The organism is Cloacibacterium normanense, from assembly GCF_002943105.1.
Classification (GTDB): Bacteria; Bacteroidota; Bacteroidia; order Flavobacteriales; family Weeksellaceae; genus Cloacibacterium.
The window spans coordinates 288,177-403,519 of sequence record NZ_PTPZ01000003.1 but is presented as its reverse complement, the minus strand read 5'-3'; the positions used below and the strand labels follow the sequence as shown (position 1 = coordinate 403,519).

Below are 115,343 nucleotides of genomic sequence, written 5' to 3'. Positions count from 1 at the left end.
AAAAAGATTATGAAAAAAATATTTTTGGGATTAACCGTTTTAGCAAGTTCACTTTCTTTTGCTCAACAATTTGGAGTAAAAGCAGGTCTTAACTTATCAGACATTTCTAATACTTCTACCGCAGTAGACACGAAAATGAAAACTGGATTATATGCAGGTGTAACTGCTACTTTCCCTATTACAGAATCTTACAGCATCAAACCAGAATTGGTGTACAACCAAATGGGCGCAAAAACCGATTTATATGATTTCGGAGGAATTATTGGCCAAGTTTCTACAACTACTAAACTAGATTATCTATCATTACCGATTATGTTGCAGTATAATTTACCGAGCAATTTATATTTAGAAGTAGGACCAGAGTTTAGCTACATGCTTTCGGCAAACCAAAGTTTAAACACCATTATCACACCTTCTACCAACATTAATATGGATTACTTAAACCGATTTAATGTAGGAGCTGGAGTTGGCGCTGGACTTAAAATCAATGAAAATTTAGGCATCAATGCTCGTTATACATTCGGTTTAACAGGAATTGGAAAAGATGGAAACGTAACCGATTATTTCTTAAGCAATTCTAAGAACAATAACTTGCAAGTAGGTCTTGATTTCAACTTTTAGAACACTAACACTTTCATACATACAACCTATCATTACCAAAAAAACTCGAGAAATTCTCGAGTTTTTCTATTTATTTAAATTTAAAACTAATCAAACAAATGCGTTTCTTTTGGTTTATTTACCGGATATTTTTCTGTAAAACAACCGAAACAATGGTCAGAAGAACCTAAAATTACTTTTAAATTATCAATGCTCAAAAATTCTAAACTGTCTACTCCCAAATAATCTTTTAATTCTTCCACAGACATATTTGCGGCGATTAAATCATCTTTTTTCGGAGTATCAATTCCTAAGAAACATGGCGCAATAATCGGTGGAGAAACACTTCTGAAATGAATTTCTTTCGCTCCACTGTCTCTTAAAATTTTCACCAATCGCTTAGAAGTTGTTCCTCTTACAATAGAATCATCAATAATGACCACTGACTTGCCTTTGATTTCAGCAACAATAGGATTCAGTTTCAAATTCACTACTCTTTCTCTCATTTCCTGAGACGGAACAATGAAACTTCTCGCGATGTATCTGTTTTTAATTAAAACTGGTCTAAATGGTATTCCAGAAGCTTTAGAATAGCCAATTGCAGCAGGAACTCCAGAATCTGGAACCCCAATGACCACATCTGCTTTTACAGGAGCTTGTTCCCAAATTTTTTCGCCAGACTTTTCTCTAATTTCGTGTACATTAATTCCCTCTAAAGTAGTATCAGGTCTTGCAAAATAAATATATTCAAAAGCACAGATTCTTCTTTCGCAATTTTCTTTAACCAAGAAACTCTGTAAACCTTCGTGATGCTCAGAAGTATAAACAATTTCACCAGGAAGAATATCTCTTACATATTGCGCTCCTACAGCATCTAATGCACAAGTTTCAGAAGCACAAGCGAAAGTTTTTTCGTCTATCGCTCCTAAAACCAAAGGACGAATTCCATGAAAATCTCTGAACGCAAAAAATTTATTTCTGGTCATTCCTACAACGGAATAAGCGCCTTCTATTTTTTCCATGGTTGCTTTTATCGCACCCCGCAATCCTAAATCCAGATTTTTCTGAATCAATCTCAATATCACCTCAGAATCTGAAGTTGCTTTGAAAACTACACCTTCCGCTTCTAATTCTGCTTTGAGTTCTTGCGCATTGGTCAAATTACCATTATGAGCAATCGACAAAATAATTTGGTCGTACTCATTTTTTGCAAAAAATGGCTGAAAATTATAGGTTTTTTTATCTCCAGCTGTGGTATAACGAGTATGACCAATCACTGCATTTCCTAATAATGCTTCTGGATTTGGAATGGTTTTAAAAACATCCAACACCAAACCTTCATCTTTTACCGTAATAATTTTACCTTGAGAAGAAACAGAAATACCGCAAGCTTCTTGTCCACGATGCTGCAAAGCAAACAACCCGAACTGAGAAAGCGAGAACGTATCTACTTCATTATCAGAATACAAACCAAAAATACCACATTCTTCTTCCATTTTATCAAATGGGTAATTGGTATTTGGTATTTGGTATTTGGTATTTTGAAAATCATTATAACGATTTTCAAAAGCATATTTGGATATAGTTGAATAATTTTGAAATTCTAATTTCATTACAACGTTTTTTGGAGATTATGATTCATTTTCATTATTGAATCTAATTCTTTAGAAATGGTCTCTAGTTCTTCTTCTGAAATGTATTCTAATTCTTTTGAAATAATTAATTGAGTTTCTAATTCAAAACAAGAACCAATTGAAATTTGTAAAAAATTCTTAAACTGAGCGTTTGAATTCCTACCCGCACCTTCAGCAATATTAGAAGGAATTGAAATTGCAGCTCTTCTTAATTGTTGAGTCAAAACAAACATTTCTTCCTTCGGAAATTTTCTGGTTAAATTATATATATTTTTAACAAGGGAAATTGATGAAATCCATACATTCAGTTTTTTATAATTGTGCATAAAATTTATTTTTTAAAACTTAATACTAAATACCAATTACTAGATACCAATTACTAATTACTAGATACCAATTACTTTCCTAGAGTTTTTTTCAATCTTTCATAGATTTCTACATACGCTTCTGTAACTTCGCCCAAATCACGTCTGAATCTATCTTTATCGAGTTTTTTCATGGTATCTTTATCCCAAAGTCTGCAAGTATCTGGAGAAATCTCGTCTGCGAGAATAATTTTACCATCAGATGTTTTTCCTAATTCGATTTTGAAATCTACCAAAATAATGTTCATCTTATCAAACAATTCTTTCAGTAACTCATTGATTTTGTTAGTTAAAGCATACATTTCATCTAGTTCTTCTTTGGTAGCAGCTCCCAAGAAAATGGCGTGACAATCATTAATCAACGGATCACCTAATTCATCTTTTTTATAACAAATATCAAAAATGGTAAATGGAGATTTTACACCTTCTTCTACTCCTAATCTTTGTGCCATACTTCCTGCAGCGTAGTTTCTCACCACCATTTCTAGAGGAATAATACTCACTTTTCTTACCAACTGTTCTCTTTCATTCAATTGTTTGATGAAATGAGTTGGGATTCCTTTTTCTTGTAAATACTCAAAAATAAGTGTAGTAATAGCGTTGTTCATTTCGCCCTTCAAATCGAAACTTCCACGTTTTTGTGCATTAAATGCCGTTGCATCGTCTTTGAATTTTACGATTACTTCTTCTGGATTTTCTGTTGCGAAAACTTGTTTTGCTTTTCCTTCGTAAAGCATTTCACCTTTATTCATATCTAACTTTTTATTTAGGATTTATTTAAAATATTCTACTCCGTTTCTGAAAATATTATGATAATTTGCTGTAGGAATGTTTTTGAACAAACCTTCTGCAAAACGTTCAGGATGCCCCATTCTTCCAAAAATCTTACCACTTTCACTTGTAATTCCTTCAATTCCGAAAAGCGATTGATTAGGATTAAATGGCATTCCGTGCGCAACGTTTCCATCAGTATCGATGTATTGTGTAGCAATCTGACCTTTTTTGTACAAATCCAGCAATACTTCTTCCGAAGCCATGAATCTACCTTCACCGTGAGAAATCGGGATGGTATAAACCTCGCCTTTCATTCCCTTTAACCAAGGAGAATCATCATTGATGACTTTTACATCTACCATCTGAGAAATGTGTCTTCCGATAGCATTGTGCGCTAAAGTTGGAGATGTTTCATCTAAATCTCTGATTTCACCGTAAGGAAGCAAACCAGATTTTACCAAAGCCTGAAAACCGTTACAAATTCCCAAAATCATTCCGTCTCTGGAAAGCAATTCGTGAACTGCATTTTTCATCTTTTCATTCTTCAAAACATTCACAATAAATTTAGCCGAACCGTCTGGTTCATCACCTGCTGAAAAGCCTCCTGAAAACACTAAAATTTGCGACTGTTTAATTTTTTCTAGCCAAGCTTCTATACTTTCATCGAGCAATTGATGGGTTAAATTTTTCAGTGGTAAACTCTCTACAATAGCACCTTCTTTTCTGAAAGCATTTTGCGTTTCGTATTCACAATTGGTTCCTGGGAAAATTGGAGCAAAAACTTTTGGTGTTCCAATTTTATGAGAAATAATGTTGATAGATTTTTTCTCTGTTCCGTTTAGATTTTCATCAAAATCAATTTGAATTCTTTCCTTTTCTTTAGTTGGAAATAAATTTTCGAACGTTCCAAAATTAACTTCAAGTAATTTATAGATATTAAAATCTAAATTATTGATTTTGATTATTTTTGAATTTTTAACCTCACCTATTAATTCAAGTAAATTACTGTCTAATTTTTCTGAAGATTCTATAACTAATCCACCGATATTTTTTTCGAGTAATAATTTTTCAACGATAGAAATTTCTGCACCGAGAAGATTTCCAAAACTCATTTTTGCAACCGCTACTGCAACTCCACCATCTTTAATGGTTTTCACAGAAACGATTTTTTTATCCTGAATCCCTTGTTGAATATAATCAAAAACTTCGCTTAAATTTTGATAATTTGGCAATCCATTTTCTTGAGTTTTGTGATGGAAATGATAAATGAAGTTTCCAGCCTTTTTAAACTCTGGAGAAATAGTGTTTAATTTTTTTCCATCAGCACAAGCGAAGGAAATTAAGGTTGGAGGGACATTGATATCTTGGTACGTTCCACTCATAGAATCCTTACCTCCGATAGCTGCTAAACCAAGGTTCATTTGGGCATCATAAGCACCTAAAAGTGATGCTAAAGGTTTCCCCCATTTTTCTGGATTATTGCCTAATTTTTCAAAATATTCCTGAAAACTTAGTCTGATATTTCTAAAATTTCCGCCCATTGCGACGATTTTAGCCACAGACTCTACCACGGCTAAACTTGCACCAATCATAGAATTTTGCTTGGAAATTTCAGCATCAAAACCCCAACTTGCATAAGAAACCGTTTCTATATTTTCAGCGTTGAGAATAGGTAATGTCTGCACACAACCTTCGGTTTCTGTAGTTTGAAATTTTCCACCAAAAGGAAGCGCAACTGTAGTCGCACCCACTGTAGAATCAAACATTTCGACTAATCCTTTTTGAGATGCCGTATTTTTATCTGCTAAAATTTTGTAGAAATTCTCTTCACTAAATTCAATAGAACTTGAGTTAATTTCTTGTAAATGAGCAACTTTAGCATCTTGTTTCTTTGCGCAACCGCTTGTATCGAGAAATGCTCTGGATAAATCTACAATTTTTTGTCCGTTCCAGAACATTTGCATTCTTCCGCTGTCTGTAACTTTTGCTACTTCAACGGCTTTTATGTTTTCTGCTTCACAGAATTTGATAAATTTTTCTTTTTCGTGGGCTTCAATCACTACTGCCATTCTTTCTTGAGATTCCGAAATGGCGAGTTCTGTTCCATTTAACCCTTCATATTTCAAAGGTAAAACATCGAGGTTAATTTCCAGTGAATCAGCAATTTCTCCAATTGCAACAGAAACTCCACCCGCTCCAAAATCATTTGATTTTTTAATCAACTTCGTTACTTCTGGATTCCTAAACAATCGTTGAATTTTTCGTTCTTCCACTGCATTTCCTTTCTGCACCTCAGAACTCATCGTATGAATAGAAGTTTCGTCTTGCTCTTTAGAACTTCCCGTTGCTCCGCCAACTCCATCTCTTCCCGTTGCTCCTCCTAAAACAATTACCACATCTCCAACAACTGGTTTTTCTCTACGAACCCAAGATTTCGGAACAGCTCCTGCTACAAAACCAACTTCCATTCTCTTCGCTTTGTAACCTTCGTCATAAATTTCAGAAACGTGAGTCGTTGCAAGACCAATTTGATTTCCGTAGGAAGAATAGCCATTTGCTGCTTGTTTAGAAATGGTTCTTTGTGGCAATTTACCAGGTAAAGTTTCAGAAATTGGCTCTAAAACATCTGCAGCACCCGTTAAACGCATCGCTTGAAAAACGAATGCTCTTCCAGACAAAGGATCTCTTATTGCGCCACCCAAACAAGTAGAAGCACCACCAAAAGGTTCAATTTCTGTGGGGTGATTGTGTGTTTCGTTTTTGAATAACAGATACCAAGGTTCTTTTTTGCCGTCAAATTCGGCTTCTATTTCTATGGTACAAGCGTTGATTTCGTCAGAAACGACTAGATTTTCTAGCTTGCCTGTTTTATGGAAATATCTTGCGCAAACCGTAGCCAAATCCATCAAAGAAATAGGTTTTGCTTCTCTGCCTAAGAATTTTCTTTTTTCTAAATAATCATTAAAGATTTTCTCTAAAGTCTCCTTGAACCTTCCTTCAAACTGAATATCAGTAAGTTCTGTTTCAAAAGTAGTGTGACGACAATGATCGCTCCAATAGGTATCCAAAACTTTTAGTTCGGTTTCGGTAGGATTTCTGTTTTCTGATTTAAAATAGTCTTGAATGAACTGTAAATCATCAAAACCAAAGGCGAAACCGTGATTGTTGTAAAAATCGTTAAGTTGTTGACTTGTTAAATCATTAAAATCATCGTAGATTTTGATTTGATCTGGAGTTTCTTCCGCTGGAATTTCTAAAATTTCAAGATTTTTTTCTTGAGATTCTACTTTATTGATGAGCAAATTTTTGATTTTAGTCAAATCAGCCTCATTGATTCCTTGTAATTCAATCAGTTTACCACTTCTTACGGTAGATTTCTCGTTTCCAGTAAGTAAGGCGATACATTGCTGTGCAGAATCTGCTCTTTGATCATATTGACCAGGAAGAAATTCTGTTGCAAAATAAATGGATTTTGCAGGATTTTCATGATGCAAAATATCCACCACTGGATCTACAAAAGTATTGTTGACTACTTTTTCAAATTCCAATTCGTCTAAGCCAAAAATATCATAGATATTAAAGACTTTTACCGATTGAATGTTTGGCAAAATAGATTTAATTTCATTTAAAACTTTAGGACTTTCTACATCGAAAATTCCTCTTTTTTCTACGAAAATTCTTTTTTTATAAGACATCAGATGTCAGATTTAAATATTAGATTTATTACTTTTCAAACAAAAAGTGCAGCGACAACGCTGCACAAATTTATACTTTTAGTTCTGATTCTAAGCCAATTAAGTCGGCGTATTTTTCCAAAACAGGTTGAATCTCTTGCTGAACAAATTCCTCGGTTTGGATAGGTGCGAAGCCGATGAAATTTTTAGGGTCTAGAACCTCTTTCAATTTCGACTTGTCTAATTTCAGGGAGTCGTCATTCATGATCCTTTCTATTAAGTCGTTTTCTTTGCCTTCCATTTTTACCTTTTTCGAGGCTTCCATAGAATGAACGCGAATCACTTCGTGAATTTCCTGTCGGTCACCACCCGCTTTTACTTCCTCCATGATGATGTATTCTGTGGCCATAAACGGAAGTTCTTCCATAATATGTTTATGAATTCTGTTTTCGTACACTACGATTCCATTCATAATGTTATTCCAAATCAACAAAATAGCATCTACAGCTAAAAACGCTTGTGGAATGGTTAAACGTTTATTTGCAGAATCATCTAAAGTTCTTTCGAACCATTGTGTAGCTGCTACCATTGCAGATGAATTTTGCAAAGACATCACATATTTTGCTAATGCAGAAATTCTTTCAGAACGCATAGGATTACGTTTGTAAGCCATCGCAGATGAACCAATTTGATTTTTCTCAAAAGGTTCTTCTATTTCTTTTAAATTCTGTAAAAGTCTTAAATCGTTGGTAAATTTATGAGCAGATTGTGCAATATTTGACAATAAAGCCAAAACTTTTGCATCAATTTTTCTATCGTAAGTTTGACCAGAAACCCCGAAAACCTTTTCAAAACCAAAACGTTTGGACAATTCTTTGTCTAAGTGTTTCACTTTAGAATAATCTCCGTTAAAAAGCTCTAGAAAGCTTGCTGCGGTTCCTGTAGTTCCTTTTACGCCTCTAAATCTTAATGTTTCGAGGAAAAATTCTAATTCCTCTAAATCCAGAAGTAAAGATTGCAACCAAAGCGTAGCACGTTTTCCCACAGTTGTTAACTGTGCTGGTTGAAAGTGTGTAAAACCAAGCGTTGGTAAATCTTTATATTGAAGTGCAAAATCAGAAAGATTTTTGATGACGTTTACCAATTGTTTTCTGATAATTTGCAGTCCGTCTCTAATTTGAATAAGGTCTGTATTATCTCCTACAAATGCCGAAGTTGCACCCAAATGAATGATTGGTTTAGCTAATGGAGCAACATCTCCGTAGGTATGAACATGCGCCATCACATCATGACGAAACTTCTTTTCGTAGTGTGCTGCTTTTTCAAAATCTATGTTTTCTGAATGTTCTTTGAGCTGAGCAATTTGCTCATCGGTAATGTCTAAACCGAGGTCTTTTTCTATTTCTGCGAGCGCAATCCACAGTTTTCTCCAAGTTCTAAATTTCTGATTAGGTGAGAAATTGAAGAGCATTTCTTCACTAGAATAGCGCTCTTCTAATGGATTTTTATAAGAATTCATCGAAGGTCTTTTTTTACTTTTTTTAGATGCTCAAAAATACAATAATAATACTTTTGGTACCAATTTATTTAAAGAAAATTAACATTTAATTAACTTTCAACAAAAAACGCAAGAAAATTCCCTGCGTTTCAATTTTATTTTCTACCTGTAAAATCTTTCATGGTATCATAAATTCCAAAGACGTTTTTCATCACCCAATCGAAGGCTGGAATCGGTAAAATTCCTTGTGAAAAACGGATAAACCAATAAGGAAGTGGCGTTGCCAAAATCTTGGTTCCTCTTTCTATGGCTTTGATAATTCTTTCTGAAGTTGGTTCTGGTTCTAGAATCGGAAGTAATTTAGATTTCACTCCGTCAAACATTCCTGTGTTGATGTAAAAAGGCATAATAGTAGTGACAGAAATATTCTTGCCCAGTTGTTGCATTTCTAATCTTAAAGAATCACTCCAACCGTTTACTGCCCATTTTGAGGCTGCATAAACAGACATTTTAGGATTAGAAATCAATCCTGCTGAAGACGCGATATTACAAATGGCACCAGCATTTTCTTTCATCATTTCTGGTAAAAATTCTAATGCGATGTGCATTAAAGCGTTTGCATTAATCAATAACGATTTCTGAATTTGTTCGTGCGTGTGTTCATGAAAATATTTCCCTACTACAATTCCTGCATTATTGATGAGAATATCTACTTTTCCTACTTCTGTTCTTACTCTTTGTGCAGCGATTTTAATTTCATCTAAGTTAGAGACATCTACTTTATACGTAGAAATTTCTTTCCCGAAATTTGCAAATTCTTCTTTGGTTTTGGCTAAACCTTCTTCATTGATGTCCCAAATAATCAAATTTGAGGCACCTCTTTCCAAAGATTTTCTTGCCATGATTTTACCAATTCCAGAGCAACCACCCGTAATCAGTACTTTTTTATTTTTAAAATCCATATCAATTAATTTTTCTTTTATTCAACAGGGTAAGATACTTCAGAAAAGCATTTGTTTTCTTTAAAATTCTAAAAACTATTATTTCTCACATAAAGTCTTTTTGAAACTTAAAAATATTCCTTCGAAAATCTACAGTTTATTTTATCTTTGTGAAAATCAATGTCTAAAATAATGAATTACGCTGATATTTTACAACAACAGAAAACTTTTTTTAACAGTCACGCTACCAAAGATTTAGATTTCAGAAAAGCACAATTGCAAAAACTGAAAAAAGTAGTCAAAAGCAATGAAAAATTACTGTATGATGCCATTTATCAAGATTTCGGGAAGTCTGAATTTGAAACTTTCGGAACCGAAATTTCTTTTATATATAAAGACATCGACTATTATTTAAAAAATTTAAAATCTTTTGCCAAGCCAAAAAGTGTTCTCACCAATATTGTGAACCAAATGGGAAGCAGTAAAATCGTGTTTGAACCGCTTGGAAATTGTTTGGTTATCGGTGCGTGGAATTATCCTTATCAATTGACTTTAACACCAGTTATTGCAGCAATTGCTGCTGGAAACACTTGTATGATTAAACCCAGCGAACTTCCTGAAAATACTATGAAAGCGATGGCAAAACTCATCAATGAAAATTTTGATGCTCAATTTTTATACGTGGTAGAAGGTGGTGTAGAAGAAACCACAGCGATTTTAAAACTAAGATTTGACAAAATATTTTTCACGGGAAGTCCGCGAGTTGGAAAAATCGTTTACAAAGCTGCCGCAGAACATTTAACGCCAGTTACTTTAGAATTGGGCGGAAAATCTCCAGCATTTGTGACCGAAAAAGCTGACTTACAAATTGCAGCGAAAAGAATTGTTTGGGGAAAATTCATCAATGCGGGACAAACTTGCGTTGCACCTGATTATCTGTATGTTGCAGAAAATATCAAAGCAAAATTTTTAAAGGTTCTTATCGAAGAAATTAAAAAAAGAAACTATACTGATAACGTAGACCATTATTGTAAAATTATCAACGAGAGAAATTTTGACCGATTAGAAAAGATGATTGACCGCGAAAAAGTGGTTTTCGGAGGGGAAACCAACCGTGAAAAAAGATACATCTCTCCTACTGTTTTAGATAACGTAACTTGGGATGATGCAGTAATGCAAGAAGAAATTTTCGGACCGATTTTACCGATTTTGACGTATAAAAATCTAGAAACTGCCATGCAAACCGTAGTGAAAGGTGAAAAACCGCTTTCTGCCTATTTATTCAGCAATGATGCTAAAGAACAAGAACTTTTCACCGAGAAATTGAGTTTTGGAGGTGGCTGTATCAATGATACTTTGATGCATTTGAGCAATGACAGACTTCCATTTGGAGGTGTAGGAAATTCTGGAATCGGGCATTATCATGGGAAATTTGGATTTATTGCTTTCTCTCACCAAAAAGCAATCCTCAAAAAATCTAATTATTTGGAGCCAGAATTGAAATATCCTCCTTATTCTGATGCTAAACTCAATATTTTGAAAAAATTATTGTAAGAATTTACAAATAAAAAAGAGTTGAAAAAATTCAACTCTTTTTTTATTATTTTTTAGGTTTCCATGCTTCGAAGAAGGCTTTTACTTTATCTAAGCTGTAGCCTTTTCCTTCTTCCAGCGAACCGCTTTCTTGGGTATGAATTTGCTTTCCATTTTTATCTAGAACTATGAAAACAGGGTAACCAAATTTCTCACCGGGATTTCCGTATTGTGCAAAAATCTTCTCGTTTTTATTTTTCGGAGAATAATTGAGGTGATAATAAATGTAGTTTTCGTCTACCAAATTCTTTAATTCTGGAGTAGTTTGCACGAAATTATTAAATCTCAAACACCAAATACACCAGTTTCCTCCTGCTTGTAGCATGATGTTTTTATTCTCTTTTTTGGCTTTTTTTACCAATTCTGCAATTTTTTGTTCTGCATTTTCTGCCTCGTCATAAGGTTTTGCATAAGAGGCTTTTTCGGCTTCTGCTTTTTTCTTGGCTTCTAATTTTTCAGCTTCTGTCAAAGTAGAAGTTTGTGCTGAAAAAACTGTTGGCAATAAAAAGCTTACAAAAGCTAATTTCAATATTGATTTTTTAATGTTCATATTTCTGTAAGATGAAGTTAGTATTTTCGATTTTTATTTTCGGTTCAAATATAATAAATAAACAACTAAAGTAATGATTTTGTAAATTTGCAACTTAATTTAGAACCGTGAACCAAATATCATTCCAAATATTATTATTTTTTTCTAAACTTCCCTTAAAAGTACTCTACCGTTTTTCGGATGTATTTTTCTACTTGAATTATTATGTAATCGGGTATCGAAAAAAAACGGTTTTAGAAAATCTTAGAAATTCTTTCCCCGAAAAAACTGAAGCAGAATTGAAAGACATCAGCAAAAAGTTTTTTAGAAATTTTGGCGATTTTATGATAGAAACACTTAAAATTTTCTCAATAAGCGAAAAAGAACTTTCTGAATTGGTAGATTACAAAGGTCTCGATGTTTTAAGAAAAGCGCATGAAGAAAAGAAAAATGTGATTTTATTGGCTGGGCATAATTTTAACTGGGAACTTTCTATTGCTTTACAAAACAATGTCCCTCAAGAAAATTTTTATGGTATTTATAAAAAACTTGAAAGCGATTTTTGGGACCAAAAAATCATTCAGTCTAGAGCAAAATTCGGAATCAAACTCTTGGAGACAAAAGAAGTAATGAGACATTTTTTTACTGAAAAAAGTGATGGAAATTCTCTTTACGGTTTCGCTGCAGATCAATCCCCTTTTAAAACCAAAATCCAACTAGGCATCAACTTTTTAAATCAAAGAACTCCCGTTTTTACTGGTTACAACAGATTACCCAATAAAGAAAATCTCATGTTTTGTTTTACAGAAATCATTAAAGTAAGACGCGGAAAATATCAATTAACCTTCTCAGAAATCACTCCAGAAAACGAAAAATTCGAAGGAGAAGAATTGGTGATTAAATACATGAAATTATTAGAAGAACTCATCAAAAAACAACCTGAAAACTGGCTTTGGACACACAAAAGATGGAAATATAAAAACCGTCTTACCGATGAAATAATGTACCAAGGTAAAGATTATCCTATTTAACGAAAATTTTATTTTGAAAACTGCTATCGCTATCCTCAATTGGAACGGAAAAAAATGGTTAGAAAAATTCTTACCCAATGTGTTAGAATATTCTGACGAAGCTACGGTTTATGTAATAGACAACGCTTCTAAAGATGATTCCGTTGCTTTTGTAGAAAAATATTTCCCAACGGTAAAAATCATCATCAATGCTAAAAATTCTGGCTTTGCTGGTGGTTATAACGAAGGTTTACAACACATAAAAGAAGAAATCTACTGTTTACTGAATTCTGATGTAGAAGTGACCGAAAATTGGATTACACCTATTCTAGAACTTTTTGAGAAAAATCCTGATATTGCTGCAATTCAGCCTAAAATTAGAGCTTTTAAAAATTCTAAATATTTTGAATTTGCAGGTGCAGCTGGTGGAATGATTGATCATCTTGGTTATCCTTATTGTAGAGGGAGAGTTTTCGAAATGATAGAAGAAGATTTGGGACAGTATGATGATGAAACAGAGATTTTTTGGGCAACTGGTTGTGCATTATTCATCAGAAGAGCAGATTTCTGGAAGATGAAAGGTTTTGACGAAAGATTTTTTGCCCATCAAGAAGAAATAGATTTATGTTGGCGTCTCAAAAATGCGGGAAGAAAAATTTATTATTGCGGAAAATCTACTGTTTTTCATGTTGGTGGTGGAACACTTAACAAGCAATCTCCACAAAAAACGTTTCTTAATTTCAGAAACAATTTGACCATGCTTCTTAAAAATTTGCCTACTTCTAGTCTTTTTTGGATTATTCCGTTAAGATTGGTTTTAGACGGAATTGCAGGAGTTTATTTCGGGATGAAAGATGGATTCCCACACTTAATTGCGGTACTAAAAGCGCATTTTGGTTTTTATGGAATGTTTGCCGAAAGTTTAAAATTAAGAAGTAAACATCAAATTAAAGACTATTACCAAAGTAAATGGTTGATTTTTAAACATTTTCTTTAACATCATTTCAAAAAAAACATTCATGAATTTTGTTGCATTAGATTTCGAAACGGCTACACACGAGAGAAACTCTGCGTGTGAATTAGGAATCTGCGTAGTAGAAAATTCTGAAATTGTAGAAACCAAAACTTGGCTCATTAAACCGCCGAGTTTTCCTTATTTCAATCCACACAATATCAATGTTCATGGGATTTATCCAAAAGACGTGGCTCATGCTCCTACTTTTGATGAAATTTGGTACGAAATAGAAGATTTGCTCTACGGAAATCTTATGATTGCCCACAATGCTTCTTTTGATGCGGGAGTTTTGCGCAGTTGCCTTGATTATTATGGTATTTTCAAGCCTAAAACAGAATATCTCTGCAGCATACAGATTGCCAAAAAATCTTGGAAAAATTTGACAAGTTATGGTTTAAAAAACCTCGCCAATTGTCATGATATACAATTTACGCATCACAGAGCTGGAGCTGATGCAGAAGTTTGTGCAAAGCTTTCTTTATTGGGTTTTGAAAGACTTTTGATTACCGAAAACGAAGAATTACCTGCACTTTTTAGCAAAAATTTGAAAGTTTTATAATTATTAAAATAAAAAAGTCAGAACACCAGCTCCGACTTCTTTACGTGAATTTTTATTTTAAAACTAATTACAAAGGACTTCTGAAACCAAATTAAATTTAGGAATATCAGACTCAAAAGTTTCTAAAGTTTCTAAATTTTTAAATATGTAGTTCCCTTGCATATTTCCTACTCCTGAACGCAAAATTACATTAGAAAAGTAGCTGAAAGACTCTCCTGGTTGTAATTCTGGAGTCATGCCGATTACTCCATCTCCCATCACCTCTGTAAATCCGAAACTTACATCATAAATCAGCCACCTTCTTTTCATGAGTTTTACTGCATCATTTCCTAGATTTTCTATGACAATATTGTATCTAAAAACAAAACGATTGTCTGCAGGAAAAGAATTTTTTACATCATATTCTGGGATTACAGAAACTTTGATGTTTTGAGTAATTGAAGAATACATTTTTAAAATTTTATGATGAAATAAAGATAACAAAAATCCCGCCGAAAAATCAGCGGGAGTTATTTATTTCATAAATAGTTAATATTTATGACTTTATTTTCTAAGAAATTAAAGTTCTAGCGCTTTTCTTTCGTCGCCACCCATTAGAATTTCTACTGGATTGTCTAGCGCTTCTTTTACTGCAACTAAGAAACCTACAGATTCTCTACCATCAATAATTCTGTGGTCATAAGAAACAGCTAAATACATCATTGGTCTGATTTCTACTTTGCCATTTACCGCAACTGGTCTTTCGATAATGTTGTGCATCCCTAAAATTGCAGATTGAGGTGGATTGATAATTGGTGTAGAAAGCATAGAACCGAAAACACCACCATTGGTAATGGTAAATGTACCGCCTGTCATTTCTTCGATGGTGATTTTACCGTCTCTTACTTTGGTTGCTAGTTCTTTAATACTTGCTTCTACTCCTCTTAAAGTAAGGTTTTCTGCATTTCTTAATACAGGAACCATTAAACCTTTAGGACCAGAAACCGCGATAGAAATATCACAGAATTCGTTGTTGATTTTATAATCTCCATCAATCATAGCGTTTACATCTGGATACATCTGTAAAGCTCTGGTTACCGCTTTGGTGAAGAAAGACATAAAACCAAGACCTATTCCGTGTTTTGCAGCGAATTCTTCTTTGTATTGTTTTCTGATTCTGAAAATTTCAGACATGTCAACTTCATTGAAGGTAGTTAACATCGCTGTTTCGTTTTTCACAGAAACCAATCTTGCTGCCAATTTTCTTCTTAAAACTGAAAGTTTAGTAGTGGTTTGAGCTCTGTTACCCGAAGAAACACCCATTGCTGGGGCACCTGGAGTTGCATTCAATGCATCTTCTTTGGTAATTCTTCCGTCTCTACCTGTTCCTGAAACTGCAGAAGCTTCAATTCCTTTTTCGTCTAGAATTTTCTTAGCAGCTGGAGATGGCGAATTGGTAGCATAAGTAGCAACTGGAGCAGCAGCAGGTTTTGGAGCCTCTACTTTTGGAGCTTCTTCCGCTTTTGGAGCTTCTGCAACTGGTGCAGCTGTACCTTCTGGTTTAGCTCCGCTCATATCAATTAAACAAACGACTTGACCAACTTTTACTACTTCTCCTTCTTCCGCTTTTAGGGTGATAATCCCTGCTTGTTCTGCTGGAAGCTCTAGTGTAGCTTTGTCTGAATCTACTTCAGCAATTGCTTGATCTTTTTCTACATAATCTCCGTCTTTTACCAACCAAGTTGCTATTTCTACTTCTGTGATTGATTCTCCTGGAGAAGGAACTTTCATTTCTAGTATTGACATTGTATGTATTTTTTTATTTTAAATCAGTGAGTATTTCTTCTGGAAGAAATTGTTTTAAGAGTTCTACTTGTTGTTTTTCGGCTACTGTAAATTTCCAATTTTTACCTTCATTAGAATTGGCAACTGCCATTTTGTATGACATAACCTCAAATTGATTGTTTTTTTCATTGAAAACTACATTTCCATCACCAAATTGCGATTTAAAAGCACCTAAATAAAGATTGATATTCTTTTGTTTTTCTTCGGCATCTTTTGCATTTACCACATCTGCTAATTCTACACTCATTTTTTGAGAGTAAAAAACTTTAGCATAAGATACATTTTGTATTTTCTGAGGAAATTCTTCCACTTTTAAAATGGTAGGAATCTCCAATGAAAATTTCATGTTAGGATCATTAAACATCTTATCAAAAATAAGCACCATGGTTTCTTTTGGTACAAATTTCAAAAATCCTTCATGAGCATATTGGTCTAATGCTTTAGAAAAATCTTTTTTTACAATCAATTGATTATAATCTAAGAACTGATTTTCTATTACTTTTACATTTGATTGTGCAAAAGTAATGATGGACCAACTCAATAATAAGATGTAAATAATTTTTTTCATGATTTAGTCATTTACCGTGGTAATAGGTCTTACCAAATCTACATTTTCTTCTGCTACTCCGAAAACTCTATTGATAACTCCTTTTTGGTTTTTCTCAAATTTCTTATGAGTTCCTGGAGCTGGAGTTCCACTTGCAACAGGAGCGATTACCTGAATGTTTTCGTTACGGAAATTACGCAACATATACGTCCAAGCTCCCATATTTTCTGGCTCTTCTTGTGCCCAAACAAATTCTTTTCTGTTAGAATATTTATCAAAAATACCTTGAATAATTTCTGGATTCAATGGATATAATTGTTCGATTCTTACCAAAGCAACTTTATCATCATTTAATTCTTCTTTCTTCGCCAATAATTCATAGTACAATTTACCTGAGCAGAATACTAATTTTTCTACTTTTTCTGGTTGAGCTGTAGCATCATCAATTACCGGTTGGAAACTTCCGTTTGCTAATTCTTCAACCGTAGAAATTACTCTTGGATGACGAAGTAATGATTTAGGCGTCATTACCACTAAAGGTTTTCTGAACGGGAATTTTTGTTGGCGTCTTAACAAGTGGAAATAATTAGCAGGTGTAGTACAATTCGCTACAATAATGTTTCCGTTTGCACATAAGTTGAGGAATCTTTCTAATCTTGCCGAAGAGTGTTCTGCACCTTGTCCTTCGAAACCGTGAGGTAAAAGCATTACCAAACCGTTCTGAATTTTCCATTTTTCTTCTGCTGCAACTAAATATTGGTCAATAATAATTTGAGCACCATTTACAAAATCTCCAAATTGCGCTTCCCAAATCGTCAAAGTATTAGGAGAGGCCATCGCATAACCGTAGTCAAAACCTAAAACACCGTATTCAGAAAGGTGAGAATTGTAAATATCAAATTTGTTATCAGAAACTTGTTTTAATGGAACGTATTCTTCTTCATTGTCTTCTGTTTTTACCACTGCGTGTCTGTGAGAAAAAGTACCTCTTTCTACGTCTTCCCCAGAAATTCTAATGGTACTGCCTTCAGTAAGAAGTGTTCCATACGCTAATAATTCACCCATTGCCCAATCTAGCGCATTATTTTCTACCATTTTTACTCTGGCATCGAATAATCTAGAAATTTTATTGATGAATTTTTTATCTGCTGGTAATGTAGAAATTTTAACTGCTAATTCTCTTAGCTTCTCTACATCATAAGTCGTATTATAATTTTCTAAAACTTGCTGAAGTTTTCCTAATAAAGCATAATTTTTCCAGTCCTCTTCCATGAAAATCGCCATGGTATTTCTTTCGATTTCCTTAGCTTCATCAAAGTTTTGGTCTAATAAATTTTTAAATTCTTTTTCCATTTCAGACATTACAGCATCTGAAACCACCCCTTCTTCTACGAGTTTTTTCTTGTAAATTTCTCTTGGATTAGGGTGCTTAGAAATAGATTTATATAAACTTGGCTGGGTAAATCTTGGTTCATCTCCTTCATTATGACCATATTTTCTGTACCCTAATAAATCTATGTATACATCTTTACCAAACTGTGCTCTATAATCAGCAGCAAATCTAATGGCGTGAACTACTGCTTCTACATCGTCTGCATTTACATGCATTACTGGAGAATCAGTCACTTTAGCAATATCTGTACAGTAAATAGAAGAACGAGCATCTAAATAGTTAGTGGTAAAACCAACTTGGTTATTCACTACAATGTGAACCGTTCCACCAGTTTTGTAACCTTCTAGCGTCATCATTTGTGCTACTTCATACACAATTCCTTGTCCTGCGATTGCAGCATCACCATGGATAACAATTGGCAACACTTTTTTAGCATTTCCTTGGTAAGTATGGTCTATTTTAGCTCTAGAAATTCCGCCAACCAAAGAAGCTACGGTTTCTAAGTGAGAAGGGTTAGGAACTAAGTTAATTCTTACTTCTTCACCAGAAGCTGTAGTTATTTTTTTAGATGAACCCAAGTGATATTTTACGTCACCAGAGAATACATCTTCTTCAAATTCTTTCCCTTCAAATTCTGAGAAAATTTGCTTATAAGATTTCTGGAAAATATTGGTTAAAACATTTAATCTACCTCTGTGAGCCATCCCAAGAATTACCTCATCTACTCCATGAAGAGAAGAACGAGAAATTAATTGGTCTAGCGCAGGAATTAATGATTCTCCACCTTCTAGAGAGAAACGTTTTTGACCTACGAATTTCGTGTGCAAGTAGTTTTCGAAAGCTACTGCTTGATTTAATTTGTGTAAAATCTCTTTTTTCTCAGCTGCAGAAAGAGTTGGGTGATTTTCATTCACATTAATCCATTCTCTGATGAATTTTTTCTCTTCTACACTCTGAATGTGCATATATTCTACCCCGATAGAATCACAATATCCTTTTTCTAGATGATTGATGATTTCTTGAAGCGTAGCTGCTCCATTTAGTCCAGCTTCTTTAGCAGAATTAAATTTGGTTTGTAAATCTGCTGGAGATAAACCAAAATTCTCAATTGATAAATCTGGAGAATACGCTCTACGTTCACGTACTGGATTGGTCTTGGTAAACAAGTGACCACGTCTTCTGTAATCATTAATTAAATTGATTACCTTGAATTCTTTTTCAATATTTTCTGGAATATTCCCAGTAGCGACAACATTAGAAGCCAATTGGGTAATAGAAACCTCATCTTCACTATAATTTGCTAGTGCAAAATCAAAACCTTGGAAAAATGATTTCCACGAAGGTTCTATAGAATCTGGGTACTTTAAATATTGTTGATATAAATCTTCAATAAATTGAGAGTGTGCTGCATTTAGAAATGAAAATCTGTCCATTTTCCGCCTTTTTCTTTGTTAGAAGTATAGTTTACGCAAAATTACTAAAAAAAAGCGAATTGAGGAACTTAAAAAGATGGTAAAAAGGTATAGCTTACATAATAAAAATCTATGCAATCTAAAAAATCGTTAAATAAAATTAAAATTTGTTAAAAAGTAGTTAAAAATGAGAATTTTGAACTATCTATAAACCGGCAAAGAAATTTTTATAGTGACTTCTTTTTTTGCATTCGGTGCTTCTATGAAAGTTTCTTGTAACTGACCATTTCTCATGCTGTCTTTTTGAGCTTTTTGTAAGAGTTGAGCAATCACTTTTATTCTATTTTCATATCTCCCTTTGTAATACATAATATAGTTTTCTGAAGCATTCAAAGTGCGGAAATTGAAATTATTATCAGAAAGTCCTTCTCTTTTTTTTACGGGAACTCCATAGAAATAAGAAACCTCTTTGTCTTTATAACTTCCTGGCTCTGTAATCAAAACGGGAACTCCAAATTCATCTTCCTTTTTACCTAAATCTTTGGTTACCAAACTGATGACTTTATTATGATTCAGTTCTATATTTTTAATTAAATCTCCTTTTTTATTCACACTCGAAACATTGATTCCCAATAGCAATTGACCGTCTTGTTTTTCGACCATGAGTGTATCATATTTAATTTTAGAAAGTAAAATTTCTTTGTCTACTTTTCCACTCAAGAGTTGAGATAGATTTACCATAGATTGGTCTATATTTCCTGCTACGAAATCTTCTGAAAGCAGATTAAGCGAACGTTTCAAAAATGGCAATCTAGGCGTGTGAACAAACCAAATGACTTTGGTTTTATTTCCTTGTGGTACAAATTTTACATTAATACTGTATGGATTACCGTTTTTCCCTTCGAACAATTGGTATTTAAGCGTAGAAAAAGGATTCTCATAACGAATAAAAAAATCTCCATAATCAGATTCATTTTTCTTGCTTTGATAATTCAAAGAAGAGCCTTGACCTTGATAAGGCGTATAATATGCGAAAGTGTAATCTTCTTTTGAAACAAAAAATTCATTCCATTGCGTGAAATTCTGCAAATTATTGAACTGAGGAAAAACCTTGTCAATAGGATAATTAATTTCTTTTTCAATGGTAAAACTTTTGCTTTCTTCTACAAAAAGCATAGAAACGGCATACACCGAAAACAAAAAGATACTTATATAAATTACAAATTTATACCAACGCATAATATAGGTTAAAAATAATGAGTAATCAGCAAATTGTATATTTTGCAGATTACTCATTACATATAATTATAGATTAATGTTCGTGCTCGTCTTCTGCTTTGCAAAGACCTACAATCGTGTGAAACGTATCATGAAGAGCCATAAAATCATTTTTAAGGGCTTCATCTGATGCTCCAGACTTAATTTTTTTATTGAAAGCTTTCGTTTCTTTCACTAATTTTTTCAAAGATTTCTTAATAGCATCTTTATTTCCAAAATCTGCTGGAATTTCTGAATTTTTGAAAGCAACTGCTTTGGTTTCCATTTCATCTATTCTGCTTTTAATCGGCGCAAAATTTCCTTCTTCGGCAGGGTGAAATGTTTGGCTCATGATTTTATGAAACTCTGTTTTTTCTTTCCATTCGCTAGTTTGCGCAGAAAAAAGTTGGCTCATAAAAAACACAGCCATTACGGTAAATAAAAATTTGATTTTTTTCATTTGTTTAATTTTTAGTTGAGCAAATTTAGAATTAAAAATCGGGCTTGCAAAAAAATTACAAGCCCGATTTCCTAAAAATAAAAAAACTCTATGGTATCACTGTTCCATCTTTTATGATGGCATCTTTTTTCACCACGATTATTCCGTCTTTTATAGAATGGGTTTTGAAATCTCCATCTGGTAAATGTTTGCTACCGATAATCCTTACATTGTTCCCAATATGACAGTTTTTATCTAAAATAGCATTTTCTATGTAACAGAATTTACCTACCCCGATGTTTGGAATTCCTTTAGCATCATTTTCTGCCATGTCTTCAGGATTTTGATAGTAATCTGCTCCCATGATATAAGAACGAATTATGGTACTTCCTTTTTCTATTCTGGTTCTGTTCCCAATGAGTGAATGCTCTATTTTATCCGCCATAATAATACATCCGTCCGCAAAAATGGCTTTATTCACAAAAGAACCATTGATTTTAGAAGGCGGCAACATTCTCGGTCTGGTATAAATTGGCGAATTGCTAAACATATTGAATTTTGGCAATTCATTGGTTAAATCCATATTCGCTTCGAAGAAAGAACCGATGGTTCCTATATCCGTCCAATAACCTTCGTATTGGTAACTTAGCGTATTATATCCGTTATTGATTGCATTTGGAATGAGGTCTTTGCCAAAGTCATCACCTTTGTCTTCCTCAAACATTTTTCTCAAAACTTTTTTATTGAAGACATAAATTCCCATAGAAGCAAGGTAATCTCTACCTTGTTGTTTCATATCATCAGAAACCTCAGAAGTCCAATCTGGCAATAAATCTGCAGATGGTTTTTCTATGAAAGAGGTGATTTGGTTTTCGTCATTGGCTTTTAAAATTCCAAAACCAGTAGCATCTTTACTGTTTACAGGAATGGTAGCAATGGTGATGTCTCCGCCATTTTCAACATGGAAATCTATCATTTCTTTGAAATCCATCTGGTACAATTGGTCACCAGAAAGAATGAGAATATAATCATAATCATATTTGTCTAAATGACGCATAGATTGTCTTACTGCATCTGCTGTTCCTTGATACCAATTTTCGTTATCTGTGCTTTGTTCAGCTGCCAAAATATCCACAAAACCTTTGCTAAAAATATCAAAGTGATAGGTGTTTTTGATATGAGAATTAAGCGAAGCCGAGTTAAACTGTGTGAGCACCAAAATTCTATTAAAGCCAGAATTAAGGCAATTAGAAATAGGAATGTCTACTAATCTGTATTTCCCTGCGATGGGAACTGCGGGCTTGGAACGCTTATCTGTAAGAGGAAATAATCTACTACCTCTACCTCCTCCTAATACAATAGATATAACACTTGGTTTCATATATTTTGTGGTTTTATTTTGAAATTTTATAAAAAGCGAAAATAGACTTCCTAAAAAGAAACTCTATTTAATTTTTACGATATAAATTTACATAATTTTCAGCAGATTTCTGCCAAGAAAAGTCCAAATTCATTATTGTTTTTCGTAAATTTCGCATTTCTTCTTTGTCATCATATAAATACAGCGCTCTTTTGATGGCATGTACAGCATCATCAGTTCCCGGGAAGGTATAATTTAAACCATAACCTCCTGAAGAAATGTCTGTTACGGTATCTTTTAACCCACCTGTATATCGTACAATTGGGATAGTTCCGTATCTCATGGCATACATTTGATTCAATCCACAAGGTTCTACACGAGAAGGCATTAGTAAGAAATCTGCACCTGCGTAAATCTTGTGTGACAAAGCTTCTTTGTATCCTAAATCCATCGCAAAATTCACATGAAATTCTTCTTGAAGTTGTTTCAGTGTATTTTCTATTTGAGGATTTCCAGAACCTAAAATGAGAATATTTAAAGCGCCTTCGGTTTCAGAAATGCTTCTTCTTACAATATCTGGTAACATATCTGCTCCTTTTTCGCCAGCAAATCTTCCAATAAAAGCAAAAAGCGGAAGTTCTGGATTCAAGCCATATTCTTCACAAAGCCATTTTTTATTTTTTTCTTTTCCTTCTTCAAAGTTCTCTCTAGAATAATGATCGTTGAGCATTATATCCGTCATAGGATTCCAAACTTCTGTATCTATCCCATTGATGATTCCATGTGCTTTTCTGTGTTCTTGTCTAATTAAGTCTTGTAAACCTTGCGCATCTTCAAACAACTCATGAATATAACCTTGAGAAACTGCAGTAAATTCATGACAACATTTAATCATAGTTGCCAAAGGATTAATTCTTCCGTTCCAATCGAGCAATCCCCATTTCCAAGCGTCGAAACGTGGCATATAATTAGACATTTGCCAATCCATCGTTCCTTGATATTCCCCATTATGAATGGTTCCTACGGTTTTTACGCCTTTTAAAAAATCAAAATCCTGACAATACTCTACCATAAACGGAACTAAACCCGTATGATAATCATGACAATGCAAGACATCTGGACGAATTTCCATAGCAGAAAGCCAATGCAAAACCGCATGCTGAAACGCTATAAACTGTTGACTTTCATCAAAATAACCATACACTTGGTCTCTATCTAGCAATCCAGGAATTTTCACCAAATACAATTCGTATCCTAAAACATTATGTTTTTCTTTCATGACCAAAACTTGGTACATGTGATGAATCTGATGAATAAAACCATCAAAAACTACTTCGAATTCGTTTTCGTTTACAAATGGTTTATTATACCAAGGCATTACTACTTTGGCATCAATTCCCATTTTGGTTTGGTATTTAGGAAGCGCACCTACTACATCTGCTAAACCGCCTACTTTAGCTACCGGAAAACATTCTACGCTTAAATGGAAGACTTTCATCTTAAGTTTGAGTTATGAGTTATAAATTATAAGTTATTATTTGCTTTTTGCTTGGTTCTTTTTAGTTTTCTCCGTTTGCTTTAAAATAATTCCTGAAAGCGGAGGCAAAGTAACAATCATAGAATTGGGTTTATTATTCCATGGAGTTTCTTCGTACCATTTGATTTCTGGAACTACTCCACTTCCTCCAAATTCTGGAGCATCTGAATTAAGAATCACTTTCCATTTTGTTCCTTCTTCTATACCAATTTTATAATCGAAAGTTCTAGGAGTAAGATTCAAAACAGACATGAGCACCTCATCTTCAGATTTTCCTTTTCTTAGAAAAACATAGATAGAATTATCTGCATCATCTGCTTCAATCCATTCAAAACCGTATGGATTGAAATTATTTTCGTAAAGTGCTTTTTCGGATTTGAAAACCGTATTCAAATTTTTCACAAAATTCTGCAATCCTTGATGTATAGGATATTGTAGAAGATGCCAATCTAAACTTTGGCTAAAATCCCATTCGTGAGTTTGCCCGAATTCACCACCCATGAAAAGCAATTTATTACCTGGATGCGTGTACATATAGGTGTACAATGCTCTCAAATTGGCATGTTTTTGCCATTCGTCACCTTGCATTTTAAAAATCAAACTGCTTTTTCCGTGTACTACTTCGTCATGAGATAATGGCAACATGTAGTTCTCATTATTCATGTACATGGTACTGAAAGTAAGTTTATGATGATGATATTTTCTAGCAATTGGATCTTCTTCGAAATAATCTAAGGTATCATGCATCCAACCCATCATCCATTTCATTCCAAAACCTAATCCGTCATCATAAATAGGTTTGGTAACTTTAGGAAAATCACTGCTGTCTTCTGCAATCGTTTGTATATCTGGAAATTCTCTGTACACAATTGTATTCATCTCTTTGATGAAATCTATCGCTTCCAGATTTCTGTTGTCTCCATATTTATTTGGTTCCCATTCTCCATCAGCTCTAGAATAATCTAACTCAAGCATAGAACGCACTGCATCTACACGTAAACCATCTGCATGATATCTATCGAGCCAAAAACAAGCATTCGAAATCAGGAAAGATTTTACTTCGTTTCTTCCGTAGTTGAAAATATGGGATTTCCAATCTGGGTGAAATCCTTTTCTTGGGTCTTCGTGTTCGTAGAGGAAACTTCCATCAAAATAATGCAAACCATTGGCATCTCCCGGAAAATGGGAAGGAACCCAATCGAGAATTACGCCAATTTCATTTTTGTGCAATTCTTCTATCAAATACATTAAATCTTGTGGCGTTCCAAAACGAGAACTCGCTGCGTAGAAACCTGTAATTTGGTAACCCCAGCTTGGATCGAAAGGATATTCCATCACAGGCATAAATTCTACATGTGTAAAATTCATTTCTTTAACATAAGGAACGAGTCTTTCTGCAATTTCTCTATACGTGAAAAAACGATTAGGATCATCTGTTCCTCTCATCCAAGAAGCCAAGTGAACTTCATAAACCGAAATAGGAGATTCTAAAGAATTTTTTTGATGGCGATTTTTCATCCATTCTTGGTCTTTCCATTCGTAGAAAGTAGTATCCACAATAGAAGCAGCCTGAATGGTTTGTTGCCACTTTAAAGCATAAGGATCTCCTTTTTCTAAATAAGCACCGCTATATGTTTGAATGCCATATTTGTAAATCACACCAAAATCTAAGCCTTCTATAAAACCTTCCCAAATCCCAGAACCATCCCAACGGATTTTGAGTTCAGAAACTCTAGAATCCCAATTATTGAAATCTCCAATTACGGAAACTTGCTTTGCATTAGGCGCCCAAACCGCAAAATAGATTCCTGTTTTACCGTCTATTTCTACTTTATGAGAACCCATTTTTTCGTAGAGTTTAAAGTGTTTTCCTTCACGGAAAAGATGGATATCAAATTCAGAGAATAGAGAATGAGGCACTACTTGGTAAGTCATGGTGATTTTAGTGTTTTTAGGAATGTTAAATAAACACACTAATTTACTGCAAGTAAACGAGAGTACAAAGTTTTAGGAGGTTAAATGTTTCTTAAATTTAGTAAAAAGAGAAGCCGCATAGAAAATTCTATGCGGCTTATCATTGTTAATTATAAATATTGTTATGAAGTTTTCACATATTTTTTATCTTCGATTGCAGCTTGTGCAGCAGCTAATCTAGCGATAGGAACTCTAAATGGAGAACAACTTACATAATTCATACCGATAGAATGACAGAATTTCACTGATTCTGCATCACCACCGTGCTCACCACAAATACCTACTTTTAAGTTTGGTTTTGTTTTTCTACCTCTTTCTACCCCGATTTTGATTAATTCACCAACACCAGATTGGTCAATAGATACGAATGGGTCTCCTGGCAATAATTTAAGGTCTAAATATTTAGGTAAGAATCCACCGATATCATCTCTAGAGAAACCAAACGACATTTGAGTTAAGTCATTAGTACCAAAACTGAAGAAGTCTGCTACCATTGCCATAGAATCTGCTTTAAGTGCTGCTCTAGGAATTTCAATCATGGTTCCGTACATGTAAGGAATTTTTTTAACTCCTAATTTCTCTAAAGTTTCATCATATACTTTATCTACGATTGCTTTTTGGTGAGAAAGTTCGTGTCTACCGCAAGTTACAGGAATCATAATTTCTGGGAATGCTTTTACGCCTTCTTTTTGTAATTCACCTGCTGCTTCGAAGATTGCTCTTACTTGCATTTCGGTAATTTCTGGATAAGAAACTCCTAAACGTACACCTCTGTGACCAAGCATTGGGTTGTTTTCGTGTAATGCAAGAATTCTTCTGTTTAAGATGCTCATGCTTACACCTAACTCTTTAGAAAGCTCTTGTAATTTTGCTTTATCGTGAGGTACGAATTCGTGTAATGGTGGGTCTAGTAATCTGATGGTTACTGGATTTCCTTTCATTACTTCTAATGTAGCTTTAATATCTCTCTTCACGAAAGTGAATAATTCATTAAGTGCTGACTTACGTTCTTGTTCGGTGTCACTCATAATCATTTTTCTTAATAAGAATAATGGTTTATCACTACCTTCACCATAGAACATGTGTTCAGTTCTGAAAAGACCAACACCTTCTGCTCCAAAATAAGTTGCTTGTTCTACATCTTTAGGTGTATCAGCATTGGTTCTTACACCCATTGTTTTGTATTTATCTACTAAAGTCATCAATTGTTTGTAAGATTGATTTTTATTTAAATCTACATCAATTAATGGTAAAGAACCTTCGTAAACAGTTCCTTTACTACCGTTTAGAGATACCCAATCTCCTTCTTTTATTTTTTTACCGTCTTTGGTTACAAAATATTTTTCTTTATCGTGGATAGAGATTTCGCTACATCCTACGATACAACATTTACCCCAACCTCTAGCTACTAAAGCTGCGTGAGAAGTCATACCACCTTTTGTAGTAAGAATTGCTTCAGATTTGTGCATACCATCTACATCTTCTGGAGAAGTTTCTTCTCTTACTAGGATTACTTTTTCTCCTTTAGAAGCCCATTCTACAGCATCTTCTGAAGAGAATACTACTCTACCTACAGCACCACCAGGACCAGCTGGTAAACCTTTAGCAATTACTTTATGAGTTTTTTCGATGTCTGGGTCGAACATTGGTAATAATAATTCTACCAACTGATTAGGATTTACTCTAAGGATTGCAGTTTCTGCATCAATCATTCCTTCCTTGTACATATCAGCAGCCATTTTTACTGCAGATACACCATTTCTTTTACCCACTCTACATTGTAGCATGTATAGTTTACCTTTTTCGATGGTAAATTCTATATCTTGCATGTCTTTGTAGTGTTTTTCTAATCTTTGTTGAATTTCATCAAGCTCTTTGTATTGCTCTGGCATGAATTTCTCTAAAGTAGTTAAATTTTTACTGTGGTCATTTTTAGAATATTGATTGATAGGAGCTGGAGTTCTGATACCCGCTACTACGTCTTCTCCTTGAGCATTTACTAAATATTCTCCATAGAATTTATTTTCACCGTTTCCTGGGTTTCGAGTGAAAGCTACACCAGTACAAGAGTCATTACCCATGTTACCGAATACCATAGCTTGTACGTTTACAGCAGTTCCCCATTCATCTGGAATTCTTTCGATTCTTCTGTACTCAATTGCACGTTTTCCGTTCCAAGAAGCGAATACAGCACCTACACCTCCCATTAATTGATCCCAAGGAGTTTCAGGGAAGTCTTGTTTTAGGTGTTTTTTAGTTAAAGCTTTGAATTCTTTTACTAATTTTTTAAGATCATCAGCAGAAAGATCAGTATCTAATTCTACGCCTTTTTCTTTTTTAACTTCTTCTAATCTTTCGTCCATGATTTTACGGATACCAATACCTTTTGCTGGTTCCATACCACCTGCTTTTTCGATTACTACGTCTGCATACATCATTACTAATCTTCTGTAAGCATCGTAAGCAAATCTTTCGTCACCGCTTTCTGCGATAAGACCTTGAATAGTTTCGTCGTTAAGACCAATGTTAAGAACGGTATCCATCATTCCTGGCATAGATTTTCTAGCACCAGAACGTACAGACATTAATAAAGGATTTTTAACGTCTCCGAATTTTTTGCCCATTAATTTTTCAACTTGAGCAAGTGCATCTTTTATTTGCTTTTCTAATGTAGAAGGATATTGTCTTTTATTATCGTAGAAATACGTACATACTTCTGTAGTGATGGTAAAACCGGGAGGAACAGGTAGTTTAAGATCTTTGTGACCTGCCATTTCTGCTAAGTTAGCACCTTTTCCACCAAGTAGATTCTTCATTGACTCATTTCCATCGGCTTTACCACCACCGAAGGAATACACATACTTTTCATTTTTTGCTGTTGTAGCCATAATATATTAATTTGTTATTTTTCTCTTATAATTTCTGGAACAAAATTACAAACTACCTTATAATAAATTCCTTTATTATTTGCTGACATTTATCAATTTTGATAAATATCATATAAAATTAATAAAAAGAGGGTAATTATTTTTCGATTTTGTCACTTTAGTTACAAAAAAAACCTTTCAGAAAATACTGAAAGGTCTTAATTATCATGGATTAATCAAATTAATATCTAAAAAGTACGCTTCCCCAAGTGAAACCACTTCCGAAAGCTGAAAGAAGTACTAAATCTCCTTTTTTAATTTTTCCTTGATCTAGAGCTTCACATAATGCAATAGGAATAGACGCTGCGGTAGTATTACCGTATTTCTGAATATTATTAAATATTTTTTCGTCTGGTAATCCAAATCTTTGTTGAACAAATTGTGCAATTCTCAAATTCGCCTGATGTGGAATGAACATGTCTAAATCTTCTGGAGTTTTTCCAGCTTTAGTTAATGCTTCCATCATGGTTTCTGGGAATCTGGTTACCGCATGTTTAAACACGAAATTACCATTCATCACCGGATAAATATCTTGTCTTTCTACAGCTTCAGGTTCATAAAGCGCTCTATCCATCCATCCTAGTTTAGTTCCAGGGAATTTAACTGCTAATTCTTCAGCATATTTTCCTTCTGAGTGCATGTTTACTGCTAAAACACCTTCTTCGTTTTCGTCTTCATTTGCAGAAAGAATAATCGCTCCTGCTCCATCACCGAAAATGACAGAAACGCCTCTTCCTTCATCTGTAAAATCCAAACCAAAAGAATGAACTTCAGCTCCTACAACTAATATATTTTTATAAGTTCCCGCTTTGATAAAGGCATCTGCAACACTCATAGAATAAACAAATCCTGAACACTGATTTCTTACATCTAATGCACCGATGGTATCACAACCTAGCATTTCTTGTAAAACTACACCACTTCCTGGGAAGAAATAATCTGGACTTAAAGTTGCAAAAACGATAAAATCTAAATCTTTAGCCGTTAGATTTGCTTTTTCTAGAGCCTTTTCAGCTGCTTTTTTTGCTAAAAAAGCTGTCGTTTCTTCGCTGTCATTTCTATTTTTTCTGTGACGGCGCTCTTTGATGCCTGTTCTCTCTGTTATCCACTCATCATTAGTAGTCATCAACTTAGACAAATCGTCATTAGTTACCACATTCTCAGGAACATAATAACCATATCCTTTTATTACACTCTTAATCATAAAGTTTTTAAAATTTGTGGGGTACAAAAGTAAGATTTTATTTTTAACATATAATTAACATGAGTCATAAATATTATGTATTAAAATGTTTTATAAATAATTATATACTCATGTGTCTTTATAGATTTATAAAAATTTATACATTTGATAAAATTAACGCAATTAGACCATGACAGAGAGTACACTTCACAAAACCATAGAATATGAATGGATAGATATCTTAGAAATGAAGCAAGAAGACATTGCCGAAATTTCAAAAAAATATGATATCAATCACTATTGGTTAGAAGACTGTATAGACCCGAATCACTTGCCAAAATTCGAAGACAATGGCAATCTAAAATTTTTCCTGACCAGATTAAATACTTCTACCGAAAGACTCATCCTCAATACCATAAGTGATGTAAGTACCAAATTAGGAATTTTCTTGAAAGACAATCTCATTCTTACGGTACACAGAATAGAAAACGATGCGATAAAATCTCTATTGAAAGAAATTGCAATTCACCCAGAAAATTTCAAAACTCCTTATCAATTAGCGCTTCATTTAGGACAAAAAATATTTATTTCCTTTGAACATGAAAACGAGGTGCTTCTAGACCAATTAGATAAAATGGAAAACGAAGTTTTTCTAAAAAACGTTTCTAATTCTGCTCAACTGAAAAGGCTCTATCGTTTCAAAAGAAAAGTAGGATTGAATTTGAAAGTGCTAAATCTTTCATCAGATTGGGTAAGTTCTTTTGAAAAATTACCTCTAGATTCTGTAGAAATAAAGGACTTGAAAGACAGTTATAAAGATGCCATCAGTGATTTTGACCATTTGCATTTGCAAACCAATAACTTAATGAGTATGTTTCTGGCGCTTTCTGACCAAAAAGCCAATCAGGTAATGAAAATGCTCGCCATTTATTCGGTTTATTTCTTACCTATTACTTTTATAGCAGGAGTTTACGGAATGAATTTCGAGTATATGCCAGAAATCACAAAACCTTATGGTTACTTTGCAACATTAGGTTTGATGGGACTCATTGTTATTATCACCTTTATATATGTAAGAAGAAAAAAATGGTAAAAAAAAAGACATCAAAAATTTGATGTCTTTTATATTTTTAGTGCATGGCTTCACTTGGATCTATGGTTCTGCCTCCTTTTCTTTCTTTGATGAATAAAATAAAAGGAATACAAATAAGAAACATAATTCCTAAATAGAGGAAGACATCCATATAAGAAAGCACCGTAGCTTGTTTCATTACAGAAAAATCTAAAATTTTATACGCCGAAGCGAGCGCTTGATCAGGCGTCATTCCTTTGGCAATAAAATTAGCTTTTAACGCAGCAATTCTTTGTTGAACCTGTAAACTATTGACATCTAACTTCGCCACCAAATCACTTCTGTAAAACATATTTTGATTAGCAATAAAAGTGGTAATTGCAGCTACGCCAAAAGAACCTCCCAACTGTCTCATCATCCCTGTAAAAGCGGCTCCTTGACCAATTTGAGCTCCTTTTAATGTACTTAATGAAAGTGATGTAATAGGAATAAATAACAATCCTAAACCTGCTCCTCTCACAATAAGCATCCAGAAGAAGGCGTCTTTTCCTGTATCTGGAGTTAATAATTTATATCCCCAAAAACTATAAATGAAAAAGATAAACAATCCTAAAGCTACTAAAACTTGCTGTTTTGCTCCTCTGGTTAATAATCGACCTATTATTGGCATCATAAAAGCGGTGGTTAATGCCGCGGGAATCATCAAAGCACCTGATTGTAAAGCTGTCCAACCTAAAATACTCTGTGTATAAAGCGGAATAATAAAGGTAGAACCGTATAAACCAAAGCCTAAAATAAAGGACATAACTGTTCCGATTCTAAGATTTCCGTTTTTAAGAACTCTAAGTTCTACAATTGGATATTTGTACGTTAATTCTCGCCAGATAAAGAAGATAAGTCCAAAGAAAGAAATCAAAGTAAGGGAAAGAATTACTTTGCTTTCGAACCAATCATCTTCATGACCTCTTTCTAAAATATATTGTAAAGAACCTACCGTTATTGCCAACAAGAATATCCCTAACCAATCTACATCACTTGCAGATTTTTTCTCAGCATATTTAGGACTTCTTACAAACTGAAGCGTAAGCAAAGTCGCTACAATCCCAATAGGAATATTGATATAAAATATATAAGGCCAACTGAAATTATCTACAATATAACCTCCCAATGGCGGACCTAATGTAGGTCCAATAATAACACCCAAACCATAAATAGCTTGCGCCATACTTCTTTTTTCGATGGGATAAGACTCTGTAATAATCGTTTGAGAAGTTACCAAAAGTGCACCACCTCCTATTCCTTGTAATAATCTAAAAATAACGAGTTCCCAAATATTGCTCGCATTTCCACATAAAAATGAGAAAACCGTAAATATAACAATAGAAGCCGCAAAATAATTTCTTCTCCCGAATTGTTGCGAAAGCCAACTCGTCATAGGAACTATAATTACGTTACCAATCGCATAAGCGGTAATTACCCAACCTACCTCAGAAAGTGTAGCGCCCAGATTTCCTTTCATCTCGTTCAGCGCTACATTTACTATAGTAGTGTCTACAATCTCTAGCAATGCACAGAGAATTGCAGTGATGGTAATAATCACTCGTCTTGCACCATATTCTACTAATGAATCTTGCATAAATTTTTATTTCAAGTTTTGAGTTTCGTTTAGAATTTATTCCATTCTAAACTTTTCTCATTTACTTTTTTTCTACTTTACTTCTACGTCTACTAAAACATTCATTCCAGCTCTTAATTTTTTGGCAACTTCAGGTTTTAAATCCTTAAAAGTGATTTTCACAGGAACTCTTTGAACTACTTTTACGAAGTTTCCACTTGCATTATCTGGAGGAAGTAAAGAAAATGTAGAACCAGTAGCTGGCGAAATAGAACTTACTACTCCTTCGAACTCATCATCTGGGAAAGCATCTATTTTAATTTCTACTTTTTGACCTTCTACCATTTTGTTTAATTGTGTTTCTTTAAAATTTGCCACAATCCATTTGTCATTATTTAAAACAATGCTGAATAACTGTGCTCCTGCTTGTAAAAACTGACCTACCTGCACTGGAATTTTAGAAACATAACCATCTTGTTTCGCGGTAATTACGGTATAAGAAAGATTTAATTTAGCATTTTGCACATCTACTTCTCTTTGTTTAATCATAGAACTTGCTACGCCAATTTGTTGAGAAGTTGCTTCTGATTGAGAAGACACATAACCTGTTTGCTGAGCCGCTTGATTTCTTTGTTCTACCAAAATTTGCAATTGTTTATCTGCTGCTTGTTTCGCTGCCAGAACTTGGTCATATTGTTGTTGCGTAATGGAATGGTCTTTCACTAGATTTTCATAACGTTTCAAATCTTGAGTAGTTTTCCAAACGTTTACTTTCGCTGCTTCAATCTGTGCATTTGCAGTAGCTACTGCTGCGTTTGATGTACTGATGCTTTTATTCGCTGCTGCAGCACCAGCTTGAGCGGTATTTAAATTGCTTTTAGCAGTTCCTAGCGCAGCTTCAGCTTGTTGTAAAGTCATTAATTGGTCTTTATTTTCAAGGATAATTAAGGTATCTCCTTTTTTCACAAACTGATTGTCTTTTACCCTTACTTCTGCTACATAACCAGAAATTTTAGAAATAACAGGACTTACATTAGATGCAATTTGCGCATCATCTGTTTCTTCGTGAGCGTTGCTGTAAGACCATTTTTTGTAACCATAAATAGCACCTACCACAATAACGATGGTTAAAATAATCCCAAAAACTGGACTTTTTTTATTTTTTGTTTGATTTTCCATTTTATAATAATGTTTATATCTAAATTTGAGTTTGATTATTGATTAAGAATTCCTGAGGTTTGTAATAGTTTTTTGTATGCTAATGCTGCATCTGCTCTAGAATTAATTACATTTACTTTAGCACCTACCAAAGCTGCATCTGCTTCTAGCAAATCGGTAATATTTGCTAAGCCATTATCATATTTATTTTTGGTAATTCTGTAGTTTTCTGTAGCTTGTTCTAATGCGCGCTCATAAACTTCTATTTTCTTTTTGGCCAAATTAGAATTCTGGAAATCCTTATTGAGTTCTAGTTTTATATGGTCATTCAGAAGTTCATTATTGGCTTCTAATTGTTTTTCTCTGGCTTGAGATTTTAGCAAAGAAGAATTTTTCTTCCAAAGATTATCTAGGTTATATGAAACACCCAATCCTATATTAATCGCATTAGTAATGGTTACAAATCCTGGAATATCTGCCGCAACATAACCACCTGTAATTGCCAAACTTGGTAAATTTTCAGCTTTTGCTGCTTTGGTTCCTAAATTTGCTGCTTTTTTCTGATAATCGAGTGCTTGTAAATCTTTTCTGTTTTGCAAAGCTTGACTTAAGTAATAAGAAACAGGCTGATTTTCAAAAATTTCATTGATGTAATCTTCATCTACTTTTAGAATGGTAGTTTCGGGCAAACCTAAAAGCAAATCCATATTAATATTGGCAATGCTGTAATTATTTTGGGCATCTAAAAGCTGAAGTTCAATATTAGACGTTTGCAACTGAGCTTTCAATCGGTCATTTCTTGCCATCAAACCGTTATTTTCTAATTTCAAAAATGTTTCGTCTCTTTTCTGTGAAGCCGAAAGATTTTCTTCTAAAACTTTGATGATTTGAGATGCTTTGAACAAATTATTGTAAGCCTGAGAAATGTTAAAAGCAATGGCTTCCTTGTCATTTTCTGCAGATAATTTAGAAGCTTCTACCAAATATTCAGCAGACTGAATTCCGTATTTTATTCTTCCACCTGCATAAATGGGATAAGAAAGATTGGCAGAAGCGTACATTACATCATTGATTTTCAAACTATTCGCCGCACCTGCACTTTCTGTTTTAAGATTAACATTTGGGCTGAAAAGATGTAAATAAGTAGCTCCCAATTTCAGGCTAGGAAGCTGATTGTTCTTTGCTTCCAGCAATTGCGCTGTACTTTCTTCTATTTTAGCAGCATCTATTTTTAGATTTTTGCTATTTTCGATTCCGAGTTTTACCGCTTCATTCAGAGAAATAGCTCTCGTTTCTTGGCTCGAAATCTGGGAAATACTCATGCTAAAAAGTAAAATCCCAAAGATGTTTCTAATTTTCTTGTTCATAACCTAAAAGGTCTTTTAATAATATGGTTAAATTTTGGGTAAGATTGTCGTAATAGATATTATAATATTCATCTGATTGATTTCCAGAAAGTTCTCTATACAAATTCATGCCTTGTTTAGAATAAAAAACTGTTCCTACAATCACAGAATGAAGAAAAAACAAATCGGGCTTTTTGGTAAAAACACCATTCTCACAACCTTCTTCTAAAATTCTTTGGTAAATTTTGATATAACCAATTTTAGAAGTTCTTAGAAAACTTAAAATCTGTTCGTTTCCGCTATTATTGATATTATAAACCGATTGAAGAATAGAATAAAATTCTGGCAAAGTCTTCACACGATTAATGTAATTTCCTATAATTTTAATGAGTTTTTCCCATTCATTAAGCTGCGGATTTTCTAAAATTTCATAGGCAAAAGATTGTCCTTCTTTCATTCTCACTTTAAAAATTTCCTCGAAAAGTTTTTCTTTTGACCCGAAATAATAAGAAATCATCGAGACATTTACCCCAGCAGATTTTGCAATATCTCTAGTAGAAGTAGCGTCAAAACCCTTTTCTGCAAATAGTTTTTCTGCAGTATAGAGAATTTTTTTATCCGTAGAATGTTCCATTATTTTGATTTTTGAAGGCGCAAATGTAAGCAAATTTAGAAATCAATCAAACGATTGATTGATTTATTTTATCAATGTAAAATGTTAGATAATATAATTTTTATTACTTTTGATGAACTAAATATTAAACCATATGAAAAGAATCATCGCAGTATTAGCCATATCAGTATTTACATTAGGAATGGCTCAAGAAACACCGAAAAAATCTTGTTGCGCAGCAAAAGATAAAAAAGAATGTAGCGCAAAAGAAAAGAAAGAGTGCGCTTCTAAAGACAAAAAAGACTGTAAAGCTGAAGCCAACAAAGACAAAAAATCTTGTTGTGCTGCTAAAAAGGAAAAAGCAGCTTAGTAAAAATAAAATCCCGAAAATTTCGGGATTTTTTTATGCACTTCGGTGAATGTATCTGGTTAATTTTATGCCTAAATCCGTCCAAACAATTTTGGCATTTGCATTTCTGTAAAGATGCAAATCAGCATCGGAGATTTCTTCTAAAATATCTACAATATTAGCGCCGTGAATAAAATTGGTAAACGCTTCCCAGTTGAATCCGTTTTTAGATAAACGTTTGTAAACCAAATGTTCAGCATCATAATTTTGCAATAATGCCAATCTGAACATCTCAGAACAAAAATCTAAGAAATTTTTCTGTTTTTCTCTATTCCAAGAAGCGATATTTCTTCCCCACAGAACGATATTTCTCAAAACTTCTGGTTTCTTTTTCGCCATGAAAGCATTTCTCACCCAATCGATAAAAAGTTCTTCAAATTCTTCATTCGCAGAATCATTTTGAAGCAATTGTAGCGCAGTATTGTAATTTCCTTGCGCTTGATGAATGACTTCTTTTATTTTTGCTTCGAAAACATCAAATTGATTTCTGATTGCTTGTTCTAAGCTTTCATCATCTATTCTAGGCACTTCTATCGCTTGACATCTTGATAAAATAGTAGGTAAAATGGTGTCTATTTTTTCTGCAAGAAGCAAAATAATGGTCTTTTTTGGTGGCTCTTCTAGAAATTTTAAAAATTTATTGGCTGCTGTCACGTTCATTTTATCGGCTCGCCAAACAATGAGAATTTTAGTTCCACCTTCGAAACTTTTTAGCGCAAATTTCTGATTCAGCGCGTCTACTTCATCAGCAGAAATAAACAATTGCTTGTTTTGAGCGTCTAAAACTTCATTCCAATCATTAATGGAAGCGTAAGGATTTTCTATAATCATATTTCTGAAATCCTCAAACAATCTTTGACTCAAAGAATTGTTTTTTTCTGTAAAAACGGGGAAACTAAAATGTAAATCTAAGTGATTGAGATGCTCTACTTTAGAAGCAGCATGTTCATTTTCTCTTTTGAGAATTTCTTTAGCATAAGCTAGAGCCAATGCTAAAACGCCGAAACCTTCTTCGCCAATAAATAACTGAGCATGTCCTACTCTTTCTTTATCTATGGCATCTTTAAGCGTTTCTATAACTTTTTTTTGTCCTACAATTTCTTCCCAATTCATAGTTTCAAAGATAAGAATTTGGTGGAAAGTGAAAAGACAGATGCTACAAGTTTTTTCAATTTTGAGTTAAATTCAATGAATTTTCTGATAAATTCGTCTTTAATCCTGTGAAATTTAACGCTTATTAACTTTCACGTTTCAGTAATAATTAAGATATTTGCGCATTAATTAAAAAAGATAATGATAAAAAGAATTTTTCTTTTACCTTTCATTGCTGTTGGTTTAAGTGTAGAAGCGCAAAGTTTAGGTAATTCTCCTTATGCAGCATTTGGTATCGGCGAAGTAAAATATGATAACCCTGTAGAAACCAGTTCAATGGGTGGCATAAACACTGCCTACATTTGGGATTTCAACAACAGTTTTAATTTTAAAAATCCAGCTGCAAACACCAATCTAGAGCTTACTTCTTTCAGGGTTCAAATGACCAATGAGAACCAATCTTTAAAATCTGATTTTAATGGATTAAGCGCTAACAAACATTCTAATTATCTTTCTAATATTTCTATAGCTTTCCCCGTTTCTAAAAAATTGAAATTTGGATTAGGATATCAACCTTATAGTTCTAAAAGATATGATATTATAACTTCTAAAATCCTTGCAGACAGTACTGTAAAAGCAAATCGTTTTTATGGTGATGGGACATTGAATACAATTCAAGCTGCTTTTGGTTATCAAGTCAACAAAGAATTCGCAGTAGGTTTAAGAAGTAATTTCTACTTCGGAAAATTATCAGATGTAGAAGAACTGGCTTATTCTAATGCTGAACTGATTAATGGTTTTGAAACATCTAATAGAATTAAAAGTTTTAACTTTACATTTGGTTCTACTTATCAGAAAAAATTTAAAAATGAGAAAAAACTTACCTTAGGTGCTACCTATACATTTGGAACCACAGGTAATGTAAAAACCCAGTTCATAAACAGTACTTATTACTATTATCTAGACCAAAAATTAAACGTTACCGAAATAGAAAACAAAACCAGCGAAGACAAAAATCTTATTCCTACAGAAGCTTCTTTAGGGATTGGTTATGGTCATGACGCAAAATGGTTTGCTTCTGCTCAAGTAGATTATAAGAAAGGTTCTACTACCATGTTTTTAGGACAGCCTTTTTCTTACCAAGATTCTTATAGAATTTCTGCAGGTGGTTGGTATTTACCAAATTATAATGACTTCAGAAGCTATTTTAACCGTGTAGTTTACAGATATGGTGCTTTCTTTGAAAAAGGAAATCTTAGCATCAACGGAACCAATATTAACCAATACGGAATCACTGCTGGAGTTACTTTACCTTTCGAAAAATCGAATGCTGTAAGAATGAGCGGGATAGATTTAGGATTAGAATTTGGTAGAAGAGGAACCTTAGAAAACAATCTTATCCAACAAAATTTCTTCAACGTAAAAGTTGGAATTAATTTTGCTGATAAATGGTTCCAGAAAAGAGTTTACGAATAAACCGAACAATACACTTATTCATAAATTTTATAGTTAAATCTATAAAAATGCAAAAAAAATTCTCAAGAATATTATTTAAAAATATAGTCACCTTTTCAGGTTTGGCTATATTTTTTGCTTTGACTTCTTGCGAAGAAGATTTGGCTAAAGTAAACGATAAAAAAAGCACCAATTTCGCTTCTAGAATCATCTACAATGCAGACATTGTAAAAAAAGATTCTGGAATGGTAAAAGTGCGTTTCAAAGCGCCATTGCTAGAAGAATATGAATTTGTAGACACTCCTTATGTAGTGGTAAGAAAAGGATTATATTTAGAATTTTATGATTCTAAAAAACCCAAAACTCCAGGAAAACTTTGGGCAAAATATGCCAAAATGATTGACAAAAAACAATTCTACGAAGCCAGAGGAAATGTAAAAGTTATCAATAACGAAGGACAAACTTTTGCCATGCAGTCTATTTATTGGGACAAAGCAAAACAAAGAATGTACACTAAAGACACCGTATTCATTACAGATAAAGACGGTTCAATTTTCGTCGCAGCAAACGGAATGAATGCAAAAGATGATTTCTCAGAATATACCTTCTACAACAATTCTGGAGACTTCAATGTGAAGAAAATGCCAAATTCTGGAAATTGAGATTGAGGCAAAGGTAGAGGAAAAGGTTGAGGTAGAGATTTAGGATTTTGATTTACTTTTTTTACTTTTGAATAAATTTTCCTTAGATATCTTTTGTATCTTTTGTGGTTTATTAATTCTAATTCATGAAAACATATTTCGCCATTGGTCTAATGTCTGGAACCAGCCTTGATGGTTTAGACATTTGCTATGCAAAATTCCAAAATATTACCCATTGGGAATTTGAAATTCTAAAAACCGAAACCATTCCTTACTCTATAGAATGGAAAAATCGGCTGCAAAATGCTATTCTGCTTTCGGCTGAAGATTTATTGGCGTTAGATAAAGAATATGGCTTCTATCTTGGCGAAAAAACACAAGAATTTATTTCCAAAAATAATATTACTGATTTAGATTTTATCGCATCTCACGGTCATACTGTTTTTCATCAACCACAACGAAAATTCACCTTGCAAATCGGTGATGGAAGAGCCATAAAATTAACAACCAAAAAGCCCGTAATCTACGATTTTAGAAGTCAAGATGTTTTAATGGGCGGAAATGGCGCTCCGTTAGTTCCGATTGGAGATGAACTTTTATTTTCGCAATATGATGCTTGTCTCAATTTGGGCGGATTTTCTAATATTTCTTTACAGAAAAACCATCAAAGAATTGCTTTTGATATTTCACCAGTGAATGTAGTTTTAAATTATTTTGCTGAAAAATTAGGCAAAAACTATGATGAAAACGGTGATTTTGCTAGAAATAGCGCTATTAATTTTAAAATTTTAGAGCAATTGAACGCTTTAACCTTTTATCAAAAATCAGCTCCCAAATCTTTAGGAGTAGAATTTGTAAATTCTGAGATTTTTCCTTTGTTAAAAGACGAAACTCCTGAAAATATCATCGCTACTTTTACCGAACATATTGCCGAACAAATTGCCAAAGTTTTTAATGACAATCAACTCAAAACCCTTTTGGTAACTGGTGGCGGAACTTTCAATACTTATTTATTAGAAAAAATTCGAGAAAAATCTCAGACAGAATTGATTGTTCCTGACGAAAATATAATCAACTTCAAAGAAGCTTTAATCTTTGCTTTTATGGGCGTTTTAAGACTCAGAAATGAGGTCAATGTACTTTGTTCAGCAACTGGAAGTTCAGAGAATCATTGCAGCGGAATATTGGTATAAAAAAAGGTTTCAGAAGAAATCTAAAACCTTTTAATTATCTTATAAACGTTATTATAATTGCTCTAACTTGTCTGTAAGTGCATTTAAGAAGTTTTGTAATGGTTTTTCTACCATCATTTTGATAAATGGATTAAAATTTCCATCGAATAATAACTGAACTTCTGTTTGGTTTTCGTTTACTGGAGAGATGTTTCCTGTAAGTGAAAAATCTAATGAAGAACTTGCAGATTTCAGAACTACTTTTTGACCTTCTACCAATTCAGCGATTTTAAGGGCAACTTCTGGCATTCCTTTTAAACCAAATTTAAAGCCATCTTCTCTGTGCTCAAAACTGGTTAAACTATCTGGCATTAAGTGTTTATAATCTTCAGGATTTTTAAGCATTTGAAAAAGTTGCTCAGAAGATTTATTTACTATAACTTTTCTTCCTTCTAAATTCATTTTTTTAATATTTTTGTAAAAATTAATATAATTACAAATGTATAAAGTTTTTGTCAATGAAAAAAGATTAAGCATCAGTAAATCTCCAATTCCCATTGAGAAGAACTTGCCTTATGAAGAAACCACCACCTTGGAAATCGCCATAGATTTGCTCGAAAATACTTCTACCTCAGAAATTAACATTTACGGTGAGAATTTAGAGCAAATTTGGGAAGAATTGACGGGTATGTTACGAGTTGTAGAAGCTGCGGGTGGAATTGTTTTCAACCAAGAAAATAAAATCCTTTTCATCCACAGATTAGGAAGATGGGACTTGCCGAAAGGTAAAATAGAGCCAGAAGAATCTCTAGAAAATGCTGCGCTAAGAGAATTAGAAGAAGAAACTGGACTTGCAGAGCTTATTTTAGAAGAATTTGTGAATACTACTTTCCATATTTATAAAGAAAAAAAACAAGGAAAAGAGGAAAGAATTCTGAAAGCTACGCATTGGTTTAAAATGACTTATGTAGGTCAAAAAGAACCGATTCCTCAAACTGAAGAAGGAATTACAAAAGTAGAATGGAAAACGCAAACCGAAATTAACGACGAAGTTTTGCCCAATACTTTTAAAAACATCAAACTGATTTTGAGCGAGGTTTTTGCAATATAAAAAAGGTGGAAATTAAAATTTCCACCTTTTCTTTTTTATTTAATGAATTCCAAAGCTTTTTCTAGCGCGATTCCTCGTGAAGCTTTCAGCAATATGTTCTGCGAATGAATTTCATTTTCGGTTAAATAATGGATTAAATCTTGTGTAGTTAAAAAGGCCACTCCAGAAACATTTACTTCTTTAAAATGTGGACCAACTGTAATGATTTCATCAAAACTGAGTGATTTTGCCAATTCTAAAATTTGAGAATGTTCTGTTACACTTTCTTCGCCCAATTCTAGCATATCACCAATGATGATGGTCTTAGTTCCAATAAAATCATTGAAATTTTCTAATGAAACCTTCATAGAACTAGGATTCGCGTTGTAAGTGTCTAAAACTAAGGTTTTGTCTCCTTTTTTCACAATTTGCGAACGCATGTTGGTTGGAGTGTATTCTTCAATGGCTTTTTTGATTAAATGAAAATCAATCCCGAAATACAAACCTAAACTGGTAGCCGCACAAAGATTGGTAAAATTGTAATCTCCCGTAAGTTTTGAAAGTGCTTCTACCTCATTATAAATAATTCCTACGCAATTATTCTCTGTAAATTTCTCGAAATAAAACTCAGAATCTCTTCTTCCGAAAGGAATCACCAAATCATATCCATCTGTTTTTTCAACTTGAATAGGATCGTTTTCATTCACAACTACAAATTGATTATTAGATTTGAGGTAATCATACAATTCAGATTTTCCTTTGATTACACCTTCTACTCCACCGAAACCTTCTAAATGTGCCTTCCCGAAATTGGTAATATATCCAAAATTAGGTTGAGCAATAGTGCATAAAAACTCTATTTCTTTTTGGTGATTAGCACCCATTTCTACCACCGCCATTTCGTGCTCTGGTTTTATGGAAAGAATGGTTAAAGGAACACCAATGTGATTATTGAGATTCCCAAAAGTATATTGGGTATTGTATTTCTGCGAAAGAACAGCGTGAATGATTTCCTTGGTCGTAGTTTTCCCATTACTTCCTGTTAAAGCTATAATAGGAATATTCAACTGTGCTCTGTGATGTTTTGCTAAATCCTGTAAAAATTCTAGAGTAGATTTTACATAAAATATATTTCTAGCGGTATCTTCAAAATTTTTATCTTCTACAATTACGGCAAGAGCACCATTATCCATAGCTGTTTCAGCTAAAGTAGCAGCATTGAAATTCTCACCAGAAAAAGCAAAAAAAATATCGTTTTTTTCAATTTTTCTGCTGTCTATGGTTACTTTATTGGCTTGTAAATAAAGCGCATAAAAATCTGTAATATTCATTTGGTAAAAATAAAAAAATCCTTTCCAAAAAAGGAAAGGATTTTAAATTATTTAAAAGAAATTTTATCTCTTCGTTCTCTTATTATTGGTATCTCTAGCATCTTGTGCTACACGGAAACCAATCCATCCGAAAGATTTTGATTCTTCTTTGAATCTTCTTTGTCCTGGGTCTAACCAATATGCTGTATCCATCCAAGAACCTCCTTTTACTACTCTAGCTGTGTTAGAAACTTTAGTTGTTCTAGGTTTGTTATCTCTTTGTAGTATAACTCTGCCTTTATCATCTACGATAAATTGAGTTTTAGGTGAATTATACATATTGTAATCTGCCATAGAACTGTCTGCTTCTTTACCATAACCAGCTTCTAGTGAAGACATAAAATCACCATCTCTGAAACTTCTTTGATCTTCAACAGTTCTTTTCTCATAAGATCCAGGTAAGCCTTTGTAGATTTCTCTACCATCCGCTAATCTTTCGAACTTCATGTCTTTAGGATCTACTTTTTTATAAGTTCCATCAGCATTTTTCACGGTTTGCTGTGGCATATTTCCTCTGTAATAATTGAAATCGCTCGCTTCTTCGTCTATGATAGGTCTGTAAACATCCGCAGTCCATTCTGCTACGTTTCCGTACATTCCATAAATTCCTAAATCATTAGATGGATATTGTCTCACATCTGCAGTTGTAGGAGCTCCGTCATTATTCCAACCACCAACACCAGAATAGTCACCTCTACCTTGTTTAAAGTTTTCTAGGTACATTCCTCTGTTTTTACCTTTTTTACCTCTTAATTTTTCAATTTCAGGTTCTTTTCCTAGGTAGTTATTGTATTCTCTATTTTTTTGTAAACCAAGAGCTGCATATTCCCATTCTACTTCTGTAGGAAGACGGAATTTAGCTACTAAACCAACAGTTGCATTTCTGTTTGCTGCTTGAATTCTTGGGTTAGAATTTTTGATACCAGATTTTTGTTGTAGTTTTTGCTTATTAAGATAAGCTTCTAATTCAGGATCATTTGCTTTATATTTATCTAAATTAAATGCATTTGCACCTTGATTAAAAGAATCATTAGAGTAATAGTCATTCTTGTTGATAATTCCTTGCTTCATAAGTTCTACTTCATTTGCTCTATCAGTCAGCCAATCACAATATCTTGCGGCTTGTTGCCAAGAAACTCCTACTACAGGATAATAGTCGTATTCTGGAGCACGGAAATAGTTTTCTGCATAATCATTCCTAGATAATTTATTATTCCAAACAAGAGTATCCGGTAATGCTCCTGTATAAATATTTTTATAGTTAGGATCAGAGGGAGGAAAAACAAATTTTAGCCATGTTACATAAGATCTATAATCTGCATTTGTAATTTCTGCTTCACCAATAAAAAATGAACTTACCTGCATTCTTCTTGGGGTATTGTTCCAATCATGCATCACATCGTCTTTTACCAACCCCATGGTAAAAGTACCTCCATCTACATAGACCATATTAGGCCAACCTTTTGGTTTTTGTTGTTTTCCAGAAAAGAACCATCCTTTTGGATCATTGGTTTTCCAACCGTTCATTCCTGTCTTATTTTTAGAACCGCCTCCATTTTTCACGTTACCGCCTCCACCACAGCTGGTTAGAAACAATGTTGCGCCTAATGCAAGCAATGAAATAAACTTTAGTTTTTTCATAATTGTTTTAGATAATTTCGAGCTACAAAGAAAAATAATTTATTTTATTAATCAAACATCAAAAGTAAGATTTTTTATGATTTTTTAACGGATTAAAATTTATTTTATTGTTTGATATGAAAATTTTGTTTTTTTCGTTTATTTTGTAGCGCAATTCGAACTATGAAAAAAAAGTTATTATTATTTATCCTATTGACATTTGCTAATTTTATTTTTAGTCAAAAAATTTCTGTAGAATGGTCAGGGAATACAATAATGGATTACGGAAGTTTCAAATACAATCTTCCATTTTTTAGAAATGAAAATTATTCTGTCATAAATGGAGTTCCTTATCTCACTTTTTCTAAAAAAGAAAAGGAATCTTCTCAATATGATATCAAAAACTTAATTTGGGAAAAAATTCCAGCTAAAGAAGTATTTGGTCTAATTGCAGATCATGTTTCTACTAAAGAAATTGCATACACTAATAGTCAAAAACAAACCATCAACGGACAATTTCTCACTAATGTAGTCATTGCAACCATAAAAAAAGATAAAAATACACTTTATAGATTAACTTCTTTTGAACTGGTAAAAAAAACGGTTAACAACCAAAGAACATCTAGAACTTCTGATTTAATGGGCACTACCGAAAATCCTTTAAAATCTGGAAATTTCTATAAAATCAAAGTTGATAAGTCTGGAATTTTCAAAATTACGACAAAATTCCTTAGAGATAATGGCATCAATCCTTCGAGCATTAATCCTAAAAATTTCAGGATTTATGGAAATGGCGGATTAATGTTGCCAGAATTCAATCAGGATTTCAGATATGCCGCTTTACAAGAAAACGCGATTCAAGTTATCGGCGAAGAGGATGGAAAATGGGACGAAAATGATTATGCACTTTTTTACGCTCAAGGGCCTCATGGTTACAACCTATATAATGAAAATAATGGAAAAGGTTATAAGCGCAAAGATACAAGATTGGCACACATTAGCAATAATAGCGTAAATGTATATGAAAATTTTTCGTATTATTTTATCAACTTTGACAAAGGAGAAGGGAAAAGAGTAACTTCCTCTGATATTAATCCTTCCCCAAATTTGTATACTAGCTATGATGACTATCAATTTATTAATGAAGAAAAAAATAATTTTCTGAATATTGGAAGACTTTGGGTTGGTGATGGTTTTAATGCCAATAAATCTATTACTTTTAACACAAAAACGCCTCTTAAATCTACTGATTCTGTAAAAGTGAAATCTACAATATTTGTAAAAAATGCAACGAATGATAAAATTACTCTGAACATAAATGGACAAAATAGCGGCACTTACATTATTAGTAATTCTGCTGATATTAAAATTAGAGAAATTCCATGGGAAAGTCAAATTAATAACTTAAGCGGAAATACCATAAAGTTTGATTACATTCTAGAATCAACCAATCCTCTTGTGACTTATTACTTAGACTACTTAGAAGTCCAATATAAACAAGATTTAGTATACAATGAGGAGCAGATGAATTTTAGAGTTTTTGATATTCCTACTGGCTCTGGAGAGACTTTCGGTTTTACTGTAGAAAATGCCAAAAATATAGAGCAAATTTGGGATGTTTCGGACATTACAAACGCCAAAAAAATTGTAAATAAAGCTTCAGGGACGCAATTTTCTTTTGGATATACTACAAACTCTCCTTATTTCAATAATGAGTTTGTAGCGTTTAAAAATTCTGCCGCCTTTGAGCCACTTTTTGTAGAAAAAGTAGACAATCAAGACTTGTCTGGTTTGAAAAATGTAGACTACCTCATCGTTACCAATCGTGATTTTACTCCTCAAGCCGAAAGAATAGCCAATTATTACAGAAGTCAAAAAAATTATCATGTAGAAGTAGCGGATGTAAAGAAAATATATAATGAATTTTCTTCTGGGGGACAAGATTTAACAGCGATTAGGGATTTTATTACCAAACTAAATACTCCATCAGGAACGCTGAAATATGTACTTATTTTAGGAGATACTTCCTTTGATTTCAGAAATATTACTACTAAGAATAAAACCAACATCCCAAGCTATCAAAGTGACTACAGCGAAAACTACGAGGCATCTTTTGTGACAGATGATTATCTTGGAATGACTTATCCACAAAATGCTCCTTATATTTACGCCGTTCTACCTGATGTTCCAGTAGGCAGATTACCAGCAGAAAATATTGCTGAAGCAAAAAATTTAGTTGATAAAACACTATCTTATTACAATGCAGTTCCGGGACAATCTTCGCCTTTTGGAGATTGGAGATTAAAAATGAATTTTGTGGTAGATGATGACCAAGATGGAAGAATAGATTCTAGTTCTAATCCTTATCTTAAAGGAACCTTCCATGATGTAATGAACACAGTTTTAGTCAATAATTTTGAAGGAAATACAGACAAACCAGAATATAATATAAAAAAATTATACTTAGATGCTTTCCCTGGACAAAGTACAGCAGGTGGACAGAGATTTCCGCAGGTAAACCAAGCCATTACGAATGCAATGAGCAACAGTTTGTATCTGTATTATTTCGGACATGGAGGAATTAACGGTTGGGCTCAAGAAAGAGTTTTAACCACTCAAGAAATTACAGCTTTTAATAATTATAATAACGCTTACAGCAGATTTCCTTTTATCAGTACCATTACTTGTGAATTTACACTTTGGGATGACCACAATACTTCATCTGCAGGAGAACAATTGATGAAATTACCACAAGGCGGTGCAAATTCTATGATTACCTCTTCTAGAGCTATTGCTACATTTTATGGAAGACTTTTTACAGAAACTTTCACCAGAAATCTTTTTAAGCTGTCTAACAATGACTTTTTATCAGTAGGAGATGCTTTTATTGCAGCAAAAGCAGAATATGGTGCGGACTCTAACCACTTAAAAGTAAATCTTCTTGGTGATCCAGCTCTCAAACTTAGCAGACCGAAAAATCTTATCAGCATAGACAATATAGATTCACCAGTTGTTGGTCAACTAAGAGCGCTAGATTTTGTGAAAATTACTGGGCATGTCAATAATCAATCAGGAGCGATTGACAATACCTTTAATGGTAAAGTAGTCATCAATATTTTTGACAAAAAATTAGCCAAGAAAACCCTCAACAATGATGGGGATTTAGTTCCTATTCTCAATTATTTCGAAGAAGGAAGTCCTATAGTGAAAGCTTCTGGAACGGTTACCAATGGAACTTTCACCGTAGAATTCTACATGCCAAAAGACATTAATTATACTGTGGGAGACGGAAGATTATTGGCTTATGCAGATAATAATGTTTTTGATGTTTTCAATAATAAAACACAAAAAATTGGAGACATAAATCCAAACGGAATTAATGATAATGAAGTTCCAAAGGTTCAATTGTACTTAAACAACACCAATTTTGTAGATGGAGGAATTACAGACTCTAATCCAAATCTTTTGGCTTGTGTAACAGATAATACAGGAATTAACTCTACAGGTTCGGGAATTGGTCATGACATCACTGTAATTCTTGACGGCGAAGTTATCAATACCACTGTTCTGAACGATTTTTACACTCCGGGAATAGGAAATGGTTGTATTAACGCTTCTTTCTTGGACTATCAGAAAGGCTCTGTACTCTATCCTTTCCAGAATTTAAAACCTGGAAATCACCAATTGACCTTTAAAGTTTGGGACATTAACAATAATTCGACTACTCAAACGTTAAACTTTGTAGTAAGAGACCCAGAAGCCGAAAATTTAGTTGTTAAAAAATTACTAAATTGGCCGAATCCTTTTACCAATAAAACGTATATACAGTTTGAACACAATTGTGATGATGTTTTAGAAGTAAATGTTCAAGTCTATACAATCACTGGAAAATTAGTACGAACATTCAGTACCACAGTGACTTCTACTCCATTTTTAGAAGGATATAGAACACACAGAACTGCTATAGAATGGGACGGAAATGATGATTTTGGCGCTCCAGTTGGTAAAGGAACTTATATTTACAAAGTTTTAGTAAAGAGTCAAAATCAAGAAAAATGTAAAGGAACTGCCTCTTTAGTAGAAAAATTAGTGATTTTAAAATAGAAAAAACAAATATGAAATTAACAAAAAAACTCTTTTTAGGACTAAGTATTGGAATCGGAAGTTTGGCGATGGCGCAAAGTACTAATCCTGTGCTTACAGGAGCTCCTTTTTTAAGGATTTCTCCAGATGCTAGAGCTGGAGGTTTAGGAGACCAAGGTGTGGCAACAAGCGCAGATGCTTTTTCACAATTTTGGAATGCTTCTAAATATCCATTTAGTAGAAATACCTCTTCTGCCGCAGTAAGTTATACTCCATGGATGGGAAAACTAACGAATGATGTATTTTTAATGTATTTAGGTTTTAATACCATGCTAGGAGAAGAAGACCGTTCATCTCTTTCTGCTAGTATTTATTATTTCAATATGGGAGAGGTAGATTTACGCTCCCTAGAAACTCCAGAATTAAGTTCTGGTACTATAAAACCAAATGAGTTTTCTATAGATTTGGCGTATGCTTTAAAATTATCAGATACATATTCAATGGCTGTAACAGGTAGGTTTATTCGTTCTGATTTATCTGGAGGGTTCAATACTGACAGTTCATTGAAACCAGCCAATTCATTCGCAGTAGATGTTTCGGGGTACTTACAAACTTATAAACACACCAGTTTTGGTGATTATGAAGGAAGAGTAAGAGCTGGTTGGGCAATTCAAAATTTAGGTCCAAGATTAGATTATACTGGAGACGAAAACTCACGTTCTTATCTACCTACCTCTTTCAGATTAGGTGCTGGTTATGATTTATTTCTAGACGAAGTAAACAAAGTGGGTGTAACTTTAGAAGCTTCTAAATTACTTGTTCCTGGACCAGACAGCGCTGGAAACGTTCCAAATGTGGGGGTAATAGAAGGAATCGGAAAATCTTTCAGCAACAAAGAAAGTATTATGTACAGCGGTTCTGTAGAATACTCTTATGATAATGCTTTTGCTGTAAGAACAGGTTTTTTTAGAGAAAGTGAGCTCCAAGGAGGAAGACAATATGCTACAGTTGGTGTAGGTCTTAATTATAATTCTTTTGGTTTAGATTTATCTTACCTTGTTAATACATCTAAAGTTAATTCAGCTTTAGACAATACCTTAAGATTTGGTCTTACTTGGAATATTGGCGAAGAATCTTACAATAATGAAGATTATTAACGATTAATAAAATATTTTTTTCACCGCGCCGAATTGAAAATTCGGCGCGGTGTTTTTTTACAAAAATTCAGAGTTTAGTAATATTCCAGAATCTCAGACTTACGAGACAATTGCTATCTTTGCAAAATGAATTATGCTTCGGAACTTAAAAAATTTATTACCAGTCAATATATTTACTCAGGAACCAGAATTGCTTTAGCCGTTGTAATCCCGAGTATTATTTTGGCGTATTTAGGTTTGCTGAAAGAATTTTTCTTATTTCCACTCGGAACCCTTTTCCTAGCACTTACGGATTCTACAGGTCCTTTTCACCGAAGAAGAAACGCACTCATCGTTGCCTCTGGATTTTATTTCTTTGTCTCGCTGATTGCAGGATTGCTGAAAGATTTCCCACCGCTAATTTTTTTAGAAATAATCATTTTCGGGATGTTTTTTACCATGTTAGGCGTTTACGGACAACGTTTAGCAGCAGTAGGTTCCCTCACATTAGTCGTTTTAGCCATTTTTATAGATGGCGCTCCTGGTGGTCATTCTGCGTTTTATAATGCATTGGTTTTTACTTTAGGTGGAATTTGGTTCATCTTGGTTTTCATGCTGGTAACGGTAATAAAACCTTATAAACTGGCAGAACAAATGATTGGCGAAAATTACATAGAACTCGGTAATTATTTGAAACTAAAAGCTCATTTTTACCATTCTAAGCCAGATTTCGATGTTTTGTATAAGCAAATTTTTGCATTACAAGTCAGAATCAAAGAACACCAAGAAGCGACAAGAGAAGTGGTTTTCAAAACCCGACAAATCGTAAGAGAATCTACTTCTACCAGTAGATTACTAATGCAGCTTTTCCTCAATTCACTTGACCTTTACGAAATTTTATTGACCTCAACCAATGACTACCGAAAACTCCAAAATACTTTTGGAAATAAAAATATTTTAGAAAAAATCCACAATTACCTCAATTTATTATCGAATGAATTGGTTCACATCGGGATTTCTATTCAAGGTGGATTAAAAACCGCTCCCATTGCTGATATTTCTGCAGAACTTCATGCCTTACACGAAGAATACTACCAACTCAGAAATCAACACCTGAACGCTGAAACGCTTGAGGATTTCATGATTTTGAGACAAATAATGCACAGAATTTCTGCCATTTCAGAAGAAACTCAAAAAATATATCTTTTAAAATCTCAAGATATCAAATTGGCAAAAAGCCTTTCTACAGGCTTAGATTTAGAAAAATTCGTACAAAAAGATGAAAAACTTAACTCAAAAGTTTTCCTAGAAAATTTCTCTATCAAATCGAATCATTTCAGACACGCCGTAAGAATAACTACCGCATTATTAGTAGGTTACGCTATTTCTAAAATTGAAATTTTTCATATTCAAAAAACGTTCTGGATTCTCATCACCATTTTGGCGATTATGAGACCTGCTTACAGCATTACCAAACACAGAAATATCCTTAGATTATACGGAACAATCGGCGGTGCTGCTGCTGGATTGTTTGTGATCTATTTCATCACCAATCCTCCTACACAATTTGTGATTTTCCTAATCTGTTTGGTGCTCACTTTCAGTTTTCTCAAAGATAAATATGCGTGGTCTGTTTTCTTTATGACGATTTATATTTTCTTGATGTTCAACTTTCTAAAACCTGGAGACTTCTCAGAACTTTTTATGGAAAGGTTGATTGACACAGCAATTGCTGGAGTCATTGTATTTCTGGTTTCTTACTTGGTTTTGCCCGTTTGGGAACATCAGAAAAACAGAACTTTTATGCTGAATTACATCCTTGCCAATCATAAATATTTGAATACTATCATTGAGATTCTTCAGCAAAAAAACATTCCTATTCAAGACTATAAAATCAGCCGAAAACACGCTGTAGTAAGTTTGGCCAATCTTTCAGATAATTTCCAGAAAATGCTTTCTGACCCAAAAGGTCAACAGAAAAATCTAGAAAACGTTCACCAATTCGTGACCACTTCTCACCTTTTTACCGCTTACAGCGCATCTCTTTCTCAGTATGCACAAAAAAACGCGGTTTATCGTGAAATAGACTTCGAAAATTGGAAAAATAAGATTAATGCTGAACTTTCTCGTACTATTGCGATTTTACAAAAACAAGAAATTAGAAAAGATGATTTTGCAGAAAGCAAACTTACACCAGAAGATTTGGTAAATGAACTTTTAGAAAAAAGAAAAGAAGAAATCACCGAAAATGAATTCTATGACAGACGAGATCCTAAAAATATTTCTCATCTTACTGAGCTCAAAAACATCAGAGAATTACTAGAACTGATTTATAATCAAGCTCGTGACCAAAGAAAAATTGCAGAAAAAGTAACTGATTAATCTTATAAATCACGGTTTTCTTCTACAATGGCGAAGTAAAAATCTTCTATTTTAAAGACTTTTGCAGTGAAATCATGACTGAAAAAATCATCAAAAACTCTACATTTTATTTCAGAAAGGTTATTGACATCAAAAGGAAACACCTGATAATGAGTTTTTAACGACCAATATTTAGACAAGTGAACTTTGTAAAGACTTTCTTTGATGACCCAAATAATCGTCAATAAATCTACTTCATTTTCTCTGTTCTGAGTCCAAATATGTTCTGATTCGTGTAGAAATTTATCTTTGATTCTTAGAATTTTAGAACTTATTTTCTCTAAATCTATTCCTACTCTATTTTTAGAAACCGCTAAAGAAGCAAATGGAAAAGAATGCGTGATAGAAATATGTGCGGAATCTGGCCAGAGATAAGGTTCGCCGATGGTTTTATAGAGAATTTTGTGCTCTGGAAGTAGCATTTTGAGCATTTTTCTTACCATCAAATGTTCTAATAACTTTTTGGGATGATAATCTTTGGCATTTTCCAGATTTTCGGGTTCTATGAGTTCTTCTGCGTTAAATTCGTCGTCATCACTATACTTCCAGTAAAGAATTACAGCATTTTCATCAGAATAATCATGATAGAAAGGCATATATTTATTTTACGGTAAAATTACTAAATAATTTCAATTCTATAATTTTTTAAAACGTTTAATTTAAAAGTTTAAGAATGTTAATTTTTGTTAATCATGATTTAACTATTCAATATAATAGTAATTTTGTCCCTTGAAAAAATACTACGTGAAGACTTGGACTAAATTTTTTATTACCAATATTCTCCTGCTTTTATTAGTAGGAGGAAAACTTCATGTTTCTCCTAAAACTTTTTCTGCTGAGAAAATTTCTTCACACAAAAACATAGAAAAACATTCAGCAGACAATAATTTCATCAGCATTTCAGATGAATTACAAGATTTAGATAATGTAATTTTTGAACTAGATGAAGAAGAACTTTCACATACTGGAAGTTTCTCTGATTTTTCTTTAACAGATAATCTTTATCATCTTAATTTTAATATTCCCAATGATTTTATTTGGAAGAAAATAGAATTAAGAAACAAAATCTTACTCACTCTACAATCTAAAATTTACATTTTGGTTCGTAATCTGCGAATTTGATTTCTCCATTTTTCCTTTCTTAAAATTTCTCTTCTTTAAGAGAAAAACCCCTTACACACAAGTCATTAATCATTGACTATGTGCATTTTATCATTTTAAATTTCATAAATTTTCAAATCATATGATGATCAAAAAAATCACATCATTAGCAAGTCTAATGGTATTATTTCTGGCATTAAGCTGTTCAGAAAAAAAAGAAGAAAAAGTAGAAAATTCCATTTATCCAGCTACTATTCCTTTAAAAACAAATACAGATATTACTAAAGAATATGTAGCCAAAATTCAATCTGCTAAAAACATTGAAATTCGTGCTCAGGAAAAAGGATTTCTACAAAAAATATACGTAGACGAAGGTCAATATGTACGTGCAGGACAACCCATGTTTCAAATTATGCCTCAAATTCTACAGGCAGAAGTGATGAAAGCAAAAGCCGAAGTAGACCAATCTATAATAGAACTAGAAAATGCGACTAAACTATCGGTAAATAATGTAGTTTCTAGAAACGAACAAAGAATGGCAAAAGCAAAACTAGATGCAGCAAGAGCAGAATTAAGACTGGCACAAACCAAATTATCTTTTACCACCATTAGAGCGCCATTTTCAGGGATTATCAATAGAATTCCTTTAAAATTAGGAAGTTTGGTAGATGAGGGAGATTTACTTACTTCATTATCAGACAATTCCGGCATTTATGCTTATTTCAACCTCTCTGAACCAGAATATCTTAACTATCAAATGCATGCTGCTGAAAGAGGTGACAAAGGAGTGAATCTGGTCATGGCAAACGGTGAACTTTTCCCAGAAAAGGGATTTATTCAAAACATAGAAGGTGAATTCGATAGTGAGACAGGAAATATAGCTTTCCGTGCTAAGTTCCCTAACCCTAATCAATTACTAAGAAACGGAGAAACAGGAAAAATAAAAATGTCATTGCCTCTGGAGAATATTCTCGAGATTCCACAAAAAGCAACTTACGAAATTCAAGACAAAACATATGTCTTTATAGTAGACCAAAACGGGAAAATAAAGTCTAGAGAAATAACGATTGCTCATGAACTACCAGATATTTACGTGGTTTCAAACGGACTTCAAGAAAATGAAAAATTCTTGCTAGAAGGCGTACAAAAAGTAAAAGACAATCAACAAGTACAAATAAAATTTGTAAACCCACAAGAAGTTTTTAAATCTTTAAAAATAAAAGCGAATTAATTTCATAAATCCTTTGAAAAATTATGTTTAATAAATATATAAGAAGACCCGTTCTCTCTATAGTCATTTCATTGATTGTAGTGTTTCTTGGTGCGCTTGCTCTCATAGAATTGCCAGTGACGCAGTTTCCATCTATTTCGCCACCCAAAGTAAATATTACGGTAGAATATCCTGGTTCTAATAATGAATTAATGGTAAAATCGGTAATCATTCCATTAGAACAATCTCTGAATGGAATTCCCGGTTTAAAATACATGACTTCTGATGCTGGAAATGACGGAGAAGGCTCTATACAATTGGTTTTTAACCTAGGAACAGACCCTAATATTGCTGCAGTAAATGTACAGAACAGAGTTTCGTCTGCAGTTAATAAACTTCCGCCAATCGTAGTAAGAGAAGGGGTGAAAATCACCAGAGAAGAACCCAACATGTTGATGTATGTAAACCTTTATAGTAATGACAAGAAAGCAGACCAAAAATTCTTGTTCAACTATGCTGACATCAATATTCTTCCAGAACTCAAAAGAATAGATGGTGTAGGTTTTGCAGATATTTTAGGAGACCGACAGTACGCCATGAGAATTTGGTTAAAGCCAGATAGAATGACCGCATACAACATCTCTGCTGATGAAGTAATGGAAGCCTTAAACGAACAAAGTTTAGAAGCTTCTCCGGGAAGAACTGGCGAAAGTTCTGGTAAAGTCTCACAAAGTTTTGAATATGTCATCAAATATCCGGGTAGATTTACCAAAGAAGAAGAATACAAAAACATTATTATAAAAGCGAATTCTAATGGAGAATTTGTAAGGTTAAAAGACATAGCAGATGTAGAATTTGGAAGCATGATGTACGACATCTACTCTACCTTAAACGGGAAACCTTCTGCAGCAATTACCATTAAGCAATCTTATGGCTCAAATGCGAGTCAAGTAATTAAAGATGTAAAAGAACTTTTGGCCAAATTAGAAAAAAAAGATTTCCCAAAAGGGATGCATTATGAAATAAGTTATGATGTTTCTAGATTTTTAGATGCTTCTATGGAAAAAGTAGTTCATACTCTTTTCGAGGCGTTTATTCTGGTATCAATTGTTGTATTTTTATTCTTAGGAGATTTACGCTCCACCATTATTCCTACACTTGCCGTACCCGTTTCATTAATTGGAGCTTTCGCGGTAATGTCTGCATTTGGGATTACCTTAAATCTTATTTCATTATTTGCATTAGTGATGGCAATTGGGGTAGTAGTAGACGACGCCATAGTAGTAATAGAAGCAGTACATGCCAAGATGGAAGAAAAAAATCTCTCTCCTTTAAAAGCTACTGAAGAAGCCATGCACGAAATAAGCGGTGCAATCATTGCCATCACTTTAGTAATGGCATCTGTATTTATCCCTATTGCTTTTATGTCTGGACCTGTAGGTGTTTTTTATAGACAATTTTCCATTACTATGGTTTCTGCCATTATTCTATCTGGGTTAGTTGCTCTTACTTTAACCCCTGCTCTATGTGCTTTAATTCTCAAAAATAATCACGGAAAACAAAGAAAGAAAACACCTGTCAATAATTTTCTAGATCGATTTAATAACTTCTTCAACAGAGGTGCAAATAAATACGAAGGATTACTTCAAAAATTTGTGACTAAGAAAATGTTTACTCTTCCGATATTATTGATTTTTTGTTTGGGAACATTTTTCTTGAGTAACAAAGTTCCTTCTGGATTCATCCCTGGAGAAGACCAAGGAATGATTTACGCCATAGTACAAACTCCGCCAGGCTCTACCTTAGAGAGAACTCATAAAATTGCTTTAGACCTGCAGAAAAAAACGGAAAAGATAGAAGGTGTACAGTCTGTGTCTTCATTAGCCGGGTACGAAATCCTTACCGAAGGAACAGGTTCTAATACCGGGACTTGTTTAATTAATCTTAAAAATTGGAGTGATAGAAAACATTCTGCTACAGAAATCATAGAACAGTTAGAAGAGATTGCCAAAGAAATTCCAGGAGCTAATATTGAGTTTTTTCAGCCACCTTCTATCCCAGGTTATGGAGCAGCAGGAGGTTTTGAACTTCGTTTATTAGATAAAGCTGGCAGTGGTGATTATCATAAAATGGAAGAAGTGAGCAAACAATTCGTAGAAGATCTTAAAAAAAGACCAGAACTTGGTAATGCCTTTTCTTTTTATTCCGCAAGTTTCCCTCAATATATGATGAGAGTAGATAATGATATGGCAGAACAAAAAGGAGTAAGTGTAGGAAAAGCCATGGATAATCTCTCTACACTTATTGGATCTAATTACGAAACAGGTTTTATAAGATTTGACAGACCTTACAAGGTGATTGTTCAAGCTGGGCCACAATATCGTGCATTGCCGCAAGATTTACTCAAATTGTACACTAAAAATGATAAAGACCAAATGGTTCCTTATTCAGATTTTATGCACTTAGAAAAAGTATATGGAATGTCTGAAATTACTCGTCATAATCTTTACAATTCTTCTGAGGTAAGTGGTAATCCCGCTGAAGGATACAGTAGTGGTGAAGCGATTAATGCCATAAAAGAAGTGGCCGAAAAAACTTTACCTAGAGGTTTTGACATTGATTGGGCAGGTATTTCTAAAGATGAAGTAAGCCGAGGAAATGAAGCCGTTTATATTTTCTTAGTTTGTTTAGGATTTGTGTACCTCATCTTGTCCGCACAATACGAAAGCTTTGTTTTACCATTACCTATTATTTTATCCTTACCTATTGGGATTTTCGGAGCGTTTTTGTGCTTAGAATTATTTGGCTTAGAAAATAATATTTATGCACAGATTGCCATGATTATGCTCATAGGTTTATTGGGGAAAAATGCAGTACTAATTGTAGAATTTGCTGTACAAAGAAGAGCTGCTGGAGAAGAAATTGCCAAAGCAGCTATCCAAGCCGCTACTTTACGTTTTAGACCTATTTTGATGACTTCATTTGCATTTATTGCTGGGCTTATTCCACTAGCCATAGCAACTGGACCAGGAGCTATAGGAAATAGAACCATAGGAACAGCCGCTGCTGGAGGAATGCTGATAGGAACCGTTTTTGGACTTATCATTATTCCTGGTTTATATTACCTTTTCGGAGTGATTTCAGATAAACTTAGAATGGCAGAACACGAAGACGAAAATCCTTTAACCGAAGAAATTGACAATAATGAACCGATTTTATAAAAACATAAGCCTTTCTTTTTTCACCATATTATTAATAGGTTGTAAAGCACCTATGGCTACAGTGATTAAAGATGAAACGAAAGAAAATCTCCCTAAAAATTTCGCTCAATCTAGTAATGATGAAACGAAAAACATAGGAAATACTCCTTGGAAAGAATTTTTCACCGACCTAAATCTTCAAAAATTGATAGAAACAGCTCTTGTTAATAACCAAGAACTGATGAAAACATATCAAGAAATAGAAATGGCCAAAAGCAATGTTCTTTATCAAAAAGGGAAACTCTCTCCTTTTGTAAATGCAGGTGGCTCTATTGGCGTAAAAAAAGCAGGAAGATACACCAGTGAAGGCGCTGGTGATGCAAGCACCAATATGGAAGGAGACCACCCTATTCCAGACCCATTATTTAATTATGAAGGCGGATTAAATGCAAGTTGGGAAATAGACATCTGGAAAAAGTTAAGAGACGAAAAAGATGCTGCTGTAGCTCATTATCTGTCTACTGTAGAAGGGAAAAATTTCATTCTCTCCAATTTAATTGCAGAAATTGCAAACAATTACTATGAACTTATTGCTCTTGACCGCCAGTTAGATATTATTCATCAATATATTCAAATTAATGAAAAGGCTCTAGAAATTGCAAAAATTCAAAAAGAAGCAGCGGCAACTACCGAACTAGCGGTGAAAAAATTTGAGGCAGAATTAGCAAAATCAAAAGCCCAAGAATATGTCATCAAACAAGACATTACCGAAAAAGAAAACATAATTAATGCTTTAACGGGAAGATTTCCGCAAAATATTGAACGTTCTACCGAAAACTTGATGCCACCACTTCCTGAACAAATTTTTACAGGGATTCCTTCTCAATTGCTAGAAAATCGACCAGACATTAGACAAGCAGAATATGAACTTACCGCTTCAAAATTAGATGTAGAAGTGGCTCGTAAAGAGTTCTACCCTTCTTTGGGAATATCAGCTTCGCTAGGTTTGGAAGCTTTTAAACCAAATTATTTGGTAAAATTTCCAGAATCAGTAGCCTATCACCTTGCTGGTGAATTAGCAGGACCACTGATTAATAAATCTGCAATTAAAGCCAATTTTCAGTATGCCAATGCTAAACAACTAGAAGCATTGTATGAATATGATAAAACCATACTGAACGCTTACCTAGAGGTTTCTACCAAAATGTCAAAAATCAAAAACCTTAATCAATACTATGAATTGAAAAATCAAGAAAGTAAAGCATTAGAAAAATCTATAGACATTGCTCAACTTCTTTTCAAAAATTCTAGAGCAGACTATCTAGAAGTATTGATGAATAATAGAGATTTATTAGATGCTAAAATAGAACTTATAGAAGCACAGAAAAACCAACTCACCTCTGTAGTCGAAATTTATAAAAGTTTAGGCGGAGGTTGGAAATAATATATTGTTTTTTCTATCAACCGAAACTCTGCTATGGATTTTTCTGTAGTGGAGTTTTTAATGGATGATTATGATAGATTTTAACTGTAATTATTTCAAATTTTTTAAAAAAATATATTGTATTTTTGCAAAAATTTTTTCAATTAATGGAAACTAAAACTCAATATTTACCTTACAAAGTTAAGGATATTTCCCTAGCAGAATGGGGACGCAAAGAAATTCAATTGGCTGAAGCAGAAATGCCAGGTTTAATGGCGTTAAGAGAAGAATATGGTCCTTCTCAACCATTAAAAGGCGCTAGAATTGCGGGTTGTCTTCACATGACTATTCAAACTGCTGTTCTCATCGAAACTTTGGTTCACCTTGGTGCAGAAGTAACTTGGTCTTCTTGTAATATTTTCTCTACCCAAGATCACGCTGCTGCTGCTATTGCTGCTGCTGGAATCCCAGTTTACGCATGGAAAGGAATGAATGCAGAAGAATTCGATTGGTGTATTGAACAAACCATTTTCTTTGGAGAAGACAGAAAACCATTAAACATGATTCTGGATGATGGTGGTGACTTAACCAATATGGTTTTTGATAAATTCCCAGAATTAACTGCTGGAATCAAAGGTCTTTCTGAAGAAACAACTACTGGTGTTCACAGATTATACGAAAGAATGGCAAACGGAACTCTAGTAATGCCTGCAATAAACGTAAACGATTCTGTTACTAAATCTAAATTCGACAACAAATACGGCTGTAGAGAATCTGCTGTAGATGCAATCAGAAGAGCGACAGACGTAATGCTAGCTGGTAAAAGAGTGGTAGTTTGTGGTTTCGGAGATGTAGGTAAAGGTACTGCTGCTTCATTTAGAGGAGCTGGTTCTATCGTTACTGTTACAGAGATTGACCCAATCTGTGCTTTACAAGCTGCTATGGAAGGTTACGAAGTGAAAAAACTAGACACCGTAATCGAAAATGCTGATATTGTAATCACTACTACTGGTAACTTTAATATCGTAAGAGCTGAACATTTCAAAAAAATGAAAGATAAGACCATCGTTTGTAATATTGGTCACTTTGATAACGAAATTGATATGGCTTGGTTAAACGAAAACTATGGTAACACCAAAACTGAAGTAAAACCACAAGTAGATATTTACAATGTAGATGGCAAAGAAATCATCATTTTAGCAGAAGGTAGATTGGTAAACCTTGGTTGCGCAACTGGTCACCCAAGTTTTGTAATGTCTAACTCATTTACCAACCAAACTCTAGCTCAAATTGAACTTTGGACAAATTCTGAAGCATACGAAAACAAAGTGTACATGTTACCAAAACATTTAGATGAAAAAGTAGCAGCACTTCACCTTAAAAAATTAGGTGTAGAGTTAGAAACACTTTCTCCAGAACAAGCTAAATATATTGGTGTAGAAGTAGAAGGTCCTTTCAAACCAGAATACTACAGATACTAAAAAGTTGAAAGTCAGAAATCGGAAGATGGAAGACTGAAAATTAATTTATACTACAACTCCTCAGAAATTTTGAGGAGTTTTTTTATGTATCTGCAAAATATTTTGAATTTTATTAAAATTTTCTTTGTAATTTCAGACTATGAAAATCTTATACTTTCTTTTTCTGATTTTTTCTTTATCCATCAATGCTCAAGATGGCTTTCAGATATTAGAGGATAAGAATAAGATAAACATTCCTTTTCGGCAAATCAATAATTTAGTTTTTTTGGATTTAAAAGTCAATAATGTAGACCTTACTTTTTTGTTAGACACTGGCGTTTCCGAAACTTTACTTTTTAGCTTAGAAAACAAAGAAGTTGTCTTCGAAAATGTAGAAAAAATAAGATTTACAGGACTTGGCGGAAGCAATTATATAGAAGGCATAAAATCTACTAAAAACAAGGTAGAAGTCAATAAAACTTTAGTGGATTTCAGTCACGAAATTTACATCATCTTAGACGAAGACTTCAATTTTTCTTCTCACGTAGGAATTCCTGTAAATGGCATTATCGGTTATCATTTTTTTAAAAATAATCCTCTAAAAATAGATTTCGAAAGGCATATTATTACGGTTTACAATAGAAAATATTATTCTGAGAAAACTTTCAGAAAATTTGAGAAACTACCTATAAGTGTAGAATCCCAAAAACCGTATCACACTGCCGAAGTACAGCAAACTAAGGAGTTTTTCCCCGCAAAAATGCTTATTGACTTAGGAAATAGTGATGCAATGTGGCTTTTCCCAAATAGAATTCCCAATTTCAACTATAATAGACCAAATATAGATGATTTTCTCGGAAGAGGATTTAATGGAGACATCTATGGAAAACGCAGTAGAATGCATGCGCTGAAACTTGGAAATAATATTCTAAATCAACCCATTGTAGCAATGCCGAGCGAAGAATCGGTAAAATCTATGAATTTCGTAAAAGAAAGAATTGGTTCTATCGGCGCAGATGTTTTAAAAAGATTTACTATTGGTTTCGACTATAAAAATGGCTTATTTTTCATCAAAAAAACCAAATCTATCAAAGAACCTTTCAGATTTAACATGAGCGGTTTAGACATCAAACATGATGGCATGAAATGGGAAAAAGATTTGGTAAAAGTTGAACTTCCAAAACTTCCAGAATCTACAAATAACGACAGAGGAACCACAATAAGAATTCAAGACGCGAGTGAATTTCAATACAAATTTGTGTTGAAACCAGAATATTCTGTGGCTGGAGTTAGAGAAAATTCACCGGGATTTTTAGCAGACATCAAAAAAGGAGATAAACTTATAGAAATCAATGGTAAAAAGACTTCTGACATGACTCTTCAACAAATCAATGAGGTTTTCATGTCTGAAGAAGAAAAAACAATTACCCTAAAACTTCTAAGAAATTCTTTAACTTTAATCAAAGAATTTATTCTAAAAGACCCTATTCCTTATCAAGAAAATTAATGGATAAAAAACTCAATACCATCAGAACCAGACCTCGATTCAAATTAGAAACTGATTTGAGTAAAGAGGATTTTGAATTAAATTTAAAAACCGAACTTCAAAAAAATACTGAAATCCAAGGAAATATCAATAAAGAAGTGGCTTCTATTTGGGTAAAAACCGCTCATAATGAATTTTGGAAACCTTATCTTTCACTCAGAGTAGAAAAGGAAGATGAAAAAACCTTTATCAGAGGAATTTTTGGTCCAAGTGCAGCTGTTTGGACTTTTTTCATGTTCCTTTACTTCATTTTTTCTATTATTTTCATGGTTTTTATCACCATTTGGCTTGTAACGAAACAAATTAACAGCCAAGATTTTCCTTGGGCAATTTATCTTTCTATCTTTGCATTGGTTTTATTATTGCTTACTTTTTTGGCCACAAAAATCGGGCAGAAAAAAGCAAAAACCGAAATGGAAAAACTCAAAAATTTTGCAGAAAATTCCATTCTTAACTGACAGAAAAACCTACGCATTAATTTCATTTTAAAATGTCTATCAAAACGCTTGCTTACGGAGAAAAAAACTATAATTATTACAGTGCTTACCTCAGAGAAAAATATCACGGAAAGCGCGTGTACAAAGTCATTGTAGACGGTGGTTTTACCTGTCCGAACAGAGATGGCTCCAAAGGTTATGGCGGTTGTACCTATTGTAATACAGATTCTTTTACTCCCGCTTCTAGAAATCTAGATTCTATTCGTGAACAGGTTTTACATGGCATGGAAAACGCTACTCAAAATTATAAAGCAGAAAAATTTATCATTTATTTTCAGCCTAATTCTAATACTTATGCGCCAGTAGAAGAACTCAAATTAATGTACGATGAAGCGTTAAAAATAAATTCAGAAAACATTGTTGGTTTATCCGTAGGAACACGCCCCGATTGTCTTGACGCGAAAATTATAGAACTTCTAGAAAGTTACAAAAACAGAGGGTTAGAGGTAGATATAGAACTGGGAATAGAATCTATTTACAATGAAACTTTGCAAAATCTTAATCGTGGTTGCACTCATGAAGATTTTATTTCTGCTATGAAACTTTTAGAAAATTCTTCGTTAGATGTTTGCGTTCACACCATTTTGGGTTTACCGGGCGAAACTCGAGAAATGATTGTAAAATACGCAAATGAAATCAACAAGTTTGAGAAAATTAATTTCGTGAAGTTTCATCACTTACACATCGTGAAAGGTTCTATTATGGGTGTAAAATACAAAAGAGAACCTTTCCCACTCTTCACTTTAGAAGAATATACTGACATTCTCTGTGAAATTCTGCCAAAATTAAGGCCAGACATCGTCATTCAGAGACTTTTTGCTTTATCTGATGTAGATATGCTCATCGCACCAAAATGGGGCTTAAAAAAGTCTCAAATTCAAAATTACATCGATGCAGAACTGGAAAGAAGAAACATCCTTCAAGGAAGTGAGTATAGAGGAGAAATGAGCGTTTAGAAATTTCTAAATTTTTTCTAACCAATCCTCTGGAACTCTTCTAATTTTTAAATTCTGACTATCCATCAGAATCCAAAGCGTTCTAGAATCTACCACCAATTCTTCACCTCTGTAAAACTCTACTTTTCTAGGCTGTCTTATTCCTTCTGGTTTTTCGGGATATGTTTTCAGTGTAAGTATTTCACCTTTAAAAACCTGCTTCTTATACTGGATATGATGGTCAGAAAGCACCCAAAAATCATCTGAATAAGGTGTACTATTTTTTAAAATATCCCAATGTTCTTTTGCCATTTCTTCTACCCAATGCACATATTGAACATTATTCACATGATTATTTTGGTCTAAATGCTCGTCGCTTACTACAATTTCTTTGATGTGAACCAGTTTCATTTTAAAATTTTTATAAAATTATCAACTTATTTCTTCTTAAAAGACAAACTGAGCAAACTTTTTTAAAATAATGCAGTTGATACGAAAAGTCCAAAATTATTTTGGTTAAACTTTGGTGATCCAAAATATTCGAAATTACTGGCTAAACCAAAAGAAATCTCGTTGTAATTAACACCTGCTCTTAATCTAAGATAGCTTCTCGTGTGAGGATTACCTTCATTAGTAAGTGCAGCATACATCGCTTGAATTTTAGAATAAAATCTCCAATTTTCTGAAAGCTTTGGTTTATACTCTCCCATTAAAAAAGCCTCCATTTCTCCGTTATCATCTATATAGTAACGCGGATTAAATACAATTACATAATCTGGAGAGCCTTTAGAATAAATCACTCCTACTGCTGGTCTGATATCAACACCTGTAGCCATGTGAAAACCTCCCATTAAATTTAAATTTTGGGCAAATTCATAGGTAATATTCCCTTGTACCATAAAACCGTCAGTATCATCCTTATCCCATGTTCCAATAATATCACTTACTGCAAATATTCCAAATTTAGGAGCACTTGTCAGTTTTTTCTGAAAATTAGTTTGAAATCCTAAAGCTTTGTCTCCAAAAACAGTTTCTACAATCACAGGAGGATTTTTCACCTCTACTGTAGCCGTTTCTTGAGCTTTTAAAATTGAAATGGATGTTAACAAAGAAGCTATAGATAAAAATAGTTTAGTCTTCATAGTTGATTTCCTTAATTTTTCTGTATAGAATTTAATTGTATTGATTTCTTTAAGATTTTAGTTTTTATCAAAAAATATAAGTTAAAAAAATAAAATCCTTTAAATTAAAATTAAAGGGTTTCATTAGATTTTGCATTTCTGCTTGCGATCCGGACGGGACTTATTAATAACCTTTAAAAACCTTTGTTTATAATAATTTGATAAACTTAATTTTTCAAAGACCCCTACTTTTCCCCCTCCTATTTTGATACATTTTGATTGAATCTTTAGGTTTAGCAAATTTACGATAATCTTCTAGTAATACCAAAGAATTCATATGCTAATCCGTGATTATTTCTAGTACTTTTTCTATTTCTAGACCAGTGTATTGGCAGAATTCTTCTATGGTGATGAACTGGTGTGGAGGTCTGTTTAATGAGGCTTTAATTTTGGAGAGAAGTGTGCGTGAATAGGTTTCACTTTTGCCTGTAATTTTCATTACGTCTTTTGGGTAGATGCACAGCCTAAAAAATCTTTTTTTCATACACTATCTATACTTTTGATATGGAGTTGACTTAGGTGTGGTATACTGATATCAAATTTAATTATTTTCTAAATACACTAATTGTTATAAAAAGCTCTAAATCCGCTAAAAGTTGTGTTTACAACTGAAAGTATCGTTTTCCGCTAAATATGGGTAGAACCGCTTTAATATTTGTTTTGGGGGCATAAATTCTCAAATTTTGTCATGTGAATTCGCGAAGGTTTGAACAGGTGAACCTCATCATCTGAAAAATAAATCTAGTAAAAAGTAAAAAAAATGGCAAGACAAAAAAGTATTATCAAATTAGATGGTACCATTGGAGGTATCACCTTTTACAAATCTAAAGACGGCTACCTCGCAAGAGAGAAAGGCGGTGTATCGGCGGAAAGAATTAAAAATGACCCTACCTTCCAGAGAACCCGAGAAAATGGTTCAGAATTCGGGAGAGCGGGAAATTCTGGGAAAGTTCTCAGAAATGCTATACGTCCGCTTTTGTTAAGAGCTTCTGATTCCAGAATGGTCAGCAGATTAACCAAAGAAATGGTTAAGGTTATCCAAATGGACCAAACTAACCCTAGAGGAGCTCGAAACGTGATTGATGGCGAAGCTATCCTTTTAGATGGTTTTGACTTCAATATCAATGGGAAGTTGGGGAACACGCTTTTCGCACCGAAAACGGTGGATATCACCAGAACCAGTGGTTTATGCCAAGTGAACATTCCAGCTTTTACGCCAACGGTGATGATTGCTGCTCCTGGGGGAACTACTCATTTCAAAATTGTAACAGCTGCAGCTGCAGTGGATTTTGAAAATGGTGTTTTTGAAACTCAGATGAATGAGTCTCCAGTTCAAGCGTGGAATGAAACGGCTACGGACGAATTCATTTTGGATAATGAATTAACGCCAAATAGCCCTCACCCCATCTTCTTGTTTTTAGGAGTAGAATTCTTCCAAGAAGTGAATGGAGAAAAATACCCATTGAAAAATGGAGCTTTCAACGCATTGTCGATTGTGAAAGTTGATACACCAGTGTAAAAAAATACATGGAAATCGTATTGGAAAGGATGTATTTTCCCGAAGGAACGAACGGCTTTTTAAGTCTAAACGGCAAAGAAATTTGTAAAACGATAGAATTGCCTTGGCGAAATAATAAAGCTCGAGTTTCGTGTATTCCAGAGGGAAAATACAAAATCCGAAAGCGTTATAGTGCAAAGTTTAAGTGGCACTTGGAGTTGATCAATGTAAAAAATAGAAAATACATTCTTTTACATCCAGCCAATAACGCTTTGAAGGAGTTGAATGGTTGTATTGCTCCAGTAAGTCAAATTACAGGAGAAGGTAGAGGAAATGAATCGAGAAAAGCTTTTGAGAAGCTCAAAAATTTGGTTTTCCCCTATTTAGAGAATGGTTTTGTAGTAGAACTCATTGTTACCAAAAAAATAAAATAGTATGAAAAAATTAGTGCAAAGAATTCAGGAACCAACGCCGAAGTTTTTCCGCAAGCTTAGAAATATTGGTTTAGCCTTAACAGCTGTAAGTGGCGTTATTGTGACCGCTCCTGTTTCGCTTCCAGCTTTGGTGGTGAGTGTAGCAGGATATTTGGCAGTAGCTGGAGGCATTGCTTCGGCGGTAAGTCAAGCTGCAGTATATCGTGATGATTAGCATTTTTTGGTCGATGGGTATTCATTTTATATTGATTTGCTATGAATTACGTGGATAACTCGACAAAATTTAGCACTGCATTTGGGACGGTTTTAAGTATATTTGTTAACCTACAAGCCGAAGATATTCTGAAGACCATCATTCTTGGATTTTTGGGTGGTGTATCGAGTTTTGTAGCAACACTTTTGGTTAAGAGATTACTCCAAATGATGAAAAAAAAACCTAATCCTTAGTTGTGGTGACTATTTGGATAAAAAAGAGCCTCTCCGAGTTGGAGAGGCTTTTCTTATTTCACAAAATAAAAGTGATAGATCAATTGATACCTTAGCTTTTGAAGAACTTGGATTCTTCTGGAATATTCGGAATTCAATTTTTCAACGGTTTTGAGTCTTTCAATTAAGATTTCATTTTTCTCAAAATTTTCGAAGTTTGGTTGGACTTTTTCAATAAGAATTTTTTTCAGATCAGTAATTCTGAGCATATCAATGACAGAACCACACAAAAAACGGTGAAAAAATTTAGATTTCCAGAGGGAAAAAAATGTCCAGTAGTAGTTTTCAACTTCATTTTCGTCTTTGCAGTAGATAATGAAGCAGTTCGGGCACGGTTGGCGGAGTGGTTTTCCAGCATTTCTGCCACGGTTCAGAATAAAAATTGCGGTTTTTGGCGTTGCCTGTTGTACATCGTATGTACGTACTTTGAAATTTTGCATAACTCGGGATTTAAAAGTTATGCTTCGCAGGAAAATTTCTAAAAGAAAAAAAAGGAAAAAAAAGAAAGTGTTCTATTCTACAGGAGGGAAAATGCGATGCAATATTTTTTTGAAAAAAGTATGGGCGTTTTTTGCTTTTCACGCACATAGTTTTTTCAAAAAACCCTTTATGGGCTAGATATTGTCAGCGCATTTTTCCCGGACGTATACCTTTACTTTCTTTTTTTTTTATTTTTTTCTATTACTGGTGTTGCTAATTTTGGATCTACGAATAGAGAGTTTTGATTGTAAGACTGCTTTAGATTTTGGGGATTTATTCGAGGTGGCAACTGTTCTTTCTTCTTTTTTGGAAAACTCTTTTTCTCTAGACATATCTAAATTTTCATAGAGAATGTTTCCCAATAAAAGATTGACAGAATAATCATCTATTACATGCCCTTTAGTGTTTACATTCTGTGGTGTATTCTTTCCTTTATAGTTCCAACCTTTTAATTCAATGAGCATACGAGGGCTATCTGGATTATAGCCCGCTTGGAATAAAATATGGGAAATATTTTTGGGTTTTGAGAACTTGTTTTTTGAGTAATTATCATACAAACGAGTGAAAATAAAATCGCTAGGTTCTCTGTATTCCACATTCTTTTCGCCAGACTTCATGTGATATAAGTAAACTGTTTTAATGGTCAAAAAGAGGTAGTCGTTTTTAGATAATCCTAAATTATCGATTATTTTCTGAAGTTCTGAATTTTCAATCATGGTAAATTTGATTTATTAATTTATACTAATATACAAAATCTCTACAATGGGAAGAAATGGCAAAGACAGTGGTGTGCCCTTCGGCTTAGTTGAGGGAAAAGCACACGACTGTGCGCGGTTCCTTAGTCAGCGCATGTGAGGCAGGAATGAAACGGACCTATTTCCGTGAAGGGAATGCAGAACATGGGCTGCAGGAACTTGGGAAGCGGTGGAAATTGGGAATGGTGCTGGAAAAACGGGGTAAACACTTCGTGCAGAAAATGGTGGTGTAGAAAAAATCAACTAGGCAAAAACGTAAATATATAACTGACCGTGATAAGCGGAGGGAAAGACAGTGGTATTAGAGCTGAAAAAAATTGCTTTTTGTTGGCGTTATCAGATGGCGCAGAGCATAGACCATATAAAAGACTTTGACTACTATTATGCTTTGTGCCGTCTGATAATATAGCGGAGGGTAAAAGTGATTTTTTTCAGCTCTAATACTACTGTGCGCGGTACTGGAAGCTGACCAATGACAAAAAAATCTTTTTCTTTTTATAAAGATTTTTTTGGCAGTGGTTTGCTGGAGGTACTGGCAAATAGAAAGCTTGTACACCATTTTCTGTACTCCTATAAAAGGGTGGCGGGGATTTGCAGGTTTTTGGGTTGTGATGAAGCTTCTTAATTATAATTACACGAGCGGCTGCAAAGCGTAGGAAATGGAACCACCTGTGGTGGTGGAATGTAGGAAGGCATTTTACATAATTTTCAATTATAGGCACTATGGTGCTGGTTTGCACGTAATGAAGCACTTCGGCAGGCTCAGCACAGGCGTGCGGAATGGAGGGCAACGTTGTAGCGGCTGGCCTGTGCGTATAATTGTCATTATGTTACTTGCTGTGGCAGCGGGGATTTTTTGGAGGCTCATTATTTATGCACAATATCTCCCATAAAAAAACGGACCGAAGCCCGCTTTGTTTAAAATTTCATTTTCTGAATCCTTACCGCATTTAGTATGGCAAGCAATGCTACGCCCACATCTGCAAAGACTGCTTCCCACATCGTGGCTACCCCCCCTGCTCCTAATACCAAGACCACTGCTTTTACTCCAAAGGCCAACGCGATGTTCTGCCAAACAATTTTTTTGGTTTGCTTGCCAATATTAATGGCCATTGGGATTTTTGAAGGTTTGTCGTCCTGAATTACCACATCAGCGGTTTCAATGGTGGCATCACTCCCAAGGCCACCCATCGCTATGCCAACATCACTTAAAGCTACAACCGGCGCATCGTTGACTCCGTCGCCAACAAATGCAACCGTTTCATTCCGTGCTTTTATTTCTTTGACTTTATTCACTTTATCTTCCGGCAATAAATCGCCAAAAGCATTAGGTATGCCCAGTTTTCCTGCTACAGCTTTGACTACCGTTGCTTTATCACCGCTCAACATGGTAACTTTTACTCCTAAACTTTGAAGTTTCTGTACAGTTTCGGCAGCGTCTTCTTTGATGCTATCCGCAATGGTAAGGTATCCCGCAAATTTTCCTTCATAAGCTATGGCAATCAATGTTTCTACAATATCGTTTGGATTTACATCATATTGGATATTGAATTTATCCATCAGTTTAAAGTTTCCTACGAGCAACTCTTTTCCCTGATACGATCCCTTCAGGCCATGTCCCGCTATTTCTTCTACATTGTCGAGAATTATAGTATGGTCGGGTTCACCGAGGTGTTCATGAATTGCAGTTGCCACCGGATGGGTTGATGAATTTTCGATTACATTCACTAATTTTAGAATTAAATCCCGGTCAAATTCCTGCTTTAGATTGACGGTCTGTACTTTAAAGACGCCCTCAGTCATGGTTCCGGTCTTATCCATAACCACATTTTTGACCTCTGCCAACGCATCCAGAAAGTTACTGCCCTTAAATAAAATTCCATTTCTGCTTGCGGCACCAATGCCACCAAAGTATCCTAGTGGAATACTAATTACTAATGCACATGGACAGGATATTACCAGGAATATAAGGGCGCGATATAACCAGTCCCGGAAAATATATTCATCGACAAACAAATAGGGTAACAGACAGATTGCCACAGCGAGAAATACCACGATTGGGGTATAGATGCGGGCAAATTTCCTGATGAACAATTCGGTGGGTGCTTTCTGTGCAGTCGCATTCTGTACCAATTCCAGAATCTTTGAAAGTTTCGAATCATTGTAGAGGGTATTGACCTGCACTTTTGCTACCGTATTCAGGTTAATCATTCCTGCAAGGACGGTATCGTTTTTCTGTTTTGTATCCGGTTTGCTTTCACCGGTAAGTGCCGAAGTATTGAACGAAGCACTGTCTGAAATCAAAATTCCATCCAGGGCCAGTTTTTCTCCCGGTTTCAGCTGAATAACCGAATCCAGTGCAACTTCCGCCGCTTTTACCGTTTGTGGGCGGTTATCCACCAAGATGGTCACTTCATCGGGACGCTGATCGAGAAGTTTTGCTATGTTTCCTTTTGCGCGCTGAACGGCTAAAGTCTGGAAAACTTCGCCTACTGAATAGAAGAGCATTACAGCTACCCCTTCCGGATATTCACCAATGGCGAAAGCCCCAATCGTGGCAATAGACATTAGAAAAAACTCCGAAAACACATCTCCCTTCCTGATACTTTCAAACGCTTCTTTAAGAACCGGTAAACCTACCGGAAGATATGCCGCTGCATACCAACCAACCCGCAACCAATCATTGAACCAAGATTGAGGGATCAAATAATCGATTCCCAATCCTGCCATTAAGACTACGAATGAAATAATTGCAGGCAGAAACATTTGAAAAGTTGACTTTCCCTGAGTAGAGTGATCGTGACCATCATCGTCGGTATGTTCATCAGCATGGTTATGCCCAGCGTCCTTTTTATGGCTGTCAGTCACGCCTGTCTTTTGCGTGAGCGGTGCATTCGCTTTATCACTGGTTGTACAGCAGCTGTCCTGGACTAACTTTTCTGCTCCTGCATCTTTATAAATTTTACCTTCCTGAGGCGTGCAGCACAACTGACGACCATTTTCGTCGAAAGTATGTGTATGTAATTTATTATTTGCCATAAGTTTTATTTTAATAATGTATTAATTCTTATTTTGAAGTGCTATTTCTTAATGACCATCACCTTCCTCTCCCTTATTATTTAACTTAGCCAAGATAAAGAAGGCGTTCTTAATTACGATTTTAGCATCGGCAGGAATTGGTTTTAAAGGTGTAATTTGTGTGTAGCCTAAAGCAGTAACCCCTTTAGCAACAGGAATTTTTTCAAAACCTACTTCCTTTTCCACAATTGTTTTTTTGTTATTTCCGTTTGTTGAAGTTGATACTTTTTCGTTATTTTCTTCTTTATCATGATCGGACTGCATTATAAAGATAAAATCCTGTCCCTTATCATTAACTATAGCTTCAGTAGGAACGGATGCAGTAGTTTGCTTATCAAGACTTATGACTGCGGTAACATTCATGCCATCAATAAGACCTGATCGGTCACCGACGACTTGTGCGTGAACAGGAACAGTTTTGCTTTCTCCTTCAAAGGCTGTACCTATTGAAGTTATTTTTGCATCATACTCTTTACCTGGACTGTTGGTAAGTGTAAAATGAATGGTTTGTCCTGGCTGTACTTTACCCAGATCTTTTTCATATACATAGATATCCAAATGAAGCGCTGAGTTGCTTACAATTTCGGCAATTGGCGAAGCCATGTCCACATTACTCCCTATTTGCGCTATCACTTTACTTACCGTTCCGCTGATGGGCGCGCGAACAGAAAGGGACGAGCTGTAACCCTGAGCTGCACCGATGCTGCCTAGCTGTTTCTGCAGTCCGGAGCGCTGGCTTCGTAATGTTGCAAGATCTGTCTGTGCCTGCTGAAATTTCTTTAACGGTGCAGCATTTCCTTTATAAAGCTGCTGGGCACGGGTAACTTCCAGTTCTGCCATTCTGATCTGACCATTAACCTGCTGAAGCTGCTGCTGCATCACGATTAAATCGGGGTTTGAAATGGTTGCTATAACTTTTCCCTTTGATACATAACTTCCAGGTTGTACATACAGGGAGCGTACTATACCGCTGTATGAGGGCGTGACAAATGCCTTATTCTGATTCGGCACCGTGAGCATACCGCTCACTTTTATGGTATTAGAAAGCTCCTTACTTTCAATACTTCCCATTTGAATTCCAACTGTCCTAATCTGTTCTTCGGTGAAATGTGCCACACCAGGTTCTTCGTGCTCATCGGGCTTCTCTACTGCAGTTGCTTCTTTGGTTTCAGTGACTTCTGATTCTTTTTTGCATCCTGTCAACAAGACAGAGACCGCAAAAATTAGGGTGATATATTTTTTCATGTTATATTCTCTTTTGGATCCTTAATTTTTAATATAGTAGTTATATTGTATTACTGCCATGTTGTATTCGTTCAGTGCAATCAAATAGTTTTTTCTAATGTCTATAGCTTGGGTGAAAAACTGGTGCATTTCAGAAAACCCTATTTCCCCAGCTTTGTAACTCAGCATTGCCGCATCGAAAATTTGGTCTGCCTGTTTCAAACCTATACTTTCATAATATTTAAGCATTTCAGCAGCTTTCAGAATTTCAGTATAGCTGGAGCGGGTTTGTGCCGCGAACTGATTTTCCTGATAGCGCAGCTGAGATTGTTGAATTTCGACCTCGGCTTCTGCAGACTGCAATTTGGCTTTGTAAGCAGTCTTTCCAAAAATGGGAAATTCTACAGCTACTGAAAAGCCTGTTATGGGATCCTTCATTCCGTATAATCTCTGGGAAAATATTCTTCCCGAAAAGTCAGGTTTGTTCTGCATTTTCTGAACCTCTATATTCGCCCTTGCTATTTCTATATTCTGCTGCTGCAGAGCCAATGAGGGATGAAAACTGTCTGATGGTAAATCTTCCAAATCCAATTTCTGCAAGTTTGTGTCTTCCGGCAAGTATAGCACCTGACTATTAAGAAACAGACTGAGTTGTTGCTGCTGTGCCGAAATATTCTGTTCGTTTTGCTGTCTCTGAGCCTGGAGCTCTTTCATCCGTGCCTCCGCAGCAATGTTTTCGAGACCAGCAGCTTCGCCGGTTTTGAAACGAAGATTTGCTGCTTTGTACATGGACGTATAATACTCATCAAGTTTTTGGTAGAGCTTACCAACATCCTGAAGGTACCACAACTGATAAAAAGCAGTATTTACTTCCCTTTTTATCACTGCGTCCAACATGCTTTTATTCAGCTGGTGAAATTTCAACTGCTCCTCAAAATACTTTCTTTTCGCCTTATATAAGCCCGGCCACTGGACGGATTGCTGGATTCCAATTTTAAAATCGCCGTCGGGATCACTAGGCCTCATATCCTCATTTTCTACAAAGATGCCGGTTTTGGGAATTTCACGTGCAGTTTTAGTTTCCAGTAAAGCTTTATTTACCTGGGCACTGTTTACCGAGTACTGCAGATTATTTTCCAGCGCTATTTTCACCGCGTCATTTGGTGAAATTCTTTCCTGCGCAGTAAGTGCACCTGCGGAAGAGCACAGTAAAATTACCAGCGCTACAAACGACGTGTTTTTACTATTTCTCAATTTGTTTTTGATTTGATTCTTAGAATTAAATATGATATACAGTAGGGGTAAGACAAATAAGGTAAGGAAGGTTGCTGTTACCAAACCGCCAATTACTACTGTTGCCAATGGCCTCTGTACTTCTGCACCGCTACCATTAGAAAAAGCCATGGGAAAAAATCCGAATGAAGCTACTGCTGCGGTCATTAGCACTGGACGTAACCGTATACTGGTTCCCTGAATTACCCTTCGAATAATATTATTAACTCCAGATTTCTGAAGATCCTTGAAGGTGCTTACCAGAACAATGCCATTAAGAACTGCTACCCCAAATAGCGCAATAAAGCCGACTCCTGCTGAAATACTGAATGGCATATCCCTAATCAGCAGGGCAAAGACCCCACCAATAGCACTCATTGGTATTGCGGTGAAAATAAGAATGCTGTCTTTGAAGTTGCGGAAGGTGAAGAAAAGCAAAAGAAAGATAAGGGCTAATGCTACAGGAACCGCTATTTGCAGTCGTGAAGAGGCCTGCTTCAAATTTTCGAATGTTCCTCCATACGTATAGTAATAGCCTGCAGGCAGAATGTTTGCGTCATTCAGTTTTTGCTGGATTTCGGTTACTGCACTTTCAACATCTCTATCCTTCACATTAAAGCCTACGACGATCCTGCGCTTTCCATCTTCACGGCTGATTTGCGCCGGTCCTTCTTTAAATTGAACTTTTGCTACCTGAGAGAGCGGAATTTGCACACCATTGGCGGTTGGGATAAACAGATTGCTGACGTCTTCAATTGAACTACGGTTTACACTGTCCAGACGTGCAACCAAATTAAATTTCTTTTCATCCTCAAACACTACGCCAGCAGTTTCGCCAGCAAACGCAGTACTTACGGTATGGTTTATGTCCTCGATATTGAGACCGTAAGAGGCGAGCCTTGCTCTATCATACGTTATTGTTATTTGCGGTAAACCAACAGTCTGCTCGATCTGTGGTTCCGTAGCTCCCTGCACTGTCTGAACCACTTTTGCAACTTCGGGTGCGAGTTTAGCAAGCGTGTCAATATTTTCACCAAATATTTTCACCGCCACATCCTGCCGTACCCCAGTCATTAACTCGTTGAATTTCATTTGTATCGGCTGTGAGACTTCAAAGAATACTCCCGGAATCATTTTGAGTTTTTCCATCATCTCAGCGCTCAAATCCTGATAAGATTTACCACTGTCCCTCCATTCTTTTTTGGGTTTTAATGTAACGATAAGGTCAGTTGCTTCAGGAGGCATCGGATCTGTGGGGACTTCTGCACTCCCGGTTTTACCCACCACCGTGTTCACTTCAGGAAAAGATTTTAAAATGCGGCTTGCCTGCATTGAAGTTTCAATACTCTGGGAAAGAGAGGTGCCTTGTGGAAGTATGCAATGTACCGCAAAATCGCCTTCCTGAAGTTGTGGTATAAATTCACCTCCCATCCTCGAAAATAAGAATAGCGAAACAGCCAGCAAAGCAACTGCGGCACCGACAACCGCATATTTAAACGCAATGGCCTTCTGCAACAGCGGAATATAGAAATTGTGGACACTGGCCATCATTCTGTCTGCGAAGGTTTTCTTTGTGCTAATATTCTTAGACAGAAACAGGGCAGACATCATTGGTATATATGTAAGGGAGAGAATTAATGACCCTATAATTGCAAAAGACACCGTTTCTGCCATAGGGACGAACATCTTACCCTCAATCCCCTGAAGTGAAAGAATCGGGAGATAAACGATGAGGATGATAATCTGCCCAAACGCTGCCGAACTCATCATTTTTTTTGCACTTGACTGTACGGCTTGATCCATCGTATGTTGAGACAGTTTCTGAGATCGGTGGTGGACTGCCAGAAAATGCAGGGTAGCTTCAACAATAATTACGGCGCCATCTACAATAAGTCCAAAGTCAATTGCCCCAAGACTCATCAAATTTGCACTCACTCCAAAGACGTTCATCATCCCGAGGGCAAAAAGCAGCGACAAAGGTATTGCAGAAGCTACGATAAGCCCGGCCCGAAGATTCCCCAGAAACAGAACCAAAACAAGAACAACGATGAGTGCCCCTTCGACTAAATTTGTTTCTATGGTGCGTATAGCACGGTCGACCAAATTAGAACGGTCCACGAATGGTTCCACGATAATATCGGCAGGAAGTGACTTTTGAATAGTGAGCATTTTTTCTTTCACCCGGCTCACTACTTCCGCTGAATTTTCGCCTTTCAGCATCATTACAATGCCACCGACTGCTTCTTTATCGCCGTTATAAGTTAAGGCACCATATCTGACAGCACTGCCGATGCGGGCTTCTGCGACATCTTTTATAAGCACCGGAATGCCATTAACCGTTTTTATTACGGTATTAGAAATATCATCTAAAGAGGAAATCAGGCCAATCCCCCGGATAAAATATGCATTTGGTTTTTTATCAATATAAGCACCGCCGGTATTTTGATTATTTTTCTCAAGGGTAGTGAAAATATCAGCAATGGAGACATTCATTGCCTTAAGTCTGTATGGATTGATAATTACTTCATACTGCTTAAGCTTTCCGCCGAAACTATTAATTTCAGCAACACCCGGTGTACCGTAAAGCTGCCGGGCAATCACCCAATCCTGCATCGTTCGAAGGTCTGTAGGAGAGTATTTGTTTTCTGACCCTTTTTTAGGGTGAATCACATATTGGTAAATTTCACCTAAGCCGGTGGATACCGGAGACATTTCTGGCGTACCAATACCTTTAGGGATGTTTTCTTCAGCTTCTTTCAGTTTTTCAGTTATCAACTGACGTGCAAAATACACATCGACGCTTTCATCAAAAACCACAGTAATCACTGAGAGACCAAATCTTGAGATCGATCTCATTTCGGTAATTCCGGGAATGTTTGCGAGGCTCCGCTCAATTGGAAAGGTAACCAACTGTTCTGTTTCCTGTGCGGCTAATGTTGGTGTGCTGGTAATGATCTGTACCTGATTATTTGTAATATCGGGTACGGCATCCAGCGGGAGTTTAGTAGCACTATACACCCCCCAAAGGATTAGTGCAAAAGTCATGAGCCCAATAATGAACTTGTTCTTTACACTAAACTGTATAATTTTATATAGCATTTGTAAAAATTAAGGTTAATTGACAAGAAAAGCATGTTCCGTATTGTCTACGAAAATGAGCGACTATCAGATAGTCGTAATGTCCTACGGAAGGAATCCGAAGGAAAGAGAATTAACCTATTTTGGGAGGTTGCCAGATACCGACAGTATGGAGGACTGCGTAGTTGTAATTCTTTTCAGGAAGAGTGTCTTTAATTAAAAGAGCAATCTTCTCAGGGAGTAATTTTTTCAGCAGCATGACAGTCATTGACATTCCACAACAGTTGCAAACGCAGAAAGGCGTACAAAGATCAGCATGCTGATCCTGACCTTGCTCTAAATGAACGTTTTCTGCCAAACAAACTTTTTCGCCTAAACCTTTCGCAGCATCGCTGCATGGTACCATCGTTAGTACCATGAAGAATAAGGAAAGAAAAAAGGAAAAAATTTTCACGGTGCTAATTTAATAAAAATATATTTACTTGAACTTATGTCTTAGCTTATATTACTGCAATGATTCCTCAGGTTGTAGGCTGGTATTGTTTGCCTCATGAGAATCTGTGGTTCCGGCGGTCGTTATACGCTGTAAAAAAGAGTGCAACCGGTCTTTATTTGGCAGCTGCACTCTTTAAAATTGACACACTAAAAACTCCTTTAATAGTTCAGTGTAATCCCTGCACCCCAGCTCATATCGCTGTCGTAGTGGGTTGAGATTCCGATATTTTTTGTGACGATATATTTAAGACCTGCCATATATTCTTTGTCGGTATTGACCATGAATGCCCCGCGCAAACGCGCAGTCAACGGAATGTCTTCACGTTTCAGCTGGAACCTTACAATTCCGTCTGTAAATATTTCTGCCTGCAGGTCCACCAACATCGGGAGTTTATACATGATACCAGCGCTGAAAGTTTTTCTTTCATCTTTAGTAGATGCCTGTCCAAAAAGGTTTTTTTCGATATTATTCCTGTCAATCTTTCTATAATGGTAGTTAAATCCGATAAATGGTTTCAGCCACTGCATACGGTCCACATACCTGCCGAGTTGGGTTTCCACCTCGTAGCCGTGATGGGGATTGTAACCTAAACGCCATTCTGTTCCCAATTCCCAGCGGGCATTTGAAATTCTCGCCATCCCGTCGTTACCATTGGTGGCGAAATCGTTTTCGGCCATCAGGTGCCACATGTTACTTTCGCGCTGAAGTTTTTTATAAGCTGAAGCTTTATCCGGCAGCAAAGGATTCTGATAATCGCCTACTGCAAAAACACGGTTCATCCCTGCCATCATGTGATAGAGGATGTGACAGTGGAAGAACCAGTCCCCATCCGTTTTTGCTTCAAATTCTATGACATTGGTTTCCATGGGCATAACATCCAACACATTTTTGAGGGGTGCCTGAACACCATTTTTGTTGAGTACGCGGAAATCAAATCCGTGCAGGTGCATCGGGTGGCGCATCATCGAATTATTGAATAGAGTAATGCGGAGAATTTCGCCTTTCTTCACCAATATTTTGTCCGATTCTGCCAGAACTTTATCGTCCATGCTCCAAACGTAGCGGTTCATGTTTCCCGTAAGGGTAAACTTGAGCTCGCGCACGGGACTGTCTTTCGGGAGTGAAGTGTCATAGGGCGACTTCATCATTCCGTAATTCAATGTCGTAATCCCTGACGCAGGCATCTGGTGCTTTGAATGATCCATTTCCGCATCATTGTTGTCCATCTTGTCCATTGGCATTGCTTCATTATTTTCAGCAATAATTTCAGGATACATCACCTGATTCATATCCATGGTCTGGTAACTCATCTCCATGCCCATATCCTTCATGTCACCGTTCATCTTCATCATGTCATTCATCATCTTCATTCCTTCAAAATATTTGAGTTTGGGTAAGGGTGCCTGGGCTTTTTTAATTCCTTCGCCAATGTAAACGGAAGCCGATTTTGTGCGGTCTTCGGGCGTAACAAGGAGTTCGTAGGAGGTGTTTTTTTCAGGAATTTCCACTACGATATCCACCGTTTCGGAAACCGCAAGGATCAGACGGTCAACTTCTACCGGTTCAATGTCCAATCCATCACTGGCCACTACTTTAATTTTTCCTCCTGCATAATTGAGCCAAAAATAGGAGGAAGCACCGCCGTTGGCAATTTGAAGCCGCACTTTGTCACCGGCTTTGTATCCTGCCAGCTGGCTTTCGGTTTTCCCGTTAACCAGAAATGCGTCATAGTAAACGTCGCTCACATCCATGGCCAGCATGCGCTTCCACTCATTGGTAAGCTTGGTTTTGAAATGTCCCTGTTTTATGGCTTCAGAATAGCTCTGCGTAGCGCCCTTCTTGATTGCGAACCAGTCGTTCGCATTGCGGAGCATCCGCTGAACATTATTGGGGTTCAGGTTTGTCCACTCGCTCAGGATAAGGTGCTCCGTGGGCAAATTATCAATCCCCGGTCGGAAAGTAGGATCTTCGGGACGTTTTTTCAGAATCATCATCCCATACATTCCAATCTGCTCCTGCAGACCAGTATGTGAGTGATACCAGTGGGTTCCGTTTTGGATGATGGGAAAGGAATATGTATAAGTGGATTTGGGTGGAATGGGTTTTTGGGTAAGCCAGGGAACCCCATCTTCTTTATTTGGTAGATGAAGACCGTGCCAGTGCAGAGAAGTTTCTTCATCCATTAAATTATGGACAATCACTTCCGCCGTATCGCCCTCATAAAACTCCAGCTTTGGCATCGGAATCTGCCCGTTTACGGCAATGGCGCGTTTCTGTTTGCCCGCGAAATTTACCAGGGTGTCTTTCACATAAAGATGGTAGGTCACTTTGCGTCCGCCTTTTAGGTGCTTTTCAGGCATCGGCATGACCATTTTGTGTTCACTATGCATCTGCATGTTTCCATGTGCAGAATGATCTTCCTTCTTTCCTTTTTGAGGCACCAGATTCATACCGCACTTGGGACACTTTCCGGGTTTGTCCGATATCACCTCGGGATGCATCGGGCAGGTGTACATCTTTTGCGCTTCTTCATGCTGATGCGCATCTGAAGTTTGATGTTCCGGGGTTTTGCCGGTAGCCTGATGCCGGCCGCTTTCCTTCTGAGGGACCAGATTCATACCGCACTTGGGACACTTTCCGGGTTTGTCCGAAACCACCTCGGGGTGCATCGGACAAGTGTACATCTTTTGCGCTGCTTCATGCGGATGGGGAGCAGTTGTTGAATGTTCCGGCGTTTTGACGCTTGTTGGATCTTTCGGTACTGCTTTAGTCTTTGGCATCACCGGTTTTTTAACTTCCGCTTTTGTCTTTGTTTTTGCAGGGGTCACTTCAGGTTTCTGAATCGTAGTTTTTTTAACTGCGGTGGCCTTTTTAGGAGCGGGCGCGGATTTGGCCGCCGTTTTTTTCTCAGTAAGGGTTTTCTTCACCAGGGTCATACCGCAAATGGGGCAGTTACCGGGTGCTGATTTCACCACCTGCGGATGCATCGGGCAGGTGTAAACAGTTTTGGTGCTCTGTGAATAGGTATTTATGGATATTGCCACAAACATTAAGAGCGATAGTAGGTATTTCATTTTGTGATTATTTAATTTTTAACAAACTTGCATTAATGGCAACCACTATGGTGCTGACACTCATCAGTACAGCACCCATGGCTGGACTCAGGACAAATGTAGGATACAGAACACCCGCAGCAAGTGGAATAGCCACGACGTTGTAGCCCACTGCCCATACGAGATTCTGGATCATCTTGTTGTAGGTTTTCTTTCCAAAATCTATCATTTTCACCACGTCTAGAGGGTCACTGTTGACCAGAATAATATCTGCGGTTTCGGCAGCAACATCAGTTCCGCTGCCAACTGCAATGCCTACATCTGCTGCTGCCAAAGCCGGTGCATCATTTACGCCGTCACCTGTCATCGCAACGATTTCCCCTTTATCCTGAAATTCTTTTACTTTTTCCTGTTTGTGGTGCGGAAGTACATTTGCCAAATATCCGTCCATTCCTAATTGCTTTGACACCGCCGCCGCTACCTTTTCGTTATCACCTGTAAGCAGGAATGATTTAATGTTCATGCTTCGAAGTTGGTCAATAGCTTCTTTTGCGCCTTCGCGAATGGTATCTGCTAAAGAAACAATACCCACTGGCACATCATCAATCAGAATAAAGTTCACTGTTTCTGCATCCTGGTTGATTTCTTCCGGAATGGCAGGTACCTGTTTATTGTTTTGAACAAAATAATTAGGACCGGCCGCGACTACCGATTTACCACTAACCATTCCTGTAACTCCAATTCCCTGCATGTAGCGGAAATTGTCTGACTTCCATAGCTCCAGTTTTTTCTCAGAAAGGGTCTGCATGATTCCTTTTGCAATGTGATGTTCGGAGTTCTGCTGCACTGCTGCTGCATACTGGAGTAAATCGTTTTCCGAATAGTGTTCCGTTAGAGGAATGATTTTCTGCACAGTGTGGGAACCTTTCGTAAGGGTGCCGGTTTTATCGAAAATAATGGTCGATAATTTTCTGGTGGTTTCAAAAGCCGTGCGGTTTCTGATGAGTAAACCATTTGTCGCTGAAAGTGTAGTGGAAATGGCCACCACCAGAGGGATTGCCACTCCTAAAGCATGAGGGCAGGCCGTTACCATTACCGTTACCATCCGTTCCAGAGCAAAAGCCAAATCTCCCATGGTGATGTACCAGTAAGCGAAAGTTCCTACTCCCACCACAATTGCTACTATAGTAAGCCATTTGGCTACTTTATCCGCCAGATTCTGAGTGTTCGACTTTGCTGCCTGCGCATCCTGAACCAAATTAATGACCTTATTGAGGTACGAATCCTTTCCAACCCCTGTTGCTTTTATCTTTAAAGCCCCGTCTCCATTGATAGACCCTGCGATAACCTTTCCACCGGACTCTTTTCTTACAGGAACACTTTCTCCGGTCAGCATGCTTTCATTTAAATAGGAACTGCCCTCGACAATCAGACCGTCAGCGGCGACTTTTTCGCCCGGTCTTATGATTACTGTATCTCCGTTTTTCAGCTGTTCCAGTTTTATTTTAACCGGACTTCCGTTATGCTCGACGGTTACGTCATTTGGTAGCAATGCCACTAAGGATTGTAACGCTTTTGAAGCTGCCATCTGTGAACGCATTTCGAGCCAATGACCCAGAAGCATGATGACAATTAGGGTGGCGAGCTCCCAAAAGAAATCCATGCCCGGCAGCCCGAATACGACGGCAACGGAATAGACATAAGCTACGGTAATCGCCAAAGCAACGAGCGTCATCATCCCAATAGCTCCGGCTTTCACTTCGCCCAAAAACCCTTTGAAAAAAGGCATTCCACCGTAGAAATAAATAATACTTCCCAAAACCAACAGCACGTATTTATCGCCTTGAAAAGCTATGGTGAAACCAAGCCACTGCTGAATCATGTGGGAAAGCAGCAGCACCGGGACAGAAAGTACCAGTGTAATCCAGAATCTTTTTAGAAAATCCGGAGTATGATGACCTGCATGTTTGTCAAATCCCGCCGCTGAACTATCAGATTCTAAGTGATGATCATGATTCTGATGATGATGGCTGTGTTCGTCTTTTTCAGGTCGGGCGGTTCCTCCCAAGGGAATTAAGTTCATTCCGCAAAGTGGACATTTCCCCGGTTCGTCCTTCAATATCTGGGGATGCATGGGACAGGTGTATTTTTTCATGATTTTCGGTTTATTGTGGGTTTGTTCTTGAAGTAAAAAAATCTAACAGCATCTTTCTTTCCTCTGCTGTTAATTTGGAATCACTGTGCAACAGTAGATAAGATTTTAAAGGCATTTCTTTTTTTTCAATCTGGCTAATTATGCTTTTTATTTTTGCTTTTTTACGTCTTTTTGAATAGTTATTGAACTCATCAAAATTGAGTTCTTCTTTGCCTTTTTTAATATGCCGGGCCATGAACCACGCGCCCGGCTGTAATACCGAATACCAGGGATAACGGGTATTATTTGAATGACAGTCATAGCAGGAAACTTTAAGGATTGCAGCCACGTTGGCGGGCACCTTTTCGGTTTTTTCAAAACTTTGACCTGGCGGAACGGTGGAGACATTTCGCTCCACCGGTATGACCTGAATGACTAAAACAATAGCCACCACTAGCACCGCCAGCCAGCCTATCATATTCAATTTTCTCATATTACATGGTGCTCATATCGTGACCCGCCATGGGATCAGCTCCTTTCTTGAATATGTATTCACTGTTCAGCAGGTAAGCCCCGGAAACCACCACTTCGTCTCCCGCTTTAATTCCGGAGGTGATTTCTATTCTGTCTTCATATTCGAGACCCGTTTCCACCATTCTGTTTACGAAGGTATTCTTCGCGGTTTTCACCCAGACCGTGGAGGATTTACCATCCCTGATTACTGCATCCACAGGCATTGAAAGGCCATCGCGGGATTTGTTTTCCACCAGAACATATACCGGCATTCCGGGTTTCAGGAGATTTCCTTGGTTGGGGACGGAAACGCGGACCAGATTTATCCTGCTGGAGGCGCTTATTTCAGGGTTTGTAAAATCAACCTTCCCATTAATCTTCAGATTATCCAGATCGGGAATATATACGGTGACCTTGCTGTCTTTCTGAAGGAGAGCCATTTGGGAAGAATAGACCTGCGCCTCTGCCCAAAGCGATGAAAGATCTGCCAGATTCACGATGGTGCCACCTTCGGCAAGATAATCGCCTTCGGCAATGCTCAGATCGGTGATGTAACCGGCTGCATTGCTGAACACAGTAGTGGTTGGCGTGGCTTTTCCTGATCTTTCCAGCTGTTTGATCTGGCCTTCGGACATTCCCCATAAATAAAGCTTGTTGCGGGAACTTTGGAGCAACTGATCAAAATCAATGGAAGTATTGCCGACAAACAGTTTGCGTCTTTCTAATGCCAGCAAATATTCCTGCTTTGCATTATTGAGTTCTTCACTGTAAATATCGACCAACGGCGCCCCCTTCGGAACAAAATCGCCAATGTTTTTATAATACAACCGTTCAACTCTGCCCATTACTCTGGAACTTACTGCCTGCATTTGGTACTGATTAAAATTGAGTGTTCCAGTCAGGGTAAGTTTGTCGGCCATAGACCCATCAGATAGCGCGACTGTTTTGATATTCCCAAGTTTAACCTGCTCGTCATTCAAAACAATTTCGTTAGGATCCGCATTCTTTTTCTTCTCCACAGGCACCAAATCCATGTGACAAATGGGGCATTTTCCGGGTTTATCGGAGACTACCTGCGGGTGCATGGAACAGGTGTAGTAGATATCGTGGCCGGCATGCGGATCTTCCTCCTTTTTACAGGAGTAAAGAAAAACCAGCAAGGCCAGCATTAAAATATTAAATTTCATCTTATCAATTTTTATCTGTTAATTTTTATGAAACTTTCGCTGTCCATCAGGTACTGTGCATTTTCGGCAACTCCATCTTCAGGAAGCAAACCACTGACGATCTGAATTTTATCGCCTACCACCGCGCCGGTAACAACCTTGTGGGCAATAAAACCGCCTTCAACTTTTTTGAACGCTATTTTATCAATCCCCAAAGAAACCACCGCTGATTTCGGCAGCCAATCTGCCATTCTGTTGTGGCTCATAATCTCCGCTTTAACCTGACTTCCGACAGGAATTTTTGCGGTGGAATTATCAAAATAGACGCGCGCCGTTACGGTTTTGCTGCCCTGCCTGAAAAAGGGTTCAATAAAACCGATGGTTCCTTTGAAGCGATTTTCAGGATTGGCTTCCGGGATGATCATGACTGACTGTCCTTTGCTGACCAGTGCAATGTCTTCAGAGAAAATATTGATCAGGGCCCAGGTTCTGTTGGGATTGTAGACACTGAAAATATTCTGTCCTTTCTGGAGATACATTCCCTCTTTTAGGGGTAGTTCAGCGGTGGCTGCCGTATTTGAAGCCATTGCGGGTGCAGATTGTGGTGATGACCCCATGCTTCCGGCCGATCCTGCCTGCTGAATGTGTCCGCTGTAATTGCTGAAAACCGGAACTGTGAGATCAGGTTTCCCTCGCTGGATGACTTTCTGTATCTGTGAAGCCGGCATTCCCAAAAGAAGGAGTTTCTGGCGTGAAGCATCGATCATTGTTTTGTTTGAGCGGTCATTTTTAATAACGAAGAGCAGGTTTTGCTGTGCGGTTAAAAGTTCCGGGCTGTATATATCTAAAATACGCTGGCCTTTGGACACTTTCTGGTATTTATACCGCACATAGAGTTTCTCGATACGGCCCGCAACGCGTGAGGAAATACTACCAATCTGTCGAGTATCGTATTCTACCGTCCCTAAAGCATCAACCGTGGTGGGTATGTTTTCTCTTTTTACTTTTATTACGGGCTGTTCCGACACTACAAATTCATTGGTTGGTTTCAACAGATCGTCGAGTTTAATCCCCTCTTCCTTTTTTTCAGGGGCATCTTTCAGGACCAAATCCATCCCACATTTGGGACATTTGCCGGGTTTGTCTGAAATCACTTCCGGGTGCATCGGACAGGTATAAGTATGCATTGCAGCTTCTGCCGAGTGCTTATCTTCCCAGAACTTAACTTTGTCACACGCCGTCAAACCAAATAAAAGCATAGTGAATATTATAATTTTTCTCATCTTCTTTCAATTAAGCGGTCAATTTCAGTTTGCGTCTGCAGTGCTTTGGTAAGGATCTCGAAATATTCCAGTTGGGCCATATTCAGCTGTTCCCATGCGTCATATAACATGAAGAGTTCTTCCGTATTCTGCTCATAGCCCAACTGCATGGATTTGTAGTTGTTTTTTAAGGCCGGAATAATGGTGTCTTCATAGAGTTTCAGCTGATTTTTATTCAGATCCAGTTCATTGCGCATTCCGTAGGCCATTCCGCTGTATTCGTTCACCATCATTTCTTTCTGTGCCTGCAAGGCTTCTTCTTTCAGTTTCAGGCTTTCAATATTGGCTTTATTCATGCCTGAAGCCCAGGATACGAAAGGCAGTTTTGCCATCAGCATCAGAGAAAACTGCATGGGCTGGCCACCAAAACCAAACATGTTTTCGAACTTTACGCCAAATTCCGGCTTTAGATTCTGCTTTTCCAGATCCTGTTTGAGTCTGGCAATATTAATTTCCCGGTCGATGCCACGCAAGTCACTTCTGTTCTGCTCAAAAAGATCCTGACCAAAGGTCTTCAGGGAATAATCGTTCAAGTTGTACTCAGGCAGGATTTCCAGCGGTGCGAACGCGTCTCTTCCCATGAGGGCATTCAACCGGATGCGGTTGACGCGCAGGTCATTCTCATACATGAGCTGCATGTTTTTTGAACTTCCGAGGGCCGCTTTGGCTTTGTAATAGGCGGATATTTTGGAAAGTCCGTTTTTGTACCGGATTTCGGCGTTTCTAATCATAAAGTCCAGCATCTTTTCGTTTTCCTTAACGACCTTCAGCTTTTTATCCAGGACAATGGAACTGTAATACAGTTTTTTTGCATCCTGAAAGTTTTCATTGAGGGCGGCATAAAGTTTTTCCTTTTCTACAGCAGACATTGCCTTCATCAGATTTTCGTTGGCGTTGAGTTTCTTTCTGTTAGGAAACATCTGTTCCACCGAAACTGCTACTGAGCCCATGCCGAGCATATCGCCGTCGCGCTGCCAGAGTTTTGCATTATAGGGCGTCATGAAGAAACCTGCTCCTACGGTTGGAGGCATCCAGCTTCTTGCTCCTTTTGCGGCAGCATCCATTGACCGGATTTCGGCATTGTACATTTTTACCACCGGATGGTTGGCTGCGATACTGTCCATTACTGCGGGCAGGGACATTTGCTGAGCATCAATGGTAGTGTAAAGGAAGGCCAGTACTGCTGTTATTATTAATTTTTTCATTTTGTAATCATTTAAGGATTAATGGGCAGCGTCGAGGACGTCAATTTTCCCTAGTTTGTTCAGTTCCCATTCCTTCTGCATATAAAAGATAATTGGTGTTACCAAAAGGATGTGAATGGCCGAAGTGAAAACACCACCAACCATCGGCAATACGATTGGTTTCATCATATCACTTCCCACGCCGTGGCTCCACAGGATGGGTACAAGCCCGAAGAGGGTCACGCAAACCGTCATAATCTTTGGTCTTAATCTTTTGGCTGCACCATGAATGACATATTCACGAAGTTCTTCATTGGTGATGGTCTCCCTTGAGTTGCCATTTTTTGCAATAAGCTGAACCATGGCGTCGTTCAGGTAGATGACCATCACGATTCCGGTTTCCACCGCAAGTCCGAATAGGGCAATAAATCCTACTGCTACTGCTACGGAAAGGTTCACCCCCCAAATCGAAATCATAAAAACGCCCCCGATTAATGCAAAAGGAATACTGATGAGATTAAAAAAAGCTTCGCGGTAAGAATTGAATGCAAAATACATGGAGAGGAAAATCACGACCAATACCAGTGGCATAATCATTTTTAAGGTCTGCTCACCCCGAATCAGGTTTTCATACTGGCCGCTCCATTCCACGAAATAGCCTTTAGGCATTTTGGTGACCATGCTGTTGAGTTTTTTCTGTGCTTCTGCTACGGTACTGCCTAAATCCCGATCACGGACGTTGAACAGAACAGTTCCGCGTAACATGGCATTTTCAGAATTAATCATTGGTGGACCTTCTGTAAGGCGGATGTCCGCCACTGCACTCAGTGGGATGGAACCAAATTCCATGGTCTGCATAGGCAGTCTTCTCAGTGACTCCAGATTATTTCTGAAATCCTGGCCGTACCTGGCGTTTACCGAGAATCGCTGTCGGCCTTCGACGGTGGTGGTTAGTTTCATTCCGCCAAGGGCACTTTCTACGACTGCATTTACATCATCCACGCTTAGCCCGTATCTTCCTACTTCTTCGCGTTTCACTTGAATGTCCACATATTTTCCGCCGGTAATCGGTTCGACATACATGTCCTTGATCCCTTCAATTCCTGTGAGTTCCTTTTTAATCTTTTCTGAAAGGACGGCAATACTGTCCAGGTTCTGTCCGTATACTTTTACGCCCACATCCGTTCTGATCCCGGTTGAAAGCATATTGATTCGGTTGGAAATCGGCATGGTCCAGCCATTGGTTACGCCTGGAATCTGCAGTTTGGCATTCAGCTCATTGATGAGATCATCTTTTGTTTTGCCCTCGCGCCATTCGCTTTGCGGTTTCAACAAAATAATGGTTTCAATCATGGAGATGGGTGAATTATCTGTCGCCGTGTTGGCTCTTCCGGCTTTTCCGAGGACATGATCCACTTCCGGAATTCCCTTAATGATTTTATCCTGTACCTGCAGTAATCTTTTGGCTTCAGAGTTTGAAATATCGGGAAGGGTAACCGGCATAAAGAGCAGGGATCCTTCATCCAAAGGCGGCATAAACTCACGTCCAAGGTTCATTATCATTGGAATACTGATGAGCAGTGCCAAAATATTAATTCCCAGCGTGGTTTTTTTCCATTTCATGCACCATCTTATCAGCGGTTCGTAAATCCGTTCCAAGCCTCTGTTTATTGGGTTTTTATTATCGTCCTTAAATTTTCCCTTCATGAAAAAGGAGATGAGCACCGGGGCAAGGGTAAGCACCAGGATTGCATCAACAATCAGGATGAATGTTTTAGTGTACGCCAGCGGATGAAAAAGTTTACCTTCCTGACCGGTCAACATAAATACCGGGAGAAAAGAAACCACGATGATTACCGTAGAAAAAAATACGCCTCTGGATACCTGTAAGGATGATTTTTCGATAATCTTCAACCGAATGTCTTCGGGAATTTTAACGTAACTGTCTTTCTCCTTCTCTTTTTTTCTGAATATATTTTTAAACCAGTTGGTCTTCATTGTTAGGGGGTTTTATTTTGTTGATGGTTCTGCCAATCGGAGAGATTTTTATATGCATTTTCAGACATGATAATTCCGTTATCCACGATCACCCCAATTGCCAGCGCAATTCCTGTAAGGGACATGATATTGGAGGAAAGTCCAAACGCATTGAGCAGAATAAAACTGATGGCAATGGTGACTGGAATCTGAATGATGATGCTCAATGCACTTCGCCAATGGAATAGGAACAGAATAACAATGATTGCCACCACGATAATTTCTTCAATCAGCTTGGTTTTAATATTGTCTATTGCCCCTTCAATCAGCGTACTGCGGTCGTACGATGTCTTGAAGGTGACGCCTTCAGGGAGTCCTTTTTCAACGTCCTTCATTTTCTCTTTCACATCGTTGATGACCTTATCCGCATTTTCGCCATACCGTGCCACCACGATACCGCCCACGACTTCACCTTCACCGTCCGCATCAAAAATACCCAGCCGAAGATCTCCACCCATTTGTACCGAGCCAATATCTTTCACCCGCACGGGAATACCGTTGTAATTTCCCACCGCGATTTCTTCGATATCGGCTACATTCTTAATGTAACCAAGTCCACGGATGACGTAGGCCATATCGGCCATCTCAAATTTCCGTCCCCCTACATCGTTGTTGTTAGCCTTTACCTTATTCATCACCTCCATGAGGGAGACGTTGTAATACTGCAATTTTACAGGATCTACGATAAGCTGGTACTGTTTTTCGAAGCCGCCAAAGGATGCCACTTCCGCGACACCGGGAACCGTCTGCAAGGCAAATTTCACGTACCAGTCCTGGAGTGCGCGCTGGTCTCCCAAATCCATTTTGGGTGCATCAAAATGGTACCAGAAAACGTGACCAACACCGGTGCCATCCGGTCCGAGCGTAGGGGTGACATCTTGTGGGAGTAAACGCTGCGCATAATTGAGCCGTTCCATTACGCGGGTTCTGGCCCAATATATATCCACATTATCTTCGAAAATAACATATACGAAGCTCATCCCAAACATGGAAGAGGCGCGGATGTTCTTAATTTTCGGAATTCCCTGAAGGTTACTGACCAGAGGAAAAGTCACCTGATCTTCAATAATCTGGGGACTTCTGCCCATCCACTCGGTAAAAACGATGACCTGGTTCTCACTCAGATCCGGAATGGCATCGATGGGATTGTCCCTTACCGCAAAAATACCCCAGATAAAAAGGCCGATTGCAATCAGCAAAACGAAATACCTGTTGCGGAGGGAGAGTTTGATTAAATTTTGAATCATGATTTAGAATCTATTTACTTAATTTCTTCCTGAACCTCACCACATGAAGCCATTTTTTTGCCGTAATAAGGGTTCTTGATCTCGCGTGAATCGCTGAGCCAGAAGGCCCCTTTGTTGTCATTATACATCGGGCAGAATATTTTGTACACCGTTTTTGATGTTCCGAAGTCTTTCAGCAGGTCGTAAAAATCTTCACTCATTAAATCCAGATGTTCGCGCTGATGATCAATGTTTCCGGCATTATCCGCAATATGCTGTGCGTGTTCCTTAATGCTTGATTCCAGTTCTGCATATTCTTTTTTCTGTTCAGCGGAAAATCCGTTTTTGTTTATTTTAGGCAATGCTTCCAGAATTCCTTTGGCTGTATTAACTGCTTCTTTATCATCATCACCTGAGAGTGCAAATGTAAGGTGGGTGTAATGGGAATAGAGTTCTGTAAGATTTGCGGAAGTTTTTTTTGCGTCAATCACGGTTACCTTTTCATCCATAGGCATATCGCCCATTGTTGAATTGTCAGACATCATGCTCATATCGTGCTGCATGGATGTTTCAGTAGTGCTTTTCTGTTCTTTGTTTTCTTTACAAGAAGTGAGTGCCAATGTTCCGATTGCCAAAAGGCTGAATACTAGTATTTTCATTATTTTATAAGTTTAAAGGTTATTTATTATTTATTAAAAAAGGCTTCGTAGTTTGCTTTGTTTTCGAAGTACACGACATTGTCGTTTTTATCGGATATCGCTATAATTGCGGTTGCTTTATCGATGAGTTGATGAGAAATCGGATCGTATGCCATTCGTGCATTTTCTTCCTGCGGGATTCTCAGTTTGCAGTTTTCGCAGCAGCCGTAATACGTTTTACCTTCGTGCTGTACTTCGAGTTGTTTTTTACCCATATAGGCGTTATTTACCATACATACCTGATCGTGCGGAACAATGTCGCCGGTGGTGAACTTTGCGACCGAGATTTGGGTGTTTTCAGCTTTTGAATTGTTGCAGGAAACGAGAAATACCGATGCAAAAGCCAGTATTCCCAAAAGAATATTTTTCATTAAATTTTAGATTACAGGTTAATTTTAAGTTTCCTTGTTAAGAAACTGCTTACGAACATTCAGATCTTCAAAAGAGTCCTCGCTCCAAAAGGAAAATCTTTTGTGAAAGATTTACTTTTAAAGGAAAAGTTGAAGTTCAAAGGAATATACAGCGCTGATAAGTCATCAGGGATAAAGTGTTAAAAACACTTCACGACCGGACATAACTCGGGCTGTAAGAAAGAAGTATTACCCTATTTTGGGCGGTATCCAAACGGTATGGAATCCACCAGAGTAATGGGGATTCTGATAATAGAAATTGGAATTGTTGCTATAATAGCCGGAGTCTTCATTTTTAAAATCCTCTAAAAATTTACTATCCGCTAAAAAAGTGTATTGAGCAGAACTGCAAAGGTTTCCGCTGCAGTTTCCTGAGCATCCTTCAGTTTGACAATTGTGTGATTTGGGGTGACAGCATTCGTCTTTGCAATCGCCACTGTCGCAAGATGGGTGGATCGTCGCGAATGACTGTTTGATGAAAGTTTCCGTATGTGCCCGGTTTTTAAAAAGCTGCTTCTCCTTTTTGCTGCAAGCTAAAGATATCCCCGGCGCCAGAAATAACGCGAGTGTAAAGGAAAGGAATAGTATTTTTAAATTACCGTGCATTATAAAGTAAAACAGTACAAATGTAGGAAATATTTTTGAAGTTTCAATACTGTCCTAAAAAAAAAATTATTAAAAATAGAAACAGCCTAAATACCTATTTTACATTTAGCTTTACATTTAATTTCAAAAAAGAACCCCTTGATAATAGTTTTTGGGGGTTTCAGGCGGTTGCTCAAATGGTTTGTCGAGCCAAAATTGAAGATTAATTTTAACAAAAATATTCAATCGGATAAAAGCTACCAGATTTGATAATTGCCAATTATATTTAGCGATGGATTTCAGGTATTTCAGAATGAGAATAGAGATAAGTGCAGTCCAGATTTGGATTTTCACTGCATTTTCAGAAGTTCCAATGAAGGTTTTGATGTGAAGCAACTGCTTGATATCTCTAAAAAAGATCTCAATTTGCCATCTTTGCTTGTATAATTCTGCTATGGTAGAAGCAGCCCAAGAGAAATTATTGGAAATCATTTCAATGGTTTGCTTGTTTTCATTATCCCAAATAGCCACTCTTCTTAATTTTTTTGGATATTTTTCTTTGGATAAAGGATTTGAGAGTACTATTTCTTCGTCTTTTAGGATGCTTTGAGCTCCTTTTGGTGGAAGTTCTCGTTCCTGTAAAGTTTCAAATTTCAGATTTTCTTTATGTCTTATTACGAAGAAAATACCTTTGCTGTCCCAAATAGAGAGCATTGGAAAATCGTTATAGAATCGGTCTGCAACAATGACTGCTCCCTTTTCCAAAGGAATGTTTTCCGCTCCCTTGTTATCAGCAACACTTCCTTTGGTAATATTCACATAAACAGGAAGTTTCCCGTCATATTCAAGTAAGGTATGCATTTTCACGGCTCCTTTTTTAGTTCGATATGTTGCCCAATCGAACAAAGACAGGCATAGAGAAATAAGGGTAGAATCTAATAAATAGACAGGAACTTTTATTTTGAGTTTTATCCGTCTTTCTTTCGTGTGCTGTCCTAATTGTTCTAATAGTTTGAAATACACGTCTTTAAACAAATCTGCATCTCGTTTTCCATTCTGGTAGCTAATAGAAGATTTGGAAGGTGCTGTTTTTATCCCTAAATGATTCAGGTTTCCTATGGCACTGCGAAGCCCGTTGGAAATGTCCCGAACCTAAGTGCTTTTGGCAAAATGACAGAAAAGCATAGAAACTAAGTGGTTACAACTATCAAATCCTTTATTTCGGTAATCGGTTTTCTTCTCAATTACTATTTTTTTGAAAATCCCTCGGTCTATTTTTGAAATGATTTGGGAAAATAATGTTAATTTTGAATCCATAAGAAGGTTTTTTTGTTGTGCAACCTCAAAGATACTTTGAGTTACTTTAATTCCTTCTTATTTTTTTATTTAGGACGCTATTGGAAGTCGTACAATTAAAAGATTGAAAAAATTATATGGTGTAAAATCACTTTTTCAGTTAGGTATTGCAGTAGAAAGTAGAGACTTTATCTAATTAAATAAACTAAATTTTTAATTCTAATGTTTCATCTTTTTAAGATACAACGATAGAGTAAGTCCAACCACTCTGAAACGAGTGTTTTTTTGCACTTTCTCTATCGTTGTATATAAAATTTTATATTGGTATTAAAACATAATAAAAAAAATTTGTATACCAAATATCTATAAATGTTGCTAAATCAAATTAATCATTGAAAACTAAATCCTTAGATTATAATTTTAATAATCCTTTAGTTTCATTCTTATTCAATACAGGTATTATACTTATGGCATAACCACCACCAGCAACTGATATTTGTTCTAATTTTGATTTATTTGTCACTATCACTTTACGAATATTGTAAGCTTGAGGATTTTTAATATAATCCGCATCTTTTGCATCAGAATAAATGGTTGCGATATATTGTTTACCGGCATCTAAGAAATCCAGAGAAATTTTTGATGTAAATGGGGTATAACCGGCTACATTTCCTACAAACCATTTGTCAGAACCTTTAGCTTTTCTGGCAACGGTAATGTATTGTCCTGGTTCTGCTTCCAAGTATTTGCTCTCATCCCAATCTACCGCCACATCTTTGATAAATTGGAAAGCGTCGGCAAACTTCTCGTAATTTTCAGGGAAATCCGCTGCCATTTGTAATGGGCTGTACATCGTTACATATAATGCCAATTGGTTGGCGATAGTCGCATTAACGTGGGAACCATTGGTAACATCCATCTGGAAAATCCCGGGTGTGTAGTCCATAGGTCCACCAATTAATCTGGTAAAAGGCAAGATTGTTACGTGGTTCGGGTTGTTTCTGTCACCACCAAAAGCCTGATATTCTGTTCCTCTTGCAGCTTCGTTCCCGATAAGATTTGGATACGTTCTCGCAATACCTGTTGGGCGAACAGCTTCGTGAGCATTGACCATAATTTTATAATCTGCCGCTTTTTCTATCGCATACTGAAAGTGGTTGTTCGTCCACTGGCTGTAGTGTGTTTCGCCTAAAGGTAGGATGTTTCCTACATAACCACTTTTTACGGCGTCATAGCCGTATTTGTTCATTAACTTATAGGCTTCATCCAAGTGTCTTTCGTAATTTCTTACGGCTCCAGAAGTCTCGTGATGCATAATGAGCTTTACCCCTTTTGAATGGGCATAAGTATTAAGTGCGGCAATATCAAAGTCTGGATAAGGTGTTAAGAAATCAAAAACATAATCTTTATCGTTCCCAAACCAATCTTCCCAGCCAGTATTCCAGCCCTCTACCAAAACGGCATCGAATCCGTTTTTCGCAGCGAAATCAATATATCGTCTTACATTTGAGTTATTAGCACCGTGTTTTCCATTTGGTTTAGCTTTGGCATAATCGGTGATTCCTAATTGTACAGACGGAAACTCATCGGTATAAGCCCAACTGCTTTTCCCGGAAATCATTTCCCACCAAACTCCAACATATTTGGTTGGCTTAATCCACGATGTATCGGTGATTTTGCTAGGGTCATTCAGGTTATAAGTCATTCTAGATGCTAAGATCTTACGGGCATCATCGCTCACGATAATCGTCCTCCAAGGTGTGTGTCGTGGCGCTTGCATTTTACCTTTGTCGCCGTGAGAATCTGGCGTTAACCAAGATTCAAACACCAGATTTTTATCATCCAAATTAAGGTGCATACAAGAATAATCTATTAAAGCTGCTTCGTGCAGGTTGATATAAACACCATCTGCTGTTTTCATCATCAATGAAGTCTGAACACCAGTTGGCGAAAATGAGGTTTGAGAAGCATTCCCCTTTTGATAAGCTTTATCCATTAGTCCTCGGATTTCGGAGAGTTTGGATGTTGTATAATTGTATTCCTGAGTATCATAATCTCCTGGAATCCAATAGGCAGTATGGTCTCCTGTCATTGCAAACTGGGTTTTTTCTTCTTTAATGGTAAAATAAACCAGATTTTTCTGTTGTGGAAACTCATAACGGAATCCCAAACCGTCATCAAACAAACGGAAACGAACATCCACTAAGCGGTCTGTTCCTTTTTGCTTTAGACTGATTAAAATCTCGTTATAATGGTTTCTGATGCTTTTTTCCTCGCCCCAAACTGGCTGCCAGGTTTCATCAAAAGAGGCTGTTTTTGAGCCAACAACTTCAAAATTATTATTTAAAAAATTTCGGGGATCGTTTGCCTGAGCATCTTTGGTCGTCAACACAAATCCAAGTTTACTCGGTTTTACAATCTCTTTTCCTTTATAATTTAACTGATAGGATGGATAACCACCACTCTGAACAGAAAAATTCATAACGAATTTTCCGTTTGGCGACTGTAGTTTCTGAGCAAAAACAAGGCTTGTAAAACTTATTGCAATTAGCAGTAATAACTTCTTCATTTTCTATTAATTAATTAATTATTTATTTTAATATTTATTTTCTTTCTTTGATCCGGTGTTTTCAATAGCAATTTTTTTCCGTTTTCATCCCAGCTCCATTGTTGTGAGAAATCATTATCGATATTTAATTTTTCTAACGGAACCAATGTTGCCGCATTTCCGTTGATGGAAACCGAAGTTGGTTTTTTATCCGTTAGGATGCTAAGTACAAAATTTCTTTTATCAGATTGATGAAAACCTTTATCCTCAGGTGAAATATCGATATTAAAACCACTGGAGACGGTGGTACAAACGATGTATGTTAATGAAAAAATACCTTTGAGATAATCCTGATTTTCGCCCTCATCTTCATACAATGTGAAACTTGCTTTTTCATCTTCATAATTGGGAAAAATATGGAATGTTACAGGATAATCTCTCTTCTCGCCAATATATTGCATAATGGGCATCATCGGAATAATCGATCCTTTTTTCACAAAAATCGGAATGGTATTGAGCGGTGCTTTGTAAGGCAATTTTTCGCCACCCAGATATTCGGTTTTTTTATCGTTAAAATCGATCCATTCGCCTTCAGGAAGGTAAACTCGTTTTACACGTTCGCCTTTTTTGAGAACAGGAGCTACTAATAATTCTTCCCCAAAAATAAACTGATTATCGATTTTTGCTGCTTCCGCATCATTAGGATATTCCATAAAAAGGCCTCTGGTAATTGGCAATCCGATGTCATGCGCTTTCCTAGAATAAGTATAAAGATATGGGAACAACTGGTATTTCAATTCTATCGCTGCTTTGGTATTTTTTTCTGCCACTTCGCCAAACATCCAAGGTTCTACGGCATTATCTCCTTCATGATGTGCTCTACTTAATGGACAAAATATACCAAACTGCATCCATCTAGTATAGAGTTCTGCCATTGCAGGATAATCTGTAATATCACCACAATAGCCAGAAATATCGGTTGTCCAGAATGGTATTCCACCCAAACCTGCTGAAATTCCAACGGCTACCTGATTTTCCATTTGCGCCCAGCCATCCAGAACATCACTTCCGCTTCCGCTATCATTAGTCCAGCCAAATGTATAACGCTGCAATCCTGCATAAGCTGAACGTGTCATCTGAAAAATACGCTTATTAGGATTTCTTTTTTCAAATTGTTCTTTTACCACTTTGTCCCAAGTCAAACCATAAATATTGTGAATTTCATCGTGCATCCCGATGCGGTGTTTCATATTCAGGCGGTCAATATCTTCTTCGTTGCTCCACGCAGGTTCTCCCATATCTGTCCAGAAACCGCTGATTCCATCATCAATAGGTTTTTGTTGATATTTCCCCCACCAGTCGGCAACTTCGGGAATGGTAAAATCTACTACTCCACAATTCCCGCCCCACGGCCACGGCATATCGTAAGCCTTGTTGGTACGGACATCTTTCACAAAATACCCTAGCTTATCAGCTTCTGCCCACTGTTTATTATCCTTCTGAGAAACAACAGGATCTTGAGAAACAATCATTTTAAAACCATTATCCTTCAGTTTTTTGAGCATTGCTTTTGGATTGGTATAATTGCCTTTTCTCCATTCAAAATCTTGAAGGTTTTGAGTCCAACCGATATCCTGATAAATAATATCAATCGGGATTTTTCTTTTACGAAATTCTGCCGCAACTTCTAATGCCTGATTCTCTTTTGTATAAAGTCCGCGACTTTGTGCAAAACCCAAAGCCCATTTTGGAGGCATAATCGGCTGTCCAGTCAGTGCAATGTATTGCTGCTGAATCTCTTTGTAATCTTTTCCATAAATAAAATAATAGACAAATGCGCCATCTGGAGCTTCGAATGAGTAAAAATCTGACGATTCAGTTCCAAACTTGAATTCAGTTTTATAAGTATTATCCAGAAAAATTCCATAACGGTAACTGCTCATAAAAAACGGAATACTCTTTGCAATCGGGTCTTCGGTAACGCTATAACAAGGGCGATCACTATTCCACATTTTGTAATTTTTTCCTCTGCGGTTAAGCGTTCCAGTTTTTTCACCTAATCCGAAAAACTGCTCATCACTACGAAGAACCTTGCGGGCTTTTACACCTTTGGCATCGGAAACGTGCCCTTGGTCTTTGAAATCGCTGTAAATCAGTTTCTGATACTTATCAAAAATCTGAATCTGCATCGGATTTTTATTGATCCTTATACGAAGTTTTGAGGTAAAAATTTCGTATGCTGAGGATTCTTCATTAACACCGATATCTCCAATATTTTCAAGTTTCTCATTAACCACAGCAAAAGAAGGATTGGTTCGAGTTAATTTCCCTGATTTATCGAACCATATTTTTATAACAGAATTGCTATTCATTGTCAAAGAAAGTTTAGAACCATCTTTGCCATTGAATGTCACCTGGTTTCCTTTCTTGGTATAAGATGTACATTCGGTTGCAAATAGCATTTTTGAAGAGAACAACGATATTATAAGTATATAAAATAACCTTTTGTTCATGATTTAATTTTCAAAATGATTATTATCAAAATTTTAATTTAAAAAAATCACATGGCTAAGATAGCCATGCGATAAAGTGTGAAAAACTACTTAATTTCAAGCGAATTAGTATCTAAATTTAAGGTTATAGTATAGGTACCAGAAGCTGAAACTTTCCATTTATTATCATCTCCTTGACAATTATCTCTTAATTTAAAAGCTGTATTAGCAATATTCTGATTAGCTGTTGCGGCTATTATCTCAGTTCCATCACACCAATTGGAATTGAATTTAGTAAACTTAAATTCTCCAGGATTGAGTTGACCTGTCCAAGTATAAACGCTACCATTTTTCTGCATAGGAGTAAGACTTCCCATATTCCAGCCGTTAGGAGTAGCATCACCAATCAAATAGATATTTACAGGCTCAAATTTTATACTATTGCTAGCAGTATTAAGCGTTATTTTATATCTGCCTGCACTTGCTGATGTAACTTTCCATTTGTTATCATTTGTACAGCCTGAGTTTTGCTCTACACCTGTAGCAGATAAATCCTGATTATCTACCAAAGGACGATACCATTCACCACACCAATCACCTTTTGTACCAGTCAAAAGTTTAAAATTTCCTTCATTAAGGCTACATTCTAAAGTAAAAATAAAAGGGTTTGTAAGATCTTGTTTGAAAGGAACTGGATTATTAACATCCCATCCGCTTGGGGAGGCATCTCCTACAATCCAAATATCATTAAACTGGGGACCGTTCATTTTTTCAATTTTAATGCTTTGTGTAATTAGATTTACTGTAATTTTATATAAACTCGCATTATCAATTGTCCATTGTAAATCTACCCCATTTCCGCCTTCATTGTAAACTATTTTGGTATCATCATTTGCATCTTTATTATAAAAATCTTGACACCAACAGCTATTTTGATTTACTGCAAATTTAAAATTCCCTTGCTTTAGTTGTCCGTAGTAGGTAAATTCCGCAGGATTACTAGAACTCCTCGTAAGTGCTGTTGCTTTGGTGATATCCCATCCATTTGGAGTTGCATCACCCACTATATATAAAGTACTTGTAAAAGGTTTAAAAGGAGTAAGTGTAAAATCTGTAATAGCAGTCTGCGGTTCTACAGAAGTATCTCCGAAAGTAGCTGTAATTCTAACCTGCATTATAATAGATTTATCTGGATTTGCGCCAAATTTATTTATCAATAATGAATTAAGATCACCTATAAGAAGATCATAAGAATAAATATTTTTGCCAATTTCAAAAGTTTGAGGATTTGAAAAATTATTTTCTTTTTTATCTAACTCAAGTTTATATGTAATGGCAGAGTTAGTTCCTTGATTATTGCCTGCAGTCCAGCTAAATGTAAATTTAGAATTGTACATATTGGGCAAAAGTTTTGTTATTTCTGAGGTTTTTACAGATAGTTCACTTGTTTCAAAATATTCTTGATTAAGTTCTTCTCTACATGCTATAATACCCAACAACAACATAGGAATAATCCAAAAAATTGATTTTTTCCAGTTTTTTATATGATTGATTGTTTTCATAATAGTGTTTTTTAATATCCAGGATTTTGAGTAAGGTTAGGGTTTCTGTCTCTTTCTATCTGAGGAATAGGAAGAAGAAGGTGCTTAGTTGATGCATTAGTTTTTCCTATAGAGTGAAGAAAATTCAATCCGTACTGACCATCATTTACACGAATTAGATCAAACCATCTTTGTCCCTCAAATGCCAATTCCATTCTTCTTTCATGCAATACTTTATCACGAAAAGCACTTTGTGAAAGTCCTGACGTTACAGCTGCTAAACCAGCTCTTCCTCTCACCAAATTCAATGGAACGATTGCAAGTGAAGTTTGCCCTAGTTCGTTAAGAGCTTCTGCTTTCATCAATAAAACTTCCGAATATCTCATAATTGGAAAATTAAGAGGACTATTATCATATGAAGGAAAAGCTGATAAAGGCACTAAAAATTTTTTAACATTATATCCTGTAAGAGAATAATTGGCTTTGTATTCTTTGCCGTCATAATTTGGGCAACCTTCGTAGAAAATAGTTTTTTCTTTTCTCTTATCTCCTGTTTCATAACTATTTACAAATTCTTGAGTAGGCTGATTCCAGCCCCAACCTCCACCAACAAAATTAGCTCCGCGTGGTCCCATAAAGGTACTTGTCCAAGAAGCTTGATTCTCGTTACTCCAAAAATCATAACCACCATCAGAAGCATATTGTACCTCGAAAAGAGACTCTACAGAGTTTTCTTTATTTATATTGAAATTATCAGAATAGTCTGTATTTAATGCATATCCCATACCTTCTAGCTGTGTTGTAAGGTCTACTACCTTTTGCCATTGCCCTAGGGTGAGATATACTTTTGCTAATGCCCCAATAGCAGCACCTTTACTAGCTCTGCCTTTATCACTATCGCCATATTGCTGTTTGGTAGGCAAAAATTGAATTGCCTTTTCTAAATCTGAAATAATTAATTTATAAATTTCCGTTTTAGGAGCTCTTGCTGGATACAAATCTCCATTTACGTCTTGTGGTTCAGTAACCAAGGGAACATCACCAAAAAACCTTACTAAAATAAAATAATAATGCGCTCTTAAAAAATATGCTTCTCCCAAAGATCTATTTCTAAGGGTATCATCAATATTTAAAGTAGGGGCGGTTTTAATAATTATATTTGAAGAAAGAATACCAGGCCAAGGACCTCTCCATAGGTCTAAAACACCTTGATTATCTGTACTTGTAACAAAATTAGAAAGTTGTGTTGTTTCCAACCCATCATCTCCACCACCAGCACCTACAATACTGTTGCCTGCAAAAATATCACTGGTCCACATTCTCATGTTATAAAGCTTCGGGCGTTGTAATGGTTGATAAGCACCATTAACTAAAGTGATAAGTTCTTCTCCTGTCTTAGGATAATTACCTGTATTAATAGTATCTGGCTGTGTTTTATCTAAAAAATCATCACTACAATTTACCATAGTAAGTGTAAGTAATGCATATAATGCAATTTTTATCTTTTTCATTGTAATTATTATTTAAAATCCTATATTTAAACCTAAAGAAACTGTTCTTGTAATAGGATAAGTCCCATTATCTATCCCATTTACTGGAACTTCGGGGTCAAAACCCGAATATTTCGTCCAAGTGACAAGGTTTTGTGCCGAAACAAATATTTTAACAGAATTAAAATTTTGTCCGAATACGGTTTTTGGAAGTGTATAACCTAAATTAACATTTTTAATTTTTATGTAAGAACCATCCTCAATATATCTGTCACTCACTCTTGAGTTCTGGTTAGGATCACCATAAATTGCTCTCGGAATATTGTTACTTGTTCCCTCGCCTGTCCATCTGCCTAGAACTGCTGTACTTTGGTTTTGAATAATAGACATTGCCTCTGTGTACATTCTGTTGGCGTTGAAAATATCATTACCATAACTTCCTTGTAAGAATATAGTTAAATCAAAATTCTTATAATTGAAGGTATTGTTTAAAGAGAAGGTAAATTTTGGGTTAGGATTTCCAATTACTGTACGATCTTTATCATTGATAACACCGTCATTATTAAGATCTTTAAATCTAATATCTCCTGGTGCAGTACTGGTAGCTGAATTTGATCCAGGCATCTGAACGGCATGACGATCTACCTCATCTTGATTCTGAAATATACCATCAGTAATATATCCGTAGAAAACATTTACAGGATAACCCGCCTTAATGAGACCTATGGCACTATTAAAACCTCCACTTGCCGTAATGATAGGAGTATCACTATTAATGCTTTCTACATTATTCTTATTATATGAAAAAACAGCATCTGAAGACCATTTAAAATCATTTTTGATGATATTTTTAGTAGATAAAGTAACTTCAAAACCTTTATTTTGAATTTTACCGGCATTGATCGAAGGCACGTAAACATCAGAATATCCAGAAGTTACGGGAACAGACATTGGAACCAGCATATCATTAGTATTTTTAACATAGCCATCTACAATTAAACTGATTCTATTATTGAAAAGATCCAAATCAAAACCAGCATTATATTGCTCCTGCCCTTCCCACTTAACATTTGGGTTTGGTAAAACAGTGGGTAAAACTGCACTTACATAAGAATTATTAAAATTGTACAGATAAGTATTATAAGAAGAAGAAAAAGAATAGTTACCGATCTCTTGATTTCCTGTAATACCATAACCTAACCTTAGTTTTAGATTATTAATTACATTAGAATTTTTTAAGAAATTTTCATTAGAAATTCTCCAAGCCAAAGCAGCAGAAGGAAACCAACCCCATCTATTATCCATCCCGAATCTAGAAGATCCATCTCTACGTATAGTAGCCGTTACATAGTATTTATTTGCAAAATTATAGTTCACACGTCCCAAGTATGACATAATTGCCCATTCTGAAGCATTCCCGTGTTGTACAGGTTGTAAAATACCATTATCAATTTGCTGTGTATTATCGCTAGCAAATTTTTGAACCGATGCACTCAAATAATTGTATTTATTATTTTGCGCACTGCTTCCTATTACCGCATTGATGTGATGCTTTCCAATTGTCTTGTCATAAGTAAGAGTATTGTCCCAAAGCAAAGTTATACTTCTATTAGAACCTTCAAATAAATAAGAATTCTCTTGTGATTTTACTCCCCAACTGTATTTAGGAGACCAAGTCCTATTATACCAAATATTGGTTTCAATACCGCCTAAGGATTTGAATTTTAAATCTTTAATAATTTCTGCTTCTGCATAAATATTTCCTTGGATATTATAACCTTTGGTAGAGTTTTCAACAATTGTAGCCTTACCAATAGGATTATCTATATCTCCGTACAATAATGGGTTACTTCCTGGTCCTGCCCAATTACCATTAGTATCATAAATTGGTCTTGTTGGAAGAGAAAGAATAGTTCCTTTGATGTCATAAGAGCCATTTTTCTTAATATCGTGTTGTAATTTTACACTATTTCCTATCTTAAGGAAAGATTTTAGCTTTGTATCCCCATTTATCTGAACAATATAACGGTCATAATTAGTATTAAGAACAACACCCTTCTGATTAAAATAACTAGTAGAAACATATAGATTACTTTTCTCTGACCTATCACCATAAGAAAGCGAATAACTAGAAAGAATTGATGGATTAAAAAGTGCTCCTAACCAATTGGTACCAACACCTAGAGAAGATGGATTTGCAAACTCAGGATTTGGCGTCAAACCGCCATTTGCAAGCATTTCATTATTAAGTTGTGCATACTGCGAAGCATCCAAAACCTTAATCATATTACTCACACTCTGAATTCCAGTAAAAGTATCAAAATTAAGAATACCACCTTTCGCACCTCTTTTGGTAGTAATCATTACAACACCATTAGCACCTCTAGAACCATAAATTGCGGTAGAAGAAGCATCTTTTAGAATGTTAATAGATTCTACATCACTCATATTAATCTGATTAAGGCCTCCATTTAAAGGCATCCCATCTACCACAATCAATGGATTGTTATTCTGTATAGTTCCAGTTCCACGAATTCGGAAAGTAACGTTACTACCAGGTTCTCCTGAGTTAATAACAGTTACCCCTGATGCACGTCCTTGAATTGCTTGCCCAATATCGGCAACTGGTTGATTCCCTGTTTTGTTAAGATTAATTACAGAAACTGATCCTGTTAAATCTTTTGCTTTTGCTTTTCCATAGCCAATTACTACTACTTCTTCAATATTTTTTTCCTTCAATGTATCAGATTTTTGTGCATACAAACTTCCAGAAAGATAAAAAGCAGCAATTGCAATTGTACTACTCAAATAGTATAGTTTCATTTATGAGAGATTTTTATTTTATAATTAATTTTTGCCCCACGATTTGATTACCGAAATAAACATTCAGTATATAATTACCTTTTGCAATTCCTGAAATATTGATATCGCATTTTGTGCAAATAGTATTTTCAGATTTTATTATCCTCCCACTCATATCATAAATTTCATATCTTTTTACTGCATCTTTTTCAGACAAAATAAAAAAGCTGTTTTCTGCTGGATTAGGATATATCTGCACCCCTTTCTTTAAAATATTATTAACAGAAAGAATACTAGCATCATAAATTTCATAATACAAAGTCATATCATTGAATTTAATATTATAGTTACCCGCAGTTTCAATATTAAATTTGATATTTGCACCACCACCAGTAGTTAACTTTGCAAAACCAGAAAGGCCATTTTCATCTCCCCAATCATTTCCTGACCAATCAGATGTATTAGCAAATTTTAGCTCGTAATTCCCAACTGAAAAAGGAATATTATTTTTAGTCCATTCATCATTTTGAAGAGTCATCTGCTGAAGTCCCCAATTATTAAAACTACCACCTACATACATATTAAGCTGATGATTCGGCGTAAATGTAATATTATATTGTAGGGTAATATCATTAAAATCTATGGTATAAGTTCCTGGATTGGTTATGGTAAAAAAGATATTAGCCCCTCCTCCTGTTGTTTGTTGAGCCGTTCCATTTAATCCATTAGAATTACCCCAATCCTGACCAGTGAAGTTGTTTGTGTTCGCAAATTTTAATTCATAGTTTCCAGCAAGAAAGACTTGATTTTTGAGTTTCCAAATATTATTTTCTAATATCATAGATTTCATGTTCCAGTTATTATAAGTACCACCAACATACATTTGTGTATTGTGCCCACCAGTTACATTAAAGCTTTGAAGCTGTGGTATAGCTGCACAGAAACCGTCACCTCCATTTTGTTTTGCTTGTAAAGAGACTGTACCATTGTACCCTGTAAGTTGTACTTGATTATTTACAATTTTTGCCGGCCCCGCATTGACTTCATAAATAATAGGCAGACCAGCGGAAGATGTCGCTGATGGAGAAAATGGAGAATCGTTTGCATCTTTATTCTGAATAACTGGAAAGGTAATTGTTTGGCTATTACATGATTCTGAAGAATTTTTTGTTAACTTTAAGACAACACATCCGTGCGGAGGCACTGTTAGAGAAATATTACTCATCTTACCCAAATTAGAGTGCTGCCAAAGATCTCTTACCATCACTTGTCCAGAAACACCTAGCTGATTGAGAAAATCCATAGAACGCACTTGTGGCGTATTTTCTCTATTAAAAAAACCAATAATCCAATCTCCATTACTCAATTGACCTCTCCATATTTGGCTATTAGAATTGGACGGATCATTGCTTAAAGGTTTTCCTACAAATTTTGCAGTATTCAGTTCTAATAATTCTGTATTTTGGTATAACCAAAGGTCATTCCCGATGGTATCATATTGGTCTGCAATGGTAACAGGTCCCCCAGCTAGAATATTCAATGAGATTACACTTCGTTTTTCTGTATCGTTCGCAAAAGTATTGATTCTAAGAAAGTCTCCATCTAATTGAACTTTATTACTTCCCGTTACCTGAGACCAATAGATAAATCCATCAAAAGCATTGGCATATTGTGACCAAGTATTAAAACGATGACCTCTGTCTTTATCACTAAATTTATACCAAGTACCTTCGCCTGCATCTTCATTAATTCTAAAAAGATGACCATATTGTTTTTCTAATTCCGCAGTATTAAAAAGATTTGGCATTACTAAGCTCAAATACACCCCGTTTGCATCACAGGCTTCACGCATCCATCTTAAAGCTTTTTCATATTGAGCTTTTGTTCTTTGTGGGCCTACTGTTCCTAGATTTCTGTCATATCCAGACTCAAACCAAGAAAGAAAATCTACACGCAAATATTTTATGCCCATATCAGCATAATATTTTACATATCCTTTTACATATTCTTCAGCTCCTTGTCTATCCACCTGCACCCATTTGAACCATAATGAATTTTCATTGGCATCAAGAAGAGATGAAACGTTAATATTAGTTCCTACAATTTTCTTGTTAGTATCATTAGCATCCACATGTAACCAAAGAGGGTTTTCATACATACCAAGCGTCATACCTTTACTCTGTAGATATTGTGACCACCAAGCATAATCATGCTGCCAGTGAGATGAATGACTTTTCCTATAGCCATTTTCATTAATTTGACTTGTATCTCCCCATCCGTCCATACAAACCATATTATATCCATAAGATTTTAGGTTTTGCTCTAGCCAATTAATGTTATCAGATAACGCTTGTTCACTAAGATAATTATCCTGAACACCTGCCATTTCTCTCGTAATATGATATTCATAAGGATTCCAATAGAGAGGTGCTTTGTAAGGATTTTGAGATTTGTAAGAATGATTAGCTGAAAATAAAAAAAGAATAATACAACTAATGATTTTAAAAATATAATGATTTCTCATAATGTGAAAGAATTAGTTTTAGTATGTTAATATAGTATTAACATCTGTTAATTTTATGTTGCTAATTTATTTCCCTTAAAGCAAGAAAAAAGCTCACAATTTAGAATTGTAAGCTTTAGGTAAATGATTTATAAAAAAAAATAAATAAAAATACTGAAAATCAATTACTTAAAAAATAAACCTTTATATAAAAAAGTAAACGCTATGACGTAATAATAGACCCTATTTGCATAATTTTAGCTTCAAATTCATCATTTTCAATCACCGATTTAGCCTTTACCTTACTCCTATAATTGTAAATTGTTCGTAAAGAATATCTTAAAAACTCTGAGATTTGATTCGTATCATTAATACCAAGTCTTATAAGAGCAAAAATTCTAAGCTCTGTATTAAGAGTTCCCTCTTTTAAGTTATACACTTCTTCTTTTTTTAAAAGCTTGTTTACTTCATTTACAAAATTTGGATATATTCTTAAAAATGCTTGGTCAAAATTATGATATAATTCATTCAAATCCATTTCCTCATTTTTTTTATTATTGACCATTGCTGATAATTTATCTAACTGACCTGTGGATAATCTAATGGAAATTAGCTTTTTATATCTTTCAAATTTTTCTAAATAATTTGAGTTTTGTCTAATAAAAAATGCAATATACTCCTCTTTTATATGATTGGCTTCATCTAATTTATTATTTAATGATTTTAAAACAGAATTGGTTTTAGAAAGTTCATTTCTTGATTTAGCAATCATTTTAAGTTGTTTGTAAATAAAATACATTGTAATACCAAGTCCTGCAAATAGAATACTAATTAAAAAGATAGACCATCTCAATTGTTTATTTTGGGTATTTATAGTTTGAAGATAAGTCTCTTCAATAATAGGCTGCACTTTACTTATTTGTATATTTCTGAACCTTGCATTATAAAAATTAGCATCTTCTAGAGAAGATTGTATATATTTATATGCTCTGTCAGTTTCTCCTTTCTGATATAAAATACTTGCCAAATCTTGCATAGACCTATTTTCTTTAGTAGAAGATTCTATATCAGAGATTGCAGAATATATCAAGCATCTTTCCTGAGATTCTATATTACCTAGTTTAGCATCTATAACTGCTTTACAAAAGCTCCCTATCGCATGTAATCTAGTCCCTGGTTTTGTAGTTTTCAAAAATTCGTCAATATTTTGACCTGAAAGTTTCCAATTATTATCAATCCTATTTTTATGGCTTAAAAAAAGATAATAAAATGGGTCACCTGGTTTTAATGCTCTATATGCTGAATTATAATAAGCTGTCAATTTACTTTTATAAATATGACTATATTTACTACCACTTCCACTATAGTCGAGCAAATTAGAATAAAGGCATTCATAGGCAGAATTATATGAAAAACGAAGCTGTTTAGGAAGAACCTCTGGATTAATCTTGTCAAGTATTTCTTTCGATTCCACAAATAACCCAGTGGTAGATAGTAATACTGATCTTTGTAATAAATTTTTATATAACCAAATTTCATTATTACTTCTGTTGGCTATTTCTTTATTCTTATCAGAATATATATATGCAGAATCACATTGGTAACCTAGATATTCTTCTACAATAAGATTATTAAGGTGATAAGATATGCTATCATTATTTTTGTATAGCAGAGCCTCTTTTTTTAACTTTTGAATATGATTTTTTTTCTTAATTTCATAATATTTTTTGTTCTTTATTTTATCATCTAATATTCGCAAAAGTTGCTCATTATTATCAGGATGAGAATCAGTTTTTTTACAAGAAAACAAAGTTCCAAGAATAAAAAAAATAAAACAATATTTTTTTATTTTAAGATAAATCATTGAAATAATTTTTTAGCTAATTTATAAAAGATTAACATAAAATTACAAATAACCTATTACTATTATTGAAAATTTCTATTTTTTCTGTAACCGATTCTGTACAAATTATTCTAAAAGAATATCATTCTAAAATATTCGACCAATATTTCCATACTGAGTTTCTAAAAAAAAGGAACATATTTAGGTCTTAATATTAGCAAAATACTTAAAAAACACAAGGCGAAAAATTACTGTAGAAAGCAAATTGAGTTTGATGGTTATTTTCAGGAGCGTTGGGAAGATGCTGCAGATACGATTGTGAATTTTGATGAGGATTATTTTGAGAACAGGGATAGGAAAAATTTGTATGTTTTTCTTTCTGCACTCTATGATGATGAGGTTTTTGATTATTTACAAAGTGCTTACGCCATTGCAAAATTGGAAGCTCCGACAAAAGAATGGGTGAAGCTGCAGGTGGATGGGTTGATTGCTAAGGGGGTGAGGTTTTGAAAAAACCAGTTGAGTAAATCAACTGGCTATTGGCACAGTGTGCAGCCGAACTGGTCACTCTGTATTTCAAATGTAAGAAGAATAATTTTTAACCTACAACAAAAAAAGCTTAACAGTTACCTGTTAAGCTTTGGAGAATACAACCGAATTTCTTCAGCTAAATTCTAATGCAAATATATGATATTTTACAATTTAACCAATTAGTATTGGAAAACTTCTGTGTAAAAATAAAAAAGCCTGGGAAACCAGGCTCAAATATTTTTTTATAGTGCACCAAGAGAGCGCGATGTCTAGTGAGGCACTTTTATGTTGCAAAATTACAAAGATTTTTATATAAAGCAAATATTAATCCAAATATTTTATATGATTTCTTATAATTTCTAATAAGTGAGGCTTCACTTTGTGTTTTTCAAAAAAAGAATAAATTTCAGATTTAAACTCTGCTAATCGATTTATAGAAATTGATTCTAAAAAGAATGCAATAACTTTTAATGAGGCATCTAAAGAGTTTCGGTCACCATTATTGTAATTTATTTTCGGATGCGAACTTAAACTCTGTGGTAAGGAAAAATCAAATAATACATTGCTATGAGCACAGATATTTCTAATTTGTCTAACCGCATGTATTAATCTCATAAATTTACCTAAATCATTTACTTGATATAATTTTGAGATTCTGTTTTTTATTTCTAAATCCTTTATTGCATCGAATAAAGTAATAATGGATCCAAAGGAGAGATATTCAAATGTTTTCCATGCTGGAGCGTAAATATCAGCAGGATGATTTATGTGATGTTTTTTCAACATTAAATTATCTCTTTTGAAATTGTCATCATACCTTTTTTTGAAGTCTTCAACAAAATCTTTTTTCATTAAAGCTTCATCAACAAACCAAAAAGGATCTTGCTTATTAATTATTGACGGATAATAAATTAATTTAGTTCTGAAATTAATTTCAATTCTATTAATATACTTCATTAAAATGTACTTAAGATCAATATCCATATAATACAATTCAATTATTTCAGAAATTTTAATTCCATTTAAGAAGTTCTCTTTTTCATCGTCCATGAAATAATAGGTATAAAAACCAAGTCTATAGTAACCTATATCAAGTAAGATTTCTTTCAATTTGGAAGTTTCATAACAAGATAAATCCAATCCTTTTTCTTCCAATCTTTTAATCTGATCATCAATACTTAGTGCAACTCTACCCATAAATAATATATTAAATTTGACCACCTACGCCTTTGAATTTTTCTACAAATGCAGATATTTTTTGGAAGACGTTTTGTTTTTTGGTTAAATATTGTGGGTTTAAAGGGCTCATTTTTGGCAATAGTGCATTGAGCTCTGTTCCATTTTCACTGGCATATTCTCTTTTTAATGAAGTGGTGATGTAACGTTTGGCTTCTTCTTCGTTTAGATTTTCATCGGTGATTATTTCGATAGCTTCTGCTTTCTGTTTACGCTGTGCATAATTGAAAAATGTATCAATTATTCCTGCCTTATCTTCAATAGAGTCTAATTCTGTATCATTAATGAAATCTACCACTAAACTTTCTTTTGCCCTGTTGCCAATGCTGGCACGAATCACTCTGCGGATTTCTTCTATTAAAGCTGCTTTGTCTGTGGTTTTCTTATTGTGTTCAAAAATCAATTCTAGAATATAATCTAGGTTTATTTCTTGAGACTTTAATAGGTCTATTTCAAAAACTACATCGTCCCAATCTATTTGAGATTCTTCTGCTTCTTTGCCATTTTTTTCTCTTCGCAACCAATCACGAATGTCATTATAAGTAGACCTGTAATCTTGAACGGTTCTTTCTGGTAACAACTTAATTTCTTGCAATTCTGCTAATTGCTGGTCTGTGACAAAATAAGTTTCTTTGAAAACATTTACCGCTTCTTCGTCATTTAGGTCTATTGTTTGTAAAGCTTTTAGATGGGTAAACTCATCATAATTCTGGAGGATGTTTTCTACACGCAAATACTCACCAAATAGTTTAGAGAATTCTTTTTTATCTTTCTCTGTGACGATTTCGTCTGGGTTTGGGAATTTTTCATTCAACTCCTTTACAATTTCAATAAAACCTCTGCGTGCCGTGCCGTTTGCAATATCTGTAAAGCCTTCTAAATACTCTTTGTAGCTTTTTTCTAATACTACATTTTTGGTGTTTTTATCTCCAAATAAGGTTATGGCATCTATGGTGTCTGATTCTAAATCTCTAAAAGTGATAATATTGCCAAAAGTTTTTGTAGCATCATAAATACGATTGGTACGCGAAAACGCTTGCATTAAACCATGATAACGTAGATTTTTGTCTACGAATAAAGTATTAAGAGTAGGTGCATCAAAACCCGTTAAGAACATACCGACTACAATGAGGAGGTCTACTTCTTTGTTTTTTACCCTTTTGGCAAGGTCACGGTAATAGTTTTGAAATTCTTTACTATCTACCCCAAAGCTGGTTCTGAACATAGCATTATAATCCTCAATCGCTTTGGTTAAAAATTCTTTGGCAGTAGCATCCATAGCTGAAGGTTCAAAGTTTTCATCTGGAATTTCACCGATGGCATTTTGTTCTTCATTGGCTGCAAAAGAGAATATAGTAGCTATTTTTAGAGGTTTGTCACTTTTTTTTTGCTGTTTGTTCAGTTCTTCGTAGTATAATTTGGCTGCATCTACACTGTTTACAGCAAACATGGCATTGAAGCCAGTATTGCCACCACGAGTTCTGTGGGTTTTGAATTTATAATTTTGTAAAATGTATTGAGAAATTTCTCTGATACGAGCAGGGTGTAAAAAAGCTTTTTGGTTTTCTGCCGCTGTTAATTTTTTCTCATCAATTTCTGTTTCAATGCTCTTAAATTGAAGTCTAACATCATTGTAATCTACTTTGAATTTCAACACTTTTTCGTCTCTTATGGCATCTGTAATTACGTAAGAGTGTAATTCTCTACCAAAAACGCTAGCGGTAGTTTCTGCACCTAAAGCATTCTGAGGAAAAATAGGAGTTCCTGTAAAGCCAAACTGATAGAATTTCTTGAATTTCTTTTTCAGATTTTTTTGTGCTTCCCCAAATTGAGAGCGGTGTGCTTCATCAAAAATGAAAACCACTTGCTTTTGATATATTGGCAAGTCATTCTCGGTTTTCATGAGGTTGTTGAGTTTCTGAATGGTGGTAACAATGATTTTATTGTCGTCTTTTTCAATATTTCGTTTTAAACCAGCAGTGCTGTCTGACCCATTAACACTATCGGGAGAAAATCGCTGATATTCTTTCATGGTCTGAAAGTCTAAATCTTTGCGGTCTACTACAAAGAAGACTTTATCAATAAAATCTAGTTTTGTAGCTAAACGAGCTGCTTTGAAACTGGTTAATGTTTTACCAGAACCGGTAGTATGCCAAATGTAGCCCCCTCCTTCTGTGGTAGACCATTTTTTAGCTTCGAAAGAACTTTTAATTTTCCATAACATTCTTTCTGTTGCTGCAATTTGGTAGGGTCTCATAATGAGCAAAGTGTCACTTACATCAAATACCGAATAGGTGAGCAAAACATTTAAAAGCGTTTGTTTTTGAAAAAAAGTGGCTGTAAAATCTTTGAGGTCTTTGATTAAGGTATTATCTGCCTTAGCCCAGTTCATGGTAAAATCAAAACTGTTTTTATCACGTTTTACCGTATTGGCAAAATAACGGCTGTCTGTACCATTAGAAATAACAAATATTTGCAGGTACTTAAAAAGTGAATTCTCACTATTGAAACTTTCTTTGCTGTATCTATGCACTTGATTAAAAGCTTCTCTTATGGCAACTCCTCTTTTTTTGAGTTCTACTTGAACCATTGGCAAGCCATTGACTAAAATGGTAACATCATAGCGATTGGCATGGCGACCTTTTTGTTCGAACTGTGAAATAACTTGTAGTTTATTTCTTGTAATATTTTTTTTGTCTACTAAGTAAATATTTTGGATATGACCATCATCAAACACAAAATCATAGATGTAATTATCATGCAGTTTTCTGGTTTTGTCTACAATTCCTTCACTGGGTCTGTCTAAGTATTCTTCTACAAAGCGAGCCCATTCTGCATCGGTAAAAACCATATTGTTTAATGCCTGTAACTGCACCCTTACATTAGCCAACATGGCTTGTATTGTGGTAAGGCCAGTAGGATTCTCATATCCTTGATTGATTAAATCTTGGATAAACTCACGTTCTAAAGCAGATTCTGACTGAAAACCTGCTGGAGATTCATTCAGTGAAGAATATTTATTATAACGGTCTAAAACAATAAAATTGCTGGTTTCTGCGATGGTGTTATACATGGTCGTTATTGGTTTTAATTTTTAGGGAAAGATAATAACATATCTCTATAATACTCGTACTGTTTCTTTCTTAGTTCTATTTCTTTGGTTAAACCTTCGGTGATGGAAGTGGTGAGCGTATCAAATTGATCTAAAATAGAAACTATGCGTTCTTGTTCTGAAAGTGGTGGGATTGGGATTTTGACTTTATTAAGTATTGTTTGTGTTAAACTAGGAACACCTCCAGCCATATTCAAATCGGCTAATTTTTGTGTTTGAAGATAATAATAAACATATTTAGGTAAAACAACTGTAATATTTATATCTGTCCAAAATAATGTATCTACAGTCCAAAACGGAAAATCAACATAAAATAAATTTCCAAGTGAACCTTTTCTTGGAATTAATACTGAAGGTTTTTCAAATATAGGAGTATCAATATAAGTCATAACTCCACCTGATCCATAGACTGGAATATCACCAACCTTAAAACTTTTATAATCTTTTCCATTTTTTATTGTCAATACCTCCCCCAATGTTTTCCATTCCACTTGATTTTCATCAAAAGATAGCAACTTTTCTCTATAATAAGTATATTGCGATTTTCTAGCTGTAAGCTCTGATGTAAGCTCTGATGTAAGCTCTGCTGTAAGTTCGGTGAAGGTATCAAGAATTGCAACTATTTTTTGTTGGATTTCGATTGTTGGAATGGGGATTAAAAGTGGTTTTAAGTTACTTGCGTTCAAAGCTGGTATACCTTGAAACGTACATAAAGAATGAATTTCCATTTGGATTTCATTTAGTAAATGATACAAGAATCTAACATTCAATTGATTTTTATCTTTAATCGATATTGAATAATTTAAATTCCCTCGAAAATATTTACCTTCTTGCCAAGTAATTGAACCTACGCCAGCTCCGCGTGATGTTATACCCAATGGATCATTATTTGTATTCCAAATATTAATAAATCCAAGAGGTTCACGACCACTATTTATTACAGGATATGTTCCTTGATTTTCTGAAATCATATTCTTACTAACTGCCTGCCCAGTTTTAATTTCTGCTACCTCTCCCAAAGGCTTCCATTCCACCTCAACACCTTCTAATAATTTATCTAAAAAACTCATGCTTCCAATTCTTTAATGATGTTATCTATCTCTGCACGAAGTTGGTCAATTCTCTTAACAGTATCATCCACTTGTTTATTCAGCGCCTCAATATTAATTTTCTCACGCTTATTTTTGGCTTCTACATACGAGCTTACCGATAGGTTGTAGTCGTTTTCTGCAATTTTAGCATTGTCAATAGTGGTGGCTACGTGTGGGACTTCAGCTTTGCTGTCAAACATTTCCATAATCTTGTCGATATGTTGGTCTTCTAGCAAATTGTTATTGGTTACCTTTCTAAAGAAATCTTCCCCTGTAACATCTATAAACTGGGTTTTAGTATCTGTTTTATGTTTAGAAAGCACGAGAATATTTACGGCGATAGTAGTTCCGTAGAATAAGTTAGGCGCTAAAGCAATAACAGTTTCTACAAAATTGTTGTCTACCAAATATTTTCTAATTTTTTGTTCTGCACCGCTACGGTAAAATATACCAGGGAAGCAAACAATAGCTGCTCTTCCTTTACTCGATAAGTAATGTAAGGCGTGTAATACAAATGCAAAATCTGCTTTAGACTTAGGAGCTAAAACTCCTGCAGGAGCAAAACGGTCATCATTTATCAAGGTAGGGTCATCGCTCCCTATCCAAGGTATAGAATATGGAGGATTAGAAACAATGGCGTCAAACGGTTTTTCGTTCATTAACTGAGGGTCTCTGAGTGTATCTCCTAAAACAATGTGAAACTTATCATAATTGATATTGTGCAAAAACATATTCATACGCGCCAAGTTGTAGGTGGTATGATTTACTTCTTGGCCATAGAAACCTTCTTCTATGATATGGTTGTCAAAATGTTTTTTGGCTTGTAATAGCAATGAGC

The 115,343-nt window shown here is 35.6% G+C and carries 85 protein-coding genes (1 of these 85 only partly in view); 26 read left to right on the top strand and 59 right to left on the bottom strand.

Annotated elements, in window-relative coordinates; genetic code table 11:
• Positions 1-9 precede the first annotated feature (9 nt).
• A complete protein-coding gene (locus C3729_RS07265; protein WP_069797302.1) occupies positions 10-621 on the top strand; it encodes a porin family protein in 612 nt (203 codons plus the stop codon).
• An 86-nt stretch (positions 622-707) separates the two neighbouring features.
• Here the strand turns inward: C3729_RS07265 and purF are convergent, their stop codons facing one another.
• From purF to C3729_RS07235, 6 genes are all read right to left on the bottom strand, one after another.
• On the bottom strand, positions 708-2,213 hold the full coding sequence (purF, locus tag C3729_RS07260) for an amidophosphoribosyltransferase (protein WP_104793535.1): 1,506 nt from the start codon (positions 2,211-2,213) through the stop codon (positions 708-710).
• A complete protein-coding gene (locus tag C3729_RS07255; protein WP_104793534.1) occupies positions 2,213-2,560 on the bottom strand; it encodes a four helix bundle protein in 348 nt (115 codons plus the stop codon). The genes purF and C3729_RS07255 overlap by 1 nt, the downstream gene beginning before the upstream one ends.
• A 71-nt stretch (positions 2,561-2,631) precedes the next feature.
• The gene (gene purC / locus C3729_RS07250) at positions 2,632-3,351 is read right to left on the bottom strand and encodes a phosphoribosylaminoimidazolesuccinocarboxamide synthase (RefSeq protein WP_104793533.1); all 720 of its coding nucleotides are present in this window, start codon (positions 3,349-3,351) and stop codon (positions 2,632-2,634) included.
• A 21-nt stretch (positions 3,352-3,372) separates the two neighbouring features.
• Positions 3,373-7,068, bottom strand: a complete 3,696-nt coding sequence (locus C3729_RS07245) for a phosphoribosylformylglycinamidine synthase (RefSeq protein WP_104793532.1) — start codon at positions 7,066-7,068, stop codon at positions 3,373-3,375.
• Positions 7,069-7,138: 70 nt separating this feature from the next.
• The gene (purB, locus tag C3729_RS07240) at positions 7,139-8,566 is read right to left on the bottom strand and encodes an adenylosuccinate lyase (protein WP_104793531.1); all 1,428 of its coding nucleotides are present in this window, start codon (positions 8,564-8,566) and stop codon (positions 7,139-7,141) included.
• Between the two features lie 134 nt (positions 8,567-8,700).
• Positions 8,701-9,507, bottom strand: coding sequence for an SDR family oxidoreductase (locus C3729_RS07235; protein WP_104793530.1), 807 nt, complete (start codon positions 9,505-9,507; stop codon positions 8,701-8,703).
• Positions 9,508-9,678: 171 nt separating this feature from the next.
• Between C3729_RS07235 and C3729_RS07230 the strand changes: the two genes are divergently transcribed.
• Complete coding sequence (locus tag C3729_RS07230; RefSeq protein ID WP_104793529.1) at positions 9,679-11,040, top strand: aldehyde dehydrogenase; 1,362 nt, start codon at positions 9,679-9,681, stop codon at positions 11,038-11,040.
• A 46-nt stretch (positions 11,041-11,086) separates the two neighbouring features.
• Here the strand turns inward: C3729_RS07230 and C3729_RS07225 are convergent, their stop codons facing one another.
• Positions 11,087-11,629, bottom strand: a complete 543-nt coding sequence (locus C3729_RS07225) for a thioredoxin family protein (protein ID WP_104793528.1) — start codon at positions 11,627-11,629, stop codon at positions 11,087-11,089.
• Between the two features lie 107 nt (positions 11,630-11,736).
• Here C3729_RS07225 and C3729_RS07220 point away from each other — a divergent pair, with 107 nt between their 5' ends.
• From C3729_RS07220 to C3729_RS07210, 3 genes are read left to right on the top strand one after another with little or no spacing between them, the layout of a single operon-like run.
• Positions 11,737-12,639, top strand: a complete 903-nt coding sequence (locus C3729_RS07220; RefSeq protein ID WP_260204488.1) for a lysophospholipid acyltransferase family protein — start codon at positions 11,737-11,739, stop codon at positions 12,637-12,639.
• A 13-nt stretch (positions 12,640-12,652) separates the two neighbouring features.
• A complete protein-coding gene (locus tag C3729_RS07215) occupies positions 12,653-13,615 on the top strand; it encodes a glycosyltransferase family 2 protein (protein ID WP_104793527.1) in 963 nt (320 codons plus the stop codon).
• A 22-nt stretch (positions 13,616-13,637) separates the two neighbouring features.
• Entirely contained in the window at positions 13,638-14,192 is a 555-nt protein-coding gene (locus tag C3729_RS07210) for a 3'-5' exonuclease (protein WP_104793526.1), read from the top strand.
• 63 nt (positions 14,193-14,255) lie between these two features.
• On the opposite strand, the gene apaG is transcribed toward C3729_RS07210, so the two are convergent.
• From apaG to C3729_RS07155, 11 genes are all read right to left on the bottom strand, one after another.
• Complete coding sequence (gene apaG, locus C3729_RS07205) at positions 14,256-14,642, bottom strand: Co2+/Mg2+ efflux protein ApaG (protein ID WP_069797320.1); 387 nt, start codon at positions 14,640-14,642, stop codon at positions 14,256-14,258.
• Between the two features lie 108 nt (positions 14,643-14,750).
• Entirely contained in the window at positions 14,751-15,977 is a 1,227-nt protein-coding gene (gene odhB, locus C3729_RS07200; protein ID WP_104793525.1) for a 2-oxoglutarate dehydrogenase complex dihydrolipoyllysine-residue succinyltransferase, read from the bottom strand.
• Positions 15,978-15,990: 13 nt separating this feature from the next.
• Positions 15,991-16,584: a hypothetical protein gene (locus C3729_RS07195; RefSeq protein ID WP_104793524.1), complete on the bottom strand. Its 594-nt coding sequence runs from the start codon at positions 16,582-16,584 to the stop codon at positions 15,991-15,993.
• A gap of 3 nt (positions 16,585-16,587) precedes the next feature.
• Positions 16,588-19,389: a 2-oxoglutarate dehydrogenase E1 component gene (locus C3729_RS07190; protein ID WP_104793523.1), complete on the bottom strand. Its 2,802-nt coding sequence runs from the start codon at positions 19,387-19,389 to the stop codon at positions 16,588-16,590.
• 180 nt (positions 19,390-19,569) lie between these two features.
• Positions 19,570-20,664: a polyketide cyclase gene (locus tag C3729_RS07185; protein WP_317615411.1), complete on the bottom strand. Its 1,095-nt coding sequence runs from the start codon at positions 20,662-20,664 to the stop codon at positions 19,570-19,572.
• Between the two features lie 16 nt (positions 20,665-20,680).
• Complete coding sequence (locus C3729_RS07180; protein WP_104793521.1) at positions 20,681-21,085, bottom strand: hypothetical protein; 405 nt, start codon at positions 21,083-21,085, stop codon at positions 20,681-20,683.
• 88 nt (positions 21,086-21,173) lie between these two features.
• Complete coding sequence (locus C3729_RS07175) at positions 21,174-22,445, bottom strand: glucose-1-phosphate adenylyltransferase (RefSeq protein ID WP_104793520.1); 1,272 nt, start codon at positions 22,443-22,445, stop codon at positions 21,174-21,176.
• A 67-nt stretch (positions 22,446-22,512) separates the two neighbouring features.
• Positions 22,513-23,922, bottom strand: coding sequence for a glycogen synthase (locus C3729_RS07170; protein WP_104793519.1), 1,410 nt, complete (start codon positions 23,920-23,922; stop codon positions 22,513-22,515).
• 36 nt (positions 23,923-23,958) lie between these two features.
• Positions 23,959-25,896 (bottom strand): 1,4-alpha-glucan branching protein GlgB, encoded by a 1,938-nt coding sequence (glgB, locus tag C3729_RS07165; protein ID WP_104793629.1) that lies wholly within the window; start codon positions 25,894-25,896, stop codon positions 23,959-23,961.
• Positions 25,897-26,057: 161 nt separating this feature from the next.
• Positions 26,058-28,823 (bottom strand): pyruvate, phosphate dikinase, encoded by a 2,766-nt coding sequence (gene ppdK, locus C3729_RS07160; RefSeq protein WP_104793518.1) that lies wholly within the window; start codon positions 28,821-28,823, stop codon positions 26,058-26,060.
• Positions 28,824-29,043: 220 nt separating this feature from the next.
• Positions 29,044-30,066 (bottom strand): 3-oxoacyl-ACP synthase III family protein, encoded by a 1,023-nt coding sequence (locus tag C3729_RS07155; RefSeq protein WP_104793517.1) that lies wholly within the window; start codon positions 30,064-30,066, stop codon positions 29,044-29,046.
• A gap of 169 nt (positions 30,067-30,235) precedes the next feature.
• On the opposite strand from C3729_RS07155, the gene C3729_RS07150 reads away from it, so the two are divergent.
• A complete protein-coding gene (locus C3729_RS07150) occupies positions 30,236-31,138 on the top strand; it encodes a CorA family divalent cation transporter (protein WP_104793516.1) in 903 nt (300 codons plus the stop codon).
• 37 nt (positions 31,139-31,175) lie between these two features.
• Here C3729_RS07150 and C3729_RS07145 read toward each other — a convergent pair whose 3' ends face one another.
• From C3729_RS07145 to C3729_RS07130, 4 genes are all read right to left on the bottom strand, one after another.
• Positions 31,176-32,753, bottom strand: coding sequence for a DHA2 family efflux MFS transporter permease subunit (locus C3729_RS07145; protein ID WP_104793515.1), 1,578 nt, complete (start codon positions 32,751-32,753; stop codon positions 31,176-31,178).
• Between the two features lie 72 nt (positions 32,754-32,825).
• The gene (locus C3729_RS07140; protein WP_104793514.1) at positions 32,826-33,911 is read right to left on the bottom strand and encodes an HlyD family secretion protein; all 1,086 of its coding nucleotides are present in this window, start codon (positions 33,909-33,911) and stop codon (positions 32,826-32,828) included.
• Positions 33,912-33,946: 35 nt separating this feature from the next.
• Positions 33,947-35,257, bottom strand: coding sequence for a TolC family protein (locus C3729_RS07135; RefSeq protein ID WP_104793513.1), 1,311 nt, complete (start codon positions 35,255-35,257; stop codon positions 33,947-33,949).
• Positions 35,241-35,870: a TetR/AcrR family transcriptional regulator gene (locus C3729_RS07130; RefSeq protein WP_104793512.1), complete on the bottom strand. Its 630-nt coding sequence runs from the start codon at positions 35,868-35,870 to the stop codon at positions 35,241-35,243. Before C3729_RS07130 ends, C3729_RS07135 begins: the two co-directional genes overlap by 17 nt.
• A gap of 133 nt (positions 35,871-36,003) precedes the next feature.
• Between C3729_RS07130 and C3729_RS07125 the strand changes: the two genes are divergently transcribed.
• Positions 36,004-36,219 (top strand): hypothetical protein, encoded by a 216-nt coding sequence (locus C3729_RS07125; protein WP_069797345.1) that lies wholly within the window; start codon positions 36,004-36,006, stop codon positions 36,217-36,219.
• A 33-nt stretch (positions 36,220-36,252) separates the two neighbouring features.
• Here the strand turns inward: C3729_RS07125 and C3729_RS07120 are convergent, their stop codons facing one another.
• Entirely contained in the window at positions 36,253-37,371 is a 1,119-nt protein-coding gene (locus tag C3729_RS07120) for an ATP-binding protein (protein ID WP_104793511.1), read from the bottom strand.
• 183 nt (positions 37,372-37,554) lie between these two features.
• On the opposite strand from C3729_RS07120, the gene C3729_RS07115 reads away from it, so the two are divergent.
• The 3 genes from C3729_RS07115 (at position 37,555) to C3729_RS07105 (ending at position 40,639) form a co-directional block, all read left to right on the top strand.
• A complete protein-coding gene (locus C3729_RS07115) occupies positions 37,555-38,826 on the top strand; it encodes a hypothetical protein (protein WP_411266653.1) in 1,272 nt (423 codons plus the stop codon).
• 47 nt (positions 38,827-38,873) lie between these two features.
• The gene (lptC, locus tag C3729_RS07110) at positions 38,874-39,467 is read left to right on the top strand and encodes an LPS export ABC transporter periplasmic protein LptC (RefSeq protein WP_069797716.1); all 594 of its coding nucleotides are present in this window, start codon (positions 38,874-38,876) and stop codon (positions 39,465-39,467) included.
• A gap of 125 nt (positions 39,468-39,592) precedes the next feature.
• Entirely contained in the window at positions 39,593-40,639 is a 1,047-nt protein-coding gene (locus C3729_RS07105; protein WP_104793509.1) for an anhydro-N-acetylmuramic acid kinase, read from the top strand.
• A gap of 51 nt (positions 40,640-40,690) precedes the next feature.
• Here C3729_RS07105 and C3729_RS07100 read toward each other — a convergent pair whose 3' ends face one another.
• Positions 40,691-41,080, bottom strand: a complete 390-nt coding sequence (locus C3729_RS07100) for an SRPBCC domain-containing protein (RefSeq protein ID WP_069797728.1) — start codon at positions 41,078-41,080, stop codon at positions 40,691-40,693.
• A 37-nt stretch (positions 41,081-41,117) separates the two neighbouring features.
• On the opposite strand from C3729_RS07100, the gene C3729_RS07095 reads away from it, so the two are divergent.
• Positions 41,118-41,729, top strand: a complete 612-nt coding sequence (locus tag C3729_RS07095) for an NUDIX hydrolase (RefSeq protein ID WP_104793508.1) — start codon at positions 41,118-41,120, stop codon at positions 41,727-41,729.
• Between the two features lie 35 nt (positions 41,730-41,764).
• Here the strand turns inward: C3729_RS07095 and C3729_RS07090 are convergent, their stop codons facing one another.
• Positions 41,765-43,039: a UDP-N-acetylmuramoyl-tripeptide--D-alanyl-D-alanine ligase gene (locus C3729_RS07090; protein ID WP_104793507.1), complete on the bottom strand. Its 1,275-nt coding sequence runs from the start codon at positions 43,037-43,039 to the stop codon at positions 41,765-41,767.
• A 63-nt stretch (positions 43,040-43,102) separates the two neighbouring features.
• Positions 43,103-44,719, bottom strand: coding sequence for a gliding motility lipoprotein GldJ (gene gldJ, locus C3729_RS07085; RefSeq protein ID WP_104793506.1), 1,617 nt, complete (start codon positions 44,717-44,719; stop codon positions 43,103-43,105).
• Between the two features lie 162 nt (positions 44,720-44,881).
• On the opposite strand from gldJ, the gene porU reads away from it, so the two are divergent.
• The 3 genes from porU (at position 44,882) to C3729_RS07070 (ending at position 52,299) form a co-directional block, all read left to right on the top strand.
• A complete protein-coding gene (gene porU / locus C3729_RS07080; RefSeq protein ID WP_104793505.1) occupies positions 44,882-48,802 on the top strand; it encodes a type IX secretion system sortase PorU in 3,921 nt (1,306 codons plus the stop codon).
• Positions 48,803-48,813: 11 nt separating this feature from the next.
• On the top strand, positions 48,814-49,938 hold the full coding sequence (gene porV, locus C3729_RS07075; protein ID WP_104793504.1) for a type IX secretion system outer membrane channel protein PorV: 1,125 nt from the start codon (positions 48,814-48,816) through the stop codon (positions 49,936-49,938).
• Positions 49,939-50,064: 126 nt separating this feature from the next.
• A complete protein-coding gene (locus C3729_RS07070; RefSeq protein ID WP_104793503.1) occupies positions 50,065-52,299 on the top strand; it encodes an FUSC family protein in 2,235 nt (744 codons plus the stop codon).
• Between the two features lie 2 nt (positions 52,300-52,301).
• Here the strand turns inward: C3729_RS07070 and C3729_RS07065 are convergent, their stop codons facing one another.
• The gene (locus C3729_RS07065) at positions 52,302-52,934 is read right to left on the bottom strand and encodes a 4'-phosphopantetheinyl transferase superfamily protein (protein WP_104793502.1); all 633 of its coding nucleotides are present in this window, start codon (positions 52,932-52,934) and stop codon (positions 52,302-52,304) included.
• Positions 52,935-53,082: 148 nt separating this feature from the next.
• Between C3729_RS07065 and C3729_RS07060 the strand changes: the two genes are divergently transcribed.
• The 8 genes from C3729_RS07060 to C3729_RS07025 all read left to right on the top strand — a co-directional run bounded on the left by C3729_RS07060 (position 53,083) and on the right by C3729_RS07025 (position 63,731).
• Positions 53,083-53,460 (top strand): hypothetical protein, encoded by a 378-nt coding sequence (locus C3729_RS07060; RefSeq protein WP_074650935.1) that lies wholly within the window; start codon positions 53,083-53,085, stop codon positions 53,458-53,460.
• Between the two features lie 127 nt (positions 53,461-53,587).
• The gene (locus C3729_RS07055) at positions 53,588-54,670 is read left to right on the top strand and encodes an efflux RND transporter periplasmic adaptor subunit (RefSeq protein WP_185117733.1); all 1,083 of its coding nucleotides are present in this window, start codon (positions 53,588-53,590) and stop codon (positions 54,668-54,670) included.
• A gap of 23 nt (positions 54,671-54,693) precedes the next feature.
• The gene (locus C3729_RS07050) at positions 54,694-57,870 is read left to right on the top strand and encodes an efflux RND transporter permease subunit (protein WP_104793501.1); all 3,177 of its coding nucleotides are present in this window, start codon (positions 54,694-54,696) and stop codon (positions 57,868-57,870) included.
• The gene (locus C3729_RS07045) at positions 57,854-59,293 is read left to right on the top strand and encodes a TolC family protein (protein ID WP_104793500.1); all 1,440 of its coding nucleotides are present in this window, start codon (positions 57,854-57,856) and stop codon (positions 59,291-59,293) included. The genes C3729_RS07050 and C3729_RS07045 overlap by 17 nt, the downstream gene beginning before the upstream one ends.
• Before the next feature lie 146 nt (positions 59,294-59,439).
• The gene (ahcY, locus tag C3729_RS07040; RefSeq protein ID WP_104793499.1) at positions 59,440-60,753 is read left to right on the top strand and encodes an adenosylhomocysteinase; all 1,314 of its coding nucleotides are present in this window, start codon (positions 59,440-59,442) and stop codon (positions 60,751-60,753) included.
• A 139-nt stretch (positions 60,754-60,892) separates the two neighbouring features.
• On the top strand, positions 60,893-62,239 hold the full coding sequence (locus C3729_RS07035) for a PDZ domain-containing protein (RefSeq protein ID WP_104793498.1): 1,347 nt from the start codon (positions 60,893-60,895) through the stop codon (positions 62,237-62,239).
• The gene (locus C3729_RS07030; RefSeq protein WP_104793497.1) at positions 62,239-62,736 is read left to right on the top strand and encodes a hypothetical protein; all 498 of its coding nucleotides are present in this window, start codon (positions 62,239-62,241) and stop codon (positions 62,734-62,736) included. The genes C3729_RS07035 and C3729_RS07030 overlap by 1 nt, the downstream gene beginning before the upstream one ends.
• A gap of 32 nt (positions 62,737-62,768) precedes the next feature.
• Positions 62,769-63,731, top strand: coding sequence for a TIGR01212 family radical SAM protein (locus tag C3729_RS07025; RefSeq protein WP_104793496.1), 963 nt, complete (start codon positions 62,769-62,771; stop codon positions 63,729-63,731).
• Positions 63,732-63,737: 6 nt separating this feature from the next.
• On the opposite strand, the gene C3729_RS07020 is transcribed toward C3729_RS07025, so the two are convergent.
• The 3 genes from C3729_RS07020 to C3729_RS07010 form a co-directional block, all read right to left on the bottom strand.
• Positions 63,738-64,121: an acyl-CoA thioesterase gene (locus C3729_RS07020; protein ID WP_104793495.1), complete on the bottom strand. Its 384-nt coding sequence runs from the start codon at positions 64,119-64,121 to the stop codon at positions 63,738-63,740.
• Positions 64,122-64,183: 62 nt separating this feature from the next.
• Complete coding sequence (locus C3729_RS07015) at positions 64,184-64,852, bottom strand: hypothetical protein (protein WP_133159952.1); 669 nt, start codon at positions 64,850-64,852, stop codon at positions 64,184-64,186.
• Between the two features lie 319 nt (positions 64,853-65,171).
• A complete protein-coding gene (locus tag C3729_RS07010; protein ID WP_317615410.1) occupies positions 65,172-65,330 on the bottom strand; it encodes a hypothetical protein in 159 nt (52 codons plus the stop codon).
• A 321-nt stretch (positions 65,331-65,651) separates the two neighbouring features.
• On the opposite strand from C3729_RS07010, the gene C3729_RS07005 reads away from it, so the two are divergent.
• Genes C3729_RS07005 through C3729_RS06990 form a run of 4 tightly spaced genes read left to right on the top strand, consistent with a single transcriptional unit; the run spans position 65,652 to position 67,270 of the window.
• On the top strand, positions 65,652-66,410 hold the full coding sequence (locus C3729_RS07005; protein WP_104793492.1) for a hypothetical protein: 759 nt from the start codon (positions 65,652-65,654) through the stop codon (positions 66,408-66,410).
• A gap of 8 nt (positions 66,411-66,418) precedes the next feature.
• A complete protein-coding gene (locus C3729_RS07000; RefSeq protein WP_104793491.1) occupies positions 66,419-66,823 on the top strand; it encodes a DUF5675 family protein in 405 nt (134 codons plus the stop codon).
• Between the two features lies 1 nt (position 66,824).
• Complete coding sequence (locus C3729_RS06995) at positions 66,825-67,037, top strand: hypothetical protein (RefSeq protein WP_104793490.1); 213 nt, start codon at positions 66,825-66,827, stop codon at positions 67,035-67,037.
• Between the two features lie 41 nt (positions 67,038-67,078).
• Positions 67,079-67,270, top strand: a complete 192-nt coding sequence (locus C3729_RS06990; RefSeq protein ID WP_104793489.1) for a hypothetical protein — start codon at positions 67,079-67,081, stop codon at positions 67,268-67,270.
• 53 nt (positions 67,271-67,323) lie between these two features.
• Here the strand turns inward: C3729_RS06990 and C3729_RS06985 are convergent, their stop codons facing one another.
• The 29 genes from C3729_RS06985 to C3729_RS06845 all read right to left on the bottom strand — a co-directional run.
• Positions 67,324-67,749, bottom strand: coding sequence for a DUF6943 family protein (locus C3729_RS06985; protein WP_104793488.1), 426 nt, complete (start codon positions 67,747-67,749; stop codon positions 67,324-67,326).
• A 228-nt stretch (positions 67,750-67,977) separates the two neighbouring features.
• Positions 67,978-68,505, bottom strand: a complete 528-nt coding sequence (locus C3729_RS06980; protein ID WP_104793487.1) for a hypothetical protein — start codon at positions 68,503-68,505, stop codon at positions 67,978-67,980.
• A 957-nt stretch (positions 68,506-69,462) separates the two neighbouring features.
• On the bottom strand, positions 69,463-71,583 hold the full coding sequence (locus C3729_RS06975) for a heavy metal translocating P-type ATPase (protein WP_104793486.1): 2,121 nt from the start codon (positions 71,581-71,583) through the stop codon (positions 69,463-69,465).
• 48 nt (positions 71,584-71,631) lie between these two features.
• Positions 71,632-72,867, bottom strand: coding sequence for an efflux RND transporter periplasmic adaptor subunit (locus C3729_RS06970; protein ID WP_104793485.1), 1,236 nt, complete (start codon positions 72,865-72,867; stop codon positions 71,632-71,634).
• Between the two features lie 21 nt (positions 72,868-72,888).
• Complete coding sequence (locus tag C3729_RS06965; protein WP_104793484.1) at positions 72,889-77,217, bottom strand: CusA/CzcA family heavy metal efflux RND transporter; 4,329 nt, start codon at positions 77,215-77,217, stop codon at positions 72,889-72,891.
• Between the two features lie 112 nt (positions 77,218-77,329).
• A complete protein-coding gene (locus C3729_RS06960; protein WP_133159951.1) occupies positions 77,330-77,650 on the bottom strand; it encodes a DUF6660 family protein in 321 nt (106 codons plus the stop codon).
• A gap of 200 nt (positions 77,651-77,850) precedes the next feature.
• Positions 77,851-80,766 (bottom strand): multicopper oxidase domain-containing protein, encoded by a 2,916-nt coding sequence (locus C3729_RS06955; RefSeq protein WP_221404903.1) that lies wholly within the window; start codon positions 80,764-80,766, stop codon positions 77,851-77,853.
• Positions 80,767-80,773: 7 nt separating this feature from the next.
• Complete coding sequence (locus C3729_RS06950) at positions 80,774-82,900, bottom strand: heavy metal translocating P-type ATPase (RefSeq protein WP_104793482.1); 2,127 nt, start codon at positions 82,898-82,900, stop codon at positions 80,774-80,776.
• A gap of 10 nt (positions 82,901-82,910) precedes the next feature.
• Positions 82,911-83,357: a heme-binding domain-containing protein gene (locus tag C3729_RS06945; RefSeq protein ID WP_260204487.1), complete on the bottom strand. Its 447-nt coding sequence runs from the start codon at positions 83,355-83,357 to the stop codon at positions 82,911-82,913.
• Between the two features lie 16 nt (positions 83,358-83,373).
• Positions 83,374-84,579: an efflux RND transporter periplasmic adaptor subunit gene (locus tag C3729_RS06940; RefSeq protein ID WP_104793480.1), complete on the bottom strand. Its 1,206-nt coding sequence runs from the start codon at positions 84,577-84,579 to the stop codon at positions 83,374-83,376.
• Between the two features lie 11 nt (positions 84,580-84,590).
• Positions 84,591-85,841, bottom strand: a complete 1,251-nt coding sequence (locus C3729_RS06935) for an efflux RND transporter periplasmic adaptor subunit (protein ID WP_234111124.1) — start codon at positions 85,839-85,841, stop codon at positions 84,591-84,593.
• Positions 85,838-87,085 carry a TolC family protein gene (locus tag C3729_RS06930; protein ID WP_104793479.1) on the bottom strand — a complete coding sequence of 416 codons (1,248 nt, stop codon included), beginning with the start codon at positions 87,083-87,085 and terminating at the stop codon, positions 85,838-85,840. The genes C3729_RS06935 and C3729_RS06930 overlap by 4 nt, the downstream gene beginning before the upstream one ends.
• Positions 87,086-87,103: 18 nt before the next feature.
• Positions 87,104-89,062 carry an efflux RND transporter permease subunit gene (locus tag C3729_RS06925; RefSeq protein ID WP_069797739.1) on the bottom strand — a complete coding sequence of 653 codons (1,959 nt, stop codon included), beginning with the start codon at positions 89,060-89,062 and terminating at the stop codon, positions 87,104-87,106.
• A 2-nt stretch (positions 89,063-89,064) separates the two neighbouring features.
• Positions 89,065-90,348, bottom strand: coding sequence for an efflux RND transporter permease subunit (locus C3729_RS06920; RefSeq protein WP_069797737.1), 1,284 nt, complete (start codon positions 90,346-90,348; stop codon positions 89,065-89,067).
• A gap of 14 nt (positions 90,349-90,362) precedes the next feature.
• Positions 90,363-90,986, bottom strand: a complete 624-nt coding sequence (locus tag C3729_RS06915; protein WP_104793478.1) for a DUF3347 domain-containing protein — start codon at positions 90,984-90,986, stop codon at positions 90,363-90,365.
• Between the two features lie 26 nt (positions 90,987-91,012).
• On the bottom strand, positions 91,013-91,396 hold the full coding sequence (locus C3729_RS06910) for a hypothetical protein (RefSeq protein ID WP_069797733.1): 384 nt from the start codon (positions 91,394-91,396) through the stop codon (positions 91,013-91,015).
• Positions 91,397-92,164: 768 nt separating this feature from the next.
• A complete protein-coding gene (locus tag C3729_RS06905; RefSeq protein ID WP_317615412.1) occupies positions 92,165-93,163 on the bottom strand; it encodes an IS4 family transposase in 999 nt (332 codons plus the stop codon).
• A gap of 9 nt (positions 93,164-93,172) precedes the next feature.
• Positions 93,173-93,337 carry a DUF4372 domain-containing protein gene (locus C3729_RS13370; RefSeq protein WP_260204486.1) on the bottom strand — a complete coding sequence of 55 codons (165 nt, stop codon included), beginning with the start codon at positions 93,335-93,337 and terminating at the stop codon, positions 93,173-93,175.
• Positions 93,338-93,728: 391 nt separating this feature from the next.
• Positions 93,729-95,885, bottom strand: a complete 2,157-nt coding sequence (locus C3729_RS06900) for a glycoside hydrolase family 97 protein (RefSeq protein ID WP_104793477.1) — start codon at positions 95,883-95,885, stop codon at positions 93,729-93,731.
• A gap of 14 nt (positions 95,886-95,899) precedes the next feature.
• Positions 95,900-98,326: a glycoside hydrolase family 31 protein gene (locus C3729_RS06895; protein ID WP_260204485.1), complete on the bottom strand. Its 2,427-nt coding sequence runs from the start codon at positions 98,324-98,326 to the stop codon at positions 95,900-95,902.
• 137 nt (positions 98,327-98,463) lie between these two features.
• Positions 98,464-99,861, bottom strand: a complete 1,398-nt coding sequence (locus C3729_RS06890; protein ID WP_165785740.1) for a SusF/SusE family outer membrane protein — start codon at positions 99,859-99,861, stop codon at positions 98,464-98,466.
• A gap of 68 nt (positions 99,862-99,929) precedes the next feature.
• Positions 99,930-101,408 (bottom strand): RagB/SusD family nutrient uptake outer membrane protein, encoded by a 1,479-nt coding sequence (locus tag C3729_RS06885; RefSeq protein ID WP_104793474.1) that lies wholly within the window; start codon positions 101,406-101,408, stop codon positions 99,930-99,932.
• A gap of 12 nt (positions 101,409-101,420) precedes the next feature.
• On the bottom strand, positions 101,421-104,210 hold the full coding sequence (locus C3729_RS06880) for a SusC/RagA family TonB-linked outer membrane protein (protein WP_104793473.1): 2,790 nt from the start codon (positions 104,208-104,210) through the stop codon (positions 101,421-101,423).
• A 13-nt stretch (positions 104,211-104,223) separates the two neighbouring features.
• Positions 104,224-106,713: a T9SS type A sorting domain-containing protein gene (locus tag C3729_RS06875; protein WP_104793472.1), complete on the bottom strand. Its 2,490-nt coding sequence runs from the start codon at positions 106,711-106,713 to the stop codon at positions 104,224-104,226.
• 202 nt (positions 106,714-106,915) lie between these two features.
• Positions 106,916-108,556 (bottom strand): DUF6377 domain-containing protein, encoded by a 1,641-nt coding sequence (locus C3729_RS06870; protein ID WP_104793471.1) that lies wholly within the window; start codon positions 108,554-108,556, stop codon positions 106,916-106,918.
• An 834-nt stretch (positions 108,557-109,390) separates the two neighbouring features.
• The gene (locus C3729_RS06860) at positions 109,391-110,263 is read right to left on the bottom strand and encodes an Abi family protein (RefSeq protein WP_133159950.1); all 873 of its coding nucleotides are present in this window, start codon (positions 110,261-110,263) and stop codon (positions 109,391-109,393) included.
• A gap of 10 nt (positions 110,264-110,273) precedes the next feature.
• The gene (locus C3729_RS06855; RefSeq protein WP_104793468.1) at positions 110,274-113,375 is read right to left on the bottom strand and encodes a type I restriction endonuclease subunit R; all 3,102 of its coding nucleotides are present in this window, start codon (positions 113,373-113,375) and stop codon (positions 110,274-110,276) included.
• 14 nt (positions 113,376-113,389) lie between these two features.
• On the bottom strand, positions 113,390-114,484 hold the full coding sequence (locus C3729_RS06850; RefSeq protein ID WP_165785738.1) for a restriction endonuclease subunit S: 1,095 nt from the start codon (positions 114,482-114,484) through the stop codon (positions 113,390-113,392).
• Positions 114,481-115,343: the 3' portion of a type I restriction-modification system subunit M gene (locus tag C3729_RS06845; protein ID WP_104793466.1), read on the bottom strand. 685 nt of this gene lie beyond the right edge of the window; 863 of the gene's 1,548 nt are visible here — the last part of the coding sequence; the start codon falls outside the window, past its right edge; its stop codon occupies positions 114,481-114,483. The genes C3729_RS06850 and C3729_RS06845 overlap by 4 nt, the downstream gene beginning before the upstream one ends.

Excerpts from the sequence above, each read along its gene's own strand:
- porV (WP_104793504.1), top strand. The coding sequence starts at position 48,814 with ATGAAATTAACAAAAAAACTCTTTTTAGGACTAAGTATTGGAATCGGA.
- porU (WP_104793505.1), top strand. The coding sequence starts at position 44,882 with ATGAAAAAAAAGTTATTATTATTTATCCTATTGACATTTGCTAATTTT.
- C3729_RS06895 (WP_260204485.1), bottom strand. The coding sequence starts at position 98,326 with ATGCTATTTGCAACCGAATGTACATCTTATACCAAGAAAGGAAACCAG.
- C3729_RS07245 (WP_104793532.1), bottom strand. The coding sequence starts at position 7,068 with ATGTCTTATAAAAAAAGAATTTTCGTAGAAAAAAGAGGAATTTTCGAT.
- C3729_RS07180 (WP_104793521.1), bottom strand. The coding sequence starts at position 21,085 with ATGAAAAAAATCAAATTTTTATTTACCGTAATGGCTGTGTTTTTTATG.
- C3729_RS07050 (WP_104793501.1), top strand. The coding sequence starts at position 54,694 with ATGTTTAATAAATATATAAGAAGACCCGTTCTCTCTATAGTCATTTCA.
- C3729_RS07130 (WP_104793512.1), bottom strand. The coding sequence starts at position 35,870 with ATGGAACATTCTACGGATAAAAAAATTCTCTATACTGCAGAAAAACTA.
- C3729_RS07105 (WP_104793509.1), top strand. The coding sequence starts at position 39,593 with ATGAAAACATATTTCGCCATTGGTCTAATGTCTGGAACCAGCCTTGAT.
- C3729_RS06900 (WP_104793477.1), bottom strand. The coding sequence starts at position 95,885 with ATGAAGAAGTTATTACTGCTAATTGCAATAAGTTTTACAAGCCTTGTT.
- lptC (WP_069797716.1), top strand. The coding sequence starts at position 38,874 with ATGCAAAAAAAATTCTCAAGAATATTATTTAAAAATATAGTCACCTTT.
- glgB (WP_104793629.1), bottom strand. The coding sequence starts at position 25,896 with ATGACTTACCAAGTAGTGCCTCATTCTCTATTCTCTGAATTTGATATC.
- C3729_RS06940 (WP_104793480.1), bottom strand. The coding sequence starts at position 84,579 with ATGAAATTTAATATTTTAATGCTGGCCTTGCTGGTTTTTCTTTACTCC.
- C3729_RS06995 (WP_104793490.1), top strand. The coding sequence starts at position 66,825 with ATGAAAAAATTAGTGCAAAGAATTCAGGAACCAACGCCGAAGTTTTTC.
- C3729_RS06890 (WP_165785740.1), bottom strand. The coding sequence starts at position 99,861 with ATGTTGTTGTTGGGTATTATAGCATGTAGAGAAGAACTTAATCAAGAA.
- C3729_RS07030 (WP_104793497.1), top strand. The coding sequence starts at position 62,239 with ATGGATAAAAAACTCAATACCATCAGAACCAGACCTCGATTCAAATTA.
- purC (WP_104793533.1), bottom strand. The coding sequence starts at position 3,351 with ATGAATAAAGGTGAAATGCTTTACGAAGGAAAAGCAAAACAAGTTTTC.
- C3729_RS06885 (WP_104793474.1), bottom strand. The coding sequence starts at position 101,408 with ATGAAAAAGATAAAAATTGCATTATATGCATTACTTACACTTACTATG.
- C3729_RS06870 (WP_104793471.1), bottom strand. The coding sequence starts at position 108,556 with ATGATTTATCTTAAAATAAAAAAATATTGTTTTATTTTTTTTATTCTT.
- C3729_RS06910 (WP_069797733.1), bottom strand. The coding sequence starts at position 91,396 with ATGAAAAATATTCTTTTGGGAATACTGGCTTTTGCATCGGTATTTCTC.
- C3729_RS07020 (WP_104793495.1), bottom strand. The coding sequence starts at position 64,121 with ATGAAACTGGTTCACATCAAAGAAATTGTAGTAAGCGACGAGCATTTA.
- C3729_RS07025 (WP_104793496.1), top strand. The coding sequence starts at position 62,769 with ATGTCTATCAAAACGCTTGCTTACGGAGAAAAAAACTATAATTATTAC.
- ahcY (WP_104793499.1), top strand. The coding sequence starts at position 59,440 with ATGGAAACTAAAACTCAATATTTACCTTACAAAGTTAAGGATATTTCC.
- C3729_RS07230 (WP_104793529.1), top strand. The coding sequence starts at position 9,679 with ATGAATTACGCTGATATTTTACAACAACAGAAAACTTTTTTTAACAGT.
- C3729_RS13370 (WP_260204486.1), bottom strand. The coding sequence starts at position 93,337 with ATGGATTCAAAATTAACATTATTTTCCCAAATCATTTCAAAAATAGAC.
- C3729_RS06955 (WP_221404903.1), bottom strand. The coding sequence starts at position 80,766 with ATGAAATACCTACTATCGCTCTTAATGTTTGTGGCAATATCCATAAAT.
- C3729_RS06915 (WP_104793478.1), bottom strand. The coding sequence starts at position 90,986 with ATGAAAATACTAGTATTCAGCCTTTTGGCAATCGGAACATTGGCACTC.
- C3729_RS07120 (WP_104793511.1), bottom strand. The coding sequence starts at position 37,371 with ATGAATTGGGAAGAAATTGTAGGACAAAAAAAAGTTATAGAAACGCTT.
- C3729_RS07100 (WP_069797728.1), bottom strand. The coding sequence starts at position 41,080 with ATGAATTTAGAAGGAAGAAAAGTTATAGTAAATAAATCTTCTGAGCAA.
- C3729_RS07045 (WP_104793500.1), top strand. The coding sequence starts at position 57,854 with ATGAACCGATTTTATAAAAACATAAGCCTTTCTTTTTTCACCATATTA.
- C3729_RS07125 (WP_069797345.1), top strand. The coding sequence starts at position 36,004 with ATGAAAAGAATCATCGCAGTATTAGCCATATCAGTATTTACATTAGGA.
- C3729_RS06990 (WP_104793489.1), top strand. The coding sequence starts at position 67,079 with ATGAATTACGTGGATAACTCGACAAAATTTAGCACTGCATTTGGGACG.
- odhB (WP_104793525.1), bottom strand. The coding sequence starts at position 15,977 with ATGTCAATACTAGAAATGAAAGTTCCTTCTCCAGGAGAATCAATCACA.
- C3729_RS07195 (WP_104793524.1), bottom strand. The coding sequence starts at position 16,584 with ATGAAAAAAATTATTTACATCTTATTATTGAGTTGGTCCATCATTACT.
- C3729_RS06935 (WP_234111124.1), bottom strand. The coding sequence starts at position 85,841 with ATGAGAAAAATTATAATATTCACTATGCTTTTATTTGGTTTGACGGCG.
- purB (WP_104793531.1), bottom strand. The coding sequence starts at position 8,566 with ATGAATTCTTATAAAAATCCATTAGAAGAGCGCTATTCTAGTGAAGAA.
- C3729_RS07095 (WP_104793508.1), top strand. The coding sequence starts at position 41,118 with ATGTATAAAGTTTTTGTCAATGAAAAAAGATTAAGCATCAGTAAATCT.
- C3729_RS06985 (WP_104793488.1), bottom strand. The coding sequence starts at position 67,749 with ATGCAAAATTTCAAAGTACGTACATACGATGTACAACAGGCAACGCCA.
- C3729_RS06930 (WP_104793479.1), bottom strand. The coding sequence starts at position 87,085 with ATGAAAAAATTAATAATAACAGCAGTACTGGCCTTCCTTTACACTACC.
- C3729_RS07070 (WP_104793503.1), top strand. The coding sequence starts at position 50,065 with ATGAATTATGCTTCGGAACTTAAAAAATTTATTACCAGTCAATATATT.
- C3729_RS07145 (WP_104793515.1), bottom strand. The coding sequence starts at position 32,753 with ATGCAAGATTCATTAGTAGAATATGGTGCAAGACGAGTGATTATTACC.
- C3729_RS06975 (WP_104793486.1), bottom strand. The coding sequence starts at position 71,583 with ATGGCAAATAATAAATTACATACACATACTTTCGACGAAAATGGTCGT.
- C3729_RS07150 (WP_104793516.1), top strand. The coding sequence starts at position 30,236 with ATGACAGAGAGTACACTTCACAAAACCATAGAATATGAATGGATAGAT.
- C3729_RS07135 (WP_104793513.1), bottom strand. The coding sequence starts at position 35,257 with ATGAACAAGAAAATTAGAAACATCTTTGGGATTTTACTTTTTAGCATG.
- C3729_RS07065 (WP_104793502.1), bottom strand. The coding sequence starts at position 52,934 with ATGCCTTTCTATCATGATTATTCTGATGAAAATGCTGTAATTCTTTAC.
- C3729_RS07035 (WP_104793498.1), top strand. The coding sequence starts at position 60,893 with ATGAAAATCTTATACTTTCTTTTTCTGATTTTTTCTTTATCCATCAAT.
- C3729_RS06875 (WP_104793472.1), bottom strand. The coding sequence starts at position 106,713 with ATGAGAAATCATTATATTTTTAAAATCATTAGTTGTATTATTCTTTTT.
- ppdK (WP_104793518.1), bottom strand. The coding sequence starts at position 28,823 with ATGGCTACAACAGCAAAAAATGAAAAGTATGTGTATTCCTTCGGTGGT.
- gldJ (WP_104793506.1), bottom strand. The coding sequence starts at position 44,719 with ATGAAAAAACTAAAGTTTATTTCATTGCTTGCATTAGGCGCAACATTG.
- C3729_RS06925 (WP_069797739.1), bottom strand. The coding sequence starts at position 89,062 with ATGAAGACCAACTGGTTTAAAAATATATTCAGAAAAAAAGAGAAGGAG.
- C3729_RS07190 (WP_104793523.1), bottom strand. The coding sequence starts at position 19,389 with ATGGACAGATTTTCATTTCTAAATGCAGCACACTCTCAATTTATTGAA.
- C3729_RS07235 (WP_104793530.1), bottom strand. The coding sequence starts at position 9,507 with ATGGATTTTAAAAATAAAAAAGTACTGATTACGGGTGGTTGCTCTGGA.
- C3729_RS06945 (WP_260204487.1), bottom strand. The coding sequence starts at position 83,357 with ATGATAGGCTGGCTGGCGGTGCTAGTGGTGGCTATTGTTTTAGTCATT.
- C3729_RS07210 (WP_104793526.1), top strand. The coding sequence starts at position 13,638 with ATGAATTTTGTTGCATTAGATTTCGAAACGGCTACACACGAGAGAAAC.
- C3729_RS06980 (WP_104793487.1), bottom strand. The coding sequence starts at position 68,505 with ATGATTGAAAATTCAGAACTTCAGAAAATAATCGATAATTTAGGATTA.
- C3729_RS06855 (WP_104793468.1), bottom strand. The coding sequence starts at position 113,375 with ATGTATAACACCATCGCAGAAACCAGCAATTTTATTGTTTTAGACCGT.
- C3729_RS07010 (WP_317615410.1), bottom strand. The coding sequence starts at position 65,330 with ATGAAAATTACAGGCAAAAGTGAAACCTATTCACGCACACTTCTCTCC.
- C3729_RS07255 (WP_104793534.1), bottom strand. The coding sequence starts at position 2,560 with ATGCACAATTATAAAAAACTGAATGTATGGATTTCATCAATTTCCCTT.
- C3729_RS07015 (WP_133159952.1), bottom strand. The coding sequence starts at position 64,852 with ATGAAGACTAAACTATTTTTATCTATAGCTTCTTTGTTAACATCCATT.
- C3729_RS07265 (WP_069797302.1), top strand. The coding sequence starts at position 10 with ATGAAAAAAATATTTTTGGGATTAACCGTTTTAGCAAGTTCACTTTCT.
- C3729_RS06880 (WP_104793473.1), bottom strand. The coding sequence starts at position 104,210 with ATGAAACTATACTATTTGAGTAGTACAATTGCAATTGCTGCTTTTTAT.
- C3729_RS06850 (WP_165785738.1), bottom strand. The coding sequence starts at position 114,484 with ATGAGTTTTTTAGATAAATTATTAGAAGGTGTTGAGGTGGAATGGAAG.
- purF (WP_104793535.1), bottom strand. The coding sequence starts at position 2,213 with ATGAAATTAGAATTTCAAAATTATTCAACTATATCCAAATATGCTTTT.
- C3729_RS07140 (WP_104793514.1), bottom strand. The coding sequence starts at position 33,911 with ATGGAAAATCAAACAAAAAATAAAAAAAGTCCAGTTTTTGGGATTATT.
- C3729_RS07170 (WP_104793519.1), bottom strand. The coding sequence starts at position 23,922 with ATGAAAGTCTTCCATTTAAGCGTAGAATGTTTTCCGGTAGCTAAAGTA.
- C3729_RS06950 (WP_104793482.1), bottom strand. The coding sequence starts at position 82,900 with ATGAAAAAATACACCTGTCCCATGCATCCCCAGATATTGAAGGACGAA.
- C3729_RS07185 (WP_317615411.1), bottom strand. The coding sequence starts at position 20,664 with ATGAGTAATCTGCAAAATATACAATTTGCTGATTACTCATTATTTTTA.
- C3729_RS06965 (WP_104793484.1), bottom strand. The coding sequence starts at position 77,217 with ATGCTATATAAAATTATACAGTTTAGTGTAAAGAACAAGTTCATTATT.
- C3729_RS06970 (WP_104793485.1), bottom strand. The coding sequence starts at position 72,867 with ATGAAAAAATATATCACCCTAATTTTTGCGGTCTCTGTCTTGTTGACA.
- C3729_RS07155 (WP_104793517.1), bottom strand. The coding sequence starts at position 30,066 with ATGATTAAGAGTGTAATAAAAGGATATGGTTATTATGTTCCTGAGAAT.
- C3729_RS07175 (WP_104793520.1), bottom strand. The coding sequence starts at position 22,445 with ATGAAACCAAGTGTTATATCTATTGTATTAGGAGGAGGTAGAGGTAGT.
- C3729_RS07000 (WP_104793491.1), top strand. The coding sequence starts at position 66,419 with ATGGAAATCGTATTGGAAAGGATGTATTTTCCCGAAGGAACGAACGGC.
- C3729_RS06920 (WP_069797737.1), bottom strand. The coding sequence starts at position 90,348 with ATGATTCAAAATTTAATCAAACTCTCCCTCCGCAACAGGTATTTCGTT.
- apaG (WP_069797320.1), bottom strand. The coding sequence starts at position 14,642 with ATGTATTCTTCAATTACTCAAAACATCAAAGTTTCTGTAATCCCAGAA.
- C3729_RS06860 (WP_133159950.1), bottom strand. The coding sequence starts at position 110,263 with ATGGGTAGAGTTGCACTAAGTATTGATGATCAGATTAAAAGATTGGAA.
- C3729_RS07005 (WP_104793492.1), top strand. The coding sequence starts at position 65,652 with ATGGCAAGACAAAAAAGTATTATCAAATTAGATGGTACCATTGGAGGT.
- C3729_RS07225 (WP_104793528.1), bottom strand. The coding sequence starts at position 11,629 with ATGAACATTAAAAAATCAATATTGAAATTAGCTTTTGTAAGCTTTTTA.
- C3729_RS07090 (WP_104793507.1), bottom strand. The coding sequence starts at position 43,039 with ATGAATATTACAGATTTTTATGCGCTTTATTTACAAGCCAATAAAGTA.